Genomic DNA, 95,704 nt, shown 5'->3' on the forward strand with positions numbered 1-95,704 from the left:
AATGAGTGTTGAGTGATCGGAGGCGGTGATGAGATCGTTCGTCGAATAGTCTCAGACCTAACCGTCGAAACAAAAAAGCCCGCCCCAAACGGGGGCGGGCTTTTTCTGTTTGGAATGCATCTTTATTTCTGGGACTGACTGCGCCTGCGCGCGGTCATTGCCCGGCCGTCACGGATACTCATACCCATCAATGTCAGATTGGTGGCACCAGCGACCAATTCGATGACCTGAACAAGGTAGAAGCTGGTGTCGAAGGCCCCGGCTCCGGCCTTTGCTTTCAGGTAGAGTGCTGCGGGTACCAGAATAAGCAGGCCGTTGGCTGCGATGATCGGCATTCTTTTCTTTTTGGCCAATGCCGAAGCATCTTTGCGCCGGCTTCCCATCGACATTCCTGTGGCGCCGACAATTACCATGGCCGGGACCAGCAAGAACAGGCCATAGACGATCATGGTTTTTACTGATGCCACGGTCGCGTGGGAAGCGAAGATCTCGCTGTACAAAGTAGATGTCCAGAATGTCAGGATTGTTAGAAATCCGATAACTCCAGCGATGGGGTGGATTGTTCTGATCATGGGTCGCCTCCACTTTTTGCCTTAGGCAACACAGTGGTTGTCGACCGTCAGCTTGCGCAGAAGATGTGGTCGCGTCACTGCGCTGTCCGGGTAGTCGGCGATACGGCTTTGGAATTCAGGATTGGTAAAGGCCTGACGGAAACTCTTCACATCTTGCCAGACAGCATAGTTCACGAAGGTCGCGCTGTTGGCGATGCCTTTGTGCAGTTGCGTCGAGATGTATCCCGGTTGCGATTTCATGAAATCCGCGTCGTGGGACCAGGCGGTCAGCAGGGCGTCTTCGTCCTTGGCGTCAACCGTGAACAGGTTGATCAGAACGACGGGGCCTTCCTCGGTTTCCATCTGGTCAGCCAGGGTTGCGATTTCGTCCAGTTCTACGATGCGTGCCATTCTTTGATCCTCTTTCAGAAAATAACATAGCAAGCTATATAATATTGCATAGCATGCTATGCAAGTGTATTTATCCGACATGGATTTCACGAAAGAAGACTCTGCCGGATATCTGGTCAATCACATGGCGCGCTTGTTTGCCCGGGACCTGCAGCAGCGTATCTCTCCTTTGGGGATCGTCGTTGGGCAATTCCCCATTTTGCTGGAGCTTTGGCAAAAGGACGGCGTGTCGCAAAAAGAGCTGCTTGGCAAAATCGACGTCGAGCAGGCGACGTTGGCCAACACGCTCAACCGGATGGAGCGGGACAGTTTGGTCAAGAGAACCAAAAACCCAACCGATGCCAGAGCTCAGCTGATCTGGTTGACCGAAAAGGCGTCAGGGATACGCGCGGAGGCATATGAGGCCGCCCAGACCGTAAACGCGCAGGCGCTTGCGGGGCTGAGCGCCGAGGAACAACGTCAGTTTCTGGACCTCATGCACAGGGTGATTTCGGGCATGCGCCAGGAATAATGAGTTACAGCGCGGAATTCGCAGCGGCCCGCACGGCGCGGATGTTGTCGCCATAGACCCCGGGCTGATCTACCGATCCACCTTTGAACACAGCTGAGCCGGCAACCAGAACGTCGGCGCCTGCGGCCGCGACCAGCGGGGCGGTGTTTGGATCAACGCCGCCATCAATCTCAATATGGACGGGACGGTCGCCAATCATCTGGCGCAGGCGGCGGATTTTGCTGGTCATGTCGATGAACTTCTGGCCGCCAAAGCCGGGGTTTACGGTCATAACGCAGATGAGATCGGTCAGATCCAACAGGTGCTCCACCGCTTCGGCCGGAGTGCCCGGGTTCAGCGCGATACCGGCCTTCATTCCTGCAGCGCGGATGGCCTGCAAGGTGCGGTGCGAATGCGGCCCTGCCTCGATATGGGCGGTCAGGACATCGGCCCCAGCATCCGCATAGGCCTGAATGTAGTGATCGACTGGGGTGATCATCAGATGCACGTCCATCACCGTTTTGACATGCGGACGAAAGGCTTTGACGGCGGGTGGACCAAAGGTCAGGTTGGGGACAAAATGGCCATCCATCACGTCGATATGCACCCAGTCGGCGCCCTGCGCCTCGATGGCCTGAATCTCGGCACCGAAATTGGCGAAATCGGCGGACAGGATCGACGGGGCGATCTTGATAGTGCGGTCAAAGCTCATGGTGGCCTCGTGTCATCTGAACAGTTGAGGATGCGTATAGCGTTGAGGTCAGATGATGGATAGCCCCCGCGACAATCGCGCCGTAACAAAACTTTCACCTTACTGACACACAGCCGTTGAACAGTGGCTGTAGCTGACCGCCAAGACGAATTGGGGGTGGCCTGTGCTGCGTATCGACAAACTGACCAAACGCTTCGGCGAAAACATAGCCGTGGATGCGGCGACTTTGGATGTAGACAAGCCGTGCATGATCGGCATCATCGGGCGATCCGGCGCCGGGAAATCCACCCTTTTGCGGATGGTCAATCGCCTGACCGATTCCAGCGAAGGCAAGATCCTGTTCGAAGGCCGCGATGTCACCCAGTTGAAGGGGCGAGAGAAGCGGGCGTGGCAGGCCGAATGCGCCATGATCTTTCAGCAGTTCAATCTGGTGCCGCGCATGGATGTGGTGTCGAACGTGCTGCATGGCACACTGAACCGCCAATCGACACTGGCCACCATGTTCAACCTGTTCCCGATGGAGGACATCCACCGCGCCATCGACATTCTGGATCGTCTGGGCATCGCCGAACATGCGCCGAAACGGGCCGAGGCGCTGTCGGGTGGACAGCAGCAGCGTGTCGCCATCGCGCGGGCTTTGATGCAGGACCCCAAAATCATTCTAGCGGATGAGCCGATCGCATCGCTGGACCCGATGAATGCCCAGGTGGTGATGCAGGCCCTGCGCCGCATCCACGAAGAGGATGGCCGCACGGTCATCGCCAACTTGCACACGCTGGATACCGCGCGCCGCTATTGCGACCGCGTTGTCGGCATGCGCGACGGCCGCATCGTCTTTGACGGGTTGCCCGAACAACTGACCACCGGCGTCGCCCGCGAGATCTATGGGGCCGATGCGAGTTTCTCGGAAGAGGCCACCTCGACCGAGATCGAAACGCTCGACGCCACCCAGAAGGCCCTGATGGAAGCCGAAGCCACCATCTGAGCCACCCCAACCACCTTTCATCGCCCGACCCGATGAGAGGTCGGGGACATCAACCTGGAGAGAGACAGATGAAAAACCTAATTGCTGCCCTTGTTGCGACCACTGCCATGGCCGCGCCCGCTATGGCGCAGGAAATAAGCGAATTCCGCATTGGTATTCTGGGCGGCGAAAACGCCCAAGACCGAATGAGCAAAAACGAATGCCTGCGCGAATACACCGAAGAGCTGTTGGGCGTTCCGACCAAGCTGTTCGCCCCTGCCGATTATAACGGTGTGATTCAGGGCCTGCTGGGTGGCACGATTGACGTCGCTTGGTTGGGTGCGTCGGGTTACGCCAAAACCTATCTGAGCGATCCCGAAGCGGTTGAGCCGGTTCTGGTCAAGGTCAACAGTGATGGCGGCTATGGCTACTACTCGGTAGGCTTTGCGCGCAAAGACAGCGGAATCGCTTCGCTGGACGACATGAAGGGTAAGGCCTTTGGTTTTGGTGATCCGAACTCGACCTCGGGCTACCTGATCCCTTCGATCGAGATTCCACAGGCCACCGGTGCGACCATGGACTCGGGCGATTACTTCGGTGAGGTCAAATTCACCGGCGGTCACGAACAGACTATCGTTGCGGTAAACAACGGTGACGTTGACGGCGGCGTGACCTGGGCCGACGGTCTGGGCGATTGGGAAGACGGCTATCAGTCGGGCGCGCTGCGCCGCGCTGTTGATGCCGGTCTGGTCGACATGAACGATCTGGTCGAGATCTGGAAATCGGCGCCGATCCCGGAAGGCCCGGTCGTTCTGCGCAAGGCCTTGCCCGAAGATGTCAAAGTTCAGGTCACTGAATTGTGGAACACGCTGGATGAAAAAGACCGCGAGTGTTTCTACGGCGTGGCAGCAGGCGAAGCCAAGAGCTTTGATCCCATCACGCACGAAGCCTACGAGGTCATCATCGAAGCGCGTAAGCTGAAGTCGAACTAAGCCTGCAACTCACATGATCGGGGTCCGGTGTTATACCGGACCCCGTTTTCTCAGGAGCATTCTATGACAGACCTGACCGCAGGGTCCCACAGTGTCGATCAGATCCGCGACGAATACTCAGAAATGACCCGGCGAAAACGGGCTTATGGCGGCATTCTCCTGATCCTGTTTGTGGCTTTGATGGCCGCAGGGTTCCGCACTGCGGATGATCGAAACGCAGGCAGTTTCGTTGATGGTTGGCGCAGGGTTTTCGACTATCCGGCCGAAGTTCTCTCGGAAGCGTGGGAAAAGATCGGCGCGATGCCGGAAAATCTGATCCGGTTCTTTCCGGCCCTGATTGAGACGATCAATATCGCGGCAGCATCAACCCTGATCGGTACGATTGTGGGGACATTTCTTGCCCTGATGTCGACACGGGGCATGGCGCAGTGGCCATCTCTGATCCCATTGTTTCGTCGGATTTCCGATATCTGCAGGGCCATCCCTGAAATCGTTATCGCGCTGGTTTTGATCTTCATTCTCGGCGGCGGTCCGGTTCCGGCAATGATTGCGATTGCCATCCATACCGCCGGCGCGTTGGGCAAGCTGTTCTCGGAAGTGAACGAGAACGCTTCGCTGAAGCCGGTTGAGGGGCTGCATTCCGTGGGCGCAAACTGGTCGCAACGGATGTATCTGGGCGTGATCCCGCAGGTCGGACCGAACTATGTCAGCTATGCCTTGCTGCGGTTCGAAATCAACATCCGTGCCTCTGCCATTCTGGGTTTCGTCGGTGCTGGCGGTCTGGGCTATGAGCTGCGCAATGCGATGTCCTGGGGGCAGGGGCGCTATGATGAGGCTGCGGCCATTTTCCTTCTGCTTTTTGTCACAATCATGGTCGTGGATCAGCTGTCCGGCTATCTGCGGGATCGCCTGACCCACGGGTCGGAAAAAGGAGCTTCGGCATGACGACCTTTGCCACTGATCTGTCGACAGATGACCTCAAGGCCGAGGCCGGTCGTCTGTTCAACCGCAAACGGATCGTGAATTTCGGGTTGCCCGGCCTTGTCGCTTTTTACCTGATTTACGTGTTCTTTGCCTTTGACGTGCCTGGTATTGCCGGGCGTGCAAATTGGGAAAACGGCAAGACGCTTGTTGCCGACAGTTACAGCTACAAAACCCATGTCACGCGGGATAACCGCAATGGTGATGTGTCCGTTGCGGTCGAAGGGGACCGCAAAGGCACCTATCCTGACGGGACCGCACCCGACTGGGTGGCGTTGGGCGAAACCACGATCATTGACCTGGAAGATGGTCACGTGGTGCGTTTCGGCCCCGAGACAATCGAATACGATATCCCTGGCTATGGCGTCGTGCGCGCTACGCCCAGCCGGGCCTCTGGGGTGCAAGCAGAGTTACCGGCGGGCGATGTTCCAGACTGGATCAATGTCTCGAAAAATCGGCTGGCGATCACCACCGATGCCGGGCGTCTGACCGTGACCCGCAACCGGTCCGAAGTGTTTCGCTATTTCCCAGGGTGGGAGCTGTTTTGGTTCACCCTCGACAGCCCGTATTATGGCAAATCTTTCCCCGAGTTGGTCAGCCGCGCCACCGCCGGTGAGGCCAGTGCTATTTTCAACGATTTCTGGACCAACAAGATCTGGCGGCATCAGGATGTGGCCTGGGCCATCTTTGAGACGATCCTGATGGCGTTTCTGGGCACCATGGGGGCAGGGATTATCGCCTTGCCACTGGCGTTCCTGGCGACGCGGAACTTTAACCCCTTGCGGTCGGTGCGCTTTGCCACACGGCGGGTGTTCGACTTTGTACGCGGTGTGGACGCCTTGATCTGGACCGTTGTTCTGGCACGGGCCTTCGGCCCAGGGCCGTTGACCGGAGCGCTGGCAATTCTGGTGACCGATACCGGGACATTCGGCAAGATATTCTCAGAAGCGCTGGAGAATGTGGATGAGAAGCAGATCGAGGGCGTGCAGTCGACCGGTGCGAATGCGCCGCAGCGCTATCGCTTTGGCGTGATCCCACAGATCACTCCCGTGCTGTTGAGCCAGCTTTTGTACTTTCTCGAATCCAACACCCGCAGCGCGACCATAATTGGCGCGATTACTGGCGGCGGCATTGGTCTGTTGCTGACGCAGGCGATCATCACTCAGAAAGATTGGGAAGAGGTCGCCTATTACATCGTTCTGATCATTCTCATGGTGATGTTGATGGATTGGTTCTCGGGCTGGTTACGGCGTCGTTTGATCCAGGGCGACAGCGGCAAGAAGAGCAAGCCGAGCAACGCGAAAACCAAAGATTTTATTCTGCCGTGAGCGCAGCTTGAAAGGTCAGGACTATCGCACGATTGCGCGCGGATGAACCGTTCATCCATCCCGATTGCCAGATTACCAACAGCAGCTTTGGTGCATTTGTCGAGATTGGCACCGGCAGCCGGATCGCCAACGCGGTCTGGGGCGACTATTCCTATTGCGACCGGACCTGCGACATCGCTAATGCAAGGATCGGTAAGTTTTCGAACATTGCCAGCTTTACCCGGATCGGCGCTACGGATCACCCGTTGCAAAAGGCCTCGCTGCATCATTTTAGCTATCGGTCGGCTGACTATTGGGACGATGCCGAGGATGATGCGGAGTGGTTTGCCCATCGCGCAAGCCGGATCGCATTTATCGGGCATGACACATGGATCGGTCACGGAGCGATCATCAAGCCCGAGGTGACAATCGGTAATGGTGCGGTCATCGCATCCGGGGCGCTGGTGACCAAAGACGTGCCGCCCTACATGATCGTTGCTGGGGTGGCGGCCCAACCACTCCGCCCCAGGTTCCCACAAGCGGTTGCGGATCGGATGGAGCAGTTGGCCTGGTGGGACTGGGACAACAGCCGCTTGCGTGACGCATTGCCGGATTTTCGCAAACTAGAGGCTGAGGCGTTTTTGGAGAAATACGAATAGCTGGCCCTGTGACCCTGGGTGCTCCGCGCTCGCAGAAGCATCGGTTTCGCCGATTCCCCTTTGCGGCCTTGGGCCGGGCGCCGCGCTTTGCGCGGCGCTACGCCCAACGGGATGAGACCTCCGATAGGAGGTTGAAGACGGGCGGGAGACCTACGGGATCAATCCTCGTTCAGGGTCAGCGTGACTCGCTCTCCGGCAAAGGTTGTTCTTCCGTACTCGACAGGATTGCCATCGGGGTCTGCATTGATGCCGATCGAAAACAAGACTGGTGCGCCCTCGGGCAGGTGCAGGTGCAGAGCTTGAGTTGCCGTGGCCGCGCGCGCGGTCAGGCGGGTTGAGATGCGCGTGTAATCTGGCACATCGCATCTTTGCAGGGCTTTGGTGACGGATTGGGTTTCGGTTAGAATCTGCAGAATGTCAGGAAATCGCTTGGCCGGAAAAACGCTTTGAAACAGGCCGATGGGTTGCCCGTCGGCCAGAGACAAACCGTCATAGACATGCACCGTGTCGCCGGTTTCAAGCCCCAATGCATCGGCCTCGGCTTCATCCGCGGCCCGTGTGGTCAGGGCGAGGATCTTCTTGCCGGGCATCTTGCCGTTGGCCGAGATGCTCTTGTGGTATCGCACCCGCTTACCAATCGGATACTCGGTTGGTCGGGTGGCGACGAATACACCGGCCCCGCGCCTAGAATGGACCAGCCCCTGGTCGGCCATGTCAGACAGCGCCCGACGAACCGTGTGGCGGTTAACGCCATGCGTTGCGGCCAGTTGCGCTTCGGTCGGCAGCCGGTCACCGGTTTGATATCGCCCTTCGGCAATGTCCGACGTCAGGCTTAGGGCGATGCTTTTCCAGATCGGCGTTTTGTTCATGTCACCAAAAATTCACACAGTTGCGATTGCGAGTCGCCGGGCGGCGGTCTATGATTTGTATAGTTGTATAGGATAAGTAGACAACCCCGCCAAGAGGCTTTGATGACACAACAGACAGATTCCGCGACCGAGGTGCGTAAGACCTGGATGGGCCTGTTGGCCCGCGCGCCAGATGAAGCCACGTTGGCGCTGTGGGAGGGTCTCACGGACCGTCCCGGCTTTGAATGGCTGCGCAGCCCCGAAGTGGGCGGCGTGATGGTGCGCGGACGTACCGGCGCCACCGGGGCGCCGTTCAACCTGGGTGAAATGACGGTCACGCGCTGCTCGGTGGTCTTGCAGGATGGCACGGTTGGACATGGCTATGTTCAGGGCCGGTCAAAGCCCAAGGCCGAAGCTGCAGCTGTGATTGATGCGATGATGCAGACTGCGGCAGCAGACCATGTGCAGGAAAACCTGCTCGGTCCGCTGGAACAGAAAATGCAGGCGGTCAAAATCGCGCGGGCGGCAAAGGCGGCGGCAACCAAAGTAGAATTCTTCACGCTGGTTCGGGGAGAAGATTGATGACTGCGCAAACTCAATTCTCGGGCGGGTTCCAGAACATACCGGTTGATTCCGCACATGCTTTTCGCGCGGCGATGACGGTGATGGCATGCCCAGGCGAAATCCGCAGCCTGTCAGGGGCCGTGCCCCCAGCGCCTTTGTCGGTAGCAGCGGGCACCTTGTTGCTGACTTTATGCGACCCGGAATCCAAGGTACATCTGGCGGGTGAGCTCGACACCGACGCTCTGCGCGAATGGCTGACCTTCCACACCGGCGCGCCGCTGGTTCCTGCTGCCGAGGCGGATTTCGCCGTCGGCACTTGGGGCGGAATTGGTGGGCTGGATCGCTATCGCATCGGAACTGCCGAGTATCCGGATCGGTCAACCACTCTGATTGTTGAGCGTGACAGCCTGGATCAGTCCGGTGCCATTTTGCACGGTCCCGGTATCAAGCAGAGCGCAGGCTTGAACCTACCCGATATCCCTGCGTTGCAACGTAATGCGGCTCTTTTCCCTTTGGGATGTGACTTCTTCTTTACCTGCGGTGACAAGGTCGCGGCCCTGCCGCGCAGTACCCAGATCAGAGCGGAGGGTTAAGCGATGTATGTTGCCGTCAAAGGAGGCGAAAAGGCGATTGAGAATGCCCATGCCTGGTTGGCCGAAGAGCGCCGAGGCGCCCCGGATGTGGCCGAGCTTAGCCTGGTCCAGATCCGGGAGCAGCTGAGCCTGGCGGTGAACCGGGTGATGGCAGAAGGATCGCTGTATGATCCGGACCTTGCCGCACTGGCGATCAAACAGGCGCGTGGCGATCTGATCGAAGCGATCTTTCTGATCCGCGCCTATCGCACGACATTGCCGCGTTTTGGTTATTCCGAACCGGTTGAAACGGGCAATATGGCCTGTGACCGTCGGATATCGGCGACGTTCAAGGATGCGCCGGGCGGGCAGGTGCTGGGCCCGACTTTCGACTACACCCACCGCCTGCTAGATTTCAAACTGGCTGCGGATGGTGAAACTCTACCCGCGCCCGAAGGTACGGCGCGACACGAGCCGACCCCGCATATCACCGAATTCCTCAAGGGTGAGGATATTATTCAGGACGAGCCGGTCAGTGATGCTGCGCCTGGCGACCTGACCCGCGAACCGCTGGAGTTTCCGGCAGACCGTCCGCTGCGGTTGCAATCGCTGGCGCGCGGGGATGAAGGGTTTGTGCTGGGCATGGCCTATTCGACTCAGCGCGGCTATGCCCGCAACCACGCCTTTGTTGGCGAGCTGCGGATCGGCAAGGTCGCGGTCGAGATGGACATTCCCGAACTGGGCTTTGCCATCGAGATCGGCGAAGTCGAGTTGACCGAATGTGAGACGGTGAACCAGTTCCAAGGCTCAAAGACTGAGCCGCCACAGTTTACACGCGGCTATGGGCTCGTCTTTGGCCAGTCTGAACGCAAATCCATCGCCATGGCTCTGGTCGACCGGGCGCTGCGGTGGGAGGAGCTGGGCGAGGACAATCTGGGCGCACCTGCACAGGACGAGGAATTTGTCCTGAGCCACTCAGACAATATTCAGGCAACGGGTTTCCTCGAACATATCAAGCTGCCGCATTACGTGGATTTTCAGTCCGAACTGGAATTGGTGCGCAAGCTGCGCCGCGAGGCCGAGGAACGGATTGCATCGAGGGAGGCTGCGGAATGAGCTCTGTACGCTTTGCCCTACAGGCTCGTCCTACGGTTCAAAAACCAGTCGCTGCCCTGATTGGGCGATTTCCTGCCGAAAGCTTCGCGCGAATTCACGATTTCAAGCGATTCCCATTCGCACGAAAGGTCGCGGGCCATGGCCCCGAGGCGCCACTTTGCGCGAAAATTGCGCCAGATAAAATAGAGCATAATCGCCAAAAAGAGCGAACAAATATCAAATACGTTCATAAAAACACCAGAAACAAAATAGTTACATCAAATGACTGAATATAACTTCGCATATCTGGACGAACAAACCAAGCGGATGATCCGTCGGGCGATCCTCAAGGGGTTGGCTATTCCCGGATATCAGGTGCCATTTGCCAGCCGAGAGATGCCGATGCCTTATGGCTGGGGTACCGGAGGCGTGCAGGTATCTGCCGCAACTTTGACCCCGGACGATACGTTCAAGGTGATTGATCAGGGCGCGGATGATACGACCAATGCCGTGTCTATCCGTAAGTTTTTCGAGAATACGGCGGGCGTCGCCACCACCGAGGAAACCGAGAAGGCGACGGTCATCCAGACCCGCCACCGCATCCCCGAGGCGAAGCTGCGCGCGGATCAGATTCTTGTCTATCAAGTGCCGATCCCGGAACCGCTGCGGTTTCTGGAACCGCGCGAGACCGAGACACGCAAGATGCACAGCCTCGAAGAATACGGGTTGATGCACGTGAAACTGTACGAAGACATCAGCCAGCATGGTGCGATCTCAACCGCTTATGCTTATCCTGTGATGGTCTCGGACCGTTATGTGATGGACCCGTCCCCCATCCCGAAATTCGACAACCCAAAGCTTGAGATGGACGCGATCCAGCTGTTTGGCGCGGGCCGCGAGCAACGTATCTACGCGGTGCCACCGCATACCAAGGTCGTCAGCCTCGATTTCCAGGATTACCCGTTCGAGGCCACCAAGGCCGACCATCCCTGTGATCTGTGCGGGGCCGAGGACAGCTATCTGGATGAGGTCATCATGGATGATGCAGGTACCCGCATGTTTGTTTGCTCGGACACTGATTATTGCCGGTCGCGCCGCGAGGCGGGCCATGTGGGCCGTTTGGCCAGAGAGGATGCCGCATGAAACGAGAAGATGTGCTTGGAATTGACCACCTTGGCCTTACGGTTTCGGACCTCGACGCCACGCGGACGTTCTTTGTCGATGCGTTGGGTTGGGAGGTCTTCGGCAGCAATCCGGATTACCCGGCGGTTTATGTGACCAATGGCGCGGCGAAGCTGACGCTTTGGCAGCAAAAAGGCAAGGGGTTACAGGGGTTTGACCGGCACAAGAACGTGGGGTTGCATCATGTTGCCTTGAAAGTTCCCGATGAAGAAGCGCTGACAGCGGTTTTTGATGCGGTCAAAGACTGGCCTGCCGTCGTTGTCGAGTTTGCACCTGAACCCTCGGGTTCAGGTCCGAAACTCCATTTCATGATCCGAGAGCCGGGCGGCAATCGGATCGAGTTTTCATATGACCCAAGGTGAATGAAATGACACCGCTGCTGAGTGTACAGGATATCAGAAAATCCTACGGGGCCCGTATCGGCTGTACCGATGTGAGTTTTGATCTCTATCCCGGCGAGGTGATGGGGATCGTGGGTGAGAGTGGTTCGGGCAAGTCAACCCTGCTGAACTGTCTGGCGGGTCATCTGGTGCCGGATGCGGGGCAGGTGATCTTTGACACTCGTGCAGACGGTCCGGTGGATACCGTGACCATGTCGGAACCTGAACGCCGGATGCTGAGCCGCACCGATTGGGCATTCGTGCACCAACATGCGCGCGATGGCTTGCGTATGTCTGTCAGTGCGGGCGGAAATATAGGCGAACGACTGATGGCCGTAGGTGGCCGCCACTATGGCGATATCCGCGACAAGGCGATCGACTGGCTGGGTCGGGTTGAGATCGAAGCGGAGCGGGTTGATGATCGTCCGTCCGCGTTTTCCGGTGGCATGCAGCAGCGCCTGCAGATCGCGCGGAATCTGGTGACCGGCCCCAGGCTGGTCTTCATGGATGAACCGACTGGTGGTCTGGACGTCTCGGTACAGGCTCGCCTGTTGGACCTGTTGCGCGGGTTGGTTCGGGAAATGGGGCTGAGCGCCATCATTGTCACCCATGATCTTGCTGTTGTCCGTCTGCTGGCGGATCGGCTGATGGTGATGAAAAGCGGTCATGTGGTCGAGGCCGGATTGACTGATCAGGTTCTGGACGATCCGCAGCATGCCTATACGCAACTGCTGGTGTCCAGCGTGTTGCAAGTATGAGGGCCGGGACAATGATTGAACTGAACAATGTCAGCAAAAGCTTTACCCTGCACAATCAGGGGAGCGCAGTGATCCCGGTCATGCAGGGCGCTACGCTCAGGGTTGAACCGGGTGAATGTGTGGCGCTGACCGGCGCGTCGGGGGCAGGTAAATCCACCTTGATGCGGGTGATCTATGGCAACTATCTGGCTGCCTCGGGTCAGGTTCTGGTCGGTGGTTTAGACGTCGCCAAGGCTGAACCGCGCGAGATCTTGACCCTGCGGCGCGAAACGCTGGGCTATGTCAGCCAGTTCCTGCGCGTTGTGCCCAGAGTGCCGACGCTTGAGGTCGTGGCCGAGCCGCTTCTTGCTGTTGGTTGCGAAAAACAGATGGCACTGGACAAGGCTGCGGGTCTGCTCGAGCGTCTGAATATTCCTGAACGGCTCTGGCCCCTTAGTCCGACGACTTTTTCGGGCGGCGAACAGCAGCGCGTGAACATCGCGCGCGGCTTTGCCCATGAATACCCGGCCATGCTGCTGGATGAACCCACAGCCAGTTTGGATGCGCTGAATCGCGAAACCGTCCTGTCCCTGATCCTTGAGGCGAAAGAGCGCGGAACGGCGATTATCGGCATCTTCCATGATGTTGACGGGCGGAAGCAGGTTTGCGATCGCGAGATCAACGTTTCGCAATTCACGCCGGGAATTGCGGCATGACGCTTGCCCCGGTCATAGCGGTTGTCGGTCCGTCAGGTGTCGGCAAAGACAGTGTGATTGAGGCGTTGGAAGCCCGCGCAAAAGGTATCCAGCGGCTGCGCCGTGTCGTCACCCGCCCCGAAGGCGAAGCGGGGGAAGATTTCAGACGGGTCACAGATGACGCGTTTCGACAGATGGAAGGTGAGGGCGCATTCGCGCTCAGCTGGCATGCACATGGGTTGCTCTATGGTGTGCCGAAAGAGATTGCGCAGCAACGTCAGGTGGCGGAGGCAGTTCTGGTCAACCTGTCGCGCGCTGTGTTGTTGCAGGCGCAAGAGATCTTTGGCGATCTGATTGTTATCTCGTTGACCGCAGACGCGAGCGTTCTAGAGCAACGCTTGTCATTGCGCGGGCGCGAAAGTGACAGCGAACAGGCGCGTCGGTTGGGCCAGGCCAAGACCCCTTTGCCTAAGGGGCTGGTCCGGGTGATCGAGGTCGACAATTCTGGTGCTCTGCAGGATACGGTGGCCAAAATTTTGTCCCGCCTTCAGTTGGAAAGCGCATAGCGATGGATCAGGTGAAACCGTCCATCCTCGGCCTCGCCCATCAGGGCCAGATCCGCAATTCGAAAGGGTTTTGGCAAAAGCGGCCCCAGATGGTTTTCCAGGGTCTGCTGAACCGAAGCAAGCACGGGCTTGTCCAACCTGCCGCTCAAGGTGATGTGAAACCGAAACGCGTTCAGCACATAAGGGTATCCCCATTTGACCAGGTTGGCGTCCTGATCCGGTGTCAGTCTGGTGGCGCGGCGATGGTCAAGTTCAGCCGCCGACGGTGGGGACCGGAACATATCAAGCTCTTGAACACAGGCGGCGGCCAACGCGTTCAGCGCGGCTGTGTCGCCCAGTGGTCGCAGGGCAAGAAACCGGCCAAGGCGGGCAATCTCAAGACCTTCCATCATGATTGCGCATTGGCTGGCAGCAAGGGTGGCGCAGGCCTCTTGCAACGCTGTGACGGATTGCCCCTCGCGCAGGCGGAACGGGGGTTTCATGGTCGCGTGCAGCCCGTATTTTCGCGGTACCTCCGTAACCGCTGCAACATCCACACCATCCAGCCCAGGATGGGCGACCTCGGTGCCAGCCTCCATGTCCCAGCCCAGCCAACGGGTTGCGAATTGCGTCCACTCCGCCGTGACGGGTGGCGCAAAATAGATCGCGTATCGCGTGAATGTCACATTGGCCTCCTATTGCGTGGCCTTCCAATACCTCAAACTGTGTGAAGTTCAGATGACAGAAGAATTGATCCTTGCCAATGCCACGCTGATCCTGCCCGACGAAACCATTAACGGCAGCGTCCGGGTTCAGGGCGACAGCATCACCGAGATCGATACAGGCGCGGCGGTTCCAAGCGGTGCAATCGATTGTGAGGGTGACTATGTCAGCCCCGGTCTGGTCGAGCTGCACACAGACAATCTGGAACGTCATATCCAGCCCCGCCCCAAGGTCGACTGGCCCCATGCGGCGGCAATTCTTGCCCATGACGCCGAACTGGCCAGCACGGGCATCACAACCGTGTTCGATGCGATGCGCGTCGGGTCGATCCCGACTGGTCCGCGCTACAACAAATACGCACGTGGCCTGTCCCACGAGCTGTGGCAGTTACGAGAGCAAGACGCCTTAAAAATCAGCCATTTCTTGCATTTGCGGGCCGAGTTGTGTTCAGAAACGCTGGTCGAAGAACTGGATGAATTCGGCCTCGAGGACCGTGTCGGGCTGGTGTCACTGATGGACCACACGCCCGGTCAGCGTCAATTCCGTGATATCTCAAAGCTCGAAAGTTATCTGAAAGGAAAGCTGGGGTTGGAGGGCAAGGAATTCCAGCAGCATGTCGCGGACCTCAAGGCGATGCGGGACAGGAACGGCGAAAAGCACGAGGTGGAAGCCGTAAAGGCGGCCAAACGTTTTAGGGCCATGCTGGCCAGCCATGACGACACCACCCGGGAACAGGTACATGTATCAGCGGGCCACGGTATCCGGCTGGCCGAATTCCCCACTACCGTCGAAGCGGCGCGGGCTTGCCACGATCACGGGATCAAGGTGATGATGGGGGCGCCAAATGTAATCCGGGGCGGGTCACATTCGGGGAATGTGGCCGCCAAAGAACTGGCCGATCTGGGACATCTGGATATTCTGTCTTCGGACTATGTGCCGGCCGCGTTGTTGCTGTCGGCGGCACGGCTGGGCGAGATGTGGGACAACATGGCCCGTGGACTGCGGACCGTTACGATGTCCCCGGCGCAGGTGGTCGGGCTGGAAGACCGTGGCGAGCTGCGCGCAGGCGCGCGCGCCGACGTCATTCGGTTCCGGATGCGTGAAGGGGCGCCTGCCCTGAACGGAGTGTGGTCGCGAGGGCGACGTGTGGCCTGATCAGGCCCTGTAGAAAAGGTATCGGTCGGGTGCGATGGTCTCCGGTCCGGCGATCTGTTCAAACCCAACCAGTGGTTGGCCGGATATCAGCAGCCCACCGGGCAGCATGACCTGAGAGATCAACGGGCTGAGCATCGCCGCCTCAGCCACATCATCCTGCTTGATACCGCGCCCGAAATCGTAATGTGCCAATGCTATTTTCGGGCCACCGGCTGCTAGTTTCTTTAACATAGGACCCGCTTCGCCCTGCAGAAAATCCTCTGCCGGAGGGGTGCTGGACGGGTGGCACTGTAAAATCCGGTCCATGACCCAGATGCGCCGGTCTGGTAGAATTTCACGTAGGTGATCATAGGTGCGGCCATTCCCCAAACCCATGTCCAGTATATCGCCGCTCGTATCTGTAATCTGATCGACCGCCCAGTTCAGCCCGTCGCGTTGGGCCGTCAGGCGGCGCAGCATTGAATCCAATCGGCTCATTCGGGTCTCCGTGATTTATCGTTTTTTGGGGCGGTCCAGACGGTCGCCGGACCATCCAGAAACCGCGTCAGAATGTCCCGCGTAAAGGACCAGATATCTTCATCATGCACCAGGTGATGCGTCAGGATCCCAAACGGCTCGGTATTGTCCGCAGTGCCATCGCGCCGGTTCCGAAGCAGATCTGTGGCCTGAGCGATCAGCTTGTCCCGAGGGGCCAACCCTCGTGACCCGCGCCAGTCGATCGGGTCCAGATGCGTGTTGACCTGCATAAGGCCAGGTGCCGCCATCTTTGCCTTTCGGGGGGTGGCGGTGGACAGGATGCGATATCCCAGGCCCGGCAATTCCTGAACCATCTCTGACGCGATCCGGTTCCAGGGTGGCACAAACATAGGGCACAGCTTGTCTGGGAACAGGCTCTGTAACCGGGCCAGCCCGGCCCGCGCATCTCTGCGGATGTCCTGAAAGGGGCGATGCAGTCGAAACTCTGATTTCTTCTCGTTTGTCGGAGCGTGGTTTTGATGGGCCCAGCCATGGACCACCGGTATCAATGCGGGCGAGCCTTCGACATGGGTAACCAGATATTCATCTGCGTCGCGCGGAATAATCGCCAGATGAACCGGCAGTTCCAGTGATGCGGACAGCGCCTCTAGACGTTCCAACTGTGGCGTGACACAGACCGCGTCATCATCCCTCCACCACAGCGGCAGAGACAGCCCGTCCCGCCGCCACAGATCAAGCTCGGTCATCAGGGGGTGCCAATCACCGGTCATGGGCGTGATCCAAAAGTGATTGTACAATCTCGACAGATTTTGCAGCCCCGTCAAAACCCTGACCGGCGATTGGCCGTGCGGGGGCCGCCAGGACGGCCTCGACAGCCTTCGCGAGGGTTTCATCGGTCAACTGGTCGCTTGGCAATACGTCTATTGCGCTCAGCTTCGACAGGCTTTGGCCGCGCAAGGTCTGCTCGACTTCGCTTCCGTCGTCGAAGGGTATGAAAACCGAGGGTACGCCAGACTGCAGGATGTCCAACGCCGTGTTGTAGCCGCACATGCTGACCGACGCGGCGGCCAAGGGCAGCATCTGTCGAAAGTCCGGACGCACCGGTTCCAGCGTGACAGGGGCGTCGCCAACACCTGCTGTCAGGCGTTCTATGCGTGCTGCGGAGTCCAGCCCGCCTACCAACAGGCGCCAGCGCCTGTTGGGCATCTTTGGTGCGGCCTCGATGGCCGCCTGAAAGATAGGTTCGCCCACCGACCCACCGCCAGCGCTTACCAGAATCTCACCTTTACCAATCCCTTCGGGATGCGGGGTCGGTGCCGTAGGGGCCACGAACCCGGTATAGAACAGGCGATGCGCCAGACGTTCCGAGACTGGCCAGCTTACATCCAGCGGGATCATGTTCTGGTCTGAATGGACAAGGACACCGTCAAAGAGGTCAAGAATGATTTCCTCGGTGCGCTGGGCTTTGGCAGGTTTGGACGGGGGCGCCAGTATGTCCCTGACAGATCCCAAAATAACCGGACGGGGACCCTGTGCGTGGGCCGCCTCCAACAGGGCGTCGAACTCATCCGCCAGAGATCTGCGGCCAAAGGGGTACAGCTCGGTGATCAGCGCATCCGGGGCAAAGCTCCGCAGCGCCTCTGTCAGGGCAACCTTGCGAGCGTCGAAATAGGCAGGATGCGCGGCCTCATCCGTTTGCGTCAGCAATCGCGTGAAATTGGTGCCGTCCGAGCGCAATGGCGGCAGCCCTAGCAAGTCGATCCCGGTATGGTCCAGCTGCGGCGCGGGCATTCCGCCTGAGACGAGCAATACCTTGTGACCCTCAGCGGCAAAGGCCCGGCCCAATGTAAGCGCGCGGCTGAGATGTCCGGTGCCCAGCAGATGGGTCACAACGATCATCACCCTCATATGCGGGTCTCCTGCCGGATCAAACGGATAGGGTCAGTTTCGGGGCGCATGGACTCCATGTCCACGATATAGAGGCGGTTGCGCTTGATCTTAAAGGGGGCGGGGCCGTCAAAATCCCATCCCCAGGCGCGGGCCAGAATGACCCGCATGATACCGATATGGCAAACGGCTACGGTATTTTCGCCAAGACTTGTAAGCCAAGGTTCCAGCCGCTGCCAGATTACGGCGGGGCTTTCACCTCCGGGGGGTAGGAAATCCCAACCCCAATCCTCGATATGGCGATAACCGCTTGCGGGATCGGCAATGAGATCGGTGCCGTGCTGCCCCTCCCAAGCGCCCCAGTTCATTTCCACGAGGGCCTCGGACTTCAACGGTTCGCGCCCTGAAACCAGTTGTGCCGTCTGGGCCGCACGCGCCAAGGGACTGGACCAGACCATAGCCTGATCCCAAGGGGAGGGCAGGGAATAGCATGCCAGTTCTGTCAGTGCCTGTTCATCCAATGGAATATCGCTGCGCCCCTGAATGCGCCCGGCGCGGTTCCACGCCGTATGCCCGTGGCGCAATAGGGCGAGCTTGCTCATGTGGATGCCTCCAGCAAAGGATCAACAGCCGTCCAGAACCGATCAGTTGCATCTGGCATCAGGTGGCGCGCGGCTATATATGCGGCCGATTGGCTGCCTTGAGAAGACCGCAATGCCGGATTGTCCAGAAGAGTGCGCAGCCTTAAGGCCAGCCCCTTGGCCCCTTCAGCAACCGAAGGATAGTCGGACGGCATAAGCACATCCCGGACGCCCGGCCTGTCTTGCGCGACCACGGGGATACCATGTGCCTGAGCCTCTAGATAGATCATGCCATAGGCCTCATTCACGCCGGGCCAGACCATCAGGGATGCGGTAGCATAAGCCTTGCGCAGCGCGTCGCGATCAAGCTGCCCCAGAAACCGGACTTTCGTGCCAAACTTGGCCATCAGCGCTTCGATTTCGGCGCGGGCGGGACCATCGCCCGCAATAGACAGGGACCAATCGCCCTGCAGGTGGCGCAGTGCCTGTTCAAGCACCCGGTAAGAGGCCAGCTTGTCGCCGTGTCGCATCATGCCCACGGCCAGCATCGGGCCATCGCAGCTAGAGGCCTGCGGCAGCGAGGAGGCGGGAAGAAACGGCGGAAGCTCGACAAGCGCCTGATTTCCGAACTGCTCGCGTTCCAGCGTGATGAGGTCATTGGCGGTGTGATAAAAGATCACCCGGGCCGCGTCGCAGGCCTGATGGGCCGCTTGGGCAAACCCTGACCATGGCCCCTGAAGGCGGCTGTAGGCACGGGTGCTTTCAAGCTGAACATAGGGTATGTTTCGCGCCGTACTTACACGGGGTCCAATCAGATCAGGGGCCTTGTAATAATTGTGATAGGTCACCCATAGTGCAGTGTCAGCAGGCAGGTCGCAGGTCAGGCGCAGCACCTCGGCTTCAGCCTCATGGCGCAGCTTGGCCTGGACCTCTTTGTCGCCGTGCTTGTCGAATACGCGCAGGTCCGAGGCCAGATCCACCGCATCCCCTCGGGCTTGGATTGCAAGAAGAATATTTCGTGCCATTTCCCGGTCCCCCGACGGCACCGGGCTGTTGGGGGATTTCATCGGGGCATAGAAGGCGATGCGCGGCATCAGCTCTTATGCGCGCCCAGCGCGCTTAACCTGGCAGACAAAAGCGCTATGCCCGGGTCCATGCGGAATTCGGCGATCAGGCGATCATAGGCAGCGCCCGCCATACCAGCAGCCTGCGCGGGGTTGGCCGCCAGCTGTGCAATCGCATTTGCCAGCGCGACCGGATCGTCATCCGTCAGGACGCCATGCGTGCCTGTCTCGATAAACTCAGGAATCGCAGAAACGGGGGTCGACAGGATCGGCAGATATTGCGAGGCGGCTTCCATCAACACATTGGGCAAGCCATCCCGGTCCCCATCTGTGGCAATCCGGCTGGGCAGAACAAACAGGTCTGCTGTGCGCATCGCGGCGATGACCTCAGGTTGGTCACAGGCACCTTTCCAGGTGATGCGCCCGGACAACCCGGCCGATGCGGCCCGGTTCTGCAAAGTATCACTCAGGCTTCCTCCGCCGATATGCGTCCAGTGCCAGTCAAGATCGTCCGGCAGCATGGCGAATGCATCAATCAGGCGATCGAAGCCTTTCTTTTCGACCAACCTCCCAACGGACAGCATATGAAAAGGGCTGTCAGCGGGGCGTAAGCCGCGTTCCGGCGGGGCTGGAAAGCGGCCCAGATCCAGCCCGTGATAGATCAGTTCAACCCGTGCCGGATCGTCGGCTAGGCTGCGCAGATGCTGGGCGCCGATCGCGGTGCAGGTTGCACCAAAAGCTGCTCCGTAAGTGTCGGAGTGCAACTTTTCCGATTTTTCCCAATCCGGTGACGTCCAGATATCTTTTGCATGGGCTGAAAAGCTCCACGGAAGGCCGCGCATGATCGCGGCATAGCGCGCGACCGACGAGGGCGTATGCATGAAATGCGCATACAGAACCTGTGTGCTGGCGGGCAATTCCGCAGCCAGAACGCAGGCCTGACCGAACCGACGGATGCGGTTATGCGTGGGATCGCGGCGCAAATCAGCGCGCCAGACCTTATAGGCCGCGCCGTATCCCGGAAGGCACTGCGCTTGTTCGCGGGCAGCCCATATGCGCTGAGGTTCTTGATACAGATATTCCGGCAGATATCGAACCTGGCCACGAAACCTGTCGTGCAGCGGATGCCGTTTCACATCGGTTGGATGACGCAGGGACCAGATGTCGAACTGATGGCCGGCCTCTTGCAGAGCAACAAGTTCCTGCGCGATGAACGTTTCGGACAGGCGCGGCCAACCCTTGACCAGCACCGCCAGATTGGGCGCGCCTGCGGTCATCCGGTTGCCCGTTCCTGTTCCTGATTCAGCAATACCTCAATGCGCCCGGTGACATAGTCCAACCCGTCCAGCAGGCCCTGTTCAATGGCCTGAGACGGCAATGGCTGATGTGGTAGATCGCGAATGGCACGGACCATGGAATCGGTTGTTAGCCCGTCACGGAACTCGTCCAACATCCGGATCAGTCCCAGATCCTCGGCGCGTGAGGCACGGATCCACTGTTCCATACGCGGACTGGTCCGTGGAACAATGACGGCGCGTTTGTCAAAGGACAGGACCTCGCAGAAGGTATTATACCCACCCATACAGACGACGCCAGCCGCGCCGTGGAACAGCGTTTCGATCTGGGATTCAAAGCCGACGGCGGTCACACGCCCGTTCAAGGCAGCCACACGTGTTTCGAATTCGTCCCGCAGATCACCAGACAGGAACGGGCCATAGACCAATACCGCGCGTGGTGACAGGTCGGGGTCCTTTTCGTAAGCCGAAAGAACCAGGTTCACCATCGCCTTGCCGTCCCCACCACCACCTGGGGTAATCAGGATATAGGGCTGCTCCGGTGGGGTACCGATTGGCCCCAGATCACGACGCAAATAGCCAGTCCAGTGAATGCGCGACTGGGCCGCGTGATTCAGAGGCAGCCCCTTGGTCGGATCATAGATCGAACGCAGCCCGTAAACCCAGATTTCATGATAGAATCTTTCGGTCGCTGCAGTTGCCTCTTTCCGTTCCCACTCTGCGGCCAGAACTTCGGGTTCATCCAGAACATCACGCAAACCCAGCACCAGTTTGGTGCGCTGCGAGAGCAAAAGGTTTTCGAGTGTTGGCAATAGCTCGCCGCGGAACCCGGTGGGTTCTTTGTCTACGATCAGAATGTCCGGGTCAAACTGCTGAACGGCGGTCTGAATCAACCCCGATCGCAACTCGGTCACCTCGTCGATCCCCATCCCGATTGTCTGAGACGCGTATGACCCGTCCGCCCGTTTGGTCACGCCAGGCAGACGCACGTGGTCGACCCTGCGCGGAAATGTGAACCGGCCAGCGACAGGCGATCCGGTCAGGATCAGGGATGATGCCGATGGATCCGCCTGCGTAATTGCGGCGGCCAGTGCACGAGACCTGCGCAGATGGCCCAGCCCGAACGTGTCATGGCTGTAGAACAGGATCCGTGGCGCGCGGCCAGTAGTATCGTTTTGTCTTCCTAGGCTCATGCCTTCGCCTGTCTTAAGTGTCTTGGTGTCGGTCCGCGCATCGGCACCTGTCAGCTTATCGTCTTTCACCCGTCTTGCCAAAGGGCCTTGTGACCCGCCGACTGGAAGGGACTGCGTAAAACGTCAGCCATTCCTCTGGTAAGCCGCAAGGTGCCTTTTCGTTTTTGCGCAAAGACCTTAGCTGCTTGCCCGAAAGTGTATGCCCAGCCCGTCATATTCAGTTTTGAAGCAGATGAAAACATCCGATTCCAACTCATTGCACCCGGAACACGCCTGTGCACTTTATCGGGACCGCAGCGGCGCACAAATTGAAGTGTTCGGAAAGCTTCTGTAACCTGCGACAACATGCGACCCGGAAGCGAGAATTCATGAGATTTAACCTATTGGCTGCAATGGCCCTGTTCGTCTGGGTGGCTATGCTATCTCTGGGGTCGGAAGCGACGGCGCAGACTTCGCTTATACCCGGGTATGGTTCGGGGCCTGGCACGACATCTGAAGCAGATAAGGAAAGCGAACTGGCTGACGCGATCCGATCAGCCACCGAAGCGGGTGCAAGCGTCATCGTCATCGACAGCGCCGGTCAGCTTGTCTCATCTGGTGGCAATGCCGCCTCGACGCACGACGATATCGCCCATGACCCGATGTCCGAAGGGTCACAGTTGATGAAGGCGCAAGAGCGGTTCTCGAAGTTCCGCGAGTCGATGGAGTCGCGCCTGCAGGCTTTGCCGTATTCGATCTTCGAAGTGCAATATGTTTTGCGAGAGACCAGCCCGGACGGCCGAATACAGACCTATGTCGAAGTGTTGGGCTGGAATATACTCTTCCTTCTTCTGGGGCGCTGGCTGTCGATAGAAATCTACGGCAAGCGTCTTGCAAAAAGGCTGGTGGTGGCGCGGTCAAAAGAAGATCCGCAGGGCTATCGCGAAAAAATGCCCTTTCTGGTCTTTCGCTTTTTCATGGGTGTTGGGGCCACGATCTTCGCGATGCTGATGGCCCTGATCGTGGGCTATCTGATCTTTGGCGAGGCTGAAGATCTTTCGATTCAGTTCACGACCACAGCCATATTTACGGCATTCTTTCTTGCACGCACAGTTTCCGATCTTTGGCGTATGGTGTTGTCTCCTTACCTCAGTCAGTACCGGCTGCCGCCCTTTTCCGACCGGGAGGCAAAACGCCTTTACGTCTGGGCCTCGGCAATCGCGACATATGATATCTCGGTGGTATTGTTTTCTACCTGGGTTGCGGATTTTGGTTTGAACTACAATGTCTATGCGATGGTCTATGGCGGCCTGACCATGTTTGGCGCCTTGGGCAATGTTCTGATGATTCTGTTCAACGCGCGCGCCATCTCGAACGCGATCCGAGGCGGGCGGTCAAAGGAACAGGTATCCTGGATTTTGCGCCTGATATCGATTGCCTGGGCGCCGGTTCTGGCAGTTTATATCGTGTTCAGCTGGTTCAAACTGGCTGTTGATCTGGTGCTTGAGAACGAGAATTCCATTCCGATTGTTGCCAGCAGCTATGCCATCTTCATGTCTGTGGTCATTGCCTATGGCGCGATGAACTATCTGCTTGAACGCTACTTCGTCCGCAATCGCCAGATTGAAGAGCTGAACGCAGAGACTGGTGTCGGTGTTGAAGAGGATGAGGTTCCTCAAACCCCGCAAGCGGAAAAGAGAAAGCACTCGATCGTCACCTATGAGGATCTGGCGCGACGTGTGGCCGGTATCCTGGCATTTGTCGTCGGGTTATATGCTCTGGTTGTGATCTGGAATCCTGACGCAAGCTGGAGCGAAGACCTGCCTATTGAACGGGCTCTGGACGTGATGGTTATCCTGTTCATGGGCTACATCTTGTTCCATTTCTTCCGTGTCTGGATTGATACCAAGATTGCTGAGGAAGAAGACGTAGCCGGTGGAGAGGTTGAACTGGGCGACGAGGGCGGGGAAGGCGGGCAAAGCCGTCTTGCGACACTGCTGCCGTTGTTCCGTGGCGCAATTCTGGCGGTTGTTGTTGTGACCATCGTTCTGATTGTCCTGATGGAATTGGGTATCAATGTCAGCCCGCTGTTCGCCGGTGCCGGTGTCGTGGGTCTGGCCGTTGGGTTCGGGTCGCAAACGCTTGTCCGGGATATATTCTCGGGCGCGTTCTTCCTGATGGATGATGCCTTCCGCAAAGGCGAATATATCGACATTGGCGATGTGAAGGGGACGGTCGAGAAAATCTCGGTCCGGTCGTTCCAGTTGCGGCACCATCTGGGCGCACTGAATACGATCCCCTTTGGCGAGATCAAGGTTCTTACCAACTATTCGCGTGATTGGGTGATCATGAAGCTGCCCCTGCGGGTGACCTATGACACCGATGTCGAAAAAGTACGGAAACTCATCAAGAATTTGGGCCAAGAGCTTTTGAGCGATCCGGTGATTGGGGATAATTTTATCCAGCCGTTGAAATCGCAGGGCGTGATCGAAATGCAGGATTCGGCGATGATTATTCGGGTCAAGTTCATGACCAAGCCGGGCGATCAGTGGCTGGTGCGTAAGAAGGTCTATCAGGATATCCGCGAATTGTTTGCCCGCGAAGGGATCAAGTTTGCGCATCGTGAGGTGACCGTCAGGCTTGCTGACGGAAAAGAGGCCGAAAACCTGACACCGCAGGAACGCGAAGCGGTGACCGGTGCAGTGCATGCGGCCATCGACGAGGATTATCTGGACGATATCGGTCCTGGAGGCGACGACCGCTAGGGACCGCTCCCGCCTCTTTGGGCTGCGTCTCTGACGAGACCCCTTCCAAAGCGTTGGGCCGGACCGCGCGGCTGCCGGCGAGGGCGTAGGCGTAGGGCTATGACCAGGTGGCGCTCGACGTGCCCAGTTTGCTTGCGGGCAGGTCCCACGACATCTGGGCCGGACCAACCGAGAGCGCGGGCTTCAACCTGTGGCCCGGTCCCCATCCAGAGGTTTCGGTCTTGGTCGTGAAATCAGCAGGAACCGAAGCGCCAATTTCTGTCTTGGTGTCGAACTTGCCTAGAATGGTCAGCAGGTCAGCCGTGCGTGCCAGCGACAATCGGGCCTGCATGATCGGCGCACCCTTCGCGGCTTCGGACAATGCTGACAGGACGGCGGCAGCCATCAGATATCCAGTCGCGTGGTCCAGCGCCTGCACCGGCAGGGGTGTCGGCTTGTCTGCACCGGCCCATACCCGACCTGCATCGGCAATCCCGCTGCTCATCTGTACGAGGCTGTCAAATCCGCGCCGCGAAGACCATGGGCCTTGCCAGCCATAGGCATTCAGTGTGACTTCTACTCTGTTCGGGGCAAGCTCGTCCCGTTTGGCTTGGGTGAGGCCCAGCGCGTCCAATGCGCCAGGGCGATAGCCGTGAATGAAGACATCCGCCTGGGTCAGCAAGCCGTGTAGCAACTCGATCCCTGCGGGGGATTTCAGGTCCAGATAGGCACAGCGCTTACCCAGAGAAATATCCGGGATCACACCCGGCTCGTCCCAGTCCGGAGGATCAATGCGCAGAACCTCTGCCCCGAACCCCGCCAGAGTTCTAGTTGAAACCGGACCGGCCAGAACGCGGGTCAGATCAAGCACGCGCAGACCTGCCAGCGGGCGCTTGGCCGTTGCCTCTGGCCGGTCGCGAAGCTTAATCTGTCGGGGTTTGTGCCATCCGATCAGCGGGTCCCGTGAAACCGCGCGCCCCTGTGGATGATCCTGCCATTCCCCGCGGCTGCGCATGGCGGCTGCGACACCGCCCTCAGCCACGACAGCGTTTTCAAGACTGGCTGCCGACATAGTTGCAACAGCCTTTGTAACCGCGTCCCGATCTCCTTTGACCTTCAGGACTTTCAGGGCGGCCGCACGGTGCTGAGGCAGGTTCGTGTGCAGCCTGATCCAACCATCATTGGCAAGGTAATCACCGGCGATACTGTCCCAGAGGTTGGGCATTTCCCAGCCATCGGGTTTGAAAGAATATCCGTACCAAAGAGACGCCAACCGGTGATCGACCAAAATCTCGGGCGGGCTTTGGGTCAGGTTCAGCGCGCCCATTAGGCGTGCCAGTTCCTGACCAACAGCCGCAAAGCTGGCGGTCGCCAGTTCGGAGACTGCATACACGCTGGGTCGCGCTCCGGTGCCGGTTGTCCGATACCCTTCCGGTGATGGCAGTACTGATAACAGCGTCATTGCTGATACGGATCCAGGCTGTCACGAAGCCCGTCACCCAGAAAGTTGAATGCCAGCACGATGACAATGATTGGCAGCATCGGGATGGCCGTCCAGGGGTAGATCTCGATCGACGCAAGGTTCTGCGCATCATTCAGCATCACACCCCAGCTGACGGCCGGGGCGCGCAGCCCAAGCCCAAGGAAGCTGAGCGCTGTTTCGCCCAGGATCATTGCCGGGATCGACAGGGTTGCCGATGCGATCAGATGCGACATGAAGTTGGGCAGCAGGTGCTTGCGGATCACCCGGCCCGAGCTTGCTCCCATCATTTCGGCTGCACGTACGTATTCTTCTTCGCGCAACGATAGGAATTTGGCACGAACGGATCGCGCAAGGCCAGGCCAGTCGAGAATCCCCAGGATAATCGAGATGATGAAGAATACCGCGACCGGGCTCCAATTCGAGGGGACCGCCGCTGATAGCGCGAGCCAAAGGGGCAATTCAGGTAGTGAGCGCAGAATTTCGATTATACGGTTAATCACCCAGTCGATTCTGCCGCCAAAATATCCCGCAATCGAGCCGAACAGGATACCAAGAAAGAAGGACACTGAAATCCCGATCAGACCCACCGTCAATGACAGCTGGGCGCCAAAGAGGATACGGCTGAATACATCACGGCCCAGACGATCCGACCCCCAAAGGAACAAAGTCGCGTCTTCAGGTGCGCAGAACAGATGGGTGTCGGACTTGATCAGACCCGCCAGCTTGTACTCGGCCCCTTCGCAGAAAAACTTGATTGGCCGCGGGGTGTCGGTGTCGGCGACAAACTTCCACTGGAAGGTCTCCAGATCCGCCTCGGCCACCATCGAATAGACATAAGGCCCGATGAATTCGCCCTCATGGAACCAGTTGATGCTTTGCGGCGGGGCATAGAGGTGCTCGTCATTACGTTCATTCGGGCCATAAGGCGCGATGAAACCCGCAAAGGGCAGCATGAGATAGCACAGCAACAGGAAGACGCCGGAAATCAGGCCCAGCTTGTGGGTTCGGAATTTGCGCCAGACCAGAATCCAGTTCGGAGCATCCAAATCGGCGCGCTCAAGCTGTTGCAGGGCGGCATCGGGATCGAATGGGGCGTCGTCGACATAGCGACCATCAGGATGTTGGGTCATGCTTCACGCCCCTCATATCGGATGCGCGGGTCCAGCATGACCAGCAGAATGTCAGAGATCATCGTACCGATCAGTGTCAGCAAAGCCACAAACATTAGGATGAAGGCGGACAGGAACTGGTCCTGGGTTTTCAGCGCGGTCAGCAATGTCGGGCCGATTGTCTGAAGGCCCAGAACAACCGATACCAGAACAGAGCCGGAGACCATCGAAGGCAGCAGGTTTCCGATATCCGCGACAAAGGGGTTGAAGGCCACACGCAGCGGATATTTGGTCAGCATCCGCGACGGGGCCATGCCTTTGGCAATGGCGGTTTCCACATAGGGTTTGCCCAGCTCATCCAGCATATTCGCCCGTAATCGCTGCATCATCGCCGAAGCGCCAGATGTGCCGATCACAAAGGTCGGTACGATCAAATGGACGAGGATGGATTTCAGCTTTTCCCAACTCATCGGCAGCCCTTCAAAGGACGGGTCCATCAGGCCTCCGATTGGTAGGTTGAAATAGCGGTGCCCATAGTAAAACAGGATTAGTGCCAGTAGAAAGTTCGGCGTTGCCAGACCCAAATAGCCTACAAAGGCCGAGGTATAGTCGATCCAGGTCCGCGACTTCGCGGCTGCAAGGACACCCAGTGGCAAGGCCACCGCATATACGAACAGGATGGCGGCCAGATTTACCACGACGGTCAGCCACAGCGTGTCGCCCACGATTTCTGCGACAGGGCGGTCAAATTCAAAGGACCAGCCGTAGTTGCCTTGCACCAGCCCATCGAACCCATGCGGGCCAGGCCAGAAACCGATCCAGATCAGATATTGCTCCCACATGGGGCGATCCAGAGCATATTCCGCGCGCAGGAATTCTGCCTTGGCCACACCCGCCGATTGTCCGGACGCCTGCAGTTCAGCGATCTGATTGCTGAGATAGTCGCCCGGGGGCAGGTTGATAATCACGAATACCAGAACCGACACCACCAGAAGGGTCAGCAGCATCGTGAAAAAGCGATAGACTGCATAGCGCAGCATGACCATGTGGCTGCTCCTGATCAGTCGGCGAAAAAGAATTCGTCCGGCCGGTGAATGCCGAAATGTGCGCCGGGTTCCCAGGCCCACATGGCCTGCTCGGGGACGTTGCGCAGGCGGTTCGATACGACGATAGGCTGAGGCGCACCGTTCAGAATGCCAATGGCATAAAGTTGGTCAGCGTGGATTTTCAGCATCTCATCCCATGCGGCCTTGCGTTCCTCATCAGTCGAGGCGACCTCCCAGTTATGGGCCAGTTCCATCAGGCGCTCGGCCTCGGGCATATCGGGTTTCTCACCAACATCGCCTCCGGTCTGATAGTACTGCCCCCATTTTGGCCAGGCCAAAAACACCTGATCGGTAGGGGCAAGATAAGCTGGTGAGGTGTGGTGTTGCGGGATGCCGTCATCCCAGCCGTACCAGACGGACGCCATTGTGCTGCCGGCAAACACCCGGTTGCGCAGAATGTCCCTGTCCAATGGGCGCATAATAAGATCGACGCCAATGTCGCGCCATGTGTCTGTGACGATTTGCAAGGCGTTTTCGACCTCTTGCCGCTCACCTGCAGTTTCGATGACCAGTTCCATCGGGCGGCCATCCGGCAACAGCCGCGTGCCGTTCTTGTCACGTTCGGTCAGGCCGGCCTCGTCCAGCAGCGCATTCGCCAATTCGATGTCGTACTGTGCCCATGCCTTTGCGTTTTCTTCGTTGAAGAAGGGCGAAGCAGGCAAGACCGACATCGCGGCGGGATGGGCCAGTTTGAAATACAGCGCCTGATTTATCGTTTTGCGGTCGATTGCCAGAGACAGCGCGCGGCGAACACGCGCGTCACGCAAAACGGTACGCCATGCTTCGTCTTCGTAGTTCAGATTGGGGTAAATCGCGATCTGTGAGGCCACCCCGGTTTTCCATAGTAAGGTTTTGTAGTCTCCGCCAGCCTCGCCTTTTTTCAAGATCGAAGCGTCGCGGAACGCCAGACCGCGCCCCTGTAGATCGGATTCGCCAGCATTGGTTTTTGCAGCAACCAGACCCCCGGCCACGATCTCCATCTCGACCACGTCGATATAGGGAAGCTGCACCCCATGGCTGTCGATGCGATGAAAATAGGGATTGCGAACAAAGTTGTGACGGATCTTTTTGCCCGAACTTGCATTCAACCAGGGCTGCAAAGTTGGCAACTCGTGGTTGTCAAACTTGTAAAGGTTGTCGAGTTTGTTGTGTAAAGCTGCCCAGCTTTTGACGCGGGCATCTTCAACCTGAAAGGCAAGCTTTTCTGCGTCAGCGTATTTCTCGTGGTACTGTTTCAGGAACTCGGAAGGGCGGTAGATGAAAGGCGGGCGCGCTTGTGCCAGAGCCTGCAGGAAGCCGGGGTTGGGATCTTCCCATTCAAACACAACGGTCGTTTCATCGGGGAAGGTCACGGTCGGAGTCTTGCCTTCGACGATCAGAAAATCCGGTGGTCCCGACGGGCTGAGCAGTTCATTATTTGCCACATCCTCCCACCAGTATCGGAAGTCCTCGGAAGTGAACGGAGAGCCATTCGACCATTTGTGACCTTCACGCAGGTTGAGGGTGTATTTGCGGTTGTCGTCGTTCTGGAAGGATTCAAGCAGGTCTGGAACGACCTGATAGGTCTGGTCGAACCCAACAAGGCGGGCATATCCGTAAACCACCATCTGCCGGATGTCTTTGGACCGAGTAATCATTGTGCGCAAAGTGCCGCCCTGTTTGCCGAATTCCCTGCCTTTTGCAGCAAGATCCACAATCAGGGGTTCGGCGGGAATTCGGTCCTGTATGGGCGGAAGGTTCCCCGCATTCACTTCGGTTTCCCAGAAAGTACTTTCTTGCAACTCGGGCATGTCTGCCGTGGCGGGCAGGGCCCATGTTGCGGCCAGCGCAACGGCCAGTAACAGCGGGCGAGTGGTCTTAAACATGGCATCGTACCTTATGGCCGGGCTCCATCTCTACCAATGAAGGTACCACGGAGTCGGTAAATCGGAAGGCGTCATCCCAACTGTCAGGTGAACCAGCACCCAAAGCAACCAAATTCAGGTCGATGGGGCGGTTGATGTCGGGCTCTGGTTGCGCAGCAATCAGTGCCTTGGTGTAAGGGTGACGAGGGTTGTAAAACAGTGTCTCGGGCGGGGCCTGTTCCACGACAAGCCCACGACGCATCACAGCAACTTCGTCGGCAATGCGTGCAACAACCGCAAGGTCGTGCGAGATGAAGAAATACGACAAATTCAGGCTGTCCTGCAAATGTTCCAGCAACGTCAGGATTTGTTCCTGAACCGATACGTCCAGAGCCGAAGTGGGTTCGTCACAGACAATAAGCTGAGGGTCGAGCATCATTGCGCGGGCAATCGACAGGCGCTGTCTTTGGCCGCCGGAAAAAGCATGGGGATAGCGTTTCAGCATATCGGCGTTCAGGCCAACACGTGTCAGCATCTCGGCCGCTTTTTCGCGCTGCTCGGCGGTCGATCCGATACGATGAATCTCCAACGGTTCGGTCATCGCATCCTGAATGCGCATGCGAGGACTGAGCGAGCTGTAGGGATCCTGAAACACCATCTGCGCCTTGCGCTGAAACGCGGTGCGCTGGGTCCGCGTCATCTTGTGAACGGTGATCGCTTCTTCATCGGGGGAGGTTCGAAACAGAACCTCTCCGCCCGGATCAGGCGGCTCAGCCCCTAGTGCGATGCGGGCGGCCGTAGTTTTGCCCGAGCCGCTTTCGCCGACGATCGCCAGCGTCTTGCCCCGCGCGAGGCTCAGATCGACTCCGCGGCAGGCATGGATCAGGCGTTCGCCCTGCCAGCCCTTGCTGGATCGCATCGTATAGGTTTTCGACACGGCCTTCATCTGAAGGATCAGATCTTCGTCGGGCATCGGGATGCCAACCGCATCCTGATCCGGAATCTCGGGCGCGGCGTTGAACAACTGTTGGGTATAGGGGTGAGCAGGGCTGGTCAGGATCGGTGCCGCAGCTCCGGCCTCCATCACGCGGCCTTTGTGCATGACCACGACCTGTTCGGCCATATTGGCGACGACCCCCAAATCATGGGTCACAAGGATGAGCGCCATTCCCGTTTCACGCTGAAGCTCTTTGATCAGCCCCAGCACCTGGGCCTGTGTCGTAACGTCCAATGCTGTCGTCGGCTCGTCCGCGATCAGTAATTCCGGTTTGGAAACCATGGCCATAGCGATCATGGCGCGTTGGCGCATCCCGCCGGACAGCTCGAACGGGTAAGAATCATAGGCGCGCTGAGGGTCTGGAAAACCCACGCGTTCGAACTGTTCCAGAACCGTTTTGCGGGCCTGTGCCTCGGAGGCATTGCGATGCAGCCAAAGAACTTCGCTGACCTGATTGCCAATTTTGTGCAGGGGAGAGAGCGAGCGCATCGGCTCTTGAAATATCATCGAGATCCGATTGCCGCGAATGCCGCGCATCTGACGCTCGCTGATCTGGGTCAGTTCCTCTATACCTTTGGAATCATTCAGAGTAATCGTGCCGCTTCGAATTTGGGCTGCTCGGGGAAGAATGCGCAACGCAGCCCGGCATGAGATCGTTTTCCCCGACCCTGATTCACCCACAAGCGCAAGTGTCTGTCCCGCTTCGACGTCGAAGTTGACGCCTTGAACCACAGACTCTCCGGCACCAAATCCGATGCTGAGGTCCCGGACAGACAACAACGCAGTCATGCGGGTATTCCACCCGTTAGGCCGTAGCTCGGCATAGGCTTGATCAACTCCCTGTGTTTTTTGTCGCAGTTTCGCGCGGTTGTGCCTGTATAGTCAAACCCGTTCTTAGGGTGAAATGTCGCGAAAGCGTGAAACTGAGGCCGATTTGCCTACACAATGCCTTGAGGATTTGTCATCACATGCGATGTCGGTCACAGGTTATGTGTCGTCAAATATCAAGGAGAGATTTCCCAGTGCCCGATCCCCAAAGCCGTCTTGACCTGTTCATCGACCGCATGGTGTCCCAGCGCGCCTGCCTGGACCATGCCATTGCACAGACAAGCACCATGTCCGGTCCGGTGTTCGAGCTGGGATTGGGCAACGGCCGCACCTATCACCACATGGTTCAGTATATTCAGAACCGTCCGGTCTATGTGTTCGAGCGCGCCGTGGCCTCCCATCCGGACTCTACCCCGCCCGAGGATCTGGTGATTCTGGGGGATGTGCGTGAGACTCTGCCTGCGGCGCTGGAACGGTTTGGGGCGACGGCCAGTTTGATCCATGCGGATCTTGGCGGCCATAACAGGGACAAGAACGATGCTTTCGCGCGGTTGGTTTCCCCCCTGATAGAACCGTTGTTGGCAGAAGGTGGGCTGATGGTGTCCAGCGACCGGATGTATTTCGAAAACCTGACCGAGATGCCCTTGCCTGAGCATGCGGTAGACGGACGTTGTTTCATCTACCGCCGCTGAGTGCGAAAGGGTTGCCAAATGCTTTTCTATGATTGCACGACCGCTCCAAACCCGCGCCGCGCGCGCATGTTCATCGCAGAAAAAGGGCTGGAGATTGAAACGCGCAATATCTCGATTGCAAAGGCGGAACAGTTGGATGACGCTTTCCTTGCAGTAAACCCCAATGCGACGATCCCTGTTCTGGTGACGGATGAGGGCGCAACGCTGACCGAAAACCTGGGCATTGCCGCCTATCTTGAGGCGCGCTTTCCCGAACCACCTTTGATGGGACGTACGCCAGATGAAAAGGGGCTGGTCCTGATGTGGAACAGCATTGTCGAGCAGCAGGGTGGAGTGCCTATTGCTGAGGCTCTGCGCAACACCCATCCCGCGTTCAAGGATCGGGCGGTTCCGGGCCCGGCGAACTATGCCCAGATTCCCGAGCTGGCACAGCGTGGCATGGACCGGGTTGGCCGGTTTTTCGATTTGCTTGAAACGCGGCTGAAGGATAGTGCGTTTGTTGCGGGGGCTGAGTTTACGCTGGCCGATATCTCGACCTTTGTGTTCGTTGACTTTGCCCGCGTGATCAAGATGCGGATTCCACAGGAAAATACCGCGACGCTGTCTTGGTTCGACAAGATCGAATCGCGTCCAAGCGCACAGCTTTAAGGCGTTGAAATTGAGCTGTCTGAACTTGCTCGCTTGCACTGTACAGAAATGTCTAGACAGGTGTGAACAGTATCACTAGCGTCTCCCTCGAGTCATGCAGGGGAGAGCATAATGAAATCTCAGTATCGCGTTGTGGTCATCGGTGGCGGCGTTGTGGGCGCCTCGGTTCTGTATCACTTGGCCAAATTCGGCTGGTCAGATGTGGTCATGCTGGAACGGCGGCGATTGGCGTCGGGATCGTCCTGGCACGCGGCGGGCGGTATTCACGCGCTGAACGCGGATCCGAACATGGCATCGCTGCAGGCCTATACAATCGACCTTCTCAGCGAGATCGAAAAGGAATCCGGGCAGAATATCGGCCTGCACATGACTGGTGGTCTGACTTTGGCTGGAACGCCCGAGCGGTGGGAGTGGCTGCAGGCCAACTATCGTATCTTCCAGTCCATCGGCATCGATGATTGCGAATTGCTGACCCCACAAGAGGCGCAGAGGCGCTGCCCCATCATGTCGACCGACGGCGTGTTGGGCGCGATGTGGGCCGATCGAGAGGGCTATATCGACACGACCGGTACGGTTCAGGCCTATGCAACTGCCGCCAAGAAACGCGGTGCCGAGTATTACGAGGAGACCAAGGTCGAGGAATTGATCCAGACCGATGATGGCTGGCAGGTCGTGACCGACAAGGGCACCATCACCTGTGAACACGTGGTCAATGCCGCGGGGCTTTGGGCCAAGCAGGTCGGGCGCATGGCTGGGGTTGAGCTGCCAGTATCGCCGCTGAAACATCACTATCTGATCACGGATACAGTGCCCGAAGTGGCGGCGGCGGATTTTGAAATGCCGATGACCGTGGACCTCGAGGGGTTCACCTATATGCGGCAAGACCAAAAGGGAGTTCTGGTCGGTATCTATGAGGTCGACCATGAACATTGGGCCATGGACGGCGCGCCGTGGAATTATGGCGAGGAACTGTTTCAGGAGCAGCTTGACCGGATTGAAAATGAACTGACGCTGGGCTTTGAACGCTATCCGTCGATCCAGAATGTCGGTATCAAAACCTGGGTCAACGGGGCGTTTACATTCTCGCCTGATGGTAACCCGCTGGTCGGGCCGGTTCCAGGCAAGCGCGGGTATTGGACCGCCTGCGCTGTCATGGCCGGGTTCCTGCAGGGCGGCGGCGTTGGCAAAACGCTGGCTGAGTGGATGATCCATGGCGAGCCCGAGGCCGATGCATGGCCGATGGACATTGCCCGCTATGGCGATTTTGCCCAGAACAAACGCTATATTCGTGAAACCACCGGGCAATTCTATTCCCACCGTTTCGTGATGACTTATCCGAATGAACAGCTGCCTGCCGGTCGTCCGCTGAAGATGGCGCCAGCTCATGACGCGATGACTGGAGCGGGATGCAAATGGGGTGTCAGCTGGGACCTTGAGGTGCCGCTGTACTTCGCGCCGAAAGGGTTCGAAGAAACGCCGACCCTCAAGCGATCCAACGCGCATGACATCGTGGCCAAGGAATGCAAGGTGATCCGCGAGGGCGTCGGCCTGATGGACATCTCTGGCTTTTCCCGGTTCGAGGTCACCGGACCAAGTGCCGAGCTGTGGCTGGATCACGTGATGGCTTCGAAACTGCCCGCGCCGGGACGGGCCAAGTTGGCACCAATGCTGGGTGAGAATGGGCGGCTAAAAGGGGATCTGACCGTTCTGAATTGGGGCGATGGCACCTGGTGGATCATGGGCAGCTATTACCTGCGTGCCTGGCATATGCGCTGGTTCGACGATCATATGATCGACGGAGTCGAGGTTCGCGATCTGGGCGAGGAGTATTGCGGGTTCGGTCTGGTCGGGCCGAAATCGCAGGAGGTAATCCAAAAACTGGCCGAGCAGGACGTCTCGGGCCTGAAATTCATGGGCTGTGGTGATTTTGATATCGGTCTTGTCAGGGCTCGCGTTGCGCGCATGTCTGTCACAGGTGAAAAAGGCTATGAGATCAACTGCCGCTATGGCGATCACATCAAGCTGCGCCGGATGTTGCTTGAGGCCGGGGCTGATGAGGGCATCCGCGAGTGCGGTTTCAATGCGATGCTGTCCACGCGGCTTGAGAAGAGCTTTGGCATCTGGTCGGCGGAATTCACGCAAGCTTACACGCCGGGCATGACCGGCATGGATCGCTGGATCGATTGGGACAAGGATTTCGTCGGTAAAGAGGCCGCCTTGGCCGAACGCGATGGCAATGGTCCTGCGCAGGTTCAGGTGACGCTTGAGGTTGATGCTTTGGACGCAGATGCCAGCGGATACGAACCTGTCTGGTCAGGGGCAGAGCACGTGGGTTTTGTCACCTCGGGCGGCTATGGCCACTACACCGGCAAGTCCCTGGCGATGGCGCTGGTCAATCGTGAAAAGGCCGCACCAGGCACTGAACTGTCTGTCCATGTGGTTGGGGTCGAACGACCTGCGCGGGTCATCGCGCCGTCGCCCTATGATCCACAGGGCAAAGCGATGCGGGGCTGACAATGACCAACCCCGAACGTGGACGGCGAAGGCGAGGGCGTGGCGCTGATGCCGCGCCTGCGACCAACCGCAAGGTCGACTACCGCCAGCTGAGGAATCCATTCCCGGTGATGGAGGTGTTTCCGGCGGATCAGATCGCTGACATGCACGAAACCGCGCTGCGTTTGTTGCAAGAGTTGGGCATCAAGGTGCTGCTGCCTGAGGCGCGGAGCATTTTTGCCAAAGCTGGCGCGCGCGTTGATGTCGATAGCGAAATGGTTTTTATTGGTCGCGACATGGTCGAGGCCGCCGTTGCCTCGGCCCCGAAATCCATCACCTGCCGAGCCGGTGCGTCGCACCGGGATTTCACGCTGGAACTGGGTAGCCTTGTGTTTCAACCGGGGGCAGGGGCCCCCAATGCCACCGATCTGGTGCGCGGGCGTCGCCCGGCGACGGGGCAGGATTATCTGGAGTTCCTGAAACTCACCCATCATTTCGACGTCTTTCAAATGATCTCGCCGCAGGTCGAACCGCAGGATGTCCCAACCCCTCTGCGGCACTATTTCACCACGCAGGCGCAGATGGAGCTGACAGACAAGTTCCCATTCTTCTTCTCGCGCGGGACACCGCAGGTGATGGATTGCTTTGAGATGCTGACGACCGCGCGGGGCCTGTCGGATGACGAATTTAGGACCCACCCGCACAGCTATACGATCATCAACACGAACAGCCCGCGCACGCTGGACATTCCGATGGCGCAGGGGCTGATCGACTTTGCTCGGCACGGGCAGATGTCAATCATCACGCCCTTCACGCTGATGGGGGCGATGGCACCGATCACGGTGGCGGGGGCCATCACCCTGTCCCATGCCGAGGCGTTGGCCGCACTGACCCTGACGCAATTGGCACGTCCCGGTGCGCCTGTGTGCTATGGCACTTTCACCAGCAATGTGGATATGAAATCCGGTGCTCCGGCCTTTGGAACGCCCTCGCATTTTCAGGCCTCACTGGCGGCCGGGCAGTTGGCGCGGCATCTGGGCCTGCCGTGGCGCTCGGCTGCGGGGTCGGCTTCAAACATCAATGATGTGCAGGCGGCAAATGAAAACCAGTTTGGCCTGTGGGGGTGCCTGATGGCCGGGGCGACGGTGATCATTCACTCGGCGGGATGGCTAGAGGGCGGATTGACCGTGTCCTTTGAAAAACTGGTCTGCGACGCCGAAGTGTTGAACATGGTGGCCGAGCTGTGCGCCGGGGTGCAGGCTGGCGAGGCTGAAATTGGGTTCGACACCGCGCTAAGCGAGGTTGAGCCCAGCGGACATTTCTTTGCATCCAGCCAGACGATGGACCGCTATAATACCGAATTCTATGAGCCGCATGTCCATGATTATGCCAATTTCGGCACCTGGACCGAGCGTGGATCGTTGGACGCAAACAGTCGTGCGACCGGTGTATGGAAGGAGATTTTGGCCAATTTTCAGCCACCTGAGCAAAACAGCGACCAGATTGGCGCGCTGAAGGACTTTATTGCCAAACGTACCGAAGAGGGCGGCGCGCCGCCGGAGAGTTAAATGAATACGAAACCCATCCTGCACCGGGACGACCCGGAAGCTGAACCGCTGATCGGCAATATCAAGGTCACGCGCGACGACTGGCTGAACGTGGCGTTGGATGTGCTAATCTCGGACGGGGTCGATCAGATCAAGGTGATGAATCTGGCGGAACGGATGGCCGTGTCTCGGTCGTCCTTCTATTGGTACTTCAAATCGCGCCAGGAACTGCTGGATGCTCTTCTGGCACGGTGGCAGGCCACCAATACTGCGGCATTGGTCGCGCAGGCCGAAGCTCCGGCAAAGACGATAACCGGTGCGGTGTGCAATGTGCATCGCTGTGTCGTCAATACCGACCTGTTTGACACCGCGCTGGATTTCGCGGTGCGCGACTGGGCGCGCAAATCGGGCAAGGTGCGGCGCGCGCTGGACCAGTCTGACGCCCGACGGTTGCTAGCGCTGCACGCCATGTTTGCCCGCTTTGGCTATTCCGAGGTCGAGGCGGAAACCCGTGCGCGCGTGCTGTATTACATGCAGATAGGATACGATCTGGCGCAGCTGAATGAACCGATGTCCACGCGGATATCAATGGTGCCGCATTATCTATATGTCTTCACCGGGGTCGAGCCGAGGCCAGAGGAAGTAGAAGAATTCAGCGCCTATTCGCGCCATCACTGGAAAAGAGAGCCATCATGAGTCAACCAGATGCAATCATCATCGGAACCGGCGTGATCGGGGCGGCCATCGCATTTGAAATGGCCAAGGCCGGGTGGAAAACCGTATCTCTGGACCGAAACGCTCAGGTTGGCCATGGCTCAACCGCCGGATCCTGCGCGATCATTCGGATGCATTATTCCACCTTTGACGGCACGGCATTCGCCTGGGAAGGCTATCATTATTGGCGCGACTGGGCCGAGTATCTTGGCCTGCCGCAAGGCGCCGATCTGGCCCAATTCCGCGAAACCGGCTGTCTGGTCATGAAGACCGAGGCGAACGGGCTGCTGGAAAAACACATGAAGAACAGCTCCGCGCTGAATTGCCCGTTCGAGGAATGGTCCCCCGAACAGGTCACCGACCGGCTGCCGGTCTATTCGCAGGACAGTTTTGCCCCCGCTCGTCGCATGGATGACCCCGAGTTTGGGCAGCCCAACGGACGCAAGATGCAAGGCGGCGTTTACTGGCCTCAAGCCGGGTATGTCACCGATCCGGCCCTATCCGCACAGAACCTGATGGATGCCGCCAAACAGCACGGGGCCGAAGTGCGGACCGGGGCCGAAGTGGTCGAGATTTTGACTGATGACGGGCGAGTTTCTGGTGTCAGGTTGGCATCGGGAGAAGACATTCATGCGAAAGTTGTGGTTAACGTAGCCGGGCCGGGTTCGGCCATCATCAACGGGATGGCAGATGTTCTGGATGACATGACCATTCAGACCCGCCCCTTGCGCCAAGAGGTCGTTCACGTCCCTGCGCCCGAGGGGTTTGACTTTGAAAATGACGGGACAATCGTGTCGGACAGCGATATCGCCTGCTATTGCCGGCCAGAGCATGGCAACCACATCCTGGTGGGCTCGGAAGACCCCGAATGCGACCCACATCAATGGTGCGAAGATGACGTAACCTATAATCGTGACTTTACCGACCAGTGGACGACGCAAGCGATGCGCTATGCCCAGAGAGTGCCCAGTCTTGGCATTCCTTCCAAGACCCGCGGTGTGGTGGACCTGTATGATGCGTCTACGGATTGGATTCCGATCTATGACAAATCCAGCCTTCCCGGTTTTTATATGGCCTGCGGATCCAGTGGAAATCAGTACAAGAACGCGCCGATTGCAGGCAAGATGATGACGGCGCTGATCGGGTATTGCGAAGACGGCGCGGATCATGACAGTGCGCCGCTACAATTTGAACTGCCCTATATTGGACGCACAATCGATGTCGGTTTCTATTCCCGCAAGCGCCCGATCAACAAAGAAAGCAGTTTTTCCGTTTTGGGCTAGCCGACGCGTCCTGATGCACTAGCATTCACGGGATCTAGTTGAGCCCGGACGCATAATGACCAAATCGAAGAACAAGGTTCTGATCCTCGGCAGCGCCCCCACCGCGCTGCGTGCGCGGGACTGGGCGCGTACGCCGTTCACGCATATCGTCGCTATCAACAATGCCTGGCGGGTCCGCGCAGACTGGGATTTTCTGATCCACCCCGAGGATTTCCCGACCAAGAACATGCCCACATCTGTCAGTGACATCCAGCGTATAGTCACTGCAAATGAATACGTTCCGATACAGAATGGTTTCGGTGGGTTTGTCTATGCCGGGGGAACGATGGCCTTTACCGCCGGATACTGGGCTTTGTCTGCATTACAGCCCTCGGTTCTGGCTTATTGCGGTTGCGATATGATCTATTCCGGACAGGGTCGGACGCATTTCTACGGCAACGGAGCCGCAGATCCGTTGCGATCCGATGTGACATTGCGACTGCTTGAGGCGAAGTCGGCGCGACTAGGATTGTTTGCTGCGGCGCAGGGCTGTCGCACAGTGCGATTGTTCGAAGGGCCAAGCCGACTGGTTTACCCCTCGGTCGACGGCGAAGATTTGTCTTCGGTCGAGATGCCTTCTACATCGGGGATGGCTGAGATCATACGGTCGGAGTCGGATCTTGGATATTTCGTGGAGTCTGGCCGGTACTGGGAAGTTGAGACCGAGTTCGACCCGCAGAAGATCGATGCCATAGACCAGCGGTGGCTATCGCTCTATCCATCGGCCACTCAACTCTGAATTGCTGTGGTAATTCTGGTTCAGGCCGCGAATGTCGCCCAGGCCCAGACCATTGCCACATAGGTCAGATTATGCATGCACTGATCCAGCCCGGCTGCCCGCCAAAAGGCTGCCTGGGTTGGCATAAGCTGTTTTTTGTCGGAATAGCTGGCTTTGGCAAAGTCGATGTTGAAATGAACGATCCACTCTAGCCCGGCAATGATTACGATAAACGGCAGCGGGGTGCCGAATACCAAGAAAACCAACACCGACCCAATAACATGCACAGCGGCATGTTGGGCGCGTCCCCAGTGAAAATATTCGCCTCGGCCGGACAGCATCTTAGGCGTCTGGAGGTAAAAATCTGCAAACATATGTTTGATCTGCAATAAGCAGAGCATCAATAACACAGTGCCTAGAGTGGCAGGCAAATGAATCCTCCCGATATCGTCCTGAAGCAAACAGTAGGGGCTAATGTGAGGTTGCGCAAATGAACTTGTTCACATTCGGCAAATATCTGTTCAATTCGGAAACTATTTGCGTCTGCAGGCTTGATTGCGGTAAATTCAGACTGTTGAATTTACGAGAATTTCGTAAAGACCGGGTCAGTGATCCGCAGCAGGGGCAGGTTCCATAGAACGCACGATTTTCCGTTTTATCTGGAAATATTCAAAGCGCGACCAGCTGATTTTGCTGGCCGTAACCACGTCTTTGTTTCCGCTGCTATACCTGACGCTGGAACTGCCCAAGCGCATCATCAATGACGCGATCGGGGCTGCGACCCCTGTTGTTGATGTGCTGGGCTACAGCCTGTCGCAAACGAATTTTCTGATCATATTATGCATTGGGTTTCTGCTCGCCGTTCTGGCGCATGGTTTGATGAAAATGCGCATCAACACCATGAAAGGCGTCCTGAGCGAACGGATGCTGCGCCGATTCCGGTATCAGATGATCAGCCGCGCCTTGAGATTTCCGCAACCCTATTTCGAACGGGTCAGCCAAGGCGAAATGGTGTCGATGATCACCGCTGAAAGCGAGCCGATGGGTGGGCTGATGGGCGATGCGATCAGCCAGCCGGTATTGCAGGCGGGACAGATGATCACGATACTGTCCTTCCTGTTCCTACAGAGCTTTTGGTTCGGGCTTGCTGCCGTTTCCCTGATCCCGTTACAGGCTTGGTTGATCCCAAAGCTGCAGCGCCAGATCAATCTGTTGAACAAAAGCCGCATCCAGGAAGTGCGCGTGCTGGCTGCACAGATTGGTGAAAACGCAGCAGGTGCGTCAACGCTGCGGGCAAATGGCGGCTGGCGGTATCGCCGGGCCATGATCTCGGATCAGCTGGGCCGGTTGTTTGAAATCCGCTTCGATATCTACCAGAAAAAGTTCTTTATGAAGTTCATCAACAACTTCATTTCGCAGCTTACCCCATTCCTGTTCTATCTGGTTGGCGGCATTCTGGTCTTGCAGGGCTCGGTCTCGTTGGGGGCGTTGGTTGCGGCTTTGGCGGCTTACAAGGACCTCAGTTCGCCTTGGAAAGAGTTGCTGACCTATTACAACCAGACACAGGATATGTCCCTGCGCTGGGATGTTGTGATCGAACGCTTTGCACCCTCTGGAATGCAGGACGAAAGCCTGTTCGAAGGCGAGCCCGACAAACATCCCAGGCTGGACGGGGATATTGTTCTGAAACATGCGTCTGTTCGTGACATGGACGGGAATCTGGTTCTGGACGACCTCGATCTGACATTCCCAGGCGGTAAAACCATCGGAATCGCTGCGCCCAGCGAAGAAGACCGGCGTGCGGTTTCGGAATTGCTGACCCGAGAGATCCTGCCCAGTTCCGGCAGGGTAACGGTCGGGCAGGAAGATTTGTCAAAGCTGCATCAGGGGGTCATTGCTGCGCGGATCGGTTTTGCCTCATCGCGACCGGTTATGTTTCAGGGAACTTTGGGCGACAATGTGATGATGCCGATGCGTCTTCGTCCTCTGTCGACAGAATCAGACGACCCCGGCTTTGCTGAAACAAGACGAGCGGGCAACAGTACCGACCCGTTTAGAGTTGATTGGCTGGACCCGTCGCTGGCTGGTTTGAACACCGTGGAAGACCTGCGCGACTGGTGGTTACAACTGATCGACGGTCTAGGTTCGGGCGCTGCCCTGTTTCAGCGCGGTGCTGAACAGACATTCGAAGCCAACGAGCACCCCGAGTTGGTCAGAAAACTGGTTGAACTACGGCCCAAAGTTCAGGAGGCGGTAGTCAAGGCTGGGCTGCAACAGCAGGCTCTGATCTTTGACCGCAATGCATATAATGCGGCCTTGCCGGTCGCGGAAAACCTGCTTTTCGCGACACCCTGCGTTCCGGTCACTCAGGAAATACTGACCCGTCAGGGCGTGTTTTTGGGGCAGCTGCGCGAGCTGGGCTTGGACGAAACCCTGGTCGGCCTGACGCGCGATGTCATTGATATGTTGCGCCAGATCTTTGGGTTGGACGGCACGGACCACCCGTTGTTCCGCAAGCTTGGCTTGCAGGCCGAAGTCTACGAAGCTGCCGTCGAACTGGTAGAGCGCACCCGAAACGAAGGTGTCAGCGGTCTGGATGATGGGCAACTGGCCAACCTTCTTGCGGTTCCGTTTGTCATCTCGGCAGAACAGATTGGCCCCGCGTTTACGGATGAATTGAAAAACCGCATACTTGAATTGCGGCAAAGCCACTCCGAAAAACTGCTGCAACATCTGAATGATGTCTTCGTGCCGCTGAAGGAAACCGAGTTTGCCCCCGGTCTGACCGTGATGGAGAACGCTTTGTTCGGTAAGGTCAGCCAGATCGGCGGCGCGCGATCAGATGAGGTCCGTAAGCTGATCGTTGATGTCCTTTCTGAAAACGGAGCCCGACCTTTGGTGGTCGAGCTGATTTACGATGTACCGGTCTCGCTGGGCGGGCAGAACCTGCCTGCGGTTTTCGCCGAACCTTTGGCCTTTACGCGGGCTACGATCAAGAAACCCGACATTCTGATCCTGGATAATGCTTTGGCAAGCTATGACATGGAAACTCAGATTGCGGTCTATAAAAACCTGCGCGCCCTGTTGCCAAATGCGACGGTGATTTATCTGAACGATCAGTACGAAAACCCTGACGTATTCGACATGTTCATAGAAATAAGGCAAGGTCGTGTGGTTTCAGACGAAGGACCCGCCGACGTGGAAGAAGATAGCGCAGCATCAGCCGATTTGGCGCGCAAGCTTCGTGCGCTGGAACAGACGCCGCTGTTTTCCGGTCTTGACCGCAGGCAGCTGCGCCTTCTGGCATTTGGTGCGCGCTGGTTCCAGGCTCAACCGGGAGAGGTGGTGTTCCTGAAAGACGACCAGCCCACCGATGGGGCCTATGTCGTTTTGGGAGGCGAGGCAGGCCTGTATTTGCCGCAACCAGAAGGTCCCGATCAACTGATCGCAACGGTTGGCTCCGGCGCATTGGTCGGAGAGTTGGGGTTGATCCGAAAGGAACCCCGCGCCCTGAGCATGATTGCGGAAACCGACCTGTCTTGTCTGCGTATCGGTGAGGAAGAATTCCTGGCCGTGGTCGAAAACGATGCCGCAACCGCTTTCAAGCTGATGCAGGTGATCGCCGGCTATGTTTCGAACTAGGGGTTGGCTTCAGGTTTGCAGAACAGGTCGTATAGCAGCTGGATGACTTTCGCTGTATTTCCGTCCTGCAGGGAATAGTAGATGGTTTTGCCATCGCGCCGTGTCGACACCAGCTGTTCTTCTCGTAGGCGTGCCAACATCTGACTGACTGCGGCCTGCCGGATTTGCAGCAGTTTTTCCAGCTCACCAACCGATTTCTCGCCATCACCCAGATGGCACAAAATCATCAGGCGGCCTTCATGCGCCAGCGTCTTAAGGTACGCGGCGGCACGTGCTGCACTTTCCTGCATGCCGGGCGGAGTTTCGTCCGAATTCAGTGTTTCGTGGTCTTGAACTGTCACGCGCGTATAGGTTCCAAACTTGGCTTTGGCGCAATATGACTCAGAATTTCAGTACTTGTCACCCCTTTGCAGCAGGGGCACCGCCCTGAAAGGCGTTGCCGTTGGCATAGTCGCAAGGTTCTTCCTGCATCTGAAGGTGCAACCCATCGCCGGTATAGGGGTGTGAGCGGGCCAGATCTTCGTCCACTTCGATCCCCAACCCTGGCGCATTCGGTGCCACGACAAAGCCATTTTCAACGCGCAGTGAACCTTTGATCAAAGCGTCGTGATACGGCGTATCAATGGTTTCCAGCAGCAGCAGATTTGGGATTGAGGCTGCCAGATGGATGTTGGCGGCCCATTCAACTGGACCAGCATAGAGATGCGGAGCCATTTGGGCGTTGAATATCTCGGCCATGGCTGCGACTTTCTTCATCTCCCATATCCCACCTGCACGCCCAAGGGCGGGTTGCAGGATTTCTGCTGCACCTGCGCGCAAAACTGCACCGAATTCGGCTTTGGTGGTCATGCGTTCCCCGGTTGCCACGGGTATTCGCACGTTGCGAGCGACGCGGGCCATGTCTTCGATCATGTCAGGTGGGGTAGGTTCTTCGAACCAAAGCGGTGAATAGGGTTCCAGCGCCTGACCCAGCCGGATTGCGCCTGCGGTGTTGAACTGACCGTGGGTGCCAAACAACAGGTCGGCCCTGTCGCCGACCGCTTCACGGATCGCTTTGCAAAAGGCAACTGACATCGAGATGTCGGACATAGCAGGCATATGCCCGCCACGGATCGTGTAGGGACCAGCGGGATCAAATTTTACTGCCGTGAAGCCGCGGCTCACCATTTCAGCTGCACATTCCGCGGCCTGGTCGGGCGAAGTCCAAAAGTCGGCCAGGTCATGCCGGGGCAGGGGGTAAAGGTAGGTGTAGGCCCGGATGCGTTGATTAACCAGCCCACCCAAAAGCGCATAAACCGGACGGTCGCGATCTTTACCCAGAATGTCCCAACACGCGATTTCTAGCCCTGAAAACGCACCCATTACGGTCAGGTCGGGGCGCTGGGTAAAACCGCTGGAATAGACGCGGCGGAACATAAGCTCGATGTTCTCGGGGTTCTCGCCGAGCATATGCCGTTCAAAGACATCCCGGATTACGTGACACATAGCTTCAGGTCCAATGGATGAAGCATAGCATTCGCCCCAACCGGTGACGCCTGTGTCGGTGGTAACCTTTACCAGTATCCAGTACCGGCCACCCCAACCCGGAGCAGGGGGGGCCGTGACAATGATATCGAGATCCTGCAGTTTCATAGGATATACTCCAGCCGGGGCTGCTTAGGCCCTGTCAAACATGATGACGTTTCGTTTGGCCGATCCGGTTTTGGTATCCGCAATCGCCTCGTTGATTTGCGACAAGGACCAGCGGCCCGAGATCAGTTCATCCAGCCTCAGCCGCCCCTGTTCATACAGGTCGATCATCCAGGGAATATCACGTTGGATCACCACATCCCCCATCTTTGACCCGATCAGCCCCTGACCAAGTGCGGCCAGGACAACAGGTTCATAGCTTGCCATGTCGCCGGAATGGGGCATCCCGATCATGATGGCCTTACCGCCTCGGCCAAGATAGCGAACGGCCAGGTCATAGGCCGGGATTGCACCGACTGTGATCAGCACGGCATCGGCCCCTCGACCGCCAAGTGCGCGGTAAGCTGCCTTCCATGGCGCGTCCAAAGTGGCCAGAACGCCGTGGGTTGCACCAAATTCCTTTGCAATGGCCAGTTTGTCCTCGGTCATGTCGACCGCAACGATACGCCGGGCACCCGCAATCCGTGCGCCTTGTATGGCGTTCAGGCCAACGCCTCCGGCCCCGATCACGACGACATCCTGACCCGGGCGCAGACCGGCGGCATTCACGGCAGCGCCCACACCGGTGATTACCCCGCAAGACAGCAGACTGGCCACATCCTTTGGCAGGGCCTCGGGAATTCTCACGATCTGCCGGTGGCTGACCACGACTTTTTCGGCAAAAGCCCCGCACGCCATTGCTTGCTCCAGCGGGCCCCCGTCAGCGGTGCGCAACGGACCTTTTACAGTGTCGTGGGGTGTTTCACATAAGGTTGGCTTGCCACCCGCGCAGGAGGGGCAGGAACCGCATGCACGGATCAGCGTCACCACGACGGAATCGCCAACCTCGAACCCTTCGGTCATGCCGCCCGTTGCGGTGATCACACCCGCGGCCTCATGGCCATAAACAGCGGGCAGGAATCCACCCCAGGCGCCGCTGGCGAAAGAAATGTCGGAATGGCAGATCGCAACCGCATCCAGGGTGACCTCGACTTCGCCGGCGGCGGGCGGGGCGATCAGCACGTCTTCTATGACCAGGGGTTTGTCGAATGCCCGACATACGGCCGCCTTGATGGATTGCATGATGTCCTCGTATTCGGTTTTAATCACGGTGGCGCGGTTCGGAATGACCTGCAAGGCCGAAACCGTCATCGTCATGTCGTTGTTATGCAGAAATGGGGCGAGATCTGTAAAAGAGGATAAGGCCGACAATCATAAGGCACATGGCCAGAAGAAACGGCGCGCCGGGAAAATAGATGGCGGAGCCGGGCTTTGCGAACCAGGCAAATACGCTGCTCATGACCAGAGGGGAAATCACCATGGAAAGCGCGTGCAGTGAAGTTAGCACGCCCTGAAGCTCTCCTTGTTGCGAATCTGGTGTTGCGCGCGAGGCCAGAGCCTGGATTGCCGGGGTTGCGACTGCGCCGATAGCCGTGATCGGGATCAGCATCAGCGCGATTATTCCATTAGTCAGAAAAGCCAGAAGCAGAAAGCTGACAATCTCGAACACCATCCCGAGAAGGATTGTTACGCGTTCGCCGAGAAAACGTGTGGCGGGGCGTATCAATCCGCCCTGAACCGCGGCCATTCCAATTCCATAAAGACCCAGCGACACACCAATCATCTGGGGTGACCATCCAAAACGCTCGGCGGTGAAATAGGCCCAAATGGCCGGATAGACGTAGATTGAGACTGAATAGAGGAAATAGACCCACAACATCGGACGGATTCCCGGCAGCGCCGCGATGGCACGCAATGAATTCACGGGGTTAGCGCGGCGCAGGCTGAACGGGCGCCGGTTCTTATCGGTCACCGTTTCAGGCATCACCATCAAACCGACGCCGAATGTTATGGCCGAAAGCGCTGCGGCAGCCCAGAAGGGCGCACGGGTTCCATATTCGCTCAGCAATCCGCCGATGACCGGACCCAGGACAAAGCCAACCCCGAATGCCGCCCCTAACAGACCGAAGTTCGCAGCTTTTTCGTGGGGTTTCGACACATCCGCCATGAACGCCGCGGCGGTGGAATGAGTTGCGGCTGTGATCCCGCCGACGATCCGACCGGCAAGTAATAGCCAAATACTGCCAGCAAGCGCCATGACCACATAGTCCAGCGACATAACAAACAGCGATACCAACAATACACCCCTGCGCCCGAAAGCGTCAGACAGGTTGCCCAGGATCGGTCCAAAGATAAATTGCATCGCTGCAAAAGCGGTGCTTAGGACGCCGCCCCAGATCGCCGCGCTGGCCAGCGTACCACCCTGAACATCAATAATGAGCTCGGGCATAATGGGCAGCACAAGGCCAATCCCCATTGCATCAATCATGACAGTGGCAAGAACAAACAGGAAAGGTAAGCGCATGGGAACCGACAAAGAAAGTTTCGGGCACCCTATCGGGGGTCAGGTTCAGAGGAAAGCCGCAAGATTTCGCAGATCAGTCAAGAGTATCAAAGCCCTGCGCGATGTCGTCCAATAGATCGGCCAGTTTTTCAGGGTGCGAAAAGAATGGCGAATGAGAGCTTTGGATGGAATGGCGCATTCCCTCGGGCATGCTGAGGCTCATGATGTGCTGGTATTCAGGCGGGATGGTATGGTCGTCGAGTGTTCGGATATATGCTTTGGGCATATCCTGAAAATGTGCTGTCAGGGTAAGCCGTGCCTCCTGAGGTGCAATGGCCTGCGGGCAAAGCCGAGCCAGCGCATAAAGCAGGACCTCTTCCGGGCAGTCGTGGTAAAACAAGGCCTTCACGCTATCGGGTTTGACCGTATAGGACAGCCCGTCAGTCGATTTTTCGACGGCATCAACTATTGTTTGCCGCGGTGATTTCCGGCGCATCTCGACCATCGACAATCCGTTCTCGGGGACGTAGGCGGACAGGAAAACAAGTCCGCGCATCGCATCCGGTCTCAATTCGGCGGCGGCACTAATGGGGTATCCCCCCCAAGAATGGCCGACGATGATCGTATCCGATCTGCTCGCAGCCAGAACGGCGTTCCGGCAACTGTCCAGGGTCACCTGGTCGATCGACGTCGGGTCAGATCCGTGGCTGGGCATATCAATTGCGCGGACCGAATGGCCGCGTGTTTCAAGTGCTGGGATCAAATCTCTCCAACACCAGGCACCATGGCATGAGCCATGGACCAACAGAAAATCCGCCAAAGCAATGCTCCTTCAGATATGACCGATGCCAGTCAAAAAGTCTTTTAGTAGGGCCGCGTATTCAATGGGTTGTTCGACGCAGGGCAGATGGCCCGCTTTGCGTATCAATTCGAAACGGGCACCGGGAATAAGATCAATGGTTTCTTTTACTAGATCCGGCGGGGTAGAGCCATCCTCACTGCCCGCAATGCCCAAAGTCGGCAAACGCAGGCCACTTGTTGGCGTGTAAAAATCGGTTCCGGAAATGGCGGCGCAACATCCCAGATAGCCTTCAACAGGTTGCCGCACCATCATGTTGCGCCATAGCAGGTGCTGGGGCGACGCGTGGAATGCCCGCGAGAACCAGCGCTCCATAGTTGCGTCGGCTAGCATTTCGATGCCGCCGATCCGGACGGCTTCCATACGGTCCGCCCAAATCGCCGGGGTGGCTATTTTGGCCGCTGTATTTGATAGAACCAGCCCGCGAATCAAATCCAGGCGTTTGACGGCCAGACCCTGCGCGATCATCCCGCCGATGGACAGACCGACAAAAACGCAATCTCGGACCTTTAGGTGATCCAGAAGGCCTTCGGCATCGCGGATCAGCGCCCCCATCGAATAGGGCGCCTGAGGCGCCGAGGACAGGCCATGCCCGCGTTTGTCGTATCGAATGACTCGCAGCCCATCAGGCAGGTATGGCAGCATCGCATCCCACAGGCGCAGATCGGTGCCCAGCGAGTTCGCGAATACGATCGGCGCGCCTTGTGGGGCGCCGTCGATCCGGTAATGAAGCTGTACATCCCCAAGGTCAGCTATCTGCATAAAAATCCTTTGTCTTTGCATGCTGAACTGACACGCTGCCGGAACCGACGGCGGTTGTCAGGTCAGGAACTCCATAGCTTTGGCAAAGACGTCCGGGTCCGCATTGCCACCCGATGCGACAATGATAACGGCGTCTCCTTGAATTTCGGACCTGCGAAACAACGCTGCGGCCAGGGAAACCGCACCGCCCGGTTCCAGCACGATCTTCAGGCGCAGAAAGGCCAAAGCCATGGCGCGCATCGCCTCTTCTTCGGTCACAGACAGGCCGGGACCGCACAGCCGTTGCAGGATCGGAAAGGTGATGTCGCCGGGTTGCGGGGTCAGAATGGCGTCGCAGATATTGCCAGATGTGGCCGCGTTGTTCTTTATTCGTCCCAGTGCCAACGAGCGTTTGACGTCGTCAAACCCTTCGGGCTCGCAGGGGCGAGCGCGCAGACCGGGTGCGTGCCCCTCGAGCGCAAGCGCAATACCCGAGGTCAGCCCCCCGCCGCCGCAACAGACCAGCACATCGGCCTGTTCCACACCCAGAGCAGCCGCCTGACGCGCGATTTCTAGCCCGGTTGTGCCTTGCCCGGCTATCACCAGCGGTTCATCATAGGGGCGGATCAGGGTCAAGCCACGCTTGGCCGCCACGGCCTCCCCGATTTCTTCGCGGCTTTCATTGGAGCGGTCATACAGAACCACCTCGGCCCCCAGAGCGCGCGTGTTGTCGATTTTGAGCTTTGGGGCATCCGAGGGCATGATGATAACAGCCGAAATACCATGCTGTGCGGCGGCATAAGCCACGCCCTGAGCATGATTGCCCGAGGAATAGGCGATCACACCTTTCTTTCGGTCTGCTTCACTGAGGCCCGAAATGGCCGACCACGCTCCGCGAAACTTGAAACTGCCGGTGTGCTGCAGGCATTCCGGTTTTACCAACACGCGGCGACCCGCGATTTCATCCAAAAACGGAGAGGTCAGAATTGGTGTTTCTCTGACGTGCCCTTGCAGACGCAGGGCTGCGGCTTCGATCATTTCAAGTGTGCTCATGCCGCGTCCAGTACTTTGCGAATAACGCCCAATGATTGAGGTTCGTCCAGAAACGGCACGTGTCCGCGATCGGGCACGGTAGCCGAGATCAACCCCGGATGCCGGTTCTGCATCTCGGCCAATGTCTGCGCGCTCAGAAGATCGGAATTTTCACCGCGAATGACACCCGTTGGGATGTCGTGCAGGGCCTCGAAGAATATCCACATATCCGGGATTGCCCCGGCTGCGGCCTGTTCCAGCAGCGCTGTGCGCAGGGCCGGATCATAGCGCAGGGTCAAACCCTCTGTCGTTTCCTGATTTTGAAATTCAGCCATCTGCCGCCATCTTTCCAGCGAAATCCCTGGAAACTGCGGGCCCATCATGTGCTGAAGCGCGTGCGCGGCCTCGTCATAGGTTTTCGAGACCGGTTGTTTGCCGACGTATTCCATTATTTTGGCGATGCCCGATGGGTTAAAGACCGGACCAACATCATTGAGCACAACAGCCGCCAGCCGCTTTGGGTGGGTGGTGGCCAAGGTCATCGCGATCAGGCCTCCACGTGAGGTCCCAATCACGGTCACCTGATCCAGGTCAAGATGATCCAGCAGATCGATCACGTCTTGAGATTCGCGTAACAGGCTATAGTTCCCGTGATCCGAGTCATGCTCGGATTGCCCGCGCCCGCGATAATCCATCGCGATCATCCGCCAATCGGTCATGTGCGGGGCAAGAAATGAGAAATCCCGGCTGTTTCGGGTAAGGCCAGCCAAACACAGGACCGGCCTGCCGCTGCCGGTGTCTTCGAAATAGAGGCGTTTGCCGTCGTTGGTCGAAAAAAAGGGCATCAGAATCCTGCAAGTTCCGGAATGGATGTCAGGTCGGACAGTACATGCGTTGGCTGCCATGGCAACCGATCCATTGGTTCGTTCGCACGGTTGACCCAGGCAGTGACGAAACCATAGCCACTGGCCCCCGCCGCGTCCCAGCCATTTGAGCTGACGAACAAGACTTCGTCGCGCTCGCAGCCGAACCTCTGTGCGACCAGATCATAAACCTTGGCATGCGGTTTGAAGACGCCGACGCTTTCGACCGACAGAACATCATCGAGAACGCCGCTTATCCCTGCGGATTGAACCGCACCATCCAGCATCGGCGGTGATCCGTTCGACAAGATCGCAGTCTGCATCCCGCCGGCCTTAAGGGTGGCCAGCATTTCGGGAACCTCGGGATATGCCTGCAATTCCCAGTAGAGATCAAGCAGGCGCTGGCGTAGGGCCGGGTGCTGGTCCAGCCCCGTTGCCTCTAGTGCCCAATCCAGACCGTCTTGGGTGACGTCCCAGAAATCTGCATGTGCATCGGTCACCGCACGCAGCCAGGTGTATTGCAACTGTTTCAGGCGCCAGTGATTGGCCAGATCCGGCCATTTCTGCTGTAACGCCTCAAAGCCGGGTTCTGATGCAGCTTGCCTTGCGGCTGCGGCCACATCGAACAACGTGCCGTATGCATCAAAAATGCAGGTTGTGATCGGCATCAATTCCCCTCCGTTCATTCGGTGCAGGTTTGCAAAAGTGCTAAGGGTTTACAATGTTGCTTCATTGCCTAGGTTTGACCGCTCAATTTTTTATCGGCCGGAGGCCAAAATGACAGCGATAAAACAGGGCGACACAGTTCGCATCCACTATACCGGTACGTTGCAGGACGGGAATGTCTTTGACAGTTCACAAGGGCGCGATCCACTGGAATTCGAGGTGGGGTCCGGGCAGATTATTCCCGGATTGGACAGTGCAATGCCTGGTCTGGTGGCCGGGGACAAAAAACGTGTCGAGATCGCCTGCGTTGATGCTTATGGGCCGATCAATCCCGAAATGCGTCAGAGCATACCACGCGAAGGTATTCCGGACGACATCCCGCTTGAACCCGGCACCCAGTTGCAGATGCAAACGCCCGAAGGGCACGCATTGCCGGTAACTGTTGTCGAGGCTGACGAGGTGACCGTCACGCTGGACGCGAACCATCCTCTGGCCGGAAGGGACCTGATTTTCGAAATCGAAGTGGTTTCGGTGAATTGAGTTTCGTGATCTTGATCAGCCTGAAAACAGGCTGGTCCATGATGCAAAGATCTCGCGTACATGCGGCTGAGTGAAGAATACAAACAGCATCAGCAGCATTGTTAGGGTCATCAAGGCGACGCGGCCTCTAAACCCCAGAAAACCCGGTTTTCGGCGGGAAACCCGCTTGCTGCTGGCGATGATTTGCTCTGCTTTGTTCATGCAACTATCCCTGCCTGCGAAAGATGGTCAAATCTTGGCACTGACAGGGAAAGAAATGGTCACATATGGTCCGGTTGAGGCATTCCCAGAACGTGGAAGCCACCATCAACACGAATAACTTCGCCCGAGGTGCAAGCCCCCGCATCCGAAGCCAGATAAACCGCGGTGCCGCCGACAGCCTCAAGCGTGGCATTGCTGCGCATCGGAGCGTTCTGGTCGCAGAACTTGAAGGTCTTGCGGGCCCCGCCGATGGCCGCCCCGGCCAGTGTTTTCATCGGACCCGGAGAGATTGCGTTCACCCGGATTCCGTCAGGTCCAAGATCGTTGGCCAGATAACGGGTCGCTGATTCCAGCGCAGCTTTGGCCACACCCATTACGTTGTAGTTGGGCACAACCCGGTTAGACCCCTGATAGGTCAGCGTCAGGATCGTGCCGCCGTTTTCTTTCATCATCGGATAGGCGCGGCGGGCCACTTCGATCAGCGAATAGGCCGAAATATCCATCGAATTCTTGAAATTCGCCCGGCTGGTGTCCAGGAACCGGCCGGTTAGTTCGGACTTATCGGAATAGGCGATGGCGTGGACCACAAAATCAATGGTCGGCCAGCGCTGGGCCAACTCGTCAAAGGCACGATCCAGCGACTCGTCATCAGTGACGTCCGCATCGACCATGAAATCGCTGCCAAGGCTCTGCGCCAGCGGTTCCAGCCGCTTTCCGAATGCCTCGCCCTGATAGGTGAATGCCAATTCGGCGCCCGCTTCGTGCATGGCCTTTGCGATGCCCCATGCGATCGAACGGTCATTCGCCACGCCCATAACGAGGCCGCGTTTGCCTTTCATTAGATCTGACATTCCATTCACCCGTTATACTTTGAAAGAACCATGGACCCGTTCGTCCCACCAAAGCCGAAGCTGTTGGTCATGACGCTGTCCAAACCTGCATTTTCAACTAGCTGAGTTGCAATTTCTCCGGGCTGGATGCCCTCGGCAAGCGTGTCGACGTTGATCGACGGCGTTATAAAATCATGTTCCAGCATCAAAAGGCAGAAAATAGCCTCCAGCGCGCCAGCCGCACCTTGTGCGTGACCTGTCATCGACTTGGTCGAGGAAATCGGCGGCACGCTTCCCTCGCCAAAAATACGGCGCACAGCTTCGACTTCGCCGACATCTCCGACCGGGGTCGAGGTGCCATGGGCATTGATGTAGTCGACCTTGCGGCCTTCGGGCAGGGTGTCCAGCGCCAGACGCATGGCGCGTTCGCCACCTTCGCCAGAGGGGGCTACCATGTCGTGACCGTCGGAGGTTGCTGCAAAACCCGTCACTTCAGCATAGATTTTGGCGCCGCGTGCCAATGCGTGTTCCAGATCTTCCAGCACGACAATACCGCCTCCGCCGGATATCACGAACCCGTCGCGGTCTTGGTCGAATGCACGAGAAGCTTTTTCGGGCGTATCGTTGTATTTCGACGACATGGCACCCATTGCATCGAACAGACAGGACAAGGTCCAGTCCAGCTCTTCCCCGCCGCCCGCGAACATTATATCTTGTTTGCCCATCATGATCTGCTCTGCGGCATTGCCGATGCAATGCAACGAGGTCGAACAGGCCGAAGTGATCGAGTAATTGATGCCCTTGATCTTGAAGGCGGTCGCAAGGTTGGCCGAAATGGTTGAGCACATGCATTTAGGAACTGCAAACGGGCCGATCCGCTTGGTCGCGCCGTTTTTCAGAACGGTCTGATGCGCAGTCAGCATGGCGCTGGTCGACGGTCCGCCCGATCCGGCGACAAGGCCGGTACGTGGGTTGGCAACCTGGTCTTCGGTCAATCCTGAATCGGCAATCGCCTGGCTCATCGCGATATGCGCATAGGCCGCTCCGGGACCCATAAAGCGCAGGGTGCGCTTGTCCACATGTTCGCTAACGTCGATTTTGAGCGACCCGGCGATCTGGCTGCGAAAGCCATGTTCGACCATCTGGTCATTGGCCACGATGCCGGACTTGCCGGCCTTGAGTGAGGTCAGAACCTCTTCGGCATTGTTCCCGATGGAAGAGACAACTCCCAAGCCGGTGACAACTACTCGACGCATGTGCGTGCTCCTTATTTGGGGCCGGTCAGGCTCAGGCTTCGGACAGAACTACTTTCATGTCCTTGACATCGTAAATCATCTCACCGTCGGCTTCGACGATACCATCTGCGACACCCATAGTCAGGCGGCGGGTCTGGATCGCTTTCTTGAAGTCGATTTTATAGGTCAGCATCTTGCGGTCCGGGCGTACCATACCTGTCAGCTTGACCTCGCCCACTCCAACGGCCATGCCGCGCCCTTGCCAGCCGCGCCAGCCCAGGTTGAATCCGGTCAGCTGCCACAAACCGTCCAGGCCCAAGCAGCCGGGCATGATCGGGTTGCCGGGGAAATGGCAATCAAAGAACCAAAGGTCGGGCGTAATGTCGAATTCAGCGAGAATATGACCTTTGCCATGGGCGCCACCATCGGCCGAAATCTCGGTGATCCGATCCATCATCAACATCGGCGGGGCGGGCAACTGTGCGTTCCCGGGGCCGAATAGTTCGCCGCGGGCGCATTTCAGCAGATCGTCCTTGTCAAAGCTGCTTGGGAATTGGGCCATTCTGCGCCTCTCCTGCCAGGGGTCTTTCCATCTAATTTGGTCTCGTCTAGCACCCGTATGCAAGGTCCTGCAAGAGCAGTGGCCTACATCATGTTGTGTTTACATTATTCTCTGCGAATGAAATTCATTTGAAATTACCTGACTACAGCACTTATATATACCTCAGCAACAAATTGGTATTGGACTGATGACAGCAGATTGCCAGAGCATAGCCACAGGTTGGTTGGTTCACGCCGGATTGCGTCCGACGCGTCAGCGCGTAGCTTTGGCAGAGCTGCTGGTCGGTGATGGCCGCCATCGCCACGTCACCGCCGAAAGCCTGTTTGAATCGGCCAAACAGAACGGAGATGCTGTTTCTCTGGCGACGGTTTACAACACGTTGCGCGCCTTTTGCGATGCCGGGGTTCTGCAAGAAATTACCGTTGACGGATCGAAAAGCTATTTCGACACCAACACGCATGATCATCCGCATTTCTATTGGGAAGATGAGGGCCGGCTCAGCGATGCTCCGTCCGAACAGCTGGTCATCCAGCGACTGCCCGACGCGCCTGAAGGGGTTGAGATCGCGTCAGTCGACGTTGTGATCCGTCTGCGTAAAAAGTAAACTTACGTCATTAGTCCGGTCAGGATGTGCTGTGCCTTTTCGCTATGCGGATCCAAAGGGCCTGTTCCATGCCGTGCCACAACAACGGGTTCTGCTGCGATTTCATCTGACACAGGTATGCTGACCAACGGCATCCCGTCATAGCTGGTCTTGGCAGGAATGTTGGCATAGCTGATGGCAACGCCTTCGCCATGCGCCGCGAGGCTGCGTTGGATCTCGGGCGACGCGGCCCGATGTGCGACATTGGGGTTCTGCCCAAGTTGACGGAAGAGACTCAGGAAATGCTGCGCAGATAGTCCCTCGTTCGATAGGATCAGGGGGTAGGCCACTACATCCTGCAATGATACCTGCGCCCGATTGGCCAAGGGGTGGCCTTTTGTCATAACCGCGATTGGTCGATTGGTGAACAAGGTGGTCGTGGAAAAGGCCGCATCCAGTGTCAGGCCATAAGTCAAGGCAAGGTCGATCTCACCATTGACGAGGCCGGAAATCAGGCCCTGAAATTCGTCTACGCGATATGTGATATCAACTTCGGGCATGTTCTGTCGCAGGCTATGCAAAGCCTTTGCCAGCAGGAAAGGCGCGAGGTCGTCGAAACAGCCCAGACGCAGGCGCGTGGTTGCGGTCCCGTCTGTTCCAGAATTTTCCAAACGTGCGGCACGTGTCAGCAGGGCCTCGGCGTTTTCAATAAAGCTACGTCCCTGCGGTGTCAGCGCCATAGCCGCTCCGCGCTTTCGGATAAACAGCGGATAGCCCAACTGGTCTTCGACCCGGGTTAGCGCATTCGACAGGGCTGGCTGCGAAACATTTAGATGCAACGCTGCAGCAGACAGGCTGCCATGCCGTCCGATGGCGCAGACATATTCATATTGGCGTAGGGTAACGTATAACATAAGGTTAACTATACATTTCAAAGATATTATTTGAATAGATGAAAGTTTCATGAGCAAATTCAGGTTAAATTCGAACGGAGGCACAGATGGCTCACCCCCTGGTTACGCAAGAGATGATTGACACATACCAACAGGACGGCGTGGTTCTGATCAAAGGTTTGTTTGCCGACTACGTGGATACGCTGCGTGACGGCATCGCGGCCAATATGGCTGAACCCGGACCATATGCGTCGGACAACCAAAAACAGGGCGAAACCGGTCTGTTCTTTGATGATTACTGCAACTGGTCGCGTATCGAACAGTTCCAGAACGTGATCCACAATTCACCGGCAGCCGAGGTCGCAGCGGATCTGATGCAGTCGCAAACCGTACAAATGTTCCATGACCATGTTCTGGTGAAAGAACCAGGCACGTCGATGGCAACGCCGTGGCACCAGGATGGGCCATACTATTTCGTCGAGGGCAGTCAGACGATCAGTTTCTGGTCGCCATTGGACCCGGTGACACAGGCCACCCTTCGTTGTGTGGCAGGTTCACATAGATGGGAGAAAGAGGTTCTGCCCACGCGTTGGGTCTCGGAAGAAGGGTTTTTCGCGGATGAAGGCCAGTACATCCCCATTCCCGACCCCGATGCCGAAGGTATGAGGGTGGTTGAATTCGAAATGGAACCCGGTGACGCGGTTGCCTTCAACTACCGTACGCTGCATGGCGCGCGTGGAAACCAGTCTGACAGCCGCCGCCGTGCTTTTTCCTTGCGGTTGGTTGGGGAGGATGCGCGATATGTGGAACGTCCGGGGCGCACTTCGCCTCCGTTTCCGGGCCACGACATGCAGCCCGGGCAGCGTTTGCGGGAAGATTGGTTCCCGGTTCTGCTGCGACGCTGAGCTGCCTAGAACCACTGCCCCGATTCGATGAGCCCCAGTTCCAACAGCTGCTGGGATGACCACTGGAACCGAGCCGAGTTGCGCCAGCGGAAACTGGGGATGTCGAAGGTCGACCCCGCGTTGCTTTTAAGCGCCTTGGCTGCGCGGAAGGAGCAGATCGCCGCCGTCAGATTGTGGTGCCAGGGGCAGGAATAGGTGTTGTACTCGGGCTCATTGAACGTGTGGTCGGGCAGTAACAACAGATCATTTCGCGATTTGAACAACCCGATTCTGTCGATGCGGCGGCGTTCATAGGGGATGTGATCTTCGAACCGCCAGCGCAATCCGCCGGATATGTCCAGCTGTCTTTCCAGCGGGTGTCCTTCAGCGTTGTGTCGGGCATGTGCGTAATACCCGGTGCTGTCCAGCATGGCTTGGTCAGGGGCAACCCCGTTTGGAAAGGCGCCCAAGTCATCAGCATACAGGTCGATCACATGGGTTAGCATGGCGTTTCGGCGTTCTTCGGTGTGAAAGGCCAGCAACTCGCCAATCGTGCGCGTTTCGCAGAAGGGGAAGAACAGGTATTCAGCGTTATAGCAGTAATACATCCAAAGGTCAGGAGCGGCCTGGATGACCTGATTAACCGTGTCAAAGACGACGGTTCTTGGTGCGCAGGTCAGTGTCACTCTGTGGATACGCTCGGTCAGTTCAGGATCCAGCGTAAAGGCTTCGGGCATGAACACGATCAGTGACTTGAAGCCAAGGTTCAGATGGTGCCGGATGGTACCGTCGATCTCGACATCGTCTTCGGCGAAGATCATCGCAACCGGACCTTTGGCCAACGCGGCCTTGCCGGATTGAAGGAAAGAAGTGAGACTGTCGTACTGCATTGCCTGTCCGGCCCCGTCCATCTGGAGTTTTCGGCCAAAATCGGGTAATCGCGCTGGCATTGCAAGCGGCGTTCGTTGGGTATAGATGACGCCGATCCCGCGAACGCAAAGGCCCAACCCCATGTCAGAACCCAAAAAGCTGTACATCAAGACCTATGGTTGCCAGATGAACGTCTATGACAGCGAGCGTATGGCCGAGACCCTGGGGGGGCAGGGCTATGTCGAAACCCAGAGCCCGGATGACGCGGATATGATTCTGCTGAACACCTGTCACATCCGGGAAAAAGCAGCCGAAAAGGTCTATTCCGAGCTGGGGCGTTTCAAAGGGTTGAAAGCCGAAAAACCCGATCTCAAGATCGGGGTCGCAGGCTGCGTCGCGCAGGCCGAGGGCGAAGAAATCATGCGCCGCCAGCCCCTGGTCGATCTGGTGGTTGGCCCGCAAAGCTATCACCGTCTGCCTGAGATGGAAGCCAAGACGCGCGAAGGCGCCAAGGCACTGGACACGGATTTCCCCGAAGAGGACAAGTTCGAAAAGCTCAAGAATCGTCCCAAAGCCAAACGTGGCCCCACCGCTTTTCTGACCGTTCAGGAAGGCTGCGATAAATTCTGTGCCTTCTGTGTCGTGCCCTATACCCGAGGCGCCGAAGTCAGCCGTCCGGTGGACCGTATCGTCCGCGAGGCACAGGATTTGGTCGAACGTGGCGTGCGTGAGATCACTCTGCTGGGTCAGAACGTCAACGCCTATCACGGTGCTGGACCGAACGGCGACATGACGCTGGCGGGACTGATCTGGGAGTTGAACAAGGTCGACGGGCTAGAGCGCATCCGCTTTACCACGTCGCACCCGAATGACATGGCCGACGACCTGATCGAGGCGCACGGCACCTGCGAAAAACTGATGCCCTATCTTCATTTACCGGTCCAGTCGGGTTCGGATCGCATTCTGAAGCGGATGAACCGCAGTCACACAGCCGAAAGCTATTTGCGTCTGATCGAGCGTATCCGCGCTGCGCGTCCGGATATTGTCATGTCTGGTGATTTCATCGTTGGGTTCCCTGAAGAAACCGACGAAGATTTTCAGGCCACCATGGATTTGGTCGAGCAAGTCAAATACGGCTATGCCTATTCGTTCAAGTATTCGACGCGCCCGGGAACGCCCGCAGCCGAGCGGTCTCAGGTTGATCCTGGGGTGGCGGATGACCGCCTACAGCGGCTGCAGGGATTGATCACGCGTCATCAGCGCGAAATTCAGGATGCCATGGTTGGACGCAAAGTCCGCGTTCTGTTCGAAAAAACCGGCCGGTTGCCGGGACAGATGGTGGGAAAATCTGAATATCTTCATTCGGTTCACGTCTCTGATGCGGATGTGGAAATCGGCGCGTTGCGGGACGTTTTGATCATCGGATCAGGTGCGAATTCTCTGGCGGGGCAGTTGCTCTGACCCGTCCTTTATCTGTGATGCGGATACCATCGCTGGTATTTGTTTCCAAGATTTACCCTTGATTTATCACTTGGAATTATGTTCCGAGAAAAGTCAGGTTTTTTCGGGGCCTAGGCTAACGCCTCCTGAAACGGCATATCAGTGCTGATCCTGGTGTCGGATCGGGATGACGGAGGGTGCGAGTGAAAAATTTGAGATTTAGTGCAGGGTCTAATATCAGGGTTGCCCTTCCCGCAATGGCCGCGTTGTTTCTGGTACTCAATTCCGCTGCCGCAGGGAATCTGGATCCGGATTTATCTGAACCGCCGGTAATATCGTCAGCACGTTATGGCAGCGATGTTAGCGCCTTCTATCTGGGCTTGACAGCCGGCTATTCGACCAGCGGCTCGGACCGCTTTGGCCTGACGACGCCTACAGATACGTTTGCTGTCGGCGAATTGGACCTCACCGGCAGTTACGGTGGTATTCGGGGCGGTTGGCGCGGTCTTCTGCCCGCAAAAGGCGGGCGTGACTACGTCTATGGGGTCGAGTTGGGCTATGATTTCGGATCTCTGGACGATGAAGTGTCGACGCAGATCGGAACCTCGGTCGTCAATGGCGGTTCAGAGATTTCGGATGTCATCTCAATTCGCTTTCGGAACGGTCTGACAAACCCAAGTGGCAGAGTGTTATACTTTATTTCCGTTGGTTACGTGCATGGCGATATAACCACGACCAGTTCGATTACATCCGGGGCAACAACCCAGTCCTTTCAGGATAAAGACAGTCGAAAAGGGTTCTCGGCCAGCATTGGCGCCGAGCACAAACTGAATGAGAACTGGTCGATCACTGGGGAATATGAATACGTCCGGTTCGATTCTGAAACCGTCGAATTTGACAACGGGTTTACGACCAAATCGACGCCCCGTTACCGTGGTTTGCGGTTTGGCCTGAACTATCAGTTCTAGGTTTGCCTGTATGGAACGTTCGCGGTGCCTCCAACTTGATCGGCGGTTTTACCATTCTGTACGGAAAATTTGAATCTCTGGCTTGCGCCCACCAAGAAATGTTGTCTACGCTTGGGGTGAAACGCCCAGACAGGAGAGCGGATTGGCCATTGGTGCCCTGAACCCACCGCAAAATGAAACGCCCCAGCGGGAAGCGTTTGTTGAATTTCCAGACAATCGGTTATTGATAGATCTTTGCGGCGAATATGACCGCAACCTGACCGAAATCGAACAGAAGCTGACCGTGCAGATCGTGCGCCGTGGCAACCAACTGGTTGTCATGGGTGACGACGAATCCCAAAAACAGGCGATCGAAGTTCTGCAAGCGCTGTATACCCGCCTGGAAGGTGGTCGTGACGTAGAAGCAGCGGATGTAGACCGCGAACTTCGCATGGGCGGGTCGGAGACAGGAACCGGCAGCCGGGATGGCGATCAGCTTGAGATGTTCAAGGGTGGTTCGGTTGAGATCAAAACCCGCAAAAAGCTGGTCGAGCCGCGTACTGACGCCCAGAAGGTCTATGTTCAGTCCTTGTTCAACAATGAGCTGGCCTTTGGCATAGGTCCGGCGGGCACAGGTAAGACCTATCTGGCCGTGGCCGTTGGCGTATCGATGTTTATCGGCGGGCATGTCGACCGCATCATCCTCAGTCGTCCCGCCGTCGAAGCGGGCGAAAAGCTGGGATATCTACCTGGCGACATGAAGGACAAGGTCGATCCCTATATGCAGCCGCTCTATGATGCGCTGAATGATTTTTTGCCCGGGAAACAACTGGCCAAGCTGATCGAGGAAAAGCGCATCGAGATTGCACCTCTGGCGTTCATGCGTGGCCGTACGCTCGCGAACGCCTTCGTTGTGCTGGATGAGGCGCAGAACGCCACGACCATGCAGATGAAAATGTTCCTGACCCGTTTGGGCGAAGGCAGCCGCATGGTCATAACAGGCGACCGGTCACAGGTTGACCTGCCGCGCGGAGTTCAGTCGGGATTGGCGGATGCAGAACGGCTGTTGAGCACGATACCAAATATCAGCTTCAACTATTTCACCTCCAAGGATGTTGTCCGGCACCCACTTGTCGCCGCGATCATCGAAGCGTATGAGGCCGATACGGGCCGTGAAACGGGTTGATCTTCTGGGTCCCGGTATCGGGATTTTGGACATGGTGGCATGAACCTGGAACTATCGGTTGAAGACCCGCGCTGGGACGGGCTCGAATTTTTGGCAGAGCGCGCCACAAGGGCGGTTTTGGATCATTGCGATCTTGATGCGGACCAGTGTGAGGTTAGCCTGCTGGGATGCGACGATGCACGGATCGCCCAGTTGAACACGGAATTCCGCGAAAAGGCGTCACCGACCAATGTGCTTAGCTGGCCAGCCGAAGATTTGGCTGCGGACTCCGCCGGGCAGACTCCGATACTCCCTGAACCCGATTTCTCAGGGGAAATTGCTCTGGGCGATATCGCGATTTCTTATGATACTTGTGCTCGCGAGGCGGCGGAGGCAGGGAAAAACATGGATGATCATGTCACACATCTGATTGTTCATGGCCTGTTGCATTTGCTGGGTTATGATCACATTCGTGATCTCGACGCCACGCTGATGGAGGGTGTTGAGGTGGAGATACTTGGCAAACTGGGTATTGATAACCCATATAATGCTTAGAACGAGCCTTTCGGCTTATCATTTGGAATGGGAAAATGGGCGAAACAGACGGCAGTTCTATGGCGGCGCAGGGCGCGCAACCGAAGGACGGCAACGAAAATTTCACTGAGAGACCAGGACTTTTCTCTCGAATAGTGGATGCGTTCTCAACGCAGAGTGAAGACTCGGCTTCTGAGGTCAATGGGCAAGAGGTCGATCCGGCTCAACCTCGCGGCATGATTAACCTGCGCCGGATGCGGGTCGAGGATGTGGCGATTCCCACGGTCGAGATCGTGTCAGTACCGTCGACGATATCCAAAGATGAGCTGGCCCAGGTTTTCCGGGAAAGCGGTCTGTCCAGGATACCTGTATATGAAGGAACGCTGGATACGCCTTTGGGTTTTATCCACCTGAAAGATTTCGCGTTGACGCACGGGTTCAACGGCGGCTCGACTGAGTTTGATCTGGTGTCGATGTTGCGGACATTGCTGTTCGTGCCGCCTTCGATGCCGATCGGTGTGCTGATGACCAAAATGCAAACCGAGCGCCGCCACATGGCATTGGTGATCGACGAATATGGTGGTGTCGACGGGTTGCTGACGATCGAAGACCTGATCGAACAGGTTGTTGGTGAGATCGCGGACGAACATGATGCGGATGAAAGCCAACTTTGGGTTCAGGAAAAACCTGGATGTTATGTGGTGCAGGCGCGGATACCCCTTGAAGATTTCGAAGCCGAGATCGGGCGATCCTTGACCAGCCACGAGGATGTCGATGAGGAAGAGATCGACACGCTTGGCGGGTTGGTCTTCATGTTGTCCGGACGGGTTCCGGCACGAGGAGAGGTTGTTCTGCATCCGGAAGGGCCTGAATTTGAGGTGATTGATGCGGATCCACGGCGCATCAAACGGCTGCGTGTCATGCTGCCGGATATCGTTGCATGAACCTGATACGGGCTTGGCCCATTTGGCTTAGATTTGTCCTTTCTGGTTTGTTGGGAGGGCTGGCTGCATTTGGTCTGGCTCCCTTTGGGTATTGGGTGGCTTCTGTATTGGCGTTGGTGTTGGTCGCACCGATATTTCAGAGCACCGAGACACGTGCGCGTGCGGCGTGGATCGGTTGGGCGTTTGGGACCGGGTATTTCGCCCATGCACTCAGCTGGATTGTCGAGCCGTTTCTGGTGGACGCCGATCGTCACGCTTGGATGGCTCCGTTTGCTTTGGTCTTCATGGCTGGTGGTTTGGCGCTGTTCTGGGCGCTGGCATTCTGGGTTGCTCGCAGGCCCGGCGCGCGCGGGGTTTCACAAGCGTTGTTTCTCGCCGTGGCAATTTCGTTGGCGGAATGTGCCCGCGGTTATGTTCTGACCGGGTTCCCCTGGGCCGGGCTGGCGCAGGTCTGGGTCGAGACCCCTGTTGCGCAGCTACTGTCACTTTTTGGGCCTTACGGGCTTGGGGCGCTGACCTTGGTGGCGACACTGCCACTAGGGGCGGCTTTGGCGCTGCGTTCCGGAGTATTCGTGCCCTTGGGCATCAGTGTGGCATCGGTCGCATTGGCTTTGGGCTATGCAGGGACGCGGCCCGCTGTGGACGAAACGGGACATATCGTTCGCTTGGTTCAGCCCAATGCGTTGCAACATCAGAAATGGGATCCAGAGTTTGCACCTCTGTTCTTCGCACGTCAGATCGAGTTTACTGCCGCCGAACCACAGCCTGACCTGATTGTTTGGCCTGAAACCTCGGTTCCCGCCTGGCTGGGCAGCGCGCAGCCGTATCTGGATGCCATCGCCGAGGCGGCGCAAGGCACGCCGGTTGTTCTGGGAATTCAACGAGGCGACGGGCCGCGAATCTACAACTCGATGATCTACCTTGATGTGGATGGGGCTCAGCAGGGGCTGTACGACAAACATCATCTGGCGCCTTTTGGCGAATATGTTCCGTTTGGCGACGTGATGGCGCGGTTCGGGATCTATGGCATGGCTGCAACCACCGGACATGGGTTCAGCGCCGGGTCGGGGGCGGCGCTGCTGGATGCAGGCCCATTGGGTAAAGCGCTGCCGTTGATCTGCTACGAAGCTGTGTTTACCCAGGATGTCCTATCCGCGCCGGGGCGCGCTGATTTCCTTCTGCAAATCACCAATGATGCGTGGTTCGGAACGCGCTCGGGACCGTATCAGCACCTGGCTCAGGCACAGATGCGTGCCATCGAGCAGGGGCTGCCCATGATGCGTTCGGCCAATACCGGCGTCTCCGCCATGATTGACCCGCTGGGCCGGATCACCGAGGCCCTGCCACTTGGGCAGGCGGGCTATATTGATGCCGGACTTCCGGCGCCTCATTCTCCGACGGCTTATTCCCGAATGGGGGATAATCCTGTCTTTGCCGTGTTATTGGTGCTGTTTGGCCTGTTATGGTATGGACTGCGGCGGCGAAACCTATGATTTCGCATTGACCCTCAGTTTCGGGGGGCTTATCCCCTCTTGTGCCCATCACAACGGCTTCCTGGCGTGACGGGGTAATTTCAATGGAGCACTTGCATGTCCCGACAGAACTATACCTTTACTTCGGAATCCGTTTCCGAAGGGCATCCGGATAAGGTTTGTGACCGTATTTCCGACGCCGTACTAGACGCATTTCTGAACGAAGAACCCGAGGCACGCGTTGCGTGCGAGACCTTTGCGACAACGGATCGCGTGGTGATCGGCGGCGAAGTGGGGCTGTCTGATCAGGACAAGCTGCATGACTATATGGGCCGCATCGACGAGATCGCCCGCGCCTGTATCAAGGATATCGGCTATGAGCAGGATAAGTTCCACCACGAGACGGTAGAAGTTACGAACCTGCTGCATGAGCAATCTGCACATATTGCGCAGGGCGTAGATGCGTCGGGTGACAAGGACGAAGGTGCTGGTGATCAGGGCATCATGTTCGGCTATGCTACCACCGAGACACCCGCGCTTATGCCTGCGCCGATCCAGTATTCCCACGCAATCCTGCGCCGTCTGGCCGAGGTGCGCAAGAACGGGACCGAGCCTGCGCTGGGCCCGGATGCGAAATCGCAGCTGTCAGTGATCTACCAGGATGGCAAGCCGGTTGGCGTCAGCTCGATCGTTCTGTCGACCCAGCATCTGGATGAGACGCTGAGCTCGGCCGATATTCGCTCCATTGTTGAGCCGTATATCACCGAAACTCTGCCCGAGGGTTGGCTGACCGATCAGACCGATTGGCACGTCAACCCAACCGGCAAGTTCGTCATTGGCGGTCCGGACGGAGATGCGGGTCTGACCGGTCGTAAGATCATCGTGGACACTTATGGTGGTGCAGCGCCACATGGTGGCGGAGCGTTTTCGGGTAAAGACCCGACCAAGGTGGACCGTTCGGCGGCTTATGCCGCGCGCTATCTGGCCAAGAATGTCGTAGCCGCGGGAATGGCCGAGCGTTGCACGATCCAGCTGAGCTATGCCATTGGCGTTTCCCGGCCTCTGTCGATCTATGCGGATACGCATGGCACGGGGCAGATCGCGGATGATCGGATTGAAAAAGCCGTCGGCCAGGTGATGGACCTGACCCCACGCGGCATCCGTCAGCATCTGGAGCTGAACAAGCCGATCTATCAGCGCACAGCAGCCTATGGCCATTTTGGCCGCCAGCCGGAAGCGGATGGAGGTTTCAGCTGGGAGCGCACAGATCTAGCAGACGCGTTGAAAGCGGCGGTTTGATCTGACTGTTATCAATTGGTGCGCCCTTGCGGGCGCGCCTATTTCTTGGGAAATGGATGAGAGGCGGCGGCTATTCTGCTCTGCCGCCGCCCCTTGCCTCTGAGCCGTCCCCGCAGTATGGGCACCGCCATGAGCACCCAGACCCCCCAACGCCCCCGCAGAAACTTTTATGGCCGCTTCAAAGGCAAGACCCTGAAGCAAAGCCAAAAGACGTATCTAAGCGAAGACCTCGATGCGCTGTCTCCGGGTACTGTGGACTGGGAAAGCAATCCTGAACGCAGTCCGCTGGATCTGAAGGCCCTGTTCGGTGGCAAGGATGTCTGGCTTGAGATCGGCTTTGGCGGCGGCGAGCATCTGGTGCATCAGGCGGCCAGCAATCCCGATATCGGTATCATTGGGGCAGAACCCTATATCAACGGTGTCGCCATGCTGTTGGGTAAGATTCGCAAGGCTGGGGTCGAGAATCTGGCGGTGCATCCCGGCGATGCGCGCGATCTTTTTGATGTCTTGCCCGAAGCCAGCATATCACGCGCCTTTCTTCTGTACCCCGATCCCTGGCCCAAAACCCGGCATCACCGCCGTCGGTTCGTGACCCCAGAGCATCTGGAGCCGTTGGCGCGGTCGTTGAAACCGGGCGCGATCTTTCGCGTTGCAACAGATATTCCCGACTATGTCCGCCAAACGTTGGAAGAGGTGCCGGGCGCTGGTTTCGAATGGTTGGCGGAACGCCCCACCGATTGGCGTGAGCCTTGGGAAGACTGGATTTCCACGCGCTATGAGCAGAAGGCCCTGCGCGAAGGGCGGACACCGCATTACCTGACCTTCCGCCGCAACGACTGATTGCGGCTGGACCAAGCGCCCCCAATTCGCTAATCGGCTTGGGAACTGATAGCGAAAACAGGAGCCCCCATGTCCGGACACGGCACGCCCATCCCGATGACCTCGCACCCTTGCGGTCCGCTGACCGGAGCGGCCGAGGTGCCTGGTGACAAGTCGATCTCGCACCGATCGCTGATCCTGGGCGCGATGGCCGTAGGTGAAACCCGGATCACCGGTCTGTTGGAGGGTGAGGACGTTCTGGACACCGCAAAGGCGATGCGTGCCTTTGGGGCTGAGGTGACAGATCACGGGGGTGGCGAATGGTCAGTCCATGGTGTGGGCGTCGGTGGCTTTGCCGAACCCGATCAGGTTATTGACTGCGGCAACTCGGGCACCGGCGTTCGGTTGATCATGGGTGCGATGGCGACCTCTGCGATTTCCGCGACATTCACGGGGGATGCCAGCCTCAACAAACGCCCTATGGCGCGGGTAACCGATCCTCTGGCGTTGTTTGGTGCGCAAGCTGTGGGACGCACCGGGGGGCGCCTACCTATGACGATTGTGGGTGCAGCAGACCCTGTCCCAGTAAAGTACGAGGTTCCTGTTCCCTCCGCACAGGTGAAATCTGCCGTTTTGTTGGCAGGTCTGAACGCACCGGGCAAGACCGTGGTGATTGAGGCCGAAGCGACCCGGGACCATTCCGAGCGGATGCTGGCCGGATTCGGGGCTGAAATCACGGTCGAGGATACCGATGAGGGGCGGGTGATCACCCTGACCGGTCGCCCTGAGTTGAAACCGCAGATCATCGTTGTGCCCCGTGATCCCTCCAGCGCGGCCTTTCCGGTCTGTGCTGCGCTGATCACGCCCGGATCTGATGTTCTGGTTCCAGGCATCGGCCTGAACCCGACCCGCGCGGGTCTGTTTACCACTCTGCGTGAGATGGGTGCTGACTTGACCTATGAAAATGAGCGCGAAGAGGGTGGTGAACCGGTCGCGGATCTACGTGCCCGGTATTCCCCCGATATGAAAGGAATCTCGGTTCCTCCGGAACGAGCGGCCTCGATGATTGACGAATACCCGGTTCTATCTGTGGTCGCGGCAAATGCCACAGGCACCACAATGATGGGTGGCGTAAAAGAACTGCGCGTCAAGGAAAGCGACCGTATTGATGCGATGGCCCGCGGCCTGCGCGTTAATGGCGTCACCGTCGATGAGGGCGATGATTGGTGGTCTGTGGATGGTTTGGGAATTGGCAATGTTCCCGGCGGCGGCACCTGTGAGAGCTTTCTGGATCACCGGATCGCGATGTCCTTTATGGTTATGGGTATGGGGGCGAAAAATCCGGTCGGAGTCGACGATGGCGGCCCGATCGCAACGTCTTTCCCGATCTTCGAACCGTTGATGGCTGGCCTTGGTGCGCGGCTGCAGCGAAACAACCGGTAAATGCGATGGCAGTTGCCAGTTTCACCATAGCAATCGATGGCCCGGCAGCAGCGGGGAAGGGCACGATTTCCAATGCCGTTGCCGCCCATTTCGGGTTTGCGCACCTCGATACCGGCCTGCTTTACCGTGCGGTTGGCCGCAGAACGCTGGAAGGTGCCGACCCGGTTAGTGCCGCGCAAACGCTGACGGCCGAGGACCTGGATCAGGGTGATCTGCGCACCACTGAAATCGCGCAAGCGGCCTCGAAAGTTGCAGTTATCCCCGAGGTGCGGGCTGCATTGGTCGATTTTCAGCGCGCCTTTGCGCGCCGCGCGGGCGGTGCGGTGTTGGACGGCCGTGATATCGGAACCGTTATTTGCCCGCGGGCCGAGGTGAAACTGTTTGTCACCGCCAGCGCCGAAGTGCGCGCTGAGAGACGGTTTCTGGAACTGGACGCCAAGGGCCATGAGGTGACACGCGCACAGGTGTTGGCCGATGTGCGAGAGCGGGACGCTCGGGATGCCGAACGCAGCACGGCACCTATGAAGCCAGCTGAGGATGCGGTCATACTGGATACCTCGGACCTGAGCATTGACGCTGCTCTTGCCCGCGCGATTGAGGTCATCGAACCAGTTCTGCCCTAGGGCCGTTTGCCAGAGCAAACACAACTTTGTTCACTAAGCTTTGTTTGGCCAGCGCCCGAGGCGTCGATTACCTTTGTATCGACATCTGCCGGAGGTAATCGATGTTCCGCCTTATTTTGATTTTTACCTTTCTCGCCAGTGCGCTTGCAGCGCAAGAGGCAGAACCGCCAATGACCTACGAGCGTTTGGGCAAGATATTGTTTGCGCTTGACCCCGAGACAGAGCCTCTTGGGCCAGGCTTTCAGCTTACCATCGCGGAGGTTCCCGTTCTGGTGATTACTGACGTCAATGCGGACCGGATGCGGGCCATGGTGTCGATCCAAAGTGTCGAAGATCTGAGTGCTCAGGACATGCAACGGATGATGCAGGCGAATTTCGACAGTACCCTGGATGCGCGATATGCGATTGCCAATGGCACCTTGTGGGCTGCGTTCATCCACCCCTTATCGCGGCTGGAAAGGGATCAGTTGATCTCGGGGCTGGCCCAGACGGTGAACATCGCCAACACCTACGGCACCTTGTATTCCAGCGGAGTTGCGGAATTTGGCGGCGGCGATAGCAATGATCTTCAGCGCGCTCTGATCGAAGAGCTTCTGAAAAAAGGCGAGGATATCTGACGCAGGGCCGGTACTTGCGCATCTCCTTTCTCGCAGCATCCACCATCCTAAAGAAAGTCGCGCAGTGGCGAGCGGCCTGTGTTGCCGGGTCTGATGACCCGACATGTATGTAGGTTCGGCCGTCATAGTGCCTAGCTGGATGCAGGAAAGCTGTTATAGTTTCTCTCAGGCAAAAAGGGAAAGCTGCTTTACAAGCCCCAAAATCAAAAAGGGCAGGCGGCTAAAAAAACCCAAAACCAACAGGGACAGAAAATATGAATAATCGTTTGCGCAAGATCACCATTGTGGGTGGCGGCACGGCAGGTTGGATGACCGCGCTGATCCTGGAAATGGTGTTTTCACGCACGTCAGCACCCAAGGATCGCCCGCGTATCTGCCTGATCGAAAGCCCCAATATCTCGACTGTGGGCGTCGGCGAGGCCACCGTTCCACGGATGCCGGTCACGCTGCGCCAGGCCGGCATTTCAGAGCGGGATTTCTTCCGTGAGACCAACGCCTCGTTCAAGCTGGGCGTGAAGTTTTGTAATTGGAACAAGGACGCCAAGGGCAATCGCATTGATTACGTGAACCCTTTTGCGCATGGCCAGTTGTTAGAGGGGTTAGAGCCCGCGGAATACTTCCTGCGCTTTGGCAATGGCGATAGGGATTTCACGCAGTCCATCTCGCCCCATGATGATCTGGCGCGCCTGTGCAAAGGTGGGCGGCCACTGGGTCAGCCAGAGTTTGAGCAGCGGTTCGGCTATGCCTATCATCTGGATGCTGTGAAGTTTGCAGGCATGTTGACCAGGGTTTGCACCAAGCGCGGCGTTGAGCACATCCAGGACGAGGTGAAATCGGTCGAGCTGGATGAGCAGGGCAATGTCAGTCATCTGATGCTGGAAAAGAAAGGCCGCCATGACATTGAGATGGTCGTGGATTGCACCGGGTTTCGCGGCTTGATTATCAACAAGGCGCTGGGCGAGCCATTCATGGATTATTCTGACTATCTGCCCAACGACCGCGCCATGGCGTTGCAGATCGAGCACCCGGATCCAGAAAAAATTGAAAGCGTCACACGGTCCACCGCACTTGGTGCGGGGTGGACCTGGCGGGTGCCGCTCTTTAACCGTGTGGGCACGGGCTATGTCTACTCATCCGCGCATCGCACGGATGAACAGGCGGCGGATGAATACCTCGAATGGCTGGGCGATAGCGGCAAAGGTGCGACGCCGCGTGTGATCCCGATGCGTATCGGACGAGTGCGCAATGCCTGGGTCAAGAATTGTGTGGCGATCGGACTGGCCGGAGGGTTCATCGAACCGCTGGAAAGTACAGCGATCCACATGATTGATCATGCGGTGCGCTGGTTCGCCGAGCATCTGCCCACGCGGGACATCGAACCGTCGCTGCGGGCGAGATATAACAAGCAAATGGACAAGCTCTATGACGAGGTTCTGGATTTCATTTGTCTGCACTACCGCTTGGGCAACCGCACGGATGATCAATATTGGATCGACGCGCGGACCGAAATGAAGATACCGGATCGGCTGGCCGAGAACCTTGAGCTGTGGCAGCACCGCCTGCCTTTGGAACGAGATATCGAGTTTGCAACGCTTTTCGATTTCCGCGTCTATCAAACGGTTCTTTTGGGTAAGCAGGTCTATGATACGGGCTATGGTGCCGGCATCCGCGATCGCTTGCGGCCGTTGAAGAAACCGATCTGGTTCCAGTGGTGGAAAGGCGCGAAAGTGGATCTTGCGCAGATACTCAGATCAATGCCTGATCACAAAACCCTGCTGCGCGATATCCGGGGCGAGCTAGAGCGCCCGGCCTTTGGAAAGGCCGCAGCAGCGAAGCCAACAGTCGCGATGCCGGGCGCGGCCCCGGTACCTTTGGCGGTCCAGAACATGCCGAATTTTGCCGAAATCCAAAGCGGCTCAAAAGATCTGCAACTGTTTTAGGCGCTCTGTCCTTTCGGAGCTGAAGAAGAATACAAATCGACCCGACCTCAGCCATGCAAGGCTGGGGTTTGCGTGTTATTTTGTGATACGCACGGTAAAACTTGCAGCGCCTGTGCGAACCCGTTATAGAGCGCGCGTCGACAAGGCGATTTGAGCCATAAAACAATGAGACGAGCAGGGTCGGACCAACCGGCCCTCTTTGTTTTGCGGTATATGTCAGGTCGTCTGACCAATCCACGAAGACCGGCGGAGACAACCGCTCGGCCAGCAAAAACGTATGTAAAGGAAAACACTGCCAGATGGCTGATACAACCATGGAGGAATTCGAAGCCCTCCTGAATGAAAGCTTCGAAATGGACACGCCCGAAGAGGGTTCTGTTGTCAAAGGTAAGGTTCTGGCGATCGAAGCCGGCCAAGCCATCATCGACGTCGGCTACAAAATGGAAGGCCGCGTTGATCTGAAAGAATTCGCAAATCCTGGCGAAGCCCCTGAAATCACTGTTGGTGACGAGGTTGAAGTTTACCTGCGCGCCGCAGAAAACGCCCGTGGCGAAGCTGTCATCTCACGTGAGATGGCCCGCCGTGAAGAGGCATGGGACCGTCTGGAAAAAGCATATGCCGACGACCAGCGCGTCGAAGGTGCAATCTTTGGTCGCGTCAAAGGTGGCTTCACCGTCGATCTGGGTGGTGCAGTTGCGTTCCTGCCCGGCTCGCAGGTTGACGTGCGCCCCGTACGCGACGCTGGCCCTCTGATGGGTCTGAAGCAGCCGTTCCAGATTCTGAAAATGGACCGTCGCCGTGGCAACATCGTTGTTTCGCGCCGCGCAATCCTGGAAGAATCGCGTGCCGAACAGCGCGCCGAGGTTATCGGCAACCTGACCGAAGGTCAGACCGTCGAAGGCGTCGTCAAGAACATCACCGAATACGGTGCGTTTGTTGACCTGGGCGGCGTTGACGGCCTGCTGCACGTCACCGACATGGCATGGCGCCGTGTGAACCACCCGTCCGAGATCCTGACGATCGGCGAGACCATCAACGTTCAGGTCATCAAGATCAACAAAGAGACCCACCGCATCAGCCTGGGCATGAAGCAGCTGCAGGAAGATCCGTGGGATCTGGTTGCAGCCAAGTATCCGCTGAGCTCGGTTCATCAGGGTCGCGTCACCAACATCACCGACTACGGCGCGTTCGTCGAGCTGGAAGCCGGTGTCGAAGGTCTGGTGCACGTGTCCGAGATGTCCTGGACCAAGAAAAACGTCCACCCCGGCAAGATCGTTTCGACCAGCCAGGAAGTCGACGTCATGGTTCTGGAAATCGATGGCGCCAAGCGTCGCGTGTCTCTGGGCCTGAAGCAGACTCAGCGCAACCCGTGGGAAGTGTTTGCAGAAACACACCCCGAGGGCACCGAAGTCGAAGGCGAAGTCAAGAACATCACCGAATTCGGTCTGTTCATTGGCCTCGAAGGCGACATCGACGGCATGGTTCACCTCAGCGATCTGTCCTGGGACGAGCGTGGCGAGGATGCCATCCAGAACTACCACAAGAACGACGTGGTACAGGCCGTTGTGTCTGAAGTGGATGTCGAGAAAGAGCGTATCTCGCTGTCGATCAAAGCCCTGGGCGGTGACAAGTTCGCCGAAGCCGTGGGCGGCGTGAAGCGTGGCTCGATCATCACCGTTGAGGTCACCGCGATCGAAGATGGCGGCATCGAGGTCGAGTACGAAGGTATGAAGTCGTTCATCCGTCGTTCCGACCTGAGCCGTGACCGTGCCGAACAGCGCCCAGAGCGTTTCTCGGTCGGTAACAAGGTCGACGTCCGCGTCACCAATGTCGACAGCAAGACCCGTCGTCTGGGTCTGTCGATCAAGGCACGTGAGATCGCCGAAGAGAAAGAGGCCGTGGAACAGTACGGTTCTTCCGACTCGGGCGCATCGCTGGGCGATATCCTGGGTGCAGCGCTGAAGTCGGGCGACTAAGTCCGAGCCTCAGTCAAGCCGAATTTACGGCCCCGTGTGAAAGCGCGGGGCCGTTTTTGTTGCGAATCAACATGTTCGCATTTTCAGGCTAATTGGGTCTTAGGTTCATACATTTGTCAGGCAAATTACATGAACTGGCAAAAAATCGCGTTACTTAACTGTAATTTTCAACCTTTGCCCGCAGAGTTTACGTTCCCCCGAACCCAGTTTTTTCCTATACTGTTCAGAATAATAGGCATGGTTAACCGGTCGCCTGGGAGGGTAACGCACATGATCCGTTCAGAACTGATTCAGAAAATCGCCGACGAGAACCCGCATCTTTATCAGCGTGACGTCGAGCGAATCGTGAATACCGTGTTCGAAGAAGTAACGAATGCGATGGCGCGAGGGGATCGGGTTGAACTGAGAGGCTTTGGGGCGTTTTCAGTGAAACAGCGCGATGCCCGTGTGGGTCGTAACCCGCGTACCGGCGAAACTGTGCAGGTCGAAGAAAAATGTGTTCCGTTTTTCAAAACTGGCAAGTTGCTAAGGGACCGGTTGAACGGTAAAGCCTAGGCCATGATGCGCTACCTTCGATATGCTTTTCTCGCGGTCCTCGGGATCGTCTTGATTTCAGTCTCTCTGGCCAACCGCGAAGCGGTTGAGCTGACGCTTATTCCCTCGGCTATAGCCGATTTGCTTGGCTTCAATTTCAGCGCCTCGTTGCCGCTGTTCGTGGTGGTTCTGGGTGGCATCGTCGCTGGCCTGGTCATTGGCTTTCTTTGGGAATGGCTGCGCGAGCACAAGCACCGCCGCGATGCTACCGCCAGCAAAGGTGAAGTGCGCAAGCTTGAGCGTGAGGTCAAGAAGCTCAAGAAAGCGCAGAACGAAGGACAGGACGAAGTTCTCGCCCTGTTGGATGAGGCCAGCTGAGGCCCGGAATGTCGGATGTAGCGGTTAAAATCTGCGGCCTGACTGCACAAGATCACGTGCGCGCAGCAGCTGATGCGGGTGCGCGGTATCTTGGTTTCAACTTCTTTCCGAAATCGCCTCGATATGTTTCGCCTCAACAGGCAGCAGCTTTGTTCGAGCATGTCCCCGTTGGGGTTGCAAAGGTCGCCTTGGTTGTGAACGCCACGGATGAGTTGTTGGACAGTATCACCGCAGTCGCCCCTTTTGACATGTTGCAGCTGCATGGCTCAGAATCTGTCGAGCGGGTGCAGGAAATCAAGGCGCGCTATGGGTTGCCTGTTATCAAGGTGGTTGGTGTTGCAGATGCCGAAGACCTGGCCGCCATTGATACTTATTGCGATGTTGCCGATCAGTTGCTGATAGATGCCAAGGCGCCAAGGAGCTCGGTTCTGCCGGGTGGAAACGGGCTGGCGTTTGACTGGCGTTTACTGGCTGGGCGCAAATACTGGCGCAAGCCCTGGATGCTGGCCGGTGGGTTGAACCCCGGAAATGTGGCCGAGGCCATCCGTATGACGGGCGCGCGTCAGGTCGATGTCGCCTCAGGCGTGGAAAGTACACCGGGCATCAAGGATGCCGCGATGGTTCGTGCGTTTGTAGACGCTGCAATTCGGGCCGGCTGAGGTATCACATCTAAGGATTCCCATGTGCGTTTTGCCATGGCAAATCCCGCCGCTACCTCCTATGAACAACGGGTACGACGATGGAGACACCCATGGCCAACGATCTTTTCAATTCCTTCATGTCCGGCCCAGACGAGCAGGGCCGTTTCGGCATTTTCGGCGGGCGTTTTGTCAGCGAAACGCTGATGCCGCTGATCCTGGCGCTGGAAGAGGAATATGAAAAGGCCAAGGACGATGCCTCATTTTGGGCCGAGATGGACGATCTGTGGGCCAACTATGTGGGACGCCCTTCGCCACTATATTATGCCGAGCGCCTGACCGAGCATCTGGGTGGCGCCAAAATCTATCTGAAGCGCGATGAGCTGAACCATACCGGCGCGCACAAGATCAATAACGTATTGGGCCAGATCATTCTGGCGCGGCGCATGGGCAAGACCCGGATCATTGCCGAGACCGGCGCCGGACAGCATGGCGTGGCCACAGCCACCGTTTGCGCCAAGTTCGGTTTGAAATGCGTGGTCTATATGGGCGCGCATGATGTGCAGCGACAGGCCCCGAACGTGTTCCGCATGCGCCTGCTGGGGGCCGAAGTGATCCCTGTGACGTCAGGTCGTGGCACATTGAAAGACGCGATGAACGATGCGTTACGTGACTGGGTGACCAACGTGCGCGATACGTTTTATTGCATCGGTACAGTTGCTGGCCCGCACCCGTATCCGGCGATGGTGCGCGACTTTCAGTCGATCATCGGCAAGGAAGCAAAGGAACAGATGCACAAGGCTGAGGGCCGTTTACCCGACACGCTCATCGCCGCCATCGGTGGTGGATCGAACGCAATGGGTCTGTTCTATCCGTTCCTGGATGATAAATCCGTCAACATCATCGGAGTCGAAGCCGGTGGTAAGGGCGTGAACGACAAGATGGAACATTGCGCTTCGCTGACCGGCGGCCGCCCCGGTGTTCTGCATGGCAACCGCACCTATCTGCTGCAGGATGATGACGGGCAAATCCTCGAAGGATACTCGATCTCGGCTGGTCTGGATTACCCGGGCATTGGCCCTGAACATTCATGGCTGAATGATATCGGCCGCGCGCAATATGTGTCGATCACCGACAAAGAGGCGCTTGAGGCGTTCCAGCTTTGCTGTGCAACCGAAGGCATCATCCCGGCGCTTGAACCTAGCCATGCGCTGGCTCATGTGATGAAGATCGCGCCGGATCTGCCCAAGGATCACCTGATCTGCATGAATATGTGTGGACGTGGTGACAAGGATGTTCAGACCGTGGCGAAATATCTGAACTTCGACATGTCGGATACCGAAGGTCGCAGCGCCGATTGACCAGGCGGTAAAATTTGAAATTTCTGACAAAAGCTGTGTGCCTTTGAACGGTGTGCAGCTTTGGTTTCCAGCCTGCGGCTTTTCGAATGTTGCGCAGCTGGGTAATTTTGTTGCGCACACGCCACAGGTGCATTTCCACCTCTCAGAATATCATTGAGCGAATCCTGCCCCTTCGCCTAAACCCGCCGTTACCGGTCAAAACGGGCCGGACCCTAGCGAGCAGAGGTGATCACTCTCTCGGTGCGGACGGCGCTGCCGAAACCGTATGCCAGGGCCGAAACCGGGGATTGGTACATGCTTTGTAGCTCAGGTGGAAGAGCGGCAGATGGCAAATCTGTGAGCGGAGGTTCGACTCCTTCCAAAGCTCCAAATGTAGCTCATTCTGGTTAGAGCAATCGACTGTTAATCGATGTGTAGCGGGTTCGAGTCCCGCCATTTGAACAAACGCTGTTAGGTCAGCACCGGCCTTCAACGCCGGTCCGTGAAAACGGTCCAAATCATTAAGGTCCGGGTGTTCCCCAGCAGGGGTGGCACCGCGCTACGTCAGGCTTTGGCCGGGCGGGGCAGGGGTCTTCGCTGCTCTGGTCTTGGGCCGGAGGGCAGATGACGGTGTCGCCGGATTGACGCCCCGCTTGATCCCTTGGGAACAGGCGGCGCATTGGTCCCGCGCCCCTCTCTCTGACCCTCTCGCAAAAGGGCACGGCGCGGGGGATGCCCGGTCTTTCACAGCCTTTATCCGAAGGCTTCACACCTGTCACCCAATCGGGGTGCAACCCACTGAAAACATGAAAAGGAGTTCGCTTTTGCGACGACGATAGAGCGAGACGAAAAGGAGAAATGAAATGACACTATTCCAAGATCTGATCGACCGGCTGACTGGTCATCAACGGCTGACCCTGACCGAGACCCTGCGGGTGCTGGTTTTGCGCAAGGGGGTAATTGACACCATCCTCGGCCCCGGGAAACACCGGCTGCCACGCAGGGATGTGCTGACCGAGCTGCACGATCTGGAGGCTCTCTTTTTCGTGTCGCCCTATGAGCGGGCGCTGATGCAGAACCGGCCCGAACTGGCCGAGGCGCACCTGACCGAGTTTCGGGCAGGGCCCAACGAGGTTCTGGTTCTGCTTCGGGATGGCGTGCCCGCTCGAGTGCTGATTCCCGAAGTACGGGCGCTAGTTTGGAAGGATGCCGGCCCCTGGGCCGTTGAGCAACACGCGCTGACCGAGTCCATGGTTGTGCACAAAGCAGTCGCGCAGCGGCTGGTTCGGGTGGGGCTGCAGATGCACCTGACGCGGGTCGAGATTGCCGAAGGGCATGTCGGTTTGCTGACGGTGGATGGCGTGCTGGTGGATCGGCTGAACCCCGGCGCTCATGCCTTCTGGAAGGTGGGCCGGAACGTCGAGGTCAAGCAGATCGACCTGCGGCAACGAACCCATGAGGTAACGGGTCAAGAGATACTGACCAAGGACCGGGTGACCATCCGGGTCAACCTCAGCGCCGATTACCGGGTCGTCGATCCGGTCAAGGCGATGGGGGCGGTGAAGGATTTTGATCAGGCCCTGCACCGGGCCCTGCAACTGGCGTTCCGGAAGACCCTTGGGTCGATGACGCTTGACCGGCTACTTGCCGAGAAGGTGGGCGTTGACACCGAGGCTGCAGATCGGGTGCGGACACAAATGGCCGGGATCGGCATCGAAGTGGGTGAGATCGCGTTGAAAGACGTCATCCTGCCCGGCGAGATGCGCGAAATCCTGACCGCCGTAGTCGCTGCCGAGAAACAGGCCGAGGCCAACGTCATCCGGCGGAGGGAAGAAACCAACGCCACGCGGTCTTTGCTGAACACCGCGAAAGTTATGGCGGAAAACCCGGTGATGCTGCGACTGAAAGAGCTGGAAGCGCTGGAAACCATCGCCGGCAAGGTCGAGCGGCTGACGGTTCATAACGGAACCGAGGGTCTGATGTCTGACCTTGTGAAATTGCGGGATTGATCCCGAATAAGGGCTGGTCCGGGTGATCCCGGGCCGGTCTGCCTAGTCCTGAACCGCGTGTTGGTTGAGAATGCGCAGAGGCACGATGTCCAGCGCCCGTTGATGTGTCGCCTCAAGATGAACCTTGGGCGCGCATCCTTCGTCATGGGCTTGCAGGAAGCGACCCGCACATAAACACCAGCTGTCACCGGCACGCAGCCCTGGAAAATTAAACTCGGGGCGCGGCGTGCTGAGGTCATTGCCGACATATTTCGAATAGGCCAGAAACTCGACCGTCATTACCGCGCAAACCGTGTGGCTGCCCTGATCCTCGGGGCAGGTATTGCAGGCGCCATCGCGAAAGAACCCAGTCAGCGGATCGCGGGAGCAAGGGGCGAGCACGCCCCCCAGAACATTTATGCTTTCCTGTTTCTGCATAAGAGCATCTTACAGGCTTTGCGCAATCTTGCGGAACATTTCTATGTTGATCTCATTCACGCCAGGGTCTCGAAACTTGCGATCGGCTCCGGTGGACACGATCAGCACCCCGCGCGGCTGGTCGAAATAGATATACTGACCATAGACGCCGCGGGCCATGAACTCGCCCTCATGCGCGCCCACGGGAATCCACCACTGATATCCATAGCCGATCTTGCCCGATGCGGTCGGGGCACTGGGCAGGACCGAAGCGGCGATCCATTCGGCCGGTACCAGTTGCTGCCCATCATGAACCCCGTTTTGCAGGATCATCTGACCGAAACGCGCATAGTCGCGGGTGGTGAAATTCAAGCCGCCCAGAACAAAGGCAACTCCGGCCCCGTCGGTCACGTAATAGCCATCCCGCTCCAGCCCAAGCGGCTGTACAATGCGCTCTGTAAGCAGTTCGGCCACGCTGCGACCGGTTGCTCCTCGGACCACCATACCGATAACATGGGTGTCGATTGACACGTATTTCCAGGTTTCTCCGGGTGTTGCGAAACTGTCCTGCAGCGAGGCGGCAAAATCGTCCAGTTCTCGGCCTAAGGCGACCACTCGACCCATCCGGTTGATGTCAGAATTGTAATCCAGATAATCCTCGTTGAAGGTCACACCGCTGGCCATGTTCAACACGTTGCGGATCGTCGTACCATCATAGGCCGTGCCTTGCAGTTTGGGTACGTATTGCACGACAGGATCGTCCAATGAGGCGATTGCGCCTTCGTCCAGCAATATGCCGAACAATGCAGAAAGATAGCTTTTGGCAACCGACCACGAAATGCGTCGATCGTCTGGTGTGGTGCCCAGATAGTATTCCTCAAACCGGATCTGCCCGCCCTGCATCACAAGCAAGGATGTGACCGACCGGTCTTCGATCCATTGATCCGTGCCTGCTGGCAGGTCAAACCCGGGCCCGTAAGGCAATTCCCATGTGGCCCCATCCCCGCGCGGCAAGTTGACGGTTTTGAAAGCTGCATCCATATGCGAGAAATTGTGAACGATCTTTTCGGGGGAAAACAATGAGTTCACCGCCATCAAGCGTTGAATTTCCTCGCGTTTCCAGAACCCGACAACAGCGGCTGCCAGCACAAGCATCAGCGCGATACGCAGCACCCATTTAAACAAAGCTCTCATTTGTCGCCTCCCATGATTGCCGGTATTGGAGCCTGCCCGGGAAAATTCCGCAATCCGGACGTAGGGGCAACGGCAAAGGGCGCTATTTGAACTTGTCCATCAGCTTCTGCATGGCAGACCTGCTGTCCCCGGCGGGTTCGGTAATGGTCTGGGCCGCTGGTTTTGGGTGCTCGGACGGTGACTTGGACGAACGCGGCGGTGCCGTTCGCAGGGCAACGGCGTTCATGAACTTACCGCCATCGCCATTGGCCAGGTGCCTTGCGCCATCTGCAACGCCGCGCAGGACATCTTCCAACCAGTCGCTGTCAGCCTTTGCGAAATCGCCCAAGACATATGGCGAAACCAATTCTTTCCGCCCGGGATGACCGATCCCAAGGCGCACCCGATCATAGGCTGGGCTGATATGTTCGTGGATCGACCGAAGCCCGTTGTGACCGGCATGGCCTCCACCTGCCTTGACGCGGACCTTACCCGGCGCCAGATCCAATTCATCATGTAGGACAGTGACGTCGGTCGAATCCAACTTGTAAAACCGCATGGCCTCGCCCACCGATTGACCGGACCGGTTCATGAAGGTCTGAGGCTTGATAAGCAAAACCTTTTCTTGACCAAGCCGCCCTTCGGCGATTTCGGCCTGAAATTTGGATTTCCAAGGACCAAAGCCGCAATCCTCGGCGATCCGGTCAACGGCCATAAAGCCAATATTGTGCCGGTTTCGAGCATATTTTGATCCGGGATTTCCCAGGCCGACAAACAGCTTCATCGTCATGTCCTTGTCTCAAGCGCGATATCGCAACTGGTTGATGGCACGGATCGGGGCCGATTTTCCAGCCCAACGGGCAAAAGAAAACGGGACCCCAATGGGGCCCCGTCACAAAAACCGAAACTTTGGGTCCGGCCTTATTCTTCTTCGCTTCCGACGACTTCGACTTCATCGGGTGCAACATCACCCTCTTCGCCCTCTTCGTCATCGCTTGTAGCCAGGCCGGTTGGGGCCGAGATGTTGGCGATCACAAAGTCACGGTCGATGGTCGGCTTGGTGCCAGCAGGCAGATCGACCGACGAGATGGTGACAACGTCGTTGATGTTCAGACCGGTCAGATCAACGGTGATCTTCTCAGGAATCTCACCAGCGGTACACATCAGCTCGACCTCAGGACGGACAACGGTCAGAACGCCGCCTTTCTTGATGCCGGGGGCCTCTTCCTCGTTGATGAAATCAACCGGAATAAACAGTGCGATCTTGGTGGTCCGACGCAGGCGCATCAGGTCCAGGTGGGTCGGCAGGTCTTTGACAACGTCACGCTGAACGTCGCGGCAGATGACGCGAACGTCTTCCTGGCCTTCAACCTTCAGGTTCCACAATGTCGACTTGAACCGGCCCGCTTTCAGGCGCTTGAACAGTTCGTTGAACGGGATCTGGATCGGCAGCGGCTCTTTGTCGCCACCAAAAACAATGCCCGGAACCATGCCGTCGCGGCGTGCCTGACGAGCGGCGCCCTTGCCTGTCCCCGTCCGTTCCAGAGCTACGAGATCAGGAATCTCTCCAGCCATGATATTTCTCCAATGTTAGGGCGGGTATCCTCCAAGGCTGTATACCCGCGTGAAGCCGCGTCCTTAGCTTGATTCATTGAGTTTGGAAAGGGGTTTTTGCAGCTCGTCTATTTTACGAGGCTCCGTCTCGCGCTCCGAAGTATTTTCGGCCAGATGGAGCAGGGAATCCTTTCTTCAACTGGCTCTAAATATATCGGGCGAGGCGGCCAAAGGGCGACTGGGGTAGAGCCCCATGCGCGCGATCAATCTGTCCAGCTCCCTCCGAAGTCTTTCGGGACAAGCAAATTGTGCCGGCCTAGATCGCTCACATTGCGTTCACCGCAAAGCGCCATGGTCGTATCAAGTTCTTTCTGAATGATCTCAAGTGCCGTGGTCACGCCTTTCTGGCCCATTGCGCCAAGACCGTAAACAAAGGCGCGCCCGATAAAGGTGCCCTTCGCGCCAAGTGCCAGTGCTTTCAGAACGTCCTGGCCAGATCGGATGCCACTGTCCAGATGCACTTCGATGTCGTTCCCGACAGCGTCCATAATCTCGGGCAGGACACGAATGGAACTGAGCGCCCCGTCCAACTGGCGTCCGCCGTGGTTTGAAACCACGATGGCATCGGCGCCCAGCTTGGCGGCCATCTTGGCATCCTCGGAATCCAGGATACCTTTGAGGATCACCTTGCCGCCCCATTGGTTCATCAGCTTTTCAACCTTGCCCCAATCCAGGCTGGGGTCGAATTGTTCCGCCGTCCATGTGCCCAGCGATCTTGTATCAGTGATATTATCAACATGGCCAACAATATTGCCGAAGTTCCGCCGTTTGGCGCTTAACATTTCGATGCCCCAGGCCCATTTTGTCATCAGATTGGCGATGGTCTTGGGCGTCAGCTTTGGCGGCGCGGACAGACCATTCTTTAGGTCCTTGTGGCGCTGCCCGAGTATTTGCAAGTCCAGGGTGATCACAAGGGCCGAACATTTTGCATCCTTGGCGCGTTGGATCAGTCGAGAGACATAGTCCTGGTCCTTCATGGTGTAGAGTTGGAACCAGAAGGGCGCAGTGGTGTTCTCGGCCACCTCCTCGATAGAATTGATTGACATCGTGGACAGGGTAAAGGGGACGCCAAAAGCCTCGGCTGCTTTGGCGGCTTTGATCTCACCATCCGCGTGCTGCATGCCGGTCAGACCAACGGGGGCAAGGGCAACAGGCATGGTAACATCCTGTCCGATCATCTGCGACGCCGTCGTGCGCCCGGTCATATCAACCGCTACTCGCTGGCGCAGGCGGATATCTTCGAAATCCGAGCTGTTATCGCGAAAGGTCTGCTCGGTCCAGCTGCCGCTTTCGGCATAGTCAAAGAACATGCGTGGGACGCGTCGTTCATAGATGTGTCTGAGGTCTTGGATATTGGTGATGACGGGCATGAGATGTGGCTTTCGAAAGATTGGTCCTTTTTCTTTACCAATTTTTCGAAAGCCTCGCAACGCCACGTTTCTGTGCGCAACGTTAGGTGCAATAGAAGAACCGCAGCCGGGTTGCGCCGACTGCGGTCAAGATTGCGAAACTGGTCGTTGGATCAGGCCGAATGTGCCCCATCTGCCAGCGATTTGACAAAATCCAGAACTTCACCAACCGACTTCCCGGCGGCGATCTGGCTGACAATGGCCGAGCCGACCACAGCGCCATCGGCAACAGTTGCGATTGCCCGCGATTTTTCCGGGGTATTGATTCCAAAGCCCACGATCACTGGCAAATCCGTGGCGGATTTGATCCGAGAGACCTCGGGGCCTACATTCGTGGCCTGGGCTTCGGCTGCGCCTGTGATCCCCGTGATCGAGACGTAATACACAAATCCCGAAGTGTTCTGAAGAACGCGCGGAAGCCGTTTGTCATCCGTTGTCGGCGTGGCGAGGCGGATAAAATTCAATCCAGCCGCCTGTGCAGGCAGACAAAGTTCGTCATCTTCTTCGGGAGGCAGGTCAACGACGATCAGGCCGTCGATGCCAGCCTCTGTAGCGTCCGCCAGAAACCTTTCCACGCCGCGGCTGTAGATGGGATTGTAATACCCCATTAGCACAATAGGCGTTGTATCATCCGATTCCCGAAAAGCACGTGCAAGATCCAGTGTGCGTTGCAGGGTCATCCCGCCCTCTAGGGCGCGTTGTCCTGCTGCCTGGATGGTCGGACCATCCGCCATCGGGTCGGTGAACGGCAGCCCAAGTTCGATCACGTCGACACCGGCACCGGGCAAGCCCCTGACGATCTCAAGCGAGGTGTCGAAATCGGGGTCACCGGCCATGATGTAGGATACGAAGGCCTTTTTGCCCTCGGCCTTGAGGGCGGCGAACTTGGCGTCGATACGGGTCATCTGCGGTCCTTGCATACGGATTTGAACCTGATGTGCAGAAACTTTGCCCGGAAATCAATCCCGCTGGGCCAGATTGCTTCAGAACCCGTAGTGATAACGCATGAACACTGAGTTGACGCCGGGATTGAAACTGTCCGTGCTCGCGTTCGAATTATGGGTGATGGCCAGCGAGAGCTTGTTTCCGTTTTCCAGGGCATATCCAATTCCGAAAAGGCTGCGGATCTGGAAATTTCCGCCGAGATCATTGTCATCATTTGAGGCGTTGTAGTAGCCAGGCATCACGCTGGCCTCTGCGAACCACCGATCAGAGATCGTATAGAGACCGACCAAACCGGCGCCAATATGCGTGTCGGCATCTGCATCCACCGTCAGAGCCACACCCCAGCCAGCACTGAGGCGCGTGGCTTCGTGAAACGGGCTGTGCTGGTATTCCAGTGACACGACCGCCTGATCATTGCTGCTGGTGTGGGTGAAATCCGCATATCCTGCTCCCAATACGATGGACTGCCCGTGTGCCATGGTCGTGGTGGCCAGCAAAGTGCTCATTAAGAAAAGTGTTTTCATCTCGGTACTTCTTGGTTTTCTCAACTCCCTGTCAGTTGGTGACGTGGCAGTGGCAGAATCAAGTATTCGAAGTACACGTTTGATTAACAGATAAGTGATGTTGCAACTGGGACTCGACCTGTTAACGCCGTCCGGGTTGCGCATTTGCCCGGACGTGAATAGAAGACGCCGTCGTATCGCTTCAGGAGGCCGAGATGGGCTTTAAAATGGGAATCGTGGGTTTGCCGAATGTGGGCAAGTCGACTCTCTTCAATGCGCTGACCAAGACAGCGGCTGCTCAGGCGGCGAATTTCCCGTTCTGCACCATTGAACCCAATGTGGGTGATGTGGCGGTGCCCGATGACCGGCTGGACAAGCTGGCGGCGATTGCAAGTTCAAAGCAGATCATCCCGACGCGAATGACGTTTGTGGATATCGCGGGCCTGGTAAAGGGCGCCTCGAAGGGCGAGGGGTTGGGCAACCAGTTTCTGGCCAACATCCGTGAGACTGACGCCATCGCTCATGTGTTGCGCTGCTTCGAAGATGGTGATGTGACCCATGTCGATGGCCGCGTCGATCCCGTGGCGGATGCCGATACGATTGAGACCGAACTGATGCTGGCCGATCTGGAAAGTATCGAAAAGCGCCGTGCCAATCTGGTGCGCAAGCTGAAGGGCAACGACAAAGAGGCACAGCAACAGGAACGTTTGCTTGCCGAAGCGCAGGCCATGCTGGAAGACGGCAAACCCGCGCGTCTGGTCGAAGTTAGCGACGAAGACGACAAGGCGTGGAAAATGCTGCAACTGCTGACCACCAAACCGGTTCTCTATGTCTGCAACGTCTCCGAAGAAGAGGCCGCCGAGGGCAATGAATATTCAGCCCGTGTGGCTGAAATGGCCGCAGCGCAAGGCAACTCGCACGTCATTATCAGTGCCAAGATCGAAGAAGAGATTAGCCTGCTGGAAGAGGACGAAGCGCAGATGTTCCTCGAGGAAATGGGGCTGGAAGAGCCCGGTCTCGACCGTCTGATCCGCGCAGGCTACGACCTGCTGAAGCTGGAAACCTATTTCACCGTCGGCCCGAAAGAGGCCCGCGCCTGGACCATCCGCACCGGCACCGCCGCGCCGCAGGCTGCTGGCGTGATCCATGGCGATTTCGAAAAGGGTTTCATCCGTGCTGAAACGATCGCCTATGACGACTATGTTTCGGCAAACGGAGAGCAAGGCGCCAAAGAGGCAGGCAAGATGCGCGCCGAAGGCAAGGGCTATGTCGTCAAGGATGGCGATGTGATGCACTTCTTGTTTAATACCTAAGCGCCTTGGCATTGCGAACTGCAGAAAAGTCAGATGCGTCCAGTATCGCTGCCATCTCGATTGAAGTATGGATCGGAACCTACCTCAAACATGGTGTCAGTGGGATTTTTGCAGATTTCGCCTTGTCGGAATTCACAACAAGCAAAGTATTAGAACAGATTCAAAACCCGGATGAATTCATTCTGGTGTCCGACAATAATCAGGGGATTGACGGGTTCATCCGTGTTTCCCCTGCACGCATCGCCCCTGTTTCCGGGTGGTGGGGCATGGAGATATCGACATTCTACGTCCAGCCGCGCCATCACGGAAAAGGTATCGGAAGGCGTCTTTTGGCAGCCGCGCTGGAACATTGCCGGGATCAGGGGGCAGATGTGGTCTGGCTGATGGCCAATGCTGAGAACACCTCGGCCATCAAGTTCTATCTGGCCAAGGGTTTTGAGTTCATTGGAGAGACCCACTTTCAGATCGACGATCAGAAGTATTTGAACAACGTCTATGCGTTGCACTTTTCCTGATCAGGGAATGAGGCCCCTTTCCAGACCAAATATTCTGTAAGACGGTCTCTTTCCCTCTGCTTCAAGCGTTCATGCGCTTTGTGGCATCTTCCAGAATGAGGTCCGCGCCGCGCGCGGCCAGCATCATCACAGGCGCATTGGTGTTGCCCGAGGTGATGCTCGGAAACGAGGACGCGTCGACCACCCTAAGGCCTGCCACACCATGCACCCGCAGTCGAGAATCCAGAACTGAAGCCTGTTCCGATGTCCCCATGCGACATGTACAGCTTGGATGAAATATAGTTCCGGCGTTGGCGCGGAAATTTTCCAACAGCTGGTCGTCATTCATCCGCGTAACATCTGGTTCTATTCGGGTCCGCGTAACACTGCGGATCGCCTCAGTCTGCGCCAGCTTCTGTAACACCCGACCCGCTTTGATAGCCATGTCGCAGTCATGGTTTGTGGAGAGAGAGTTCGGTTGGATGGCGGGTGCCTCCATGGGATCTGCCGAACGGATGTTGATCTCCCCTCTGCTTGTCGGCCTGCAGGGCTGGGCGCACAGAAGAAAGCCTGCTTCGGTATCAACGCCCGGCTGTCCTTTGGTGTCGGTCTTATAGGACATCGGATTGCAATAGATTTGCATATCAGCAAATTCGGCGGTTTCGTCCGAACGCACAAAGCCGCTGACCTGGTTGACGGGGACGCTGAGTGGCCCGCTGCAGGTCAACATATAACGAATACCGGACAACATCTGTCCCAACCGATTGCCTAGCGTATTATTCAATGTCGGCTCGGTCGCATGAAAGAAATGGGATATGCCAAGATGATCCTGCAATCCCTGTCCAACCTGCGACAGGTTATGGCGCACTTTGATGCCGTGCTTTTTCAACAGGTTCGCAGGCCCGATCCCCGAAAGCTGCAAGAGCTGTGGCGAGTTTACGGCTCCGGCAGATAGGATAACTTCACGGGTCGCCATGGCCTCGGCCATTTGACCCCCAACGTGATAGCGGACACCGGTGGCTTTGCCCTGATCCAGAATGACGTTCTGCACCAGAGCATTGGATACCAACCGCAGATTGCCGCGTTTCAGGGCAGGGCGCAGGAACGCAGCAGCGGATGACCAGCGGCGGCCGTTTTTGACGGTGCTGCGCAGGTTCATCATCCCTTCGGCGTCCTGACCGTTCAGATTGTCCGAAACATGCCAGCCCATCTGCCGTGAGGCCTCCAGAAAGTGGCGCGAAAACGGGTGCATGCCCTCACTGACATCACTGACCACAAGTGGTCCGTCCGTTGACGAAGGTGTTTGGCCTCTTTCGACATGGGTCTCGATCGCCTCATATGTCTGGCGAACCGTTTCCCAGTTCCAACCCTCTGCGCCTGCCTTGGCCCAGTCATCAAAATCATGCGAGAGGCCTCGCAAATATGCCATGGCGTTGATCGAGCTTGATCCGCCAATAACCCGCCCGCGCGGCCAATAGGCCTGACGGTTGTTCAACCCGGGATCAGCCTGGGCAGAGTAACACCAGTTCACCTTGGGATCGTTGAAGGTTTTGCCGTATCCCAGCGGTACATTGATCCAGAAACGGCGATCGGTTCCACCGGCTTCTATCAGCAACACTTTATGGCTGCCACACGCGCTCAGCTTGTTTGCCAGCACGCAGCCGGCAGATCCGGCGCCCACGATGATATAGTCGAAGGTCTGCGTCATCTCGAACCGTTTTGGGTAATAGGCCCCATGATTTGCACGCAAAGATTGTCAATTCAAACAATGTATATTACCCATTAGGCATAATTTTCATTGAAGGTAAGAAATGGCGAAATTGCCCCATGTCACCTGGTTGCGGGCTTTTGAAGTTGCCGCGCGTCACAACAGTTTCTCTGCGGCAGCAGAAGAGCTGGGGCTGACATCAGCCGCCGTCAGTCAGCAGATACGGTTGTTAGAGAAGCACCTAAACGTATCCCTGTTCGAACGCTTGCCGCGCGGGGTTGCCCTGACCGAAATCGGGCGGGCCTATGCGATGCCGGTTCAAAAGACGTTTTCCGAGTTAAGAGACGCAACCAGCGGCCTTTTCACCAATTCCCGCAGGCGGGTGGTCAAAATACGGGCCTCCATCTCATGTGCGGGGCTGGTAATCGCACCAAGACTGTTTGAGTTTGAAAACCTGCACCCCGACATCGAAGTGGACCTCTCCACCTTCGTCTGGGCGAACCGGTTTGGAGAGGAAGAAAGCGATATTGATATCCGGTTCGGCTATGGTGACTGGGATGACGGGATCGTCTCGCATCTGGGCCATGAATGTGCGGTGCCGGTCTGCCATCCCGATTATGCGGCATCTTTTGGCGCAGATCTGAGCATTCAAAATCTGGCCCAGGGCCGGGTCGTCGCAATCAAAGGGTCCGAGAATGACTGGATGAGATTGTCTGATCAATACACGCTCAATTTGGGCGCGCCCTCCAGAACGCTTCGAATGGATTCGTCATTTTTGGCCTTGCAGGCCGTCACGGCGGGGCAGGGCGCGGCCATGGTATTAGAAAGCTTTGCCCATGAGTACATTAAGCAGGGTTTGCTGGTGGCACCTTTTGATTACCGCCTGCCCATTCAACCTTCGCACTATCTGGTTAAGCGCAAAGGCGCTGAAGACCGCATCGAGGTACAGGTTTTCGCAAGTTGGGTGACGTCACTCTATTAGTGGGCTATTCCAGCGATACCCAAAGCACACGGGCATCTTCGGTACTGGTTGAAATACAGCCGTGCCCCATTCCACTGTCATAATAGAGCGAGTCCCCGGCTTTCATCGGCAGCGGTCGGTAGTGTTCCGACACAAAAGTCAGCTCTCCGCTGAGGACAAACATGAACTCTTCTCCAGAATGGCGAATCCAGTTTTCAAATTCGGAAATGTCGCGCGCCTTGATTGTCGCGATATAGGGCAGCATCCGTTTGCTGGTCAGCTCTGAACACAGCAATTCATGGATATATGTGGAGGTGTCCTTGATGTCACCGTCGCCCTTGGGCGTATAATCGCGACGGCCTGATATACCCGATTGACCGGACTGTAGAAACAGCTGCGGTGTGCTGAGGTCAAGCGCCTGTGTGAGCCGCCGAACAATATCAAAGCTGGGCTTTGTCTGGTTGTTTTCGATTTTTGACAGGGTTGATCGACCGATCCCGGCAGCACGACCGGCTTCTTCCAAAGTCCAGCCTTTTGCACGGCGCGCGTCGCGGATCGAGCGGCCCAGAGCCATACCTTCGTCCTGTTCGTCCATTCCGGAAACATCCGTTAAGTTCTCTTCTGCCACGTGAAATCCCCCTGTTTTATCGATGCTTGCATAATTTCCAATCAAAATCAAATTCACCATAGTAAGAAAAATGTTGCCTTAAGGATTAAAATTCCACTATAGGAAACAAAGTTTCGCGAATTGGATTCGGAACCGTGGGAGGAGACCATGTTTAAAACGTCGCTGGCTGAGGCCGATCCGGTAATCTCTGCGTCGATTTCCCGTGAGGGTGCCCGTCAGGCGGATCAGATCGAACTGATCGCATCTGAAAACATCGTCTCGCAGGCGGTGATTGATGCGCAGGGGTCTGTGCTGACCAACAAATACGCCGAAGGGTATCCCGGTCGCCGGTATTACGGTGGCTGCGAATATGTCGACGAGGTCGAATCCGAAGCTATCGAGCGGTTGAAGAAACTGTTTGGGTGCGAATACGCAAACGTACAACCTCATTCCGGCGCTCAGGCGAATGGAGCGGTCAAGCTGGCGCTGCTTAGCCCCGGTGACACGATATTGGGAATGTCGCTGGATGCTGGCGGGCACCTGACCCACGGCGCGAAACCCGCGCAATCGGGCAAATGGTTCCGTCCGGTGCAATACGGTCTGAACGATGCCGGGCTGATTGATTATGATCAGGTCGAGGCATTGGCAGAAGCTGAGAAGCCCAAGCTGATCATCGCGGGCGCATCGGCCTATTCGCAAAAAATCGACTTTGCGCGCTTTCGGGCAATCGCTGACAAGGTTGGGGCCTGGCTGCTGGCAGATATGGCGCATATCGCGGGGCTGGTGGCGACTGGGCTGCATCCGTCGCCTATTGGGCACGCTCATGTGGTGACGTCGACCACTCATAAGACCCTACGTGGACCACGCGGTGGGATCATCCTGACCAATGATGAAACACTCGCCAAAAAGATCAACTCGGCAGTGTTTCCGGGTCTGCAGGGTGGCCCGCTGATGCATGTGATCGCGGGAAAGGCTGTAGCCTTTGGTGAAGCTTTGAAGCCTGAGTTCATAACCTACATGCAGCGCGTAGTCGACAGCGCGGCGGCTTTGGCGAATGTGATGATGGCGAGAGGCTGTGACATCGTTTCCGGCGGAACTGAGAACCATCTGATGTTGGTCGATCTGCGCCCCATCGGCGTGACTGGCAAAGATGCCGAGGCCGCGCTTGAGCGTGCAGGTTTTACTTGCAACAAAAACAGTGTTCCCGGCGATCCGCAAAAGCCAACGATTACCAGTGGTATTCGTCTGGGCACCGCTGCCGGATGCAGCCGTGGATTTGGCCCCGAAGAGTTTACAACGATCGGTCATCTGATTGGCAACGTGCTGGACGCTTTGGCTCAGTCGTCTGACGGGGATGCGACCGTCGAAAAAGAAACTCGTGAAAAAGTCCGCGCCCTGTGCGCGAGCCATCCGATCTACTGAGGTTAAATCATGAGCACCTATGACCTGATCGTTATTGGCGGTGGCCCCGGCGGATATGTAGCGGCCATTCGTGCCGCTCAGCTGGGCATGAATGTCGCTTGCGTCGAGGGGCGGGGTGCTCTTGGCGGGACCTGTCTGAATGTGGGGTGCATACCCTCCAAAGCGTTGCTGACCTCCTCGGCCAAATATGCCGAGATCAGCCATCTCTCCTCCCATGGCATAGAGGTCGAGGGGGCCAGCATCGACATCGGCGCGATGATGGGGCGCAAGGACAAGATCGTTGGTGACCTGACCAAAGGGATCGGATTCCTGTTCAAAAAGAACGGTATCGACCTGTTCGAAGGTTGGGCCAGCATTCCGGCTGCAGGGCAGGTTCAGGTCGGCGACACGATCCATGAGGCAAAGAATATCCTGATCGCCACCGGATCCGAGCCGACCTCGCTGCCGGGGATTGAGATTGACGAGCAAGATATCCTCAGCTCGACCGGGGCGATTGCGCTGGACACCGTGCCGGATCATCTGGTGGTGATCGGTGCCGGTGTCATCGGATTGGAACTGGGTCAGGTCTGGGCGCGTCTGGGTGCCAAAGTCACGGTGGTTGAATATCTCGACCGTGTTCTGCCCGGCATTGATGGAGAGATCGCCAAGCTGGCACAGCGCGCCCTGTCAAAGCGCGGGCTGAAATTCCAACTGGGCAGGGCGCTGAAATCGGTCGGGAAAACCGACGCGGGCCTGTCCCTGATCGTGGACCGGGTTGGCAAGGACAAGGAAGAAGTGATCGAGGCCGACAAGGTCCTGATCGCCGTAGGCCGTCGCCCTGTGACGCGCGGACTGGGGTTGGAAGATCTGGGCGTTGCCATCAACCAACGCGGTTTTATCGAGGTCGATGGAGCGTTCCAGACCTCGGTGCCCGGTATCTATGCGATTGGTGATTGTGTGCCAGGGCCAATGCTGGCGCATAAGGCCGAAGAAGACGGCGTCGCCTGTGTCGAAATCCTGGCCGGTCAGGCCGGGCATGTGGATTACAACACCGTTCCGGGCGTGGTTTACACCGACCCCGAGGTCGCCTCGGTCGGTTTGACCGAGGAGGCGCTGAAAGAGGCTGGCACTGACTACGCGGTCGGCAAGTTCGCCTTCATGGCAAATTCGCGCGCGCGCTCGACCGGCGAAACCGACGGTGCGGTCAAGGTGCTGGCCGATCCCAGCGGCAAGATCCTCGGCGCGCATATCTGCGGAGCGCATGGCGGCGACCTGATTGCCGAGTTGGTTCTGGCAATGACCAAATGCGCTACCGTTTCCGAAGTTGCCGCAACCTGTCATGCGCACCCTGCAATGGGCGAGGCGGTCAAAGAGGCCTGCCTTGACGCCCTGGGCCGTGCGATTCACGCTTAACGAGGATCAGCCAGATGACCATCCAGCTTCGCCCTCGCCACCCGGAAAAAGCCAAAAAGGCTGACAGTGTCATTCCGCGTAAACCGAAATGGATTCGGAAGAAACGGGTTGAAAGCGCAGAATTTTACGAAACCCGCCGCCTGATGCGTGACCATAATCTGGCGACCGTTTGCGAAGAGGCGGCTTGCCCAAATATCGGCGAATGCTGGTCCAAGCGCCACGCCACCATGATGATCATGGGCGAGGTCTGTACCCGCGGCTGTTCCTTCTGCAACGTTGCCACTGGCCGCCCCGACGCTCTGGACCAGTTCGAACCCGGCCGTGTGGCCGTTGCGGTGAAAAAGCTGGGCCTGCGTCATGTCGTGATCACCTCGGTTGACCGGGATGATCTGGCTGATGGCGGCGCTGAACATATTGCCCAAACCATCCGTGCTGTGCGCCACCAGAATCCCGGCACAACGGTAGAAGTTCTGACCCCCGACTTTCTGGGCAAAGGGGACGCGGCCGATCTGGTATTTGCGGCCGCCCCCGACGTATTCAATCACAATCTCGAAACGGTTCCGCATCTGTATCCCACGGTGCGTCCGGGCGCGCGGTATTACACTTCGCTGCGTCTGTTGGACGATGCCAAGCGCGCCAACCCCGAGATCTTTACCAAATCGGGCCTGATGGTCGGGCTGGGTGAAAGCCTTGGCGATGTGCGGCAGGTGATGGATGACCTGCGCGCCGCGAATGTCGATTTTCTGACAGTGGGGCAATACCTGCAGCCGACCGCAAAACATCACCCGATTGACCGGTTCTGGACACCGGAAGAATTCGCTCAGCTTGAGCAGATCGCACGCTCAAAGGGCTTTCTGCACGTGTCAGCCACGCCGCTGACCCGTTCGTCGTTCCACGCGGACGAAGACTTTGCCGCCCTCAAGCAAGCTCGCCAAAGGGCGATTGCTGCCGGGGCATAATCCAAACGCGCTAGGGAGGAATACCATGGAAGCGTTAAATTCAATCGTAGGGGCCATCAATGGCGTCGTGTGGGGGCCGCTGATGCTGGTCCTCATTCTTGGCGTTGGCTTCTTCCTGCAGGTGGGGCTGAAATTCATGCCGATCCTGCGTATCGGCACGGGCTTTAAGCTGCTGTTCGCCGGTCGAGAAAGTCAGGGCGATGGGCAGATCAGCCCGTTCAACGCACTGATGACGTCGCTGTCGGCGACCATTGGTACGGGTAACATCGCCGGTGTTGCTACTGCTGTCTTCCTGGGCGGTCCGGGCGCTTTGTTCTGGATGTGGATGACCGCCCTGGTGGGCATGGCCACCAAATATGCCGAGGCTGTTCTGGCGGTGAAATACCGTGAGAAGGACGAGCTGGGCAACTTTGTCGGTGGTCCGATGTACTACATCAAGAACGGTCTGGGTGCGAAATGGGCCTGGCTGGGTGTTGCATTTGCCCTGTTCGGCGCAGTTGCAGCCTTTGGTATCGGCAACGGTGTGCAAGCCAATGGTGTTGCACAGGTTCTCGAAGCCAATTTCGGCCTGAATACCTCGGTCACCGGTGTGGTGCTGATGGTTCTGACCGCCGCTGTAATCCTGGGTGGTATCACGCGTATCGGTGCCGTTGCCGGTAAACTGGTTCCGTTCATGGCGATTGCCTATATCATCGCGGGTCTGCTGGTTCTGCTGATCAATATCGGTGAAATCGGCAATGCTGTGTCGTTGGTCTTCACCTACGCCTTCACACCCTCGGCCGCCGAAGGTGGTTTTGCGGGCGCAGCCGTTTGGGCCGCCATCCGCTTTGGTGTGGCGCGCGGTGTCTTCTCGAACGAAGCCGGTCTGGGTTCCGCCCCGATCGCGCACGCAGCAGCCGAAACCAAAGGTCCGGTAAACCAGGGCCTGATCGCGATGCTGGGAACGTTCATCGACACTATCATCGTCTGCTCGATCACCGGTTTGGCAATCATCGCCTCAGGTGCGTGGACCACGGGTGAATCCGGTGCCGCGTTGACTTCGGCCGCCTTCGAAATGTCGTTGCCGGGCATTGGTGGCTACTTGATCGCCATCGCGCTGTCGATCTTCGCCTTCACCACCATCCTCGGCTGGTCATTCTACGGAGAGAAATGCGTCGAATTCCTGCTGGGTGTCAAATCCCTGATGCCGTACCGCATTCTGTGGATTATCATGATCTACTTCGGCGCAACCGCGGATCTGGGCTTTATCTGGCTGCTTGCAGATACGCTGAACGCCATGATGGCTATCCCGAACCTAATCGCCTTGGCATTGCTGAGCCCAATCGTCTTCAAATTGACGAAAGAGTTCTTTGCCTCCGGTGGCAAGTCAGAAGAGCCGGGCGGCACGCCTGCCGAATAAACCGGGCACTGAAAACCTACGGGGGGCCATTCCGGCCCCCCGACTTGAAACAGAATTCCTATCTCGAGGAGAGGCGTGATGGCCACGAAAATCCTGCTGCCGATTGATCACTCTGACGACCGTTCCTGGAAACAGGCATTGCCGGTCGCATTGGAACAGGCGAAATTCTACGGTGCCGAGCTGCATGCGGTCGCCGTCATCCCCGAGATCATCCAGCTGCCGAACCTGCCCGCCAATTATGGCGCCGGTGCCAAAGAGCATGTGCGCAACGCGGTTCAGGCCATCTTGGATAATGGTGACGCCGCGGGCGTTGCTGTCCATGTCCAAGAGGGCAGCGTCTACCGCGAAATTCTGAAGCTCGCTCACAAAGAGGGCTTCGACATGATCGTCATGGCGTCGACCAAGGGCGATTTCCCGAATTATGAAATTGGTCCGAACCTGGCACGTGTGGTGCGCAATGCGCATTGCACCGTCATGGTTGTTCGTGACCAGTCCCGCTGATCGAAAGGTACCTGAAATGACGGATATTAGGCGCACACCTTTGCATGGTTTGCATGTTGAGTTGGGTGGGAAGTTGGTTGATTTTGCGGGCTG

96 protein-coding genes, 1 tRNA gene and 1 riboswitch are annotated in these 95,704 nt (G+C 57.4%); of the genes, 54 read left to right on the plus strand and 43 right to left on the minus strand.

Going from position 1 to position 95,704, the window contains the following annotated elements; genetic code table 11:
• Positions 1-122: 122 nt before the first annotated feature.
• Both AC2FH2_RS16820 and AC2FH2_RS16825 read right to left on the minus strand, forming a co-directional pair.
• Complete coding sequence (locus AC2FH2_RS16820) at positions 123-572, minus strand: hypothetical protein (RefSeq protein WP_142639317.1); 450 nt, start codon at positions 570-572, stop codon at positions 123-125.
• Between the two features lie 21 nt (positions 573-593).
• Positions 594-962 carry an antibiotic biosynthesis monooxygenase family protein gene (locus tag AC2FH2_RS16825; protein ID WP_142639319.1) on the minus strand — a complete coding sequence of 123 codons (369 nt, stop codon included), beginning with the start codon at positions 960-962 and terminating at the stop codon, positions 594-596.
• 79 nt (positions 963-1,041) lie between these two features.
• Between AC2FH2_RS16825 and AC2FH2_RS16830 the strand changes: the two genes are divergently transcribed.
• Positions 1,042-1,473: a MarR family winged helix-turn-helix transcriptional regulator gene (locus AC2FH2_RS16830; protein ID WP_142639321.1), complete on the plus strand. Its 432-nt coding sequence runs from the start codon at positions 1,042-1,044 to the stop codon at positions 1,471-1,473.
• 4 nt (positions 1,474-1,477) lie between these two features.
• Here the strand turns inward: AC2FH2_RS16830 and rpe are convergent, their stop codons facing one another.
• Positions 1,478-2,164 (minus strand): ribulose-phosphate 3-epimerase, encoded by a 687-nt coding sequence (gene rpe, locus AC2FH2_RS16835; protein WP_496824471.1) that lies wholly within the window; start codon positions 2,162-2,164, stop codon positions 1,478-1,480.
• A gap of 163 nt (positions 2,165-2,327) precedes the next feature.
• On the opposite strand from rpe, the gene phnC reads away from it, so the two are divergent.
• From phnC to AC2FH2_RS16860, 5 genes are all read left to right on the plus strand, one after another.
• Positions 2,328-3,149: a phosphonate ABC transporter ATP-binding protein gene (phnC, locus tag AC2FH2_RS16840; RefSeq protein ID WP_142639325.1), complete on the plus strand. Its 822-nt coding sequence runs from the start codon at positions 2,328-2,330 to the stop codon at positions 3,147-3,149.
• A 68-nt stretch (positions 3,150-3,217) separates the two neighbouring features.
• Entirely contained in the window at positions 3,218-4,120 is a 903-nt protein-coding gene (gene phnD / locus AC2FH2_RS16845) for a phosphonate ABC transporter substrate-binding protein (protein ID WP_496692907.1), read from the plus strand.
• 63 nt (positions 4,121-4,183) lie between these two features.
• Positions 4,184-5,065, plus strand: a complete 882-nt coding sequence (gene phnE, locus AC2FH2_RS16850; RefSeq protein WP_496709906.1) for a phosphonate ABC transporter, permease protein PhnE — start codon at positions 4,184-4,186, stop codon at positions 5,063-5,065.
• The gene (gene phnE / locus AC2FH2_RS16855; RefSeq protein WP_496824474.1) at positions 5,062-6,429 is read left to right on the plus strand and encodes a phosphonate ABC transporter, permease protein PhnE; all 1,368 of its coding nucleotides are present in this window, start codon (positions 5,062-5,064) and stop codon (positions 6,427-6,429) included. Before phnE (AC2FH2_RS16850) ends, phnE (AC2FH2_RS16855) begins: the two co-directional genes overlap by 4 nt.
• Positions 6,430-6,452: 23 nt before the next feature.
• Positions 6,453-7,067, plus strand: coding sequence for an LbetaH domain-containing protein (locus AC2FH2_RS16860; protein WP_281973431.1), 615 nt, complete (start codon positions 6,453-6,455; stop codon positions 7,065-7,067).
• A 158-nt stretch (positions 7,068-7,225) separates the two neighbouring features.
• On the opposite strand, the gene phnF is transcribed toward AC2FH2_RS16860, so the two are convergent.
• Complete coding sequence (gene phnF / locus AC2FH2_RS16865) at positions 7,226-7,936, minus strand: phosphonate metabolism transcriptional regulator PhnF (RefSeq protein ID WP_496824476.1); 711 nt, start codon at positions 7,934-7,936, stop codon at positions 7,226-7,228.
• A gap of 102 nt (positions 7,937-8,038) precedes the next feature.
• Here phnF and phnG point away from each other — a divergent pair, with 102 nt between their 5' ends.
• The 3 genes from phnG to AC2FH2_RS16880 are packed head-to-tail and all read left to right on the plus strand — an operon-like array spanning position 8,039 to position 10,167.
• A complete protein-coding gene (gene phnG / locus AC2FH2_RS16870) occupies positions 8,039-8,497 on the plus strand; it encodes a phosphonate C-P lyase system protein PhnG (protein ID WP_496824478.1) in 459 nt (152 codons plus the stop codon).
• Positions 8,497-9,072 carry a phosphonate C-P lyase system protein PhnH gene (gene phnH / locus AC2FH2_RS16875; protein WP_496824480.1) on the plus strand — a complete coding sequence of 192 codons (576 nt, stop codon included), beginning with the start codon at positions 8,497-8,499 and terminating at the stop codon, positions 9,070-9,072. Before phnG ends, phnH begins: the two co-directional genes overlap by 1 nt.
• A 3-nt stretch (positions 9,073-9,075) precedes the next feature.
• Positions 9,076-10,167 (plus strand): carbon-phosphorus lyase complex subunit, encoded by a 1,092-nt coding sequence (locus tag AC2FH2_RS16880; RefSeq protein ID WP_496824482.1) that lies wholly within the window; start codon positions 9,076-9,078, stop codon positions 10,165-10,167.
• A gap of 17 nt (positions 10,168-10,184) precedes the next feature.
• Here the strand turns inward: AC2FH2_RS16880 and AC2FH2_RS16885 are convergent, their stop codons facing one another.
• Positions 10,185-10,397 (minus strand): hypothetical protein, encoded by a 213-nt coding sequence (locus tag AC2FH2_RS16885; RefSeq protein ID WP_496824484.1) that lies wholly within the window; start codon positions 10,395-10,397, stop codon positions 10,185-10,187.
• A 31-nt stretch (positions 10,398-10,428) separates the two neighbouring features.
• Between AC2FH2_RS16885 and AC2FH2_RS16890 the strand changes: the two genes are divergently transcribed.
• From AC2FH2_RS16890 to AC2FH2_RS16910, 5 genes are read left to right on the plus strand one after another with little or no spacing between them, the layout of a single operon-like run.
• Positions 10,429-11,289, plus strand: a complete 861-nt coding sequence (locus AC2FH2_RS16890; RefSeq protein ID WP_142639343.1) for an alpha-D-ribose 1-methylphosphonate 5-phosphate C-P-lyase PhnJ — start codon at positions 10,429-10,431, stop codon at positions 11,287-11,289.
• On the plus strand, positions 11,286-11,690 hold the full coding sequence (locus AC2FH2_RS16895; RefSeq protein WP_271951521.1) for a VOC family protein: 405 nt from the start codon (positions 11,286-11,288) through the stop codon (positions 11,688-11,690). Before AC2FH2_RS16890 ends, AC2FH2_RS16895 begins: the two co-directional genes overlap by 4 nt.
• A 5-nt stretch (positions 11,691-11,695) precedes the next feature.
• On the plus strand, positions 11,696-12,466 hold the full coding sequence (gene phnK / locus AC2FH2_RS16900; protein ID WP_496707701.1) for a phosphonate C-P lyase system protein PhnK: 771 nt from the start codon (positions 11,696-11,698) through the stop codon (positions 12,464-12,466).
• Positions 12,467-12,477: 11 nt separating this feature from the next.
• Positions 12,478-13,161 (plus strand): phosphonate C-P lyase system protein PhnL, encoded by a 684-nt coding sequence (gene phnL / locus AC2FH2_RS16905; RefSeq protein WP_281973437.1) that lies wholly within the window; start codon positions 12,478-12,480, stop codon positions 13,159-13,161.
• Positions 13,158-13,706 carry a ribose 1,5-bisphosphate phosphokinase PhnN gene (locus AC2FH2_RS16910; RefSeq protein ID WP_142639351.1) on the plus strand — a complete coding sequence of 183 codons (549 nt, stop codon included), beginning with the start codon at positions 13,158-13,160 and terminating at the stop codon, positions 13,704-13,706. Before phnL ends, AC2FH2_RS16910 begins: the two co-directional genes overlap by 4 nt.
• Here the strand turns inward: AC2FH2_RS16910 and AC2FH2_RS16915 are convergent.
• The gene (locus AC2FH2_RS16915) at positions 13,688-14,371 is read right to left on the minus strand and encodes a DUF1045 domain-containing protein (RefSeq protein ID WP_496824486.1); all 684 of its coding nucleotides are present in this window, start codon (positions 14,369-14,371) and stop codon (positions 13,688-13,690) included. The two genes, AC2FH2_RS16910 and AC2FH2_RS16915, sit on opposite strands and share 19 nt — an antisense overlap.
• A gap of 52 nt (positions 14,372-14,423) precedes the next feature.
• Between AC2FH2_RS16915 and AC2FH2_RS16920 the strand changes: the two genes are divergently transcribed.
• The gene (locus AC2FH2_RS16920; RefSeq protein ID WP_496824488.1) at positions 14,424-15,563 is read left to right on the plus strand and encodes an alpha-D-ribose 1-methylphosphonate 5-triphosphate diphosphatase; all 1,140 of its coding nucleotides are present in this window, start codon (positions 14,424-14,426) and stop codon (positions 15,561-15,563) included.
• On the opposite strand, the gene AC2FH2_RS16925 is transcribed toward AC2FH2_RS16920, so the two are convergent.
• Genes AC2FH2_RS16925 through AC2FH2_RS16955 form a run of 7 tightly spaced genes read right to left on the minus strand, consistent with a single transcriptional unit; the run spans position 15,564 to position 22,060 of the window.
• The gene (locus AC2FH2_RS16925; protein ID WP_496824490.1) at positions 15,564-16,040 is read right to left on the minus strand and encodes a class I SAM-dependent methyltransferase; all 477 of its coding nucleotides are present in this window, start codon (positions 16,038-16,040) and stop codon (positions 15,564-15,566) included.
• On the minus strand, positions 16,037-16,810 hold the full coding sequence (locus tag AC2FH2_RS16930; protein WP_496824492.1) for a polysaccharide deacetylase family protein: 774 nt from the start codon (positions 16,808-16,810) through the stop codon (positions 16,037-16,039). Before AC2FH2_RS16930 ends, AC2FH2_RS16925 begins: the two co-directional genes overlap by 4 nt.
• Positions 16,800-17,948: a glycosyltransferase family protein gene (locus AC2FH2_RS16935; RefSeq protein WP_496824494.1), complete on the minus strand. Its 1,149-nt coding sequence runs from the start codon at positions 17,946-17,948 to the stop codon at positions 16,800-16,802. The genes AC2FH2_RS16930 and AC2FH2_RS16935 overlap by 11 nt, the downstream gene beginning before the upstream one ends.
• Positions 17,945-18,529 (minus strand): histidine phosphatase family protein, encoded by a 585-nt coding sequence (locus AC2FH2_RS16940; RefSeq protein WP_496824496.1) that lies wholly within the window; start codon positions 18,527-18,529, stop codon positions 17,945-17,947. Before AC2FH2_RS16940 ends, AC2FH2_RS16935 begins: the two co-directional genes overlap by 4 nt.
• Positions 18,526-19,602: a glycosyltransferase family 4 protein gene (locus AC2FH2_RS16945; protein WP_496824498.1), complete on the minus strand. Its 1,077-nt coding sequence runs from the start codon at positions 19,600-19,602 to the stop codon at positions 18,526-18,528. Before AC2FH2_RS16945 ends, AC2FH2_RS16940 begins: the two co-directional genes overlap by 4 nt.
• On the minus strand, positions 19,602-20,849 hold the full coding sequence (locus tag AC2FH2_RS16950; RefSeq protein WP_496824500.1) for a glycosyltransferase: 1,248 nt from the start codon (positions 20,847-20,849) through the stop codon (positions 19,602-19,604). Before AC2FH2_RS16950 ends, AC2FH2_RS16945 begins: the two co-directional genes overlap by 1 nt.
• Positions 20,846-22,060, minus strand: a complete 1,215-nt coding sequence (locus AC2FH2_RS16955; RefSeq protein ID WP_496824555.1) for a glycosyltransferase family protein — start codon at positions 22,058-22,060, stop codon at positions 20,846-20,848. The genes AC2FH2_RS16950 and AC2FH2_RS16955 overlap by 4 nt, the downstream gene beginning before the upstream one ends.
• A gap of 368 nt (positions 22,061-22,428) precedes the next feature.
• Between AC2FH2_RS16955 and AC2FH2_RS16960 the strand changes: the two genes are divergently transcribed.
• Entirely contained in the window at positions 22,429-24,804 is a 2,376-nt protein-coding gene (locus tag AC2FH2_RS16960) for a mechanosensitive ion channel domain-containing protein (RefSeq protein ID WP_496824503.1), read from the plus strand.
• 97 nt (positions 24,805-24,901) lie between these two features.
• Here the strand turns inward: AC2FH2_RS16960 and AC2FH2_RS16965 are convergent, their stop codons facing one another.
• The 5 genes from AC2FH2_RS16965 to AC2FH2_RS16985 are packed head-to-tail and all read right to left on the minus strand — an operon-like array spanning position 24,902 to position 32,111.
• Entirely contained in the window at positions 24,902-26,245 is a 1,344-nt protein-coding gene (locus tag AC2FH2_RS16965; RefSeq protein WP_496824505.1) for a CoA transferase, read from the minus strand.
• Complete coding sequence (locus tag AC2FH2_RS16970; protein ID WP_142639373.1) at positions 26,242-27,396, minus strand: ABC transporter permease; 1,155 nt, start codon at positions 27,394-27,396, stop codon at positions 26,242-26,244. The genes AC2FH2_RS16965 and AC2FH2_RS16970 overlap by 4 nt, the downstream gene beginning before the upstream one ends.
• Positions 27,393-28,421: an ABC transporter permease gene (locus tag AC2FH2_RS16975; protein WP_271951540.1), complete on the minus strand. Its 1,029-nt coding sequence runs from the start codon at positions 28,419-28,421 to the stop codon at positions 27,393-27,395. The genes AC2FH2_RS16970 and AC2FH2_RS16975 overlap by 4 nt, the downstream gene beginning before the upstream one ends.
• A gap of 14 nt (positions 28,422-28,435) precedes the next feature.
• The gene (locus tag AC2FH2_RS16980) at positions 28,436-30,346 is read right to left on the minus strand and encodes an ABC transporter substrate-binding protein (protein WP_496824507.1); all 1,911 of its coding nucleotides are present in this window, start codon (positions 30,344-30,346) and stop codon (positions 28,436-28,438) included.
• Positions 30,339-32,111, minus strand: coding sequence for an ABC transporter ATP-binding protein (locus tag AC2FH2_RS16985; protein ID WP_496824509.1), 1,773 nt, complete (start codon positions 32,109-32,111; stop codon positions 30,339-30,341). Before AC2FH2_RS16985 ends, AC2FH2_RS16980 begins: the two co-directional genes overlap by 8 nt.
• A 200-nt stretch (positions 32,112-32,311) precedes the next feature.
• Between AC2FH2_RS16985 and AC2FH2_RS16990 the strand changes: the two genes are divergently transcribed.
• The 7 genes from AC2FH2_RS16990 (at position 32,312) to AC2FH2_RS17020 (ending at position 40,305) form a co-directional block, all read left to right on the plus strand.
• The gene (locus tag AC2FH2_RS16990; protein WP_496698819.1) at positions 32,312-32,842 is read left to right on the plus strand and encodes a class I SAM-dependent methyltransferase; all 531 of its coding nucleotides are present in this window, start codon (positions 32,312-32,314) and stop codon (positions 32,840-32,842) included.
• 18 nt (positions 32,843-32,860) lie between these two features.
• Positions 32,861-33,490 (plus strand): glutathione S-transferase, encoded by a 630-nt coding sequence (locus tag AC2FH2_RS16995; RefSeq protein ID WP_496824512.1) that lies wholly within the window; start codon positions 32,861-32,863, stop codon positions 33,488-33,490.
• Positions 33,491-33,601: 111 nt separating this feature from the next.
• A complete protein-coding gene (locus tag AC2FH2_RS17000) occupies positions 33,602-36,004 on the plus strand; it encodes a GcvT family protein (RefSeq protein ID WP_496824513.1) in 2,403 nt (800 codons plus the stop codon).
• 2 nt (positions 36,005-36,006) lie between these two features.
• Complete coding sequence (locus AC2FH2_RS17005; RefSeq protein WP_496824515.1) at positions 36,007-37,551, plus strand: trimethylamine methyltransferase family protein; 1,545 nt, start codon at positions 36,007-36,009, stop codon at positions 37,549-37,551.
• Positions 37,552-38,226, plus strand: a complete 675-nt coding sequence (locus AC2FH2_RS17010; RefSeq protein WP_496824516.1) for a TetR/AcrR family transcriptional regulator — start codon at positions 37,552-37,554, stop codon at positions 38,224-38,226.
• Positions 38,223-39,527 carry an NAD(P)/FAD-dependent oxidoreductase gene (locus tag AC2FH2_RS17015; protein WP_282027601.1) on the plus strand — a complete coding sequence of 435 codons (1,305 nt, stop codon included), beginning with the start codon at positions 38,223-38,225 and terminating at the stop codon, positions 39,525-39,527. Before AC2FH2_RS17010 ends, AC2FH2_RS17015 begins: the two co-directional genes overlap by 4 nt.
• A 55-nt stretch (positions 39,528-39,582) precedes the next feature.
• Complete coding sequence (locus AC2FH2_RS17020) at positions 39,583-40,305, plus strand: hypothetical protein (protein ID WP_496824519.1); 723 nt, start codon at positions 39,583-39,585, stop codon at positions 40,303-40,305.
• A 20-nt stretch (positions 40,306-40,325) separates the two neighbouring features.
• Here AC2FH2_RS17020 and AC2FH2_RS17025 read toward each other — a convergent pair whose 3' ends face one another.
• Complete coding sequence (locus AC2FH2_RS17025) at positions 40,326-40,715, minus strand: DUF3307 domain-containing protein (RefSeq protein WP_416383939.1); 390 nt, start codon at positions 40,713-40,715, stop codon at positions 40,326-40,328.
• A gap of 214 nt (positions 40,716-40,929) precedes the next feature.
• Between AC2FH2_RS17025 and AC2FH2_RS17030 the strand changes: the two genes are divergently transcribed.
• On the plus strand, positions 40,930-43,926 hold the full coding sequence (locus AC2FH2_RS17030) for an ABC transporter transmembrane domain-containing protein (protein WP_496824557.1): 2,997 nt from the start codon (positions 40,930-40,932) through the stop codon (positions 43,924-43,926).
• On the opposite strand, the gene AC2FH2_RS17035 is transcribed toward AC2FH2_RS17030, so the two are convergent.
• The 9 genes from AC2FH2_RS17035 to AC2FH2_RS17075 form a co-directional block, all read right to left on the minus strand.
• On the minus strand, positions 43,923-44,216 hold the full coding sequence (locus AC2FH2_RS17035; protein WP_142639497.1) for an ArsR/SmtB family transcription factor: 294 nt from the start codon (positions 44,214-44,216) through the stop codon (positions 43,923-43,925). The genes AC2FH2_RS17030 and AC2FH2_RS17035 overlap by 4 nt on opposite strands.
• A 109-nt stretch (positions 44,217-44,325) precedes the next feature.
• Positions 44,326-45,558, minus strand: a complete 1,233-nt coding sequence (locus tag AC2FH2_RS17040; RefSeq protein WP_496703535.1) for a mandelate racemase/muconate lactonizing enzyme family protein — start codon at positions 45,556-45,558, stop codon at positions 44,326-44,328.
• Positions 45,559-45,582: 24 nt separating this feature from the next.
• Entirely contained in the window at positions 45,583-46,677 is a 1,095-nt protein-coding gene (locus AC2FH2_RS17045) for a zinc-binding dehydrogenase (RefSeq protein ID WP_496824560.1), read from the minus strand.
• A gap of 82 nt (positions 46,678-46,759) precedes the next feature.
• Positions 46,760-47,959: a TCR/Tet family MFS transporter gene (locus tag AC2FH2_RS17050; protein ID WP_142639399.1), complete on the minus strand. Its 1,200-nt coding sequence runs from the start codon at positions 47,957-47,959 to the stop codon at positions 46,760-46,762.
• Between the two features lie 73 nt (positions 47,960-48,032).
• The gene (locus AC2FH2_RS17055; RefSeq protein WP_496824521.1) at positions 48,033-48,758 is read right to left on the minus strand and encodes an alpha/beta fold hydrolase; all 726 of its coding nucleotides are present in this window, start codon (positions 48,756-48,758) and stop codon (positions 48,033-48,035) included.
• A 12-nt stretch (positions 48,759-48,770) separates the two neighbouring features.
• Positions 48,771-49,559: a 3-oxoadipate enol-lactonase gene (gene pcaD, locus AC2FH2_RS17060; RefSeq protein ID WP_281973454.1), complete on the minus strand. Its 789-nt coding sequence runs from the start codon at positions 49,557-49,559 to the stop codon at positions 48,771-48,773.
• 57 nt (positions 49,560-49,616) lie between these two features.
• Positions 49,617-50,591: a threonine ammonia-lyase gene (locus AC2FH2_RS17065; protein ID WP_496824523.1), complete on the minus strand. Its 975-nt coding sequence runs from the start codon at positions 50,589-50,591 to the stop codon at positions 49,617-49,619.
• Entirely contained in the window at positions 50,588-51,415 is an 828-nt protein-coding gene (locus tag AC2FH2_RS17070) for an alpha/beta fold hydrolase (RefSeq protein WP_496824525.1), read from the minus strand. The genes AC2FH2_RS17065 and AC2FH2_RS17070 overlap by 4 nt, the downstream gene beginning before the upstream one ends.
• Positions 51,415-52,101: a haloacid dehalogenase type II gene (locus AC2FH2_RS17075; protein WP_496690367.1), complete on the minus strand. Its 687-nt coding sequence runs from the start codon at positions 52,099-52,101 to the stop codon at positions 51,415-51,417. The genes AC2FH2_RS17070 and AC2FH2_RS17075 overlap by 1 nt, the downstream gene beginning before the upstream one ends.
• A gap of 109 nt (positions 52,102-52,210) precedes the next feature.
• Between AC2FH2_RS17075 and AC2FH2_RS17080 the strand changes: the two genes are divergently transcribed.
• The gene (locus AC2FH2_RS17080) at positions 52,211-52,639 is read left to right on the plus strand and encodes an FKBP-type peptidyl-prolyl cis-trans isomerase (RefSeq protein WP_142639411.1); all 429 of its coding nucleotides are present in this window, start codon (positions 52,211-52,213) and stop codon (positions 52,637-52,639) included.
• 15 nt (positions 52,640-52,654) lie between these two features.
• Here the strand turns inward: AC2FH2_RS17080 and AC2FH2_RS17085 are convergent, their stop codons facing one another.
• The 4 genes from AC2FH2_RS17085 to fabA are packed head-to-tail and all read right to left on the minus strand — an operon-like array spanning position 52,655 to position 55,467.
• Positions 52,655-52,840, minus strand: coding sequence for a hypothetical protein (locus tag AC2FH2_RS17085; RefSeq protein ID WP_142639413.1), 186 nt, complete (start codon positions 52,838-52,840; stop codon positions 52,655-52,657).
• Between the two features lie 59 nt (positions 52,841-52,899).
• The gene (locus tag AC2FH2_RS17090) at positions 52,900-53,691 is read right to left on the minus strand and encodes an enoyl-ACP reductase FabI (RefSeq protein ID WP_271951566.1); all 792 of its coding nucleotides are present in this window, start codon (positions 53,689-53,691) and stop codon (positions 52,900-52,902) included.
• A 5-nt stretch (positions 53,692-53,696) separates the two neighbouring features.
• Positions 53,697-54,926, minus strand: coding sequence for a beta-ketoacyl-ACP synthase I (gene fabB, locus AC2FH2_RS17095; protein WP_281973459.1), 1,230 nt, complete (start codon positions 54,924-54,926; stop codon positions 53,697-53,699).
• 31 nt (positions 54,927-54,957) lie between these two features.
• Entirely contained in the window at positions 54,958-55,467 is a 510-nt protein-coding gene (fabA, locus tag AC2FH2_RS17100; protein WP_142639419.1) for a bifunctional 3-hydroxydecanoyl-ACP dehydratase/trans-2-decenoyl-ACP isomerase, read from the minus strand.
• 187 nt (positions 55,468-55,654) lie between these two features.
• Here fabA and irrA point away from each other — a divergent pair, with 187 nt between their 5' ends.
• Positions 55,655-56,071, plus strand: coding sequence for an iron response transcriptional regulator IrrA (gene irrA / locus AC2FH2_RS17105; RefSeq protein ID WP_142639421.1), 417 nt, complete (start codon positions 55,655-55,657; stop codon positions 56,069-56,071).
• A gap of 2 nt (positions 56,072-56,073) precedes the next feature.
• Here irrA and AC2FH2_RS17110 read toward each other — a convergent pair whose 3' ends face one another.
• Positions 56,074-56,964 (minus strand): LysR family transcriptional regulator, encoded by an 891-nt coding sequence (locus AC2FH2_RS17110; protein ID WP_281995897.1) that lies wholly within the window; start codon positions 56,962-56,964, stop codon positions 56,074-56,076.
• A gap of 86 nt (positions 56,965-57,050) precedes the next feature.
• On the opposite strand from AC2FH2_RS17110, the gene AC2FH2_RS17115 reads away from it, so the two are divergent.
• Positions 57,051-57,848 carry a phytanoyl-CoA dioxygenase family protein gene (locus AC2FH2_RS17115; RefSeq protein ID WP_271951572.1) on the plus strand — a complete coding sequence of 266 codons (798 nt, stop codon included), beginning with the start codon at positions 57,051-57,053 and terminating at the stop codon, positions 57,846-57,848.
• Positions 57,849-57,853: 5 nt separating this feature from the next.
• On the opposite strand, the gene AC2FH2_RS17120 is transcribed toward AC2FH2_RS17115, so the two are convergent.
• Positions 57,854-58,717, minus strand: coding sequence for a glycosyltransferase family protein (locus AC2FH2_RS17120; protein ID WP_271951621.1), 864 nt, complete (start codon positions 58,715-58,717; stop codon positions 57,854-57,856).
• A gap of 121 nt (positions 58,718-58,838) precedes the next feature.
• On the opposite strand from AC2FH2_RS17120, the gene miaB reads away from it, so the two are divergent.
• From miaB to AC2FH2_RS17215, 19 genes are all read left to right on the plus strand, one after another.
• Positions 58,839-60,158: a tRNA (N6-isopentenyl adenosine(37)-C2)-methylthiotransferase MiaB gene (gene miaB / locus AC2FH2_RS17125; RefSeq protein ID WP_496690366.1), complete on the plus strand. Its 1,320-nt coding sequence runs from the start codon at positions 58,839-58,841 to the stop codon at positions 60,156-60,158.
• 236 nt (positions 60,159-60,394) lie between these two features.
• Entirely contained in the window at positions 60,395-61,105 is a 711-nt protein-coding gene (locus tag AC2FH2_RS17130) for an outer membrane protein (protein ID WP_281973462.1), read from the plus strand.
• Between the two features lie 142 nt (positions 61,106-61,247).
• Positions 61,248-62,270, plus strand: a complete 1,023-nt coding sequence (locus AC2FH2_RS17135; RefSeq protein ID WP_142639428.1) for a PhoH family protein — start codon at positions 61,248-61,250, stop codon at positions 62,268-62,270.
• 39 nt (positions 62,271-62,309) lie between these two features.
• Complete coding sequence (gene ybeY, locus AC2FH2_RS17140; protein WP_496824529.1) at positions 62,310-62,804, plus strand: rRNA maturation RNase YbeY; 495 nt, start codon at positions 62,310-62,312, stop codon at positions 62,802-62,804.
• 35 nt (positions 62,805-62,839) lie between these two features.
• Entirely contained in the window at positions 62,840-63,727 is an 888-nt protein-coding gene (locus AC2FH2_RS17145; protein ID WP_496824531.1) for a hemolysin family protein, read from the plus strand.
• Positions 63,724-65,220, plus strand: a complete 1,497-nt coding sequence (lnt, locus tag AC2FH2_RS17150; protein WP_496690364.1) for an apolipoprotein N-acyltransferase — start codon at positions 63,724-63,726, stop codon at positions 65,218-65,220. The genes AC2FH2_RS17145 and lnt overlap by 4 nt, the downstream gene beginning before the upstream one ends.
• A 42-nt stretch (positions 65,221-65,262) precedes the next feature.
• A riboswitch (SAM-SAH riboswitch) is annotated at positions 65,263-65,311 on the plus strand.
• 5 nt (positions 65,312-65,316) lie between these two features.
• Positions 65,317-66,498 (plus strand): methionine adenosyltransferase, encoded by a 1,182-nt coding sequence (gene metK / locus AC2FH2_RS17155; protein ID WP_271951582.1) that lies wholly within the window; start codon positions 65,317-65,319, stop codon positions 66,496-66,498.
• 129 nt (positions 66,499-66,627) lie between these two features.
• Positions 66,628-67,338: a tRNA (guanine(46)-N(7))-methyltransferase TrmB gene (gene trmB / locus AC2FH2_RS17160; protein ID WP_496824534.1), complete on the plus strand. Its 711-nt coding sequence runs from the start codon at positions 66,628-66,630 to the stop codon at positions 67,336-67,338.
• Between the two features lie 69 nt (positions 67,339-67,407).
• Positions 67,408-68,760 carry a 3-phosphoshikimate 1-carboxyvinyltransferase gene (aroA, locus tag AC2FH2_RS17165; protein WP_496690362.1) on the plus strand — a complete coding sequence of 451 codons (1,353 nt, stop codon included), beginning with the start codon at positions 67,408-67,410 and terminating at the stop codon, positions 68,758-68,760.
• Positions 68,761-68,765: 5 nt separating this feature from the next.
• A complete protein-coding gene (locus AC2FH2_RS17170) occupies positions 68,766-69,383 on the plus strand; it encodes a (d)CMP kinase (RefSeq protein WP_496707660.1) in 618 nt (205 codons plus the stop codon).
• Positions 69,384-69,484: 101 nt separating this feature from the next.
• The gene (locus AC2FH2_RS17175; protein WP_496824536.1) at positions 69,485-70,000 is read left to right on the plus strand and encodes a hypothetical protein; all 516 of its coding nucleotides are present in this window, start codon (positions 69,485-69,487) and stop codon (positions 69,998-70,000) included.
• A gap of 254 nt (positions 70,001-70,254) precedes the next feature.
• A complete protein-coding gene (locus tag AC2FH2_RS17180; RefSeq protein WP_142639447.1) occupies positions 70,255-71,940 on the plus strand; it encodes a tryptophan halogenase family protein in 1,686 nt (561 codons plus the stop codon).
• 299 nt (positions 71,941-72,239) lie between these two features.
• Entirely contained in the window at positions 72,240-73,916 is a 1,677-nt protein-coding gene (gene rpsA, locus AC2FH2_RS17185; protein WP_142639449.1) for a 30S ribosomal protein S1, read from the plus strand.
• Positions 73,917-74,186: 270 nt separating this feature from the next.
• A complete protein-coding gene (ihfB, locus tag AC2FH2_RS17190) occupies positions 74,187-74,471 on the plus strand; it encodes an integration host factor subunit beta (RefSeq protein WP_271951590.1) in 285 nt (94 codons plus the stop codon).
• 6 nt (positions 74,472-74,477) lie between these two features.
• Entirely contained in the window at positions 74,478-74,828 is a 351-nt protein-coding gene (locus AC2FH2_RS17195; RefSeq protein WP_271951622.1) for a lipopolysaccharide assembly protein LapA domain-containing protein, read from the plus strand.
• An 8-nt stretch (positions 74,829-74,836) separates the two neighbouring features.
• Entirely contained in the window at positions 74,837-75,487 is a 651-nt protein-coding gene (locus AC2FH2_RS17200) for a phosphoribosylanthranilate isomerase (protein ID WP_496824538.1), read from the plus strand.
• A 92-nt stretch (positions 75,488-75,579) separates the two neighbouring features.
• Complete coding sequence (trpB, locus tag AC2FH2_RS17205; protein WP_142639455.1) at positions 75,580-76,827, plus strand: tryptophan synthase subunit beta; 1,248 nt, start codon at positions 75,580-75,582, stop codon at positions 76,825-76,827.
• A 366-nt stretch (positions 76,828-77,193) separates the two neighbouring features.
• Positions 77,194-77,268: transfer RNA gene (locus AC2FH2_RS17210), tRNA-Asn, on the plus strand.
• Positions 77,269-77,669: 401 nt separating this feature from the next.
• The gene (locus tag AC2FH2_RS17215) at positions 77,670-78,815 is read left to right on the plus strand and encodes a slipin family protein (RefSeq protein ID WP_496824540.1); all 1,146 of its coding nucleotides are present in this window, start codon (positions 77,670-77,672) and stop codon (positions 78,813-78,815) included.
• Between the two features lie 42 nt (positions 78,816-78,857).
• Here AC2FH2_RS17215 and AC2FH2_RS17220 read toward each other — a convergent pair whose 3' ends face one another.
• The 7 genes from AC2FH2_RS17220 to AC2FH2_RS17250 form a co-directional block, all read right to left on the minus strand.
• The gene (locus AC2FH2_RS17220; RefSeq protein WP_142639459.1) at positions 78,858-79,232 is read right to left on the minus strand and encodes a DUF2237 family protein; all 375 of its coding nucleotides are present in this window, start codon (positions 79,230-79,232) and stop codon (positions 78,858-78,860) included.
• A gap of 9 nt (positions 79,233-79,241) precedes the next feature.
• Positions 79,242-80,405, minus strand: coding sequence for a serine hydrolase domain-containing protein (locus tag AC2FH2_RS17225; RefSeq protein ID WP_496703561.1), 1,164 nt, complete (start codon positions 80,403-80,405; stop codon positions 79,242-79,244).
• Between the two features lie 82 nt (positions 80,406-80,487).
• Positions 80,488-81,168, minus strand: a complete 681-nt coding sequence (pth, locus tag AC2FH2_RS17230; protein ID WP_142639462.1) for an aminoacyl-tRNA hydrolase — start codon at positions 81,166-81,168, stop codon at positions 80,488-80,490.
• Between the two features lie 137 nt (positions 81,169-81,305).
• The gene (locus AC2FH2_RS17235; protein WP_142639464.1) at positions 81,306-81,959 is read right to left on the minus strand and encodes a 50S ribosomal protein L25/general stress protein Ctc; all 654 of its coding nucleotides are present in this window, start codon (positions 81,957-81,959) and stop codon (positions 81,306-81,308) included.
• 242 nt (positions 81,960-82,201) lie between these two features.
• Positions 82,202-83,368 (minus strand): alpha-hydroxy acid oxidase, encoded by a 1,167-nt coding sequence (locus AC2FH2_RS17240; RefSeq protein ID WP_496824542.1) that lies wholly within the window; start codon positions 83,366-83,368, stop codon positions 82,202-82,204.
• A 152-nt stretch (positions 83,369-83,520) separates the two neighbouring features.
• A complete protein-coding gene (gene trpA / locus AC2FH2_RS17245; protein ID WP_281995895.1) occupies positions 83,521-84,312 on the minus strand; it encodes a tryptophan synthase subunit alpha in 792 nt (263 codons plus the stop codon).
• A gap of 78 nt (positions 84,313-84,390) precedes the next feature.
• Complete coding sequence (locus AC2FH2_RS17250) at positions 84,391-84,876, minus strand: acyloxyacyl hydrolase (protein ID WP_142639471.1); 486 nt, start codon at positions 84,874-84,876, stop codon at positions 84,391-84,393.
• Between the two features lie 194 nt (positions 84,877-85,070).
• Between AC2FH2_RS17250 and ychF the strand changes: the two genes are divergently transcribed.
• Positions 85,071-86,168, plus strand: a complete 1,098-nt coding sequence (ychF, locus tag AC2FH2_RS17255; protein WP_281995894.1) for a redox-regulated ATPase YchF — start codon at positions 85,071-85,073, stop codon at positions 86,166-86,168.
• Positions 86,169-86,179: 11 nt separating this feature from the next.
• On the plus strand, positions 86,180-86,683 hold the full coding sequence (locus AC2FH2_RS17260; RefSeq protein ID WP_496824545.1) for a GNAT family N-acetyltransferase: 504 nt from the start codon (positions 86,180-86,182) through the stop codon (positions 86,681-86,683).
• Positions 86,684-86,744: 61 nt separating this feature from the next.
• Here the strand turns inward: AC2FH2_RS17260 and AC2FH2_RS17265 are convergent, their stop codons facing one another.
• A complete protein-coding gene (locus tag AC2FH2_RS17265; protein WP_496824547.1) occupies positions 86,745-88,370 on the minus strand; it encodes a GMC family oxidoreductase in 1,626 nt (541 codons plus the stop codon).
• A gap of 103 nt (positions 88,371-88,473) precedes the next feature.
• Between AC2FH2_RS17265 and AC2FH2_RS17270 the strand changes: the two genes are divergently transcribed.
• Positions 88,474-89,352, plus strand: a complete 879-nt coding sequence (locus AC2FH2_RS17270) for a LysR substrate-binding domain-containing protein (protein ID WP_496824549.1) — start codon at positions 88,474-88,476, stop codon at positions 89,350-89,352.
• Positions 89,353-89,356: 4 nt separating this feature from the next.
• Here AC2FH2_RS17270 and AC2FH2_RS17275 read toward each other — a convergent pair whose 3' ends face one another.
• Positions 89,357-89,926, minus strand: a complete 570-nt coding sequence (locus tag AC2FH2_RS17275; protein ID WP_496824562.1) for a helix-turn-helix domain-containing protein — start codon at positions 89,924-89,926, stop codon at positions 89,357-89,359.
• Between the two features lie 180 nt (positions 89,927-90,106).
• On the opposite strand from AC2FH2_RS17275, the gene glyA reads away from it, so the two are divergent.
• The 5 genes from glyA to AC2FH2_RS17300 all read left to right on the plus strand — a co-directional run bounded on the left by glyA (position 90,107) and on the right by AC2FH2_RS17300 (position 95,611).
• The gene (gene glyA / locus AC2FH2_RS17280) at positions 90,107-91,360 is read left to right on the plus strand and encodes a serine hydroxymethyltransferase (protein ID WP_496824550.1); all 1,254 of its coding nucleotides are present in this window, start codon (positions 90,107-90,109) and stop codon (positions 91,358-91,360) included.
• A gap of 9 nt (positions 91,361-91,369) precedes the next feature.
• On the plus strand, positions 91,370-92,752 hold the full coding sequence (gene lpdA / locus AC2FH2_RS17285; RefSeq protein ID WP_496824552.1) for a dihydrolipoyl dehydrogenase: 1,383 nt from the start codon (positions 91,370-91,372) through the stop codon (positions 92,750-92,752).
• A gap of 14 nt (positions 92,753-92,766) precedes the next feature.
• Positions 92,767-93,711, plus strand: coding sequence for a lipoyl synthase (gene lipA / locus AC2FH2_RS17290; protein WP_496694530.1), 945 nt, complete (start codon positions 92,767-92,769; stop codon positions 93,709-93,711).
• A 25-nt stretch (positions 93,712-93,736) separates the two neighbouring features.
• On the plus strand, positions 93,737-95,110 hold the full coding sequence (locus AC2FH2_RS17295) for an alanine/glycine:cation symporter family protein (RefSeq protein ID WP_496690355.1): 1,374 nt from the start codon (positions 93,737-93,739) through the stop codon (positions 95,108-95,110).
• Between the two features lie 78 nt (positions 95,111-95,188).
• Positions 95,189-95,611 carry a universal stress protein gene (locus AC2FH2_RS17300; RefSeq protein WP_142639489.1) on the plus strand — a complete coding sequence of 141 codons (423 nt, stop codon included), beginning with the start codon at positions 95,189-95,191 and terminating at the stop codon, positions 95,609-95,611.
• Positions 95,612-95,704 lie beyond the last annotated feature (93 nt).

Source organism: Ruegeria sp. YTSA105, from assembly GCF_059610225.1.

What these genes read in the sequence shown, in the direction of transcription:
- AC2FH2_RS17170 (WP_496707660.1), top strand. Translation starts at nt 68,766, where the DNA reads ATGGCAGTTGCCAGTTTCACCATAGCAATCGATGGCCCGGCAGCAGCG.
- lpdA (WP_496824552.1), top strand. Translation starts at nt 91,370, where the DNA reads ATGAGCACCTATGACCTGATCGTTATTGGCGGTGGCCCCGGCGGATAT.
- phnE (WP_496824474.1), top strand. Translation starts at nt 5,062, where the DNA reads ATGACGACCTTTGCCACTGATCTGTCGACAGATGACCTCAAGGCCGAG.
- phnD (WP_496692907.1), top strand. Translation starts at nt 3,218, where the DNA reads ATGAAAAACCTAATTGCTGCCCTTGTTGCGACCACTGCCATGGCCGCG.
- AC2FH2_RS16980 (WP_496824507.1), bottom strand. Translation starts at nt 30,346, where the DNA reads ATGTTTAAGACCACTCGCCCGCTGTTACTGGCCGTTGCGCTGGCCGCA.
- AC2FH2_RS17195 (WP_271951622.1), top strand. Translation starts at nt 74,478, where the DNA reads ATGCGCTACCTTCGATATGCTTTTCTCGCGGTCCTCGGGATCGTCTTG.
- AC2FH2_RS17180 (WP_142639447.1), top strand. Translation starts at nt 70,255, where the DNA reads ATGAATAATCGTTTGCGCAAGATCACCATTGTGGGTGGCGGCACGGCA.
- AC2FH2_RS17050 (WP_142639399.1), bottom strand. Translation starts at nt 47,959, where the DNA reads ATGCGCTTACCTTTCCTGTTTGTTCTTGCCACTGTCATGATTGATGCA.
- glyA (WP_496824550.1), top strand. Translation starts at nt 90,107, where the DNA reads ATGTTTAAAACGTCGCTGGCTGAGGCCGATCCGGTAATCTCTGCGTCG.
- phnF (WP_496824476.1), bottom strand. Translation starts at nt 7,936, where the DNA reads ATGAACAAAACGCCGATCTGGAAAAGCATCGCCCTAAGCCTGACGTCG.
- AC2FH2_RS17250 (WP_142639471.1), bottom strand. Translation starts at nt 84,876, where the DNA reads ATGAAAACACTTTTCTTAATGAGCACTTTGCTGGCCACCACGACCATG.
- AC2FH2_RS17005 (WP_496824515.1), top strand. Translation starts at nt 36,007, where the DNA reads ATGACCAACCCCGAACGTGGACGGCGAAGGCGAGGGCGTGGCGCTGAT.
- AC2FH2_RS17045 (WP_496824560.1), bottom strand. Translation starts at nt 46,677, where the DNA reads ATGCAATCCATCAAGGCGGCCGTATGTCGGGCATTCGACAAACCCCTG.
- AC2FH2_RS17130 (WP_281973462.1), top strand. Translation starts at nt 60,395, where the DNA reads ATGGCCGCGTTGTTTCTGGTACTCAATTCCGCTGCCGCAGGGAATCTG.
- phnL (WP_281973437.1), top strand. Translation starts at nt 12,478, where the DNA reads ATGATTGAACTGAACAATGTCAGCAAAAGCTTTACCCTGCACAATCAG.
- trmB (WP_496824534.1), top strand. Translation starts at nt 66,628, where the DNA reads ATGAGCACCCAGACCCCCCAACGCCCCCGCAGAAACTTTTATGGCCGC.
- AC2FH2_RS17295 (WP_496690355.1), top strand. Translation starts at nt 93,737, where the DNA reads ATGGAAGCGTTAAATTCAATCGTAGGGGCCATCAATGGCGTCGTGTGG.
- aroA (WP_496690362.1), top strand. Translation starts at nt 67,408, where the DNA reads ATGTCCGGACACGGCACGCCCATCCCGATGACCTCGCACCCTTGCGGT.
- AC2FH2_RS17200 (WP_496824538.1), top strand. Translation starts at nt 74,837, where the DNA reads ATGTCGGATGTAGCGGTTAAAATCTGCGGCCTGACTGCACAAGATCAC.
- AC2FH2_RS16975 (WP_271951540.1), bottom strand. Translation starts at nt 28,421, where the DNA reads ATGGTCATGCTGCGCTATGCAGTCTATCGCTTTTTCACGATGCTGCTG.
- AC2FH2_RS17085 (WP_142639413.1), bottom strand. Translation starts at nt 52,840, where the DNA reads ATGAACAAAGCAGAGCAAATCATCGCCAGCAGCAAGCGGGTTTCCCGC.
- lnt (WP_496690364.1), top strand. Translation starts at nt 63,724, where the DNA reads ATGAACCTGATACGGGCTTGGCCCATTTGGCTTAGATTTGTCCTTTCT.
- AC2FH2_RS16925 (WP_496824490.1), bottom strand. Translation starts at nt 16,040, where the DNA reads ATGAGCCGATTGGATTCAATGCTGCGCCGCCTGACGGCCCAACGCGAC.
- AC2FH2_RS16820 (WP_142639317.1), bottom strand. Translation starts at nt 572, where the DNA reads ATGATCAGAACAATCCACCCCATCGCTGGAGTTATCGGATTTCTAACA.
- AC2FH2_RS17175 (WP_496824536.1), top strand. Translation starts at nt 69,485, where the DNA reads ATGTTCCGCCTTATTTTGATTTTTACCTTTCTCGCCAGTGCGCTTGCA.
- AC2FH2_RS17035 (WP_142639497.1), bottom strand. Translation starts at nt 44,216, where the DNA reads ATGCAGGAAAGTGCAGCACGTGCCGCCGCGTACCTTAAGACGCTGGCG.
- AC2FH2_RS17080 (WP_142639411.1), top strand. Translation starts at nt 52,211, where the DNA reads ATGACAGCGATAAAACAGGGCGACACAGTTCGCATCCACTATACCGGT.
- pth (WP_142639462.1), bottom strand. Translation starts at nt 81,168, where the DNA reads ATGAAGCTGTTTGTCGGCCTGGGAAATCCCGGATCAAAATATGCTCGA.
- AC2FH2_RS16825 (WP_142639319.1), bottom strand. Translation starts at nt 962, where the DNA reads ATGGCACGCATCGTAGAACTGGACGAAATCGCAACCCTGGCTGACCAG.
- AC2FH2_RS17015 (WP_282027601.1), top strand. Translation starts at nt 38,223, where the DNA reads ATGAGTCAACCAGATGCAATCATCATCGGAACCGGCGTGATCGGGGCG.
- AC2FH2_RS16885 (WP_496824484.1), bottom strand. Translation starts at nt 10,397, where the DNA reads ATGAACGTATTTGATATTTGTTCGCTCTTTTTGGCGATTATGCTCTAT.
- AC2FH2_RS17110 (WP_281995897.1), bottom strand. Translation starts at nt 56,964, where the DNA reads ATGTTATACGTTACCCTACGCCAATATGAATATGTCTGCGCCATCGGA.
- AC2FH2_RS16895 (WP_271951521.1), top strand. Translation starts at nt 11,286, where the DNA reads ATGAAACGAGAAGATGTGCTTGGAATTGACCACCTTGGCCTTACGGTT.
- fabB (WP_281973459.1), bottom strand. Translation starts at nt 54,926, where the DNA reads ATGCGTCGAGTAGTTGTCACCGGCTTGGGAGTTGTCTCTTCCATCGGG.
- AC2FH2_RS16995 (WP_496824512.1), top strand. Translation starts at nt 32,861, where the DNA reads ATGCTTTTCTATGATTGCACGACCGCTCCAAACCCGCGCCGCGCGCGC.
- AC2FH2_RS16965 (WP_496824505.1), bottom strand. Translation starts at nt 26,245, where the DNA reads ATGACGCTGTTATCAGTACTGCCATCACCGGAAGGGTATCGGACAACC.
- AC2FH2_RS17040 (WP_496703535.1), bottom strand. Translation starts at nt 45,558, where the DNA reads ATGAAACTGCAGGATCTCGATATCATTGTCACGGCCCCCCCTGCTCCG.
- AC2FH2_RS16910 (WP_142639351.1), top strand. Translation starts at nt 13,158, where the DNA reads ATGACGCTTGCCCCGGTCATAGCGGTTGTCGGTCCGTCAGGTGTCGGC.
- rpe (WP_496824471.1), bottom strand. Translation starts at nt 2,164, where the DNA reads ATGAGCTTTGACCGCACTATCAAGATCGCCCCGTCGATCCTGTCCGCC.
- AC2FH2_RS16935 (WP_496824494.1), bottom strand. Translation starts at nt 17,948, where the DNA reads ATGAGGGTGATGATCGTTGTGACCCATCTGCTGGGCACCGGACATCTC.
- lipA (WP_496694530.1), top strand. Translation starts at nt 92,767, where the DNA reads ATGACCATCCAGCTTCGCCCTCGCCACCCGGAAAAAGCCAAAAAGGCT.
- AC2FH2_RS17000 (WP_496824513.1), top strand. Translation starts at nt 33,602, where the DNA reads ATGAAATCTCAGTATCGCGTTGTGGTCATCGGTGGCGGCGTTGTGGGC.
- AC2FH2_RS17225 (WP_496703561.1), bottom strand. Translation starts at nt 80,405, where the DNA reads ATGAGAGCTTTGTTTAAATGGGTGCTGCGTATCGCGCTGATGCTTGTG.
- phnH (WP_496824480.1), top strand. Translation starts at nt 8,497, where the DNA reads ATGACTGCGCAAACTCAATTCTCGGGCGGGTTCCAGAACATACCGGTT.
- AC2FH2_RS16830 (WP_142639321.1), top strand. Translation starts at nt 1,042, where the DNA reads ATGGATTTCACGAAAGAAGACTCTGCCGGATATCTGGTCAATCACATG.
- AC2FH2_RS16880 (WP_496824482.1), top strand. Translation starts at nt 9,076, where the DNA reads ATGTATGTTGCCGTCAAAGGAGGCGAAAAGGCGATTGAGAATGCCCAT.
- irrA (WP_142639421.1), top strand. Translation starts at nt 55,655, where the DNA reads ATGACAGCAGATTGCCAGAGCATAGCCACAGGTTGGTTGGTTCACGCC.
- ybeY (WP_496824529.1), top strand. Translation starts at nt 62,310, where the DNA reads ATGAACCTGGAACTATCGGTTGAAGACCCGCGCTGGGACGGGCTCGAA.
- AC2FH2_RS16940 (WP_496824496.1), bottom strand. Translation starts at nt 18,529, where the DNA reads ATGAGCAAGCTCGCCCTATTGCGCCACGGGCATACGGCGTGGAACCGC.
- AC2FH2_RS17075 (WP_496690367.1), bottom strand. Translation starts at nt 52,101, where the DNA reads ATGCCGATCACAACCTGCATTTTTGATGCATACGGCACGTTGTTCGAT.
- ychF (WP_281995894.1), top strand. Translation starts at nt 85,071, where the DNA reads ATGGGCTTTAAAATGGGAATCGTGGGTTTGCCGAATGTGGGCAAGTCG.
- AC2FH2_RS17270 (WP_496824549.1), top strand. Translation starts at nt 88,474, where the DNA reads ATGGCGAAATTGCCCCATGTCACCTGGTTGCGGGCTTTTGAAGTTGCC.
- fabA (WP_142639419.1), bottom strand. Translation starts at nt 55,467, where the DNA reads ATGGCCCAATTCCCAAGCAGCTTTGACAAGGACGATCTGCTGAAATGC.
- AC2FH2_RS17020 (WP_496824519.1), top strand. Translation starts at nt 39,583, where the DNA reads ATGACCAAATCGAAGAACAAGGTTCTGATCCTCGGCAGCGCCCCCACC.
- AC2FH2_RS16945 (WP_496824498.1), bottom strand. Translation starts at nt 19,602, where the DNA reads ATGCCGCGCATCGCCTTCTATGCCCCGATGAAATCCCCCAACAGCCCG.
- metK (WP_271951582.1), top strand. Translation starts at nt 65,317, where the DNA reads ATGTCCCGACAGAACTATACCTTTACTTCGGAATCCGTTTCCGAAGGG.
- trpA (WP_281995895.1), bottom strand. Translation starts at nt 84,312, where the DNA reads ATGACCCGTATCGACGCCAAGTTCGCCGCCCTCAAGGCCGAGGGCAAA.
- AC2FH2_RS16955 (WP_496824555.1), bottom strand. Translation starts at nt 22,060, where the DNA reads ATGAGCCTAGGAAGACAAAACGATACTACTGGCCGCGCGCCACGGATC.
- AC2FH2_RS17235 (WP_142639464.1), bottom strand. Translation starts at nt 81,959, where the DNA reads ATGGCTGGAGAGATTCCTGATCTCGTAGCTCTGGAACGGACGGGGACA.
- trpB (WP_142639455.1), top strand. Translation starts at nt 75,580, where the DNA reads ATGGCCAACGATCTTTTCAATTCCTTCATGTCCGGCCCAGACGAGCAG.
- AC2FH2_RS16950 (WP_496824500.1), bottom strand. Translation starts at nt 20,849, where the DNA reads ATGACCGCAGGCGCGCCCAATCTGGCGGTGCTGGTCAAGGGTTGGCCG.
- AC2FH2_RS17115 (WP_271951572.1), top strand. Translation starts at nt 57,051, where the DNA reads ATGGCTCACCCCCTGGTTACGCAAGAGATGATTGACACATACCAACAG.
- phnG (WP_496824478.1), top strand. Translation starts at nt 8,039, where the DNA reads ATGACACAACAGACAGATTCCGCGACCGAGGTGCGTAAGACCTGGATG.
- AC2FH2_RS17070 (WP_496824525.1), bottom strand. Translation starts at nt 51,415, where the DNA reads ATGCCCTTTTTTTCGACCAACGACGGCAAACGCCTCTATTTCGAAGAC.
- AC2FH2_RS16985 (WP_496824509.1), bottom strand. Translation starts at nt 32,111, where the DNA reads ATGACTGCGTTGTTGTCTGTCCGGGACCTCAGCATCGGATTTGGTGCC.
- rpsA (WP_142639449.1), top strand. Translation starts at nt 72,240, where the DNA reads ATGGCTGATACAACCATGGAGGAATTCGAAGCCCTCCTGAATGAAAGC.
- AC2FH2_RS16890 (WP_142639343.1), top strand. Translation starts at nt 10,429, where the DNA reads ATGACTGAATATAACTTCGCATATCTGGACGAACAAACCAAGCGGATG.
- AC2FH2_RS17215 (WP_496824540.1), top strand. Translation starts at nt 77,670, where the DNA reads ATGACACTATTCCAAGATCTGATCGACCGGCTGACTGGTCATCAACGG.
- pcaD (WP_281973454.1), bottom strand. Translation starts at nt 49,559, where the DNA reads ATGCAGATAGCTGACCTTGGGGATGTACAGCTTCATTACCGGATCGAC.
- AC2FH2_RS17300 (WP_142639489.1), top strand. Translation starts at nt 95,189, where the DNA reads ATGGCCACGAAAATCCTGCTGCCGATTGATCACTCTGACGACCGTTCC.
- AC2FH2_RS17240 (WP_496824542.1), bottom strand. Translation starts at nt 83,368, where the DNA reads ATGCCCGTCATCACCAATATCCAAGACCTCAGACACATCTATGAACGA.
- AC2FH2_RS17120 (WP_271951621.1), bottom strand. Translation starts at nt 58,717, where the DNA reads ATGCAGTACGACAGTCTCACTTCTTTCCTTCAATCCGGCAAGGCCGCG.
- AC2FH2_RS17275 (WP_496824562.1), bottom strand. Translation starts at nt 89,926, where the DNA reads ATGGACGAACAGGACGAAGGTATGGCTCTGGGCCGCTCGATCCGCGAC.
- AC2FH2_RS17065 (WP_496824523.1), bottom strand. Translation starts at nt 50,591, where the DNA reads ATGAGCACACTTGAAATGATCGAAGCCGCAGCCCTGCGTCTGCAAGGG.
- phnE (WP_496709906.1), top strand. Translation starts at nt 4,184, where the DNA reads ATGACAGACCTGACCGCAGGGTCCCACAGTGTCGATCAGATCCGCGAC.
- phnK (WP_496707701.1), top strand. Translation starts at nt 11,696, where the DNA reads ATGACACCGCTGCTGAGTGTACAGGATATCAGAAAATCCTACGGGGCC.
- AC2FH2_RS16930 (WP_496824492.1), bottom strand. Translation starts at nt 16,810, where the DNA reads ATGACCGGTGATTGGCACCCCCTGATGACCGAGCTTGATCTGTGGCGG.
- AC2FH2_RS16990 (WP_496698819.1), top strand. Translation starts at nt 32,312, where the DNA reads ATGTGTCGTCAAATATCAAGGAGAGATTTCCCAGTGCCCGATCCCCAA.
- AC2FH2_RS16960 (WP_496824503.1), top strand. Translation starts at nt 22,429, where the DNA reads ATGAGATTTAACCTATTGGCTGCAATGGCCCTGTTCGTCTGGGTGGCT.
- AC2FH2_RS17220 (WP_142639459.1), bottom strand. Translation starts at nt 79,232, where the DNA reads ATGCAGAAACAGGAAAGCATAAATGTTCTGGGGGGCGTGCTCGCCCCT.
- AC2FH2_RS17265 (WP_496824547.1), bottom strand. Translation starts at nt 88,370, where the DNA reads ATGACGCAGACCTTCGACTATATCATCGTGGGCGCCGGATCTGCCGGC.
- miaB (WP_496690366.1), top strand. Translation starts at nt 58,839, where the DNA reads ATGTCAGAACCCAAAAAGCTGTACATCAAGACCTATGGTTGCCAGATG.
- AC2FH2_RS17090 (WP_271951566.1), bottom strand. Translation starts at nt 53,691, where the DNA reads ATGTCAGATCTAATGAAAGGCAAACGCGGCCTCGTTATGGGCGTGGCG.
- AC2FH2_RS17010 (WP_496824516.1), top strand. Translation starts at nt 37,552, where the DNA reads ATGAATACGAAACCCATCCTGCACCGGGACGACCCGGAAGCTGAACCG.
- AC2FH2_RS16970 (WP_142639373.1), bottom strand. Translation starts at nt 27,396, where the DNA reads ATGACCCAACATCCTGATGGTCGCTATGTCGACGACGCCCCATTCGAT.
- AC2FH2_RS17145 (WP_496824531.1), top strand. Translation starts at nt 62,840, where the DNA reads ATGGGCGAAACAGACGGCAGTTCTATGGCGGCGCAGGGCGCGCAACCG.
- ihfB (WP_271951590.1), top strand. Translation starts at nt 74,187, where the DNA reads ATGATCCGTTCAGAACTGATTCAGAAAATCGCCGACGAGAACCCGCAT.
- AC2FH2_RS16920 (WP_496824488.1), top strand. Translation starts at nt 14,424, where the DNA reads ATGACAGAAGAATTGATCCTTGCCAATGCCACGCTGATCCTGCCCGAC.